Consider the following 112,604-nt stretch of genomic DNA (forward strand, 5'->3'; position numbering starts at 1 on the left):
GCTCGCTGGCCTGCCTGAAGCCTGGCGCCCAACCGGCGATTCCGCTGGCCAAGGATGTCGACCAGGCGTTGCAGGAAACGCGTTGAGATGCTGCGCCCTCAGACGAAACATGCCGTGGCGCCGGCCGGCGACATCTGTCGCCTGTCCGCGGTCGCACTTGCCGACGCGATCCGCCAAAAGAAACTTTCCGTCCGCGAGGTGGTGACGGCATTCCTCGACCGGATCGAGGCGGTCAACCCGCTGGTCAACGCCATCGTCTCCTTGCGTGACCGCGGCGACATCCTGCGTGAGGCCGACGCTGCCGATGCCCGGCCGGCAGATGCCGAAACCGGCTCGTTGTTCGGCCTACCGATCGCCATCAAGGACCTCGCCTCGACCACGGGCCTCAGGACCTCGCTCGGCTCGCCGATCTTCGCCGATTTCGTGCCGCAGGAGGATGATTTCTTCGTCGAGCGTATCCGCAACGCCGGCGCCATCATCATCGGCAAGACCAACGTTCCGGAATTCGGGCTTGGCTCCAACACCTACAACAATGTGTTCGGACCGACGCTTAACGCCTTCGATCCGGCGCTTACCGCCGGCGGCTCGAGTGGTGGCGCGGCGGTGGCGCTGGCACTCGACATGCTGCCTGTCGCCGATGGCAGCGACTTCGGCGGCTCGCTGCGCAACCCGGCGGCCTGGAACAATGTTTTTGGCTTCCGCCCGTCGCAAGGGCTCGTTCCCGGCGGACCCGACGTCGAGGTCTTTCATGCGCAGATGGGTGTCGATGGGCCGATGGGGCGCAACGTCCGCGACATGGCCCTGCTGCTCGACGTGCAGGCGGGCTTTCATCCACACGCGCCATTGTCCTATGAGAAACCTGGCTCGTTCCTCGATGGGCTTGGAACGGTGACGCCTGGCGGCTGCATCGCCTGGTTCGGCGACCTCGGCGGTCATCTGCCGGTCGAAGCCGGGATTCTCGATCTCTGCGAGACCGAGCTCGGCCGGTTGGCGGACGCGTCCTCCTTCCCTTGGCAACCTCTGCAGCCGGATTTCGATTTCGAAGCGCTGTGGCAGGCTTTTGTCACACTGCGGCAGGCCAGCAGCGGCTGTGCGCTCAAAACCCACTACGACGATCCCTCGAAGCGTGGCCTGCTCAAGCAGGAAGCCGTCTGGGAGTTAGAGAACGCGATGCGGCTGACGGCGCCGCAGATCCGCGAGGCCTCGGTCGTCCGCACATCCTGGCATCGCACGCTGCTGTCGATCTTCGACCGCTTTGATCTGATCGCGCTGCCGACCGCGCAGGTCTTCCCCTTCGATGTCGGCACGCCGTGGCCGCGCGAGGTCGCCGGACGGGCGATGGACAGCTACCACCGCTGGATGCAGGTTTCCGCATTCGCCACCCTGGGCGGTTGCCCGGCGGTCAACGTGCCGGTCGGCTTCGACGACAGGGGCCGGCCGATGGGCATGCAGTTGATCGGCCGGCCACGCGGCGATCTTGCCGTGCTCCGAGCGGCAGCCGCCTATGAGGCGACGCTGCCCTGGCAGACCGGCGCCTGAACCGGTGCATGGCGTATCGCGGCGCTTCGCGTACCGGCTTGCACCGGCTGCGCTGCCATGCATTGATTGTCGACAGCCCGCGCCGCCCTGGCGGCATCCCTGAGGAAAAATCATGTCGCTGGAACTCTACGCCGCCTATGTCCTCGCTTGCATCGTCATCATCCTGGTGCCCGGCCCAACGGTCACGCTGATCATCGCCAACAGCATCCGCCATGGCTCCCGCGCCGGGCTCGCCAATGTCGGCGGCACGCAGGCCGGGCTTGCGGTGATGATCGCCATCGTCGGCATCGGCCTCAACACGCTGATCTCGGGCATGGGCCACTGGTTCGAATGGGTGCGGCTGATCGGCGCCGCCTATCTGATCTGGATGGGCGTGCAGATGTTCCGTTCCAAGGGCACGCTGAACGCCGATGGAACGGCGAGGAAACCGCGCGGCGGCTTCTTCCTGCAGGGCCTGCTGGTGGCGCTCAGCAACCCCAAGACGCTGGTGTTCTTCGGCGCCTTCTTTCCGCAATTCATCGCGCCTCAGGGCAATTACTCGCTTCAGATCGTCGTCATGGGCCTCACAGCCATGATCTTCGCCGCCATATCGGATTCGACCTATGCACTGGCCGCCGGCCGTGCCGGGCGCCTGCTGTCGGCCAGCCGCATCAAGCTCATGTCCAGGGTCAGCGGCAGCTTCCTGGTCGGCGGCGGCCTATGGCTGGCGTTTTCACGGTCGAAGTAGGCAACGCCTTCCTTCTCCCTTGTGGGAGAAGGTGGATCGGCGCGCAGCGCCGAGACGGTTGAGGGGTGCTGGAAGAAATGAGACGTTGGTGTTTTCTGGAACACCCGTCATCCGGCCGAGCTTCGCTCGGCCACCTTCTCCCACAAGGGGAGAAGGTGAAAGTCGGCCCTAAAGCCGCCCCAGCCTCTCGACCAGCAGGGCGAAGAAGCCATCATGGTCGATGTCGCGCATCACCATGGCGTTCTTCGGCCGCTTGGTCACCCCCCACCAGTCGATGACGGTCATGCCCATGGTCAGTTCCGAGGCGGTTTCAACGCTGACATTGCAGCTGCGGCCCTTGAACAGCTCCGGCTTCAACAGATAGGCGATGACGCAGGGGTCGTGCAGTGGCCCGCCGTCGGTGCCGTATTTCTCCTCGTCGAAGCGCTCGAAGAATTCCAGCATGTCGGCGGTCGCCGTTCCGACCTTGGTGCCGAGTTCGCGGAAGGCCTGCGTGCGCTTTGCGGTGGTCAGCGCCTTGTGCGTGACGTCGAGCGGCATCATCACGATCGGAATGCCGGATTTGAGCACGACGTCGGCTGCTTGCGGATCGACATAGATGTTGAACTCGGCGGACGGCGTGACATTGCCGCCTTCGAAGAAGCCGCCGCCCATCAGCACGATTTCCTTGATGCGCGGTGCAATGCGCGGTTCGCGGATCAGCGCCAGCGCAATGTTGGTGAGCGGGCCGAGCGCGCAAAGCGTGATGGTGCCGCTCTCTTCCTTCATCAGCGTCTCGACGATGAAATCGACGGCATACTGGTCCTGCAGCTTCATCGTCGGTTCGGCCAATTGCGGCCCGTTGAGACCGGTCTTGCCATGCACTTCCTCGGCGGTGACCAGTTCGCGCATCAACGGCCGGATGGCGCCGGCATAGACCTTGATGTCCGGCCGGCCGGCCAGCTCGCAGATCTTGCGGGCGTTCTTTTCGGTAAGCTTCAGCGGCACGTTGCCGGCAACGGCTGATATGCCAACGATCTCCAACTCGGAGCTGCCGAGCGCCAGCAATATGGCGACGGCGTCATCCTGGCCGGGATCCGTGTCGATGATGATCTTGCGTAATTGAGGCATTTCAATTCCTTGTTTGGCGAAGCCATGGACTTGGGATGAATCCGGGATGACGCCGAAGCGGCTGCGAACTGCCAAGTCGAACCGCTCGACCGGGGAAGACAATCCCGACCTGCGCGCTTCTCCTTGCATCTGCTGGCCGTTTCAAGCGCCATGTCGATCATTCCTGTGAGTCCACGACCTGGTCTTTTTGGGCGGGTCTTTTGATGGCTTGAACTTGGTCGCGGGGCGGACCATATCAAGACCACCGGGAAAAATGCCATCTGGGTTTTTCCACTTTATGTCGCTCTACAGAGGACAGTGTAACATGAGCCGAATGACGCCCTTTTCCAGCCCGCTTCTCCTTGGTTTCGACGCCATGGAAAAGACCCTGGAACGCCTGGCGAAGTCCGGTGACAGCTACCCTCCCTACAACATCGAACGCCTCGGCGGCGCCGACGGCAAGACCGAAAGGTTGCGCATCACATTGGCGGTCGCCGGTTTCGCCGAAAGCGATCTCGATGTCACCACGGAGGAAAACCAGCTGGTCGTGCGCGGCCGTCAGACCGACGACACCGAGCGCGAGTTTCTTCATCGCGGCATCGCCGCGCGCCAGTTCCAGCGCTGTTTCGTGCTGGCCGACGGCATGCGGGTGATCGCGGCGGAACTGAAGAACGGCCTTTTGTCGATCGACCTCGATCGGCCGGAGTCCGAACGGCTGGTACGGAAAATAAATATATCGGTGAAAGACTGATCTTTACCGATGGCTCTCATGCGGGATGGCCTTGAGCGGCGTCCTCGCGCCAAGGAGGCTTTGAAATGACCAGAACTGATGAAAATCTCACCATGACCAGCGGCGAATTCGCCCATCTCGGCGAGGGCTCGGTCGCCTATCTGCGCAAGGTCTCGAGCGACGAGTTGCTCGGCCGTTTCCCGAACCTCGGTGAAATCGCGCCCGGCATGGAACTGTGGGCGCTGTTTGCCGCCAATGGGCAGCCGATTCTGCTTTCGGATGCGCGTGACCGCGCGCTGGCCGGCGCCATGGAAAACGACCTCACCACGGTCGCCATTCACTAAACCCGGCGCGCCGGGCTTAATTGGACAGGGCCGCCGGTGGCGGCCCTTGGCTGGCTGTTCCAATCAGAAAATGTCAGGCCGCGTGCGAGGCCTGGGTATCCGACAAAAGCGCGTGGATTGCCGCGGCGTCACGCGTCCCTCTGATCTTGGCAACCGTGTCGGCGTCGCGCAGCACCCGCGCGATGCGCGACAAGGCCTTGAGATGGTCGGCGCCGGCCCCTTCCGGCGCCAGCAGCAGAAACACCAGATCGACCGGCTGATCGTCCAGCGATTCGAAATCGACCGGCGTCTCCAGCCGTGCGAAAACGCCGGCTATGCGCTTCACACCGGCCAGCTTGCCATGCGGGATGGCGATACCGTTGCCGACGCCCGTCGAGCCCAGCCGTTCGCGCTGCAGGATGGTGTCGAAAACTTCCCGCTCCGGAATGCCGGAAATCGCCGCTGCCCGTTCGGAAAGCAATTGCAACAGCTGCTTTTTTGAGTTCGCCTTCAACGCCGGCAGTATCGCCGGAACGTTGATTAGATCGCTCAGATCCATGCTTGAAAATCCCTTGTTCGCCTGCCGTCACCAGTCCTCACCCCTCGTGCGGCCGGCTCTTATCCTTGTGCGACCTTGGTCGTGGACGGGTCGATCCAGCCGATGTTTCCATCGGGCCGGCGATAGACGATGTTGAGATGGTCGTTTCCGGCGTTGCGGAAGACGAAGACCGGGCTGTCCTTGGTGTCCAGCTCGATGACTGCCGACGCCACCGACATGGTCTTCAGCGTCATGGTTGATTCGGCGACGATGGCCGGTGCGAAATTGTCCGGAATATCCTCGTCGTCATCAGCCAGCGGCGCCATCACCGTGTAGGCGATGTCGGTCGGTTCGCCATTGGCGGCGCCCGAATTGTGCGATTTCAGCCGGCGCTTGTAGCGCCTCAGGCGCGTTTCCAGGCGATCGGCGGCGGCCTCGAAGGCAACCGTCGGATCCTGGGCATCGCCGGTGGCCTGCAGCGAAGCGCCGGAATCCAGCCGGATCATGCAATCCGCCGAATAGCGCGAACCTGATTTGATGACCGTGACGTGTCCGGCAAAGCCGCGATCGAAATATTTGCCGATCGCTTCGCCGACACGATCGTTGATGCGTGTACGAAACGCATCGCCGATATCCATGTGTTTTCCCGATATGCGCAGATTCATCTGAAAACTGACCTTCCTTGCTCAGGCTTCAAACTCGCCCGAGTTTATACTCGTGGTCCGTGCGCACAAGCTTTGCGGCGTCACTCGCGCCGATTTTAAATCCGAACTTTCCGGTTGATCACAAGCCGCCCTTTTGACCGTCCCGAGGCCAACGTCGTGACGGACCATCCGCATGCGGGCATCTAGCCCGTCTCATGCGGGCGGGCTTCTAGCCACTTCGCCGCGGCTTGTCAATGAAGTGCTGGCCTGTGGAAAATCGAACCGTGTCAGCGACCGGCGCTGGCCAGCGCCCGTTTCTCGCGCCGACGCTGCACCGAGGAGGGAATATTCATGCCCTCCCGGTACTTGGCGACAGTGCGCCTGGCGATATCGACGCCACTCTCGCGCAACATGTCGACGATCGCATCGTCGGAAAGCACGTCAACGGGTTTTTCCTCGTCGATCAGCTGCTTGATGCGATCACGCACCGATTCCGAGGAATGCGCATCGCCGCCACCCGACGCGGCGATCGAGGCGGTGAAGAAGTACCGCAGTTCGAACACGCCGCGCGGCGTCAGCATGTATTTGTTCGCGGTGACCCGGCTGACGGTCGATTCGTGCATGCCGATGGCATCGGCCACCGTGCGCAGGTTGAGCGGCTTCAGCTGGCGCACGCCATGGACGAGGAAGGCATCCTGCTGGCGAACGATCTCCGAGGCGACCTTGAGGATGGTCTTCGCCCGCTGGTCGAGACTGCGCGTCAGCCAGTTGGCGTTTTGCAGGCATTCGGCGAGGAAGTCCTTTTCCGCCTGGTTCTTCGCCTGCGGCGAAACCTGGGCGAAATAGATATGGTCGACCAGCACGCGCGGCAGCGTTTCGGCATTGAGCTCGACCGTCCAGCTGCCGTCATTGGCGGCACGCACCTCGACATCCGCGACGATGGCGTCGCTGGCGCCGCCCGAAAACGCCATGCCCGGCCGGGGATCGAGGGCACGGATCTCGGCCAGCATGTCGAGCAGATCCTCCTCGTCGACGCCGCAGATCCGCTTCAGGGCATGGAAATCGCGCCGTGCCAGCAGTTCCAGATTGGCGACCAGCGCCTTCATCGCCGGATCGAGCCGATCCCGCACGGCAAGCTGCAGCGACAGGCATTCGGCAAGGTCGCGGGCAAACAGGCCGGCCGGCTCGAAAGTCTGGCACACCGCCAGCACCTTTCTCACCGCGGCAGCGTCCGTACCGAGACGCGCAGCGATCTCGGCCAGGTCGCCGCGCAGATAGCCGGTCTCGTCGAGGCCATCGGCCAGGTCGGCGGCGATCAGCCGTGCCGCCGGATCGACGAAGGCGAGCGCCACCTGTTCGCCGACATGGTCGCGCAGCGTAATCGCCGCGGCCGCCATGTCGCCGGCATCAATGCCCTCGGATGAGGAATTCGCACCACTGCCGGAAGCCGATTTCCATTGCGCCGTCAGGTCGGGACCGAGCCGCTCGCTCGTCCCCGGATCGTCGGGAAACAGGTTTTCCAGCGACGTGTCGAGCTTGTCCGAGATCGCCTCGGCGCTCCACTGCGTCTCGTTTTCGAACCAGTCGCCGTCGGCGGCGGCGGCTTGCGGCTCCACCTCGATCTTCTGCGACGGGTCGCCGGCGGCATCGTCCTGCGGCTCGGCGCGCTCCAGCAGCGGATTGCGCTCGATTTCGTCGTCGATGAAATGCTCGAGCTCGGTATGGGTGAACTGCAGCAGCCGAATCGACTGCATCAGTTGCGGCGTCATCACCAGCGACTGCGATTGTCGTAGCTGTAGTTTCGCCGCCAACGCCATTGTCTGGTTTCAAACGCCTCGTCTACGCATCCGGGCTTCCGGATAGGAATTTTTGCAGCGGGTCATAGAAACTGGCCCAGCTTTTGCTTGTCAAGGCGATAGCTAGCAAAACTCACTTACCGGAGCGTTATCTGGCGGCAAAATCGGAGAAAAAGCGCGGTGAAGACACCAAAAATCGTGTCAGGAAACAAATTTCACGCTCAGAGCGTAAAGCCCTCGCCGAGATAGAGCCGGCGGACATCCGGGTTTGCCACCACTTCGTCGGCCCGGCCATGGGTCAGCACCTGACCGGCATGGATGATGTAGGCGCGGTCGATCAGGCCGAGCGTTTCGCGCACATTGTGATCGGTGATGAGGACGCCGATGCCGCGCGCCGTCAGGTGACGCACCAGCTGCTGGATATCGGCAACGGCGATCGGATCGATGCCGGCAAAAGGCTCGTCGAGCAGCATGTAGGCCGGGCGCGTTGCCAGCGCACGCGCGATTTCCAGGCGCCGCCGCTCGCCGCCGGAAAGCGACATGGATGGCGCCTTGCGCAGATGGCTGATGTGGAATTCCTCGAGCAGTTCGTCGAGATTGCGTTCGCGCTCCTTGCGGCTCTTTTCGACCACTTCGAGCACGGCACGGATATTCTGCTCGACACTCAGGCCGCGGAAGATCGAGGCCTCCTGCGGCAGATAGCCGATGCCGAGGCGCGCACGACGGTACATCGGCATCGAGGTGACGTCGAAGCCGTCGATCTCGATCGTGCCCTCATCCACCGGTACCAGGCCGGTGACCATGTAGAAGCAGGTCGTCTTGCCGGCGCCGTTGGGGCCGAGCAGTCCGACGGCCTCGCCGGCGCGCACGCCGATGGTGACGCCGCTGACGACCTTGCGGCCCTTGTAGCTCTTGGTCAGACCCTTGGCGATCAGGGTTCCCTTGAACTTTCCCGTATCGACGGTCGCCGTGGGCGGCGCCGAAAGCTTGCCGGCGGCCCGTCCCGGAAGACGCGCCGTCAGCGACGACAGGCTGGCCATCAGGGGTTCGCCGCTCCCGATTTCGGCGGCGGTGTGATCGACATCTGGACGCGTTGCCCAGCGCATGGATCAACCTGGGCCAGCCCGGTTTTCATCTGCACGACGAGCTTGCAGCCAACCAGGACGTTATCGTTTTGCGACAGGACGACCTTTTTGCCCGAAAGCACCAGAACCTGGCTCTTCATGTCGAAGCTGCCTTGATCGCCGGTGGCGATCTGCGCGTCCGACTTGATGTAAACCTTGTCGGCGATCTCCAGGTGATCGATGTTGGCCGAGCCGGTCATCGCCGCGCCCGCGGCTTCCGTGCCCTTGGCCGCGGCATTGGGATCCTTGACGTAGTAGACCGTCATCTTGCCGGCCTTCATTAATGTCGGCCCCTGGACGACGCTGACATTGCCCGTGAAGATGGCGACATTTTCGGCCTGGCGGACTTCCAGCTTGTCGCTTTCGATCTGGATTGGCTTGTCGCCGGACAGTTTGAGACCTGATTGGCTGGTGGACTGCGCCAATGACGGCACCAGCCCGAGCAGCAGCAACGCCGAAGTTGCAGCCGCGAGCCGCGTCGAACTACTGAGCCGCATTGGTTTCTCCGCTGTTTCCCTCTGCCGTCTTCAAGGCGGCGGAATCGATGTTGACGCGCACTTTGTTCTCGAAAACCAGAACCTTGCCATTGTCCTGGACCGACATCGAATCCGCCGTGATCCGTGACCCCTCACGGCTGACATCGACGGGATCTCCCGTCTTCATAGTGCCTTTGCCCATGTCGAGGAAGACCGATTTGAACTTGGCCTGCATGCCGTCGGTTGTGGTGATGTCAACGTCGCTGGTCAGGTTCATCGTATTGCCGTTGCGATCGTAGGTGCCGTGCGAGGCTTTGATCGCCGCGATATTGTCAGGTCCGACCGGGATCTTGGCGTCGATGCCTTCCAGTTCGATGATGCCTTGCGTGCTGACGTCCTGGATGGCGCGCAGCGCCGTCATCGAATAGGGCTGCTTCTGCTTGGTGAAACCGTTGAGCTTGGGATTGGCCATCACCAGCTTGCCGTTGGAAAAAGCAGTGCCTTCCGCCTGGACCGCGACTGAGACCGGTGCGGCAAGATAGGAATAGACCGGGAAAGCGACGGCGATCAGTACCGCGGCCAGCGGCACGGCAAACTTGAGAACGCGCACGCGGCGCGAATGACGCTGGGCGCGGTCGAAAGCATCGCCACGCATCCGGACGTCCGCCGGGGGAGCCAACTCCGTCTCGGCGTTGGTCGATTCAATCGGTCGCGCTAACATTCAACGCTTTCTTCTAACCCCTTGCCCACCCGCGAGCACCGCCTATAGGTGGGACGCCGCCGCCTTCAAGCAAGCACAAGCCCATGAAAACTGCAAAAATGTGACAGCCGCGTTTGTACAGATGAAAATGAGATCCGCACAACTGCCCGTTCTTCATAGCAGAAACAGACACGCGGCGTAAAATTTATCAGCTGCCGATCTTCGCCGCCAGACCTCGCGGCGATTGCACAAATACGTGAAGAGACCTGTGCCTCGAGAGGGGCAGAGCCCGCCCTGACCTGCCCGATGGCGCATCCGGCATGGCCAACTCGACTGTCCGCGCGAATTGTCTTGTTGCGCCGGAAAAGAGAATTGCTTCCAGATGAGAAGATGATGGTCTAAAAGCGTCTCCTCCCGCCGACTGAAAGGCTGACCATGGCACTGAGAGCCGACGACCTGATCGACCGCCGCCGCTTGCGGCGCAAGCTGACATTCTGGCGGGTTGCCGCCATCGGCATCGTAGCACTTGGGGTGATTGCGCTTTCAACCTGGTTCTATGGCGACGATTTCACCGGCTCGGCCGTCGACCATATCGCCAAGGTCAAGATCGAAGGCACCATCACCGAGGACGAGGAGTTGATCAAGCGGCTGGAAACCATCCGCCAGTCGTCGAAGGTGAAAGGCGTTATCCTGTCGATCGATTCGCCTGGCGGCACCACGGTCGGCGGTGAATCGATCTATGAAGAAGTGCGCAAGCTGGCCGGCGACAAGCCGGTGGTCGCGGAAGTCGGCACGCTTGCCGCATCGGCGGGCTACATGATCGCCAGTGCCGCCGATCATATCGTTGCCCGCAAGACCTCGATCGTCGGCTCGATCGGCGTGCTGATCCAGTATCCTGATGTCAGCGGCCTGATGGACAAGCTCGGCGTCAAGCTGGAGGAAGTGAAATCCTCGCCGCTGAAAGCGTCGCCATCTCCCTTCAAGCCGACCAATGACGACGAGCGCGCCATGGTCCGCAAGCTCATCCTCGACAGCTACGACTGGTTCGTCGGCATCGTCGCCGAGCGCCGCAAGATGACCCGCGAGCAAGCACTGGCGCTCGCCGATGGCTCGATCTTCACCGGCCGCCAGGGCGTCGCCAATGGGCTGATCGATGCTGTCGGCGGCGAGACCGAAGCGGTCGACTGGCTGGCGACCAAGGGCGTCGATGCCAAACTGAAGGTCGTCGAGTGGAAGAATACGGAACGGCGCGGCGGCTTCCTGTTCTCGAAAGCGATGGCGCAAACCATCGGCAGCGCGCTCGGTCTGCCCGCCTACAGCGGCGATGTCATTCATGAACTCGGCGCCGACCGCTTGTTTCTTGACGGTCTCGTTTCCGTCTGGCACCCTTGAGCTGCCGTTTGGGGCAAGTGAAAAAGCAAATAAAATCATCCTCATAATTTTGACCGTACTGCTTTCACGGGGACCCGTCTGATGATCAAGTCCGAACTTGTGCAGATTATTGCCACGCGCAATCCGCATCTTTTCCTGCGCGACGTCGAAAACATCGTCGGCGCGATCTTCGATGAGATCACCGACGCTCTTGCCGAAGGCAATCGCGTCGAGCTGCGCGGCTTCGGTGCTTTTTCGGTGAAAAACCGTCCCGCCCGCACCGGCCGCAATCCACGCACCGGCGAATCTGTCGAGGTCGAGGAGAAATGGGTGCCGTTCTTCAAGACCGGCAAGGAGCTGCGTGAAAGGCTGAACGGCGGCAAGTAGGCGCGGCGTCAGCGCCAGCCAGCCTTTCCGACGGAAAACATCATGTTCAATCGCTTCATGCTCATCGTGGTCTTCGTGCCCCTGGCGATCATCCTGATCGCGCTCGCCGTCGCCAATCGCGAAATGGTCGCCTTCACGCTGGACCCGTTCAACCCCGGCAATCCAAAGCTGACGCTGACCTTGCCGCTGTTCATCTTCCTGTTCCTGGCGCTCGCCATCGGCATGATCGTCGGCAGCCTGGCAACCTGGGTCAAGCAGGGCCGCTACCGCAAGCTGGCGCGCCAGCGTGGCGTCGAAGCCGAGAACCTGCGCCAGGCGGTCAGCCGCGCGCCGGCGGCACCACAAGGAACGGCCCAAGGGTCAGCCCAGGCATCGGCCTTGCCGAAGCCAACCACTTGAACCGCCGGTTGGCGGTTTTCTCCCGCGGAGTTTTCCATGCTGACCATTTCGGCCGCCGAGGTCGATCACGCGCTGACCTTTTCCGGACTGGTGGAGACGCTGCGCACGGCCTTTCGCGAGGGTGCCGTACAGCCGGTAAGGCATCACCATACGGTCGAACGGCCCGACGGCGCCGCCTCGACGCTGCTTTTGATGCCGGCCTGGACCGACTTCAACGCCGCAGGCACGTCGGCCGGCGGTCACATCGGCGTCAAGATCGTTACCGTCTCGCCTGACAACAACGCTATCGGCAAGCCCGCGGTGATGGGACTCTATCTCCTGCTCGACGGCGCCACCGGCGAACCGGAAGCCTTGATCGACGGCCAGCGGTTGACACAGTGGCGCACGGCCTGCGCCTCGGCGCTGGCCGCTTCCTACCTCGCTCGCGAGGACACCTCGCGGCTGCTTGTGGTCGGCGCCGGCGCGCTGTCGCCCTTTCTCGCCAAGGCGCATTGCGCCGTGCGGCCGATCAAGACAATCCGCATCTGGAACCGCACTCCGGCCAATGCCGAGAAAGTCGCTGCCGATCTGCGCGCCGAAGGCTTCACGGCCAGCGCGGCAAGCGATCTCGATGCCGAGCTTGGGCAGGCCGACATCGTCTCCTCGGCGACGATCACGACGACGCCGCTGATCAAGGGCGCACTGTTGCAACCGGGAACCCATGTCGACCTTGTCGGCGGCTTTACCCCGACGATGCGCGAAAGCGATGATGACGCGATCGCGACTGCCCGCGTCTATGTCGACACCCGCGCCGGCGCCACCAAGGAGGCCGGCGACATCGTTCAGCCACTCGCCTCCGGCGTGCTTAAGCCGGACGCCATCGTCGCCGATCTGCACGAATTGGCGCGTGGCGAGAAGAAGGGTCGTGAGAGCGCCAGTGAGATCACGCTGTTCAAGTCGGTCGGCGCAGCACTCGAGGACCTTGCCGCCGGCATTGCCGTCTACAAGGCGCTCGTGGCTTAGTTTACCGCCACCGCCGTTTTGGCGCCCATCGCCTCGGCGATCAGCGAAAAATCATGCGCGCTGATTTCGAAAAGGCCGAAGCGCAGCTGATAGCCCCAGTTGGACTTGCCGGCGCTGAAGTCCAGCCTGTCGAGCAACGGCTTGATCGGAGTTTCCTCGGCCGTTGCCCAGGCGACATCGCGGCGGAACGGCGTGAAGCCACCGCCCATATCGCCCTGATAGGGCTCGCCTTCCCGCACCGTGCCAATTGCCGTGAACGCTTGCAGTCCGTCTTTCTTGCCGAGAAATGTGGTTGGCGAATAATAGGCGATACCGTCACCAGGCTTGACGCGGCGCAGGGGTGCTGCCTTGCCGTGATTGACCTGCATGAAGCCGCCCTGGCGCCCGCGCCGGACATGTTCGGCCGACGCCACCGCGATCCAATGCGCACTCATTTCTGTCCCCCATTGGCCTGTTCCCCATCGGACAGCCAGTAGACGCGCAGGCGATGGTTGTCGGGATCGAGCGCGACGAAGGTGCGGCCGAAATCCAAGTCGGTCGGCGTCTGCAGGATCTTCAACCCGCGCCCGGCCCAGTCGGCATGGGCGGCATCGACCGCGTCGGGCGTATCCAGCGCAAAGACGATTTCGGCGCCGCCGCCTGCCGCGGCTGCGGCCGGCTCCACCGTATGGCGCGACCAGAGGCCGAGCTTGAAGCCCGCGTCGAGCACGAACAGCACGAAGGTCGGCGTACTTTCGACCGGCTCGCGACCGAGCAGCGCGCTGTAGAAGGCGCCGCTCTGCTGCGGTTGGTCGACATAGAGGATGATGAAATTCGGCGTTGTCATGTCTGCTCTCCAAGGTTCCAGTGTTTCGACTTGGCGACCATAGAATGTGCTACTGTCAGATTCTGGCAGTATCCGTCACGAACCACGCGGCCACTAACTACGCGGCTTGTCGAGCGTCGCCCGCCATTCCTTGAGCAGTGCCTGCCGACGGCGCGGATAGCGCGTATCGGTGGTGTTGAGGCCGGATATGCGATCGGCGCGAAAATGTCGGAAATCCTGGCGCATCTCGCACCACGCCACCACGACACGCACCTTGTCGAAGAACCCCAGCGCAAACGGCCAGACCACCCGTTCGGAGGCCGCGCCGCCGGCGTCGCGGTACAAAAAGCCGAGCTTGCGCTCGTTGCGGATCGCCTGCCGCACGAGGCCGAGATCAATGCCCTCGATGGCTGCGGCCGGAGGCCCGACCAGCAGCGTACTCGCATCGAGATCCTCGCGCAGATCGTCCGGCAGCACGGCGGCGATCTTGGCCAGCGCGTTGGCGGCAGCGGCCGACAGACGCTGGTCCGGCTGCTTGGCGACCCAGCGCGAGCCGAGGACGATCGCTTCGATCTCCTCATCGCTGAACATCAGCGGCGGCAGCATGAAGCCAGGCTTGAGCACATAGCCCAGTCCTGCCTCACCCTCGATCGGCGCGCCCTGGCCCTGCAGCGTAGCGATGTCGCGGTAGAGCGTGCGGATCGAGATCCCAAGCTCATCGGCTAGCGCTTGTCCGCTCACCGGCCGGCGGTGCCGGCGCAGCGTCTGGATCAGGTCGAGCAGGCGTTCAGAGCGGGACATATCGAAGACTTGCCTGTTTCTTTGACAATGGTCCATCGTCGGCCGACACAAACCGGAGGGGCTTGCGCGGCGGACTTGGTTGCGAAGCAGGTTGGCCTATGCCAAAAGCGGCCACGCCGCTCGGAGTTGCTCCCGCTTGAAGTCTTTCCGCGACAAACGCCGCGACAACCGTCCGCATCAATCCGCGAAGGGTGCGGGGGACCAGTCACGTCCGCCTGCCGGCCGCGCTTCCGCCAGGCCGGAACCGCAGCCGCGCGAGCGGCTTGAGGCGAAGGCCGAAGACCGCTCCGAGCCGAAAACGACGCCGCGCATCCTTGCCCGACGCGATGGCGCCCTGCCAACCGAGCATCTTCCTGTGATCCTCGAAGTGGCGCCGAATGCCGATTATGCGCTGCTGGACAGCGGCGCCGGGCAGAAGCTCGAGCAATACGGCCCCTACCGGATCGTGCGGCCCGAGGGCCAGGCGATCTGGCAAAAGGCCTTGCCGGCAAAGGACTGGGAGCGCGCCGACGCCATTTTCACCGGCGATACCGACGAGGAAGGCATCGGCCGCTGGCGGTTCCCGAAGACGCCGCTCGGCGAGACCTGGCCGATGAAGCATGACGGCATCGACTATCTCGGCCGTTTCACCTCGTTTCGCCATGTCGGTGTCTTTCCGGAACAGGCCTCGCACTGGGACCACATGGCCGGGCTGATCGCGGCGGCCAAGCGACCGGTCAAGGTGCTGAACCTGTTCGGTTATACCGGTCTAGCCTCGCTGGTGGCGGCCCGCGCCGGCGCCGAGGTCACCCATGTCGATGCCTCGAAGAAGGCGATCGGCTGGGCCCGTGAAAACCAGGAAATGGCCGGGCTCGGCAGCAAACCAATTCGTTGGATCGTCGACGACGCCGTGAAATTCGCCGAACGTGAGGAACGCCGTGGCAGCCGCTACGACATCATCCTGTTCGACCCGCCGGCCTATGGCCGCGGCCCCAAGGGTGAGGTCTGGCAATTGTTCGAGGACCTGCCTGATTTGACCGACCTTTGCCGCGCGATCCTGACACCCAAACCACTCGCCGTGGTGCTGACCGCCTATTCGATCCGCGCCTCGTTCTTCGCCATCCATGCCTTGATGCGCGACGCCTTTGCCGGCATGGGTGGTGCGGTCGAATCGGGAGAGCTCATCATCCGTGAAAAGTCCGCCGGCCGGGCGCTTTCGACCTCATTGTTTTCGCGTTGGGTGGCCTGAATGAACGAGCGGCATGCAGGCGCACCCGGGCTGGTGAAGGAAGTCACCAGCCTCGCCAACCCGCTGGTCAAGGACATCAAGGCGCTCGCCCAGAAGAAATTCCGCGACCAGCAGAATGCCTTCATGGCCGAGGGGCTGAAGCTGGTCATCGATGCGCTCGATCTCGGCTGGCAGATCAGGACACTGGTTTTCGCCAAGGCCGGGCGCGGCAACGCCGCGGTGGAGAAGGTCGCTGCTCGTACGGTTGCCGCTGGTGGCACGGTGCTCGAAGTATCTGAAAAGGTGCTCGTCGCCATCACCCGCCGCGACAATCCGCAAATGGTGGTCGGCGTCTTCTCGCAAAAATTCCTGGCCTTGATGGATATCCGCGCCGACAATGGCGATGTCTGGGTGGCGCTCGACCGGGTGCGCGATCCCGGCAATCTCGGCACCGTCATCCGCACCATCGATGCTGTCGGCGCCAAGGGTGTCATCCTGGTCGGCGACACCACCGATCCCTTTTCCGTGGAAACCGTGCGCGCCACCATGGGTTCGATCTTTGCCGTGCCGGTGGCCAAGGCGACGACCGAGGCCTTCCTTGCCTGGCGAGGCGGATTTTCAGGCCTTGTCGCCGGCACGCACCTAAAGGGCGCGGTCGACTACCGCTCGGTCGATTTTTCCCGCGGCCCGGTGTTGCTGATGATGGGCAACGAGCAGCAGGGGCTGCCCGAAAGCCTGGCGGCGAGTTGCGACAGGCTGCTTAGAATTCCGCAGGCGGGCCGCGCCGATTCGCTCAATCTTGCGGTTGCCACCGGCATCATGCTGTTCGAGATACGCCGCGGCGCGCTGAAGCTCGAACCAATCGTGGACCAGCAATGAAGGTTGCCCGCCCGTGAGATCATGGTCTCCCTACGCGCTGCTCGTCGTCGCGGCCATAGCGCTCGACCAGTGGATAAAACATCTGGTCGAGACCGGCCTGCCGTTTCAGGAAAAGCTCGATCTCGTGCCCTTCCTGGCGCTGTTTCGCACCTACAACACCGGCATCGCCTTCTCGATGTTCTCGACCTTCGGCGACACCGGGCTGATTGTCATCTCGCTGGCGGTCGTTGCCTTCGTGCTGTTCCTGGCGACGCGGATCGCGCCGTCCCAGATCCTTGCCCGCACCGGCTTTGCGCTGATCGTCGGCGGCGCCCTCGGCAATCTCATCGACCGCGCCGTCTACGGCCACGTCATCGACTACATCCTGTTCCACACGCCGGTCTGGTCCTTCGCCGTCTTCAACCTGGCCGACGCCTTCATCTCGGTGGGCGCGGCACTGGTCGTCTTCGACGAACTGTTCGGCTGGCGTCGCGAGCCCAGATCATCGAATGCCAAGTCTTCCAAAGATTGACCCCGTGCGGCCGTCGCCGCACAGTCCATGTCGCCAAACAAGACCGCGGAGAAAGAGATGCCCGAAACCTTCAAAGCCATCCTCGTTTCGCGTGACGCCGAGAAAAAGCAGTCGGTAGCGGTGACCGATCTCACCGAGGCCGACCTGATGGATGGCGATGTCACCATAGCGGTCGAGGCGACGACGGTGAACTACAAGGACGGCCTTGCAATCACAGGCAAGGCGCCGGTGATCCGCCGCTGGCCGCTGATCCCCGGCATCGATTTCGCCGGCACCGTCGTCTCGTCTTCCCATCCTGACTGGCGCGCCGGCGACAAGGTCATCCTGAACGGCTGGGGTGTCGGCGAAACCCACTTCGGCGCCTATGCCGGCCGCGCCCGCGTCAAGGGCGACTGGCTGGTTCCGCTGCCGCAAGGGATGAGCCCGCATGACGCGATGGCGGTCGGCACCGCCGGCTATACCGCCATGCTCTGCGTCATGGCGCTGGAACGGCACGGCATCCTGCCTGATCGCGGCCCGGTGGTGGTGACGGGGGCGGCCGGCGGCGTCGGCTCGGTCGCGGTCTCGATCCTGTCCAGCCTCGGCTACCATGTCATTGCTTCCACCGGCCGCAACGCCGAAAGCCCCTATTTGATCAACCTTGGCGCCGCCGAAGTGATATCGCGCGACGAGCTTGCCCAGCCGGCCAAGCCGCTGGCCAAGGAGCGCTGGGCCGGCGGCGTTGACGCGGTCGGCAGCCACACGCTGGCCAACGTGCTGTCGATGACCTCCTACGGCGGCGCGGTCGCAGCCTGCGGCCTGGCCGGAGGCATGGACCTGCCGACGAGCGTCGCCCCCTTCATCCTGCGTGGCGTCTCGCTGCTCGGCATCGATTCGGTGATGGCGCCGAAGGCGGTCCGTCTCGAAGCATGGCGGCGCATCGGCACCGACCTCGATCTGCAGAAGCTCGCCAGCCTGTCGACGACCATCGGTTTCGACGGCATTATCGATGCCGCGCATGACATCGTCGGCGGCAAGATCCGCGGTCGTATCGTCGTGGATATGTGAACCGCTCGACTGCCCTGAGAAGGCGGACGGAATTGCCAACTCGGATGGCAAATCCGCCACCACCGGGGCGAAAAGCACTCATCCGCTAAAATTCGAACGATCCGCCGCAATTTTCCATAATCTCTCTCTGGCAAGGGTTTCGCATGATCGCGGAATCCGGCAGCCAACGGGTGGACACAGGCGAAGACGTCGATGCGGCGCCGACGTCGACGCGGCGCTTTGTCGCCGCGCCGCCGCTGGTGCCCGAGCCGGAACCCGCCAAGCGCGAGGGCCTTGCGTTGCTGGCCTTCGCCGCCATCGTCGTGTTGGCGGGCCTCGCGCATCTGACCGGAGCACCGATCTTTATCAGCGTCGCATTGCTGGCAGTCGGCCTTGCCGGCCTTGCCCTGCATCTTCGCGCTAGGCGGAGCGAACACCGCACCGCGGTCCTGCTCGACGAGACCACCGCCCGCAGCCGCGCCGAGATCGAGACGCTGGCCGACCGCATGTGGGAGATGCAGGAGAGCGAGGAGCGGTTTCGCGGCCTGATAGACGCACTTGGCGACCTCGTCATTCATCGCGACCGCGATGGCTACATCGTCTATGCCAACAAGATCTTCGCCGACCTCGTCGAAAGCGATCAACGCGACCTCGCCGGCAAGACCCTGGCTGAACTCGGCATCGATGTCGGCATCGTGCCCGACGCTGCCTTTTCCGATCATGAATGCCTGAGTTCCACCGATGTCTCCATCCGCACGCCGAGCGGGCCGCGCTGGTTTTCGTGGATCGAACTGTCGGTGCGCGACAAGGACAGTGGCGCCGTTTCGCATCGCGCCATCGCGCGCGACATCACCGCCCGCAAACGCGCCGAATCCTCGCTGATCACCGCTCGCGAGCGGGCCGAATACGCCAGCCAGGCCAAATCGCGCTTCCTCGCCACGGTCAGCCATGAAATTCGCACGCCGATGAACGGCATCATGGGCATGGCCAGGTTGCTGGCCGACACCAGCCTGTCGCCGGAACAGCAGACCTATGTCGGCGCCGTCTCGACGTCGGCCAGCGCATTGCTTGCCCTGATCGAGGATCTGCTCGATTACTCCAAGATCGAGGCGGGGCGCTTCGACCCGGAGCCGCAGCCGATGTCGGTGCGCGAAATCGCCGACAACATCGTCGAATTGCTCGCTGCCCGCGCCTTCACCAAGGATATCGGGCTGGGCTGCCATGTCGAACCCGACGTGCCGCAATTGATTACCGCCGATCCGGGCAAGGTCAGGCAGGTGCTGCTCAACCTCATCGGCAATGCCATCAAGTTCACCGACAGCGGCGGTGTATTGGTGAGCATCGCACGCGCGCGCACCGAAACCACCGACCGCATCTGCTTCACCATCGCCGATACCGGTCCAGGTCTGCATGAAGACGACCTGGAACGCATTTTCGAGGAGTTCGAGCAGGCCGACGGCACCTCGACGCGCACGCATGGCGGGGCCGGCCTCGGCCTTGCCATCTCCAAGCGCCTGGTGGCCGCCATGGGCGGCACGATTTCGGTGTCGAGCCGGCTCGGTCAGGGGTCCGAGTTCGTCTTTGAAATCCCGGCAATATCGGCCACCGAAGCGCCGCAGAGCCGGCAGAACGCGCTCTCGGGGAAGCGCGCGGTGATCCTGTCGAAGAACGCCGTCGAGGCCGATGCCATCGCCCGCACCATCCGCGCCAATGGCGGCGCGGTCGATGTCGCCATCACCGTCGCGCAGGCCGCTCCTTTCTCGAACGGCTGCGATGTGCTCCTGGTCGACGCAGCGATGGAAGAGAGCGACGGAAGGCTGCTCAAGCGCCTGCGCCAGAGCGGTTTCGCCGACTGCGAGGCCATCACGCTGATCGCGCCGACCGACCGCGGCATGCTTGGCGAGTTCCGCGCCAGCGGCTACGCAACCTTCCTTGCCAGGCCGGTGCGTGGCGGAACGCTTCTGCGTGTGCTGTTGAGCAGCAATGCTCCCGCCCTCGCCCAGCCGCAGCCGGAAAACCGTCACGCGCCCGCGCTGCGTTCCGTAGGCAGCCGCCAGCGGGGCCTGTCGGTGCTGATCGCCGAGGACAACGACATCAACGCCATGCTTGCCCGCGCCACGCTGCTGAAGGCCGGGCATCGCGTCAAGGTGGTCGGCAACGGCAAGGCTGCCGTTGAGGCTGTCACCGGCGCCGGGCACAGCCATCGGTTCGACGTGGTTCTGATGGACCTTCACATGCCGGTCATGGACGGGCTGGACGCGATTGCCGCGATCCGCCGCTACGAGGAGGAAACCGCCGTGCCGCCGGTGCCGATCATGGTGCTGTCAGCGGATAGCCAGGAAAAGACCCGCCATGCGGTGCTTGCCCATGGCGCCAGCGGCTTCGTTACCAAGCCACTCGACCCCGACGCGCTGGTCCATGCGGTCGAGGGACAGGTCGCGGCCTAGGGCACGATCGCCAACCGAAGGTCAGGAACTTCGACCGCCCACCCACCCCGCCCGCTCGCGTAACGTAGCCGGTTGACCGTATTCGCCAGCCGACGAAGTATTGCCCACGACGTCGTATCACGGTACTGTCACAATCCTGTTGCACCTACACCGTATCCCCGTGCCAAGAGGGATGGCTCGAAGGAGAATCCTCGTGCATACAGTTATGCCGGAATGTGACACTCGGCCGAACGCCAGCAGCGCCTTGCTTGCCGGACGTAACGTCGATTCCGTCATAAAGGGCGCAGCACTCGGCCGTATCGGTAATCTCGAAGTGCGGCTCGCCCGCAACGAGGCCGAGATCGCGGCCGCGCAGGAAGTCCGCTACCGGGTGTTCTACGATGAACTCGGCGCCAGGAAGGATTTGTTCCAGGCGCCGGATCGCCGTGACGCCGACCGGTTCGATCCGCTCTGCGACCATCTGCTTGTCTTCGATACTTCGCTTTCCGGCCCCGAACATCGGCGTATCGTCGGCACCTATCGCCTGCTGCGGCAAGAAATCGCGGCCGCCGCTGGAGGATTTTATTCCGAAGGTGAATTCGAGCTGACCAAGCTCATCGCCCGTCACCCCGGCCAGCGTTTTCTCGAGCTCGGCCGCTCCTGCGTGTTGCCTGAATATCGGTCGAAGCGCACCATCGAGGCGCTGTGGCAAGGTATCTGGGCTTATATCAACCACTACGAAATCGGTGTGATGACCGGCTGCGCATCCTTCCACGGCACCGTGCCGGCGGCGTATGCCGAGGCGCTCACCTATCTCGCCCATCACTGCCGGACGAATTCGGCCTGGGACGTGCGCGCGGTGTCCGGGCGCTACTGTTCGATGGATCTGATGCCGATCGAGGCGGTCAATGCCAAGGCGGCGATCGCGGCGATGCCGCCGCTGGTCAAGGGCTATCTGCGCGTCGGCGCCCGCATCGGCGATGGCTGCGTCATCGACCGCGAATTCTCGACGGTCGACGTGTTCGTGGTGATGCCGGTCAAGGAAATCGGCGCCCGCTACGTCAACTATTATGGCGGGGAAGCCCAGCGCTTCGCTGCGTGAATAGCGGCAACAACCACTATTCGCTACTCACTTTCTTTCACGGAATATCTTCCGGTCGCCGGCCGGGCCGGCTCTTGTAGGGGGGAAACGCCCAGCCGAAGCGAAGCGCGCCGCCGCGCACGGCGAACGCCGCGGCGAAGCCGGCCAATCCTGAGACAATCTGCGGCAAGCCAACAACATCGCCTGCTGTAAAGATGGCAGCGCCGACGAGCGCGGCCGTGACATAGATTTCGGGCCTCAGCAGCACGGAAGGCTCCCCCGCCAGAAGATCACGCAGGATACCGCCGAATGTCGCGGTCAGCATGCCGGTTATCACCGACACCGCCGGCGAGCCGGTGATGGCAAGTCCCTTGGCAGCGCCCATCACGGAAAACGCAGCAAGGCCGATGGCGTCGAGCCAGAGCAGCAGCTTGTAACGGGATTCGACGCGGTGCGCGGTGAAGAACACCACCACCGCCACCACCGCGCAGATCAGCACATAGTCCCGGTTTCCCACCCAGAACACCGGTACGTTGAGGATCAGGTCGCGAAACGTGCCGCCGCCGATGCCGGTGACGCTGGCCAGGAACAGGAAACCGATAATGTCGAGCTGCTTGCGTGAAGCAGCAAGCGCCCCGGTCGCGGCAAAGACGGCGACGCCGGCATAGTCGAGAAGCGCAATGGGGTTCATGAGTGAGCGAATAGCAAGCAGTGGGTAGCCAATAGGCAATAGCACGAAGCCACTTGGCCGCTATCAACTATTTCCTACTCGCTACTCCCTATTCGCTACTCACTCTCATCAGGCGTCTTTCTCAGCCTGCTCATTGACAGGCCCAGGCTCGACTGCCGCTTCGGCCGCAACCTTCGGGCCGCCCTTGGCGACGCCGACCATGGCCGGGCGCAGCACCCGCTCGCCGATCGAATAGCCCGGCTGCACGACCTGGACCACGGTGTTCGCCGGGACATCCGGATTGGGCACTTCAAACATCGCCTGGTGGAAATTGGGATCGAACTTCTCGCCTTCAGGCGTGAGTTTCTTGACCCCGTGCCGTTCCAGCGCCGACAGCATGGCGCGCTCGGTGAGGTCGACGCCTTCGATCAGCGCCTTGAAGCCGGCGTCCCCGGATGCCTTGGCTTCAGCCGGGATGGCGTCGAGCGCGCGGCGCAGATTGTCCGACACCGACAGCATGTCGCGCGCGAAATTCGCCACCGCGTAGGTGCGCGCGTCGTGCACGTCGCGCGCGGTGCGGCGGCGCAGGTTTTCCATCTCGGCCGCGACGCGCAGCGCGCGGTCCTTCAGGTCCTCATTTTCCTTCAGCAGCCGCACAAGGGCTTCATAGTCACCATCGATGCTGCCTTCCGTGCGCTCGGCATTGGCCTCGGTCGCCTCGACTTCATCGGGCGCGCGTTCGTCTTTTGCCTGGTCGCTCATCGCCGTTTCCCGTCAATCTCGAATGATATGGATTTTGAGCCCGATATCGAGGTTTGGCAGCCAAAAATCAAGGGGTAAGCGACAGTCGAGGCTCACTGCCAGGGCAGGACACAAACGGCAAGGTCCTTCGATTTTAATTCAAACTTTACCTTAACTGACGGCCTTCCTTGCCACGAAGGCGTGATGCGGGAACCATTTCCTTGCTGGAGGAGTTTCGAAGCCGACACAGGATTTTTGAGATGATGACCCGCAACAAAGGCGAAAAGGGAGAACGGCTGGCCACGGAGGTCAGGCGCCAGTTCGGTGCCGAGGCGACGACGCGCTTTCTGCGTACCTTGCCGGCCTTCCGCACCGAGGCCGACATTCCCGACCGCCTCAGGGAGCTGCTCGACCGCCTCGACGGGGCGGAGGACGGCGACGCCGGCTGGCGCCGGCAGTAAACGCAACGACCAACCTGGCAACAACCCTCCATCGGCAATAGCCTGAGAGAGCCGAACCATCTAGTGATGGACGCGTTATGATTCACATGGAGGACGTAGTGCGCAAGGTTTCGATCACCTCATTGCTGTCGGCGCTTGTCGGCCTTGGCGCCGTTGCATTGGTGGCCTTTCCGTCACAGGCAGAGAGTCTGCAGCTGGAATTGGGCAAACATGGCCCGCGGCTGAAGCTCTTGCCAGATTGCGATCCCAACTACGACGATTGCGATTTCCGCCGCGACGACTGGCGTGACCGTCGTCACTCACGAGGCTGCACGGAGGATCGGGCTCTCGATAAGGCGGAACGGATGGGCATCCGCCGGGCAAGGATAGAGTCCATCGGCCGCCGCGAGATCACCGTCCGCGGCAGACAGTATGGCGACCGCGTGCGCGTGACTTTTGGAACCGAGCGCGGCTGCCCCATCCTCGATCGCGAGTAGTGATCGCCCCAAAGCAGAAAAACCCGGCGCTCCAGGGTGAATCGTCGACTGGTCAAATTGGGACTGACCGGGTCGACCGCCGAGCCACGCGACAATTACGCACAGTAATTTTGCGTGATCCCTGTCTTGCGGCGGCGGGATACCCCGCCTATGCTTCCTGATGAACATGATTTCCCCTGAGACGGCCGCCAACAGCAAGCGCGCCTGGCTGAAGATTTTGGCGCGCTACAAGAAGCCTGACAGGCGCCGCAGCGCGCTCGAACTCGCGATCACCCTTATTCCCTTCGTCACGCTGTGGGCGCTCTCTTCGGCCGCCTACTCCTACGGTCATTGGTGGGGTTTGGTCCTCGTTCTTCCGGCGGCCGGGTTTCTGGTGCGCATCTTCATGATCCAGCACGACTGCGGCCATGGTTCCTTCTTCGCCAATCGTTATGCCGACGACTGGATCGGCCGCGCGCTGGGCATCCTGACGCTGACGCCCTACGACTGCTGGCGGCGTGCCCACGCGACCCATCATGCCAGCGCCGGCAATCTTGACGAACGCGGCATGGGCGACATCAGGACGCTGACCGTTGCCGAATACCGGCAATTGTCATGGCGAGGCCGCCTTGCCTATCGCCTCTATCGCCACCCGCTGGTGATGTTCGGGCTGGGGCCGATCTGGCTGTTCATCTTCGAGCAAAGGCTGCCTATCGGCATGATGCGTGGCGGCCTGACCCCTTGGGTGTCGTCAATGACCACCAATCTTGGCATCGCGGTTGCGGCAGCTATCCTCATCTGGTTCGTCGGCCCCGGCGCGTTCCTGGTTGTCCATCTGCCGATCGTCATCCTTGCCGGTTCGGCCGGCATCTGGCTGTTCTACGTCCAGCACCAATTCGAGGAGACGGAATGGGCAAAGGATGCGGACTGGGAATTCCAGCACGCCGCCTTGCACGGATCGTCCTACTACGACCTGCCGCCGGTGCTGAACTGGTTCACCGGCAATATCGGCGTCCACCACGTCCACCACCTTTCCGCCAAGGTGCCGGGCTACCGGTTGCAGGAAGTGCTGCGGGATTATCCGGAACTGCGCGGCATCGGCCGCGTCACGCTGCTCGACAGCCTGCGCTGCGTCAAACTGGCGTTGTGGGACGAAAACCGCCGCAAGCTGGTGTCGTTCCGCGAGGCGCTGGCGGCGGCGTAAAGAAACCGCCGCACCATACGGCGCGGCGACATTCGGCAAATCCTGGATTGTTTTGAAGCAATTCCGAATGGAAAACCGGAATTGCTCGCTTTGTTTGACGCAATTCCGGACGGAAAGCCGTTTGGTGCTTTTCCTGGAATTCCTCGCGATCAGGCCGCCTGGCGCTCTTCGCGCATCAAGATCTCGCCATGGCGGATCTCGGTGCCCAGCACCTTCAGGCATTCGCGGATGAAATTGGACAGGCCCGGCCAGCCCTTGGCTGACACGAGATTGCCGTCGACATGGGCGCCGGTCGGCGCGACGTCGATGTAGATGCCGCCGGCCAGCGTCACCTCCGGCTCGCAATAGTGAAGCGCTGCGACTTCCCGGCCCCGCACCACGCCGTCGACGGCGATCAGGATCTGCACGCCGTGGCAGATGGTGAAGATCGGCTTGCCGGCCTCATGGAAATGCCGCACCAGCGCCTGCACCCGCTTGTCGATGCGGATGTATTCCGGCCCGCGCCCGCCCGCCGCATAGACGGCATCATAATCGTCCGGCTTCACCTCGGCGAAGGTCTTGTTCAGGATGTAGTCGTGGCCGAGCTTTTCCGTGTAGGTCTGGTGGCCTTCAAAGTCGTGCAGCGACGTCTTCAGGATATCGCCGGCCTTCTTGTCGGGGCAGACGACATGCACCGTATGGCCAACGGCATGCATGGCCTGTTCAAAGACGAAAATCTCGTACTCCTCGCTGAACTCGCCAACGAGCATCAATATTTTCTTGCCAGCCATTTGCGGTTCCTCCCTTGGCCATATTTATTTCGGACGGTGAAATAATGGAACTATCCTAAGGGCAGCGCAGCGAAAGGGAAAGCACAAATCCCCCATTGGTAAGACCAGTTCCCGTCGACCGGGACAGGCATCGCTATAGATCGCTTCAAAACAAGCGAAAATAGCACCACTGGTTCGACCAGAACTCCGTCAGGCAACCGCCTTGATCATATCGGCTGCCTTTTCGGCGATCATGATGGTCGGCGCATTGGTGTTGCCGCCGATCAGCGTCGGCATCACCGAGGCGTCGACCACCCGCAAGGCCCGTATGCCGCGCACGCGCAGTTGCGGATCGACCACCGCCATGTCGTCGATGCCCATCTTGCAGGTGCCCGCCGGGTGATAGATCGTATCGGCACGGGCTCGGATATGGGTCATCAGCTCGGCATCGCTCGATACGCCGGCGGTGTAGATTTCCCTGGCGCGGTATTTGGCCAGCGCCGGCGCCTCCAGTATGCCGCGCATCATTCTGACACCTTTGAGCAACAGCTCGGCGTCGCGTTTGTCGGACAGAAAACGCGGATCGATGCGCGGTGGCGCCAGCGGGTCGCGCGCCGACAACCCGACCTCGCCGCGCGAATGCGGCCGCAGCACACAGACGTGGCAGGAGAAACCATAACCCATATGCAGCTTGCGACCATGATCATCGACGATGGCGATGCAGAAATGCAGTTGCAGATCGGGACGATGGATCGCCGGGTCGGATTTGAGGAAGGCGCCGCCCTCCGCGTAGGGCGTGGCGATCATACCGCCGCCATCCCTGCGCCAACGCCGCAGATGCCGCAGCAGGCTAGGCAGACCGCGCAGGCCAATGCCCATCATGTCGGTATTCTTCGATTTCCAGCCCATGATGAAATCAAGATGGTCCTGCAGGTTCTTGCCGACGCCGGGCAGTTCATGGATGATCGGAATTCCGTGCGCTGCAAGCTCGACAGCCGGGCCGATCCCGGACAGCATCAAGAGCTGTGGCGAGCCGAAGGCACCAGCGCAGACGATGACCTCGCGCCTGGCCTTCGCAACGGCTTCATTCTTGCCGGTGCGATAGCGCACGCCGGTAGCCCGCTTGCCTTCAAGGACGATACCCGTGGCTTGCGCTCCGGTGACAACGGTGAGGTTTGGCCGGCTCATCGCCGGGTGTAGATAGGCGGCGGCTGCGGAACAGCGCTCGCCATTGCGGCGTTCGCCCCAGAATTGCGTGACCTGATAAAGTCCGGCCCCTTCCTGTTCGACGCCGTTGAAATCATCGTTGCGCCGGATCTGGTTTTCGCCACAGGCCTCGACAAAGGCCTTGGAGAGCGCACGCGGCTCCTGCTGCTCGGCGACCCGCAATGGTCCCTCGCCACCGTGCAAGGCATCCGCACCACGCTGATTGCCTTCCGCACGCCGGAAATAGGGCAGCACCTCGCCCCATGACCAGCCGTCGCAGCCGAGATCGGCCCATTCGTCATAGTCGCCGCGGTGCCCGCGTGTGTAGAGCATGGCATTGATGGCGCTCGAGCCACCCAGCGCCTTGCCGCGCGGCTGGTACCCCTTGCGGCCGCCAAGCTCTGGCTGCGGCACGGTCTCGAAGGCCCAGTTGTTGATCTTCGGCCGGCCCGGCAACAGCGCGATGACGCCTGCCGGTGCGCGGATGAGCAGATCTCTGCCCTCGCCGCCGGCTTCGATCAGGCAAACCCTTTTCGATGGATCTTCTGAGAGCCGCGCGGCAAGCGTGCAGCCGGCGGACCCGCCACCGGCAATGACGTAGTCGAAATCCATGATCTCCTCCCGGTCGGAGCGCCGCGCGTCCAAAGGACCCGCAAAGGACGCTCCGAGACTCATGCACATCAGGCGGATGTTTCCGTCCGGATGACCAAGAGAAGGCCCGATCACAACCGATGTAAAGACGCGTGGAATTACCGCTGCGTCAGCTGACGCGAACGCGCCGCCAGGAATATTTTGGCCCCTTGGGCTCCTGTACGGCGGTTGGCTGGTAGTAGAGCCCCAGCCCGCCGGTGCGGCCCTCTTCCAGCCGCTTCAACAGCACCGGGTTAGATATCTCGAATTCGTCGAAGCCGAGCCGCAGCATATGCGGCAACTGGTCGACCAGCACTTGGCCGGTGGCGCGCACTGCACCCTCGAAATGATAGCGGCTGCGCAGCAATTCGCCCTTGGAGAAGGACCGGCCGTCGCTGAAGGCCGGGAAGGCCAGTGCCACCAGTGACAGCTGGTCGAGCAGATCGGCGATCTTCTCGAGCTGGTCGCCGGGCTGCAGCGTGACGCCGAGCCGCTCCGTGGCGGACCGGCGCACCTCGGGATCGAGATCGAGAAACGCCTGCAGCGGCAGGATGAAGCGGCCATTGGCGGACAGCGCGTCCGCACTTTCGGCATGAGCCCACTCGTCCTCGCGAAAACCGGTCGGGGTCCAGAGGCGGGTCTCCGGTGTCGTCGGTTCGGTCATCAAAAATTCCTAAGTCCGAAAGAATTCCAGGGTGCGTGAAATTCAGGTGGGTTCCGAGAACCGGAGCGGAGCGTACTTAAGTACGTGAGCACCGGAAACCGCCAGTTGCAGGCCGGCATCACCTGAATACTACATACCCTAGAGCGATGCGTCGGTCAGCGACTTTTCCAGTCCCGACAGGTGAATGCCGCACTCGGTCTTGGCATGACCGGCCCAGCGGCCGCTGCGCGCGTCCTCGCCGGGCTGCACCGGCTGCGTGCACGGGAAGCACCCGATCGACAGATAGCCATAGGCGACCAGCGGATTTTCGCGCAGCGCATGCGCGCGCATGTAATCCGCCTGGTCCGATGTCGTCCAGTGCGCCAGCGGATTGATTCGGATGCGCGGCCCGACCGCCTCGAACACCGGAAGCGCTGCCCGGGTCGAGGCCTGGAAGCGCTTGCGGCCGGTGAACCAGGCGCGGAAAGGTGCAACGCCACGCGCCAGAGGCTCGACCTTGCGCACGTCGCAGCAGGCGTCGGTATTGCTCTGGTGCAGATTGCCCGTCGGGTCGATCCGTTCGAGCGCTGCTTCTTCAGGTTTGATCACCCGGATGTTGGTCAGCCCGAAATCGGCGGCAAGCGCGTCGCGATAGCTGAGCGTCTCCTCGAAATGCTTGCCGGTGTCGAGGAAGATGACCGGCAGCGTCCGGTCGATCGTGGAGATCATGTGCAGCAGCACGGCCGAATCGGCGCCGAATGACGACACCGCGGCGATCTCGTCGTGGAACAGTTCGCGGGCCGAGCGTTCGATGATCTCGAGCGGGGTCAGATGACCATACAGCGCATCGAGCCCCGCTGCTTTCGCGGCGATGCCGTCATCGACGTCGACGATACGGTCAAGCGGCCTTGGCTTCGCCAGCATAGAGCGCCTCCTTGAACGGCGCGGGACCGACTCGGCGGTAGGCGTCGATGAATTTTTCTTGTGGGTTGAGCCGAAGGCCGAGATAGGTCTCGACGATCTGCTCGATGGCGTCGGTGATCTCTTCCGAGCTGAAGCCGCGGCCGATGATCTCGCCGACCGACGTGTTCTCGTCGGCCGAGCCGCCCAGCGTCACCTGATAGAGCTCGGAGCCCTTCTTCTCGACGCCGAGGATGCCGATATGGCCGACATGGTGGTGGCCGCACGCATTGATGCAGCCCGAAATCTTCAGCTTCAGTTCGCCGATCTCGCGCTGCCGCTCCAGCGAGGCGAAGCGGCGCGAGATTTCCTGTGCGATCGGGATCGAGCGCGCCGTCGCCAGCGCGCAATAGTCGAGGCCCGGGCAAGCGATGATGTCCGATATCAGGTTGGAATTGGCCGTCGCCAGCCCGATGTCGACCAGCGCGTCATAGACCGCCTTGAGATCGGCACGCGCCACATGCGGCAGGATCAGGTTCTGCTCATGGCTGACGCGAAGCTCGTCGAAGGCGTATTTCTCGGCGATGTCGGCGACCGCTTCCATCTGGCTGTCGGAGGCATCGCCCGGCACCTCGCCGATGCCCTTCAGCGAAATGGTCACCGCCGCATAGTCGGGATGGCGGTGCGTCACCACGTTCTGGTCGAGCCAATCGGAAAAGCTCTTCGAATCGAGGCGCGCCAGCTTCACCGCTGCGTCGCCGTCCGGCCGGTCGGTGAGCGCCGGAGGCGCGAAATAGGCCTGGATGGCGCGGATATCAGCGTCCGGCAGCTTCAGTTCGGCGTCCTTCAGTTCCTGCCATTCGGCCTCGACCTGGCGGGTGATTTCCTCGACGCCGGTCTCGTGGACGAGGATCTTGATGCGCGCCTTGTACTTGTTGTCGCGGCGCCCATAGAGGTTGTAAACGCGCAGGATCGCCGTGCAGTAGGACAGGAGGTCGACCTCCGGCAGGAAGTCGCGGATCTTCCTGGCCACCATCGGCGTGCGGCCCTGGCCGCCGCCGATATAGACGGCGAAGCCGAGTTCGCCGGCGGCGTTCTTCTTCAGGTGTAGGCCGATGTCGTGGGTCTGGATGGCGGCGCGGTCACGCTCGGCACCTGTTACCGCGATCTTGAACTTGCGCGGCAGGAACGAGAATTCCGGATGCACCGACGACCACTGGCGCAGGATTTCCGCATAGGGGCGCGGATCGGCGACCTCGTCGGCGGCGGCGCCTGCGAAATGATCGGCGGTGACATTGCGGATGCAGTTGCCGCTGGTCTGGATGGCATGCATCTCGACGCTTGCGAGATCCGCCAGGATCGCCGGAATATCCGACAGCGCCGGCCAGTTGAACTGGATGTTCTGGCGCGTGGTGAAATGGCCGTAGCCCTTGTCGTATTTGCGGGCGATGTGGCCGAGCATACGCAACTGCTTGCCGTTCAGCGTGCCATAGGGCACCGCGATGCGCAGCATGTAGGCGTGCAGTTGAAGATAGACGCCGTTCATCAGCCTCAGCGGCCGGAACTGGTCCTCGGTGATTTCGCCGGCAAGGCGGCGCAGGACCTGGTCGCTGAACTCGGCGACGCGGGCCTGGACAAAATCGTGGTCGAACTCATCGTAACGGTACATGCTTCGTCTTTCAGGGCGCGTCCGCCCATGCCTGGTGTCTTGTTAAGCTGCCCGGGCAGCCTGCTTGCCGAGATCGTTGCGGATGGTCGGGCCGGCGGCGCGGATCTTCTCGCGCAACCGCACCGGCTCGACGATGCCGTCGACGACATCGGCGTCGATTAAATTGACGTCGACCACTTCGTTGTCGGCATAGGCCTTGGTGCCGATCGCCTCCAGCCGATCCTCGGCCGCCTTGTCGTGCGCGAGGTCGGCATGGTCTACCGTCTCGGCCCAGCCGCCATCGGCATACCAGACGGCAATGCCGTCACTGAGGCGGTTAGCGGTCAGTATCTTCATTGTTGAACTCCCTCAGTGGCAGCTGCGGACACGCCTGCATGCCTGTGTGCCGCGAGCGGCTCGGACCGTTCAAAGTTGGCGCCGGCAACCGCATCGCCGATGATGGTCATGACCGGGCCGGAAAGATCGGCACGCGCTTCCAGCGACGGCAGGTCGGCAAGCGTGCCGTGGAAGCGGCGGCGATTGGCGAGGCTGGCATTCTCGACCACGGCCACCGCCGTGTCGGGCGACAGGCCGGCCTCGATCAGCCGGCCGGCAACTTCGGCCGCCACCGAGCGGCCCATATAGACGGCGACGGTCGCGCCCGAAATGGCAAGCTTGGCCCAGTCGGGCAGCGAATTGCCCTTGAGGTCGTGGCCGGTCGTGAACACCATCGACGAGGAAACGCCGCGCAAGGTCAGCGGCAATTCGAAATCTGCGGCGGCGGCGAAGGCTGCGGTAACACCCGGAACCACCTCATAGGCAATGCCGGCATCACGCAGTGCTGCCATCTCCTCGCCGGCCCGGCCGAACACCAACGGATCGCCCGACTTCAACCGCACGACACGCTTGCCTTGGCGCCCAAGTTCGACCAGCAGCGCATTGATCTCGGCCTGGCTCTTGGTGTGGCAGCCTTTGCGTTTGCCGACCGGCAGGCGCTCGGCATCGCGGCGCCCCATGGCAACGACCGCTTCCGGCACCAGCGCGTCATGGACGATGACATCGGCCTCCATCAGCAGGCGGTGGGCGCGCAGGGTCAAAAGATCCTCGGCGCCCGGACCGGCACCGACGAGCGCGATATGACCTGAAGCCGGGGAGTTCGAAAGCAGAAGATCGACCGCGGCGTCATGCGCCTGCGACAGCTGGCCGGCGCCCACCGCGTGGGCAGGCGCGCCGCCGAAAAAGTCGCTCCAGAACCGGCGCCGGGCATTGCCTTTCGGCAGCAGCTTCTCGGCAGCACCGCGAAACGACGCGGCAAGCGTTGCCAGCGGCCCAAGCGACGGCGACAGCAGCTGGTCGATGCGGCTGCGCAGCATCTGGGCAAGCACCGGGCCTGCCCCTTCCGTGCCGATGGCGATGGCGATCGGCGCGCGGTTGACCAGCGCCGGGGTGAAGAAATCGCAGAGCTCCGGCCGGTCGACGGCATTGACCGGGATACCCAGCCGGCGCGCGTCCGCGGCCACCCGGCGGTCGAGTTCGTCGTCGCCACTGGCGGCAAATACCATGGCCGCGCCTTCGAGCTGCGACGCGTCGTACGCGGCGACCACATGGCTGGCATCGGACTGGGCGATGAACGCGAGCAGGTCGGGCTCGGCATCTTCAGCGATGATGCGCAGGACCGCGCTCGATTGCCCGATCAGCCGCGCCTTGGCCAGCGCCTCGTCGCCGCCGCCGACGATGGCCACGGTTTGCCCCTCGACCCGCAGGAAGACGGGGAAGGCATTGAGCTTGGGAACAGTGTGCGGCATGGACGCGAGCGGAATCCTGAACGGGCCTGCAGTTCTACGCGCAGGCGCGAAAAACCAGAAGGAACGCACTCGCGCATCGCTTGTCGGGATGCAATCGCTTTTCTGAATGCTCGCTAGCCAAGAGAAAAATATTCCTCGTTGGCACACGGAACGGATTCAAGCTGCTGCCGCAGGCCTTGATTTGCGCCTGTTTTAGCGCCCGACGAAAAATACCGCAAAACAGTTTTTTCTAAATTCTACCAATTTAGTAGATTAAAGCCGCCTGCACCAAAACCCAAGCAAAGTAGCAACATCTCCGCCCTTTTCGATCAGGCGGTGCATGATCTGCGTGAATTCTGACGGCATTCGTTTTCTGCGCCCTCGCCGTCGATTTCGCGCGCTTGCGGGTTGCATCGTCGACACCCCTTCAACCATATTGCAAACAGGCGGCGGCTTCGGGCGGCGCACATCCGACATCTCTGGTTTGAAAGGCGCTCCATAAACAATGCCGCATGACACGCCCCTTATTGCCACCATCGTTGCCGGTCTGGGGCTGGCTTTCGTCTTCGGCGCTCTCGCCAACCGCTTCCGCATTCCGCCGCTGGTCGGCTATCTCGTAGCCGGCGTGCTGGTCGGGCCGAACACGCCCGGCTTCGTCGCCGATGCCGGCCTTGCCAATGAGCTCGCCGAAATCGGCGTCATCCTGCTGATGTTCGGCGTCGGCCTGCACTTCTCGCTGAAGGATTTGCTGTCGGTGCGCGCCATCGCCGTGCCCGGCGCCATCGTCCAGATCGGCTTTGCCACCGCACTCGGCGCCGGGCTGTCCTGGATGCTCGGCTGGTCGATGGGCGCGGGGCTGGTTTTTGGCCTAGCGCTGTCGGTCGCCTCGACCGTGGTGCTGCTCCGCGCCTTGCAGGAGCGGCGGATGATCGAGACCGAGCGCGGCCGCATCGCCGTCGGCTGGCTGATCGTCGAGGACTTGGCCATGGTGCTGGCGTTGGTGCTGCTGCCGGCCCTTGCCGGCGTGCTCGGCGGCCAGGAGCAGGCGGACACCCATGTGAGCGGGATGCTGTCGCTGCCCGCAGGCTATGGCATCTGGGGCGTCGTCGGCATCACGCTGGCCAAGGTAGCCGCCTTCGTCGTCGTCATGCTGGTCGTCGGCCGCCGGGTCATCCCCTGGATCCTCCACTATGTCGCGCACACCGGCTCGCGCGAACTGTTCCGGCTCGCCGTGCTGGCCATTGCGCTTGGCGTCGCCTTCGGCGCGGCCAAGCTGTTCGGGGTTTCGCTGGCGCTGGGCGCCTTCTTTGCCGGCATGATCATGAGCGAGTCCGAGCTCAGCCATCGCGCCGCCGAGGAATCGCTGCCGCTGCGCGATGCCTTTTCCGTGCTGTTCTTCGTCTCGGTCGGCATGCTGTTCGACCCGTTCAGCCTGATCAGCAATGGCTGGCCGATCCTGGCGACGCTCGCCATCATAGTCATCGGCAAATCGCTGGCGGCATTCGTCATCGTCATTGCCTTCGGCTATCCGCTGGCCACGGCGCTGATGATTTCGGCAAGCCTTGCCCAGATCGGCGAATTTTCCTTCATCCTGGCTGAACTCGGTGTCGGGCTGAAACTATTGCCCGAACAGGGCCGCGACCTGATCCTGGCCGGCGCCATCCTGTCGATCGTCCTCAACCCGCTGATGTTCCTCGCCATCGACTGGATGAAACCATGGCTTGAAGCCCGCGCCGCCAAGACGGCGCCATCAGTCGAGGCAAAGCCGCTCGGTCCGGCGACGGAACCCGGCCAGGTGGCCTCGGTTGCGGCGACGACCAACAGGGAAGACGGGCCGCGGCCCAGGACAATTCTCGCCAACCACGCCATCCTGATCGGCTATGGCCGTGTCGGCAGCCTTGTCGGCGCGGCGCTGAAAGAGGCCGCCCTGCCCTTCCTCGTCATCGAGGATGCCGACAAGACACTGGCCAGGCTGAAGGCCGACGGCATCGAGACCGTGTCCGGCAATGCGGCCAATGCCGAAGTGTTCGCCGCCGCCAATCCCGAAGGCGCCAGGCGGCTGATCCTGGCCATCCCCAATGCCTTCGAGGCCGGCCAGATCGTGCTGCGGGCGCGGGCCGCCAACCCTGGCATCAACGTCATCGCCCGCGCCCATTCCGACGCCGAGGTCGAGCATCTCAAGGGGCTCGGCGCAGACACGGTGATCATGGGCGAGCGCGAGATTGCGCGCGGTATCGTCGAAGAGGTGCTTGGGCATAAGCCGCCCGAGGCCTCTGAACCGTCCGCGGCCTGAGCCGATCCACAATGATCACTGTTCGCCTTTGGCCGATGGCCGGCGACAGATTGCACAGCCGATCTCAACCGTCCGCCCTCAATCGAATTGATCAGGCAGCGAATGCCGACCCGCCATTCAGCGCGACGCTGCTGAGATACTGTGCGGGCGGCTTGCCCAGCGCCTTCTTGAACATGGTGATGAAGGCTGTGACGGACTCATAGCCGAGATCTGCCGAAACCTGCTGCACGCTCGCGCCCGAGGCCAGTTCCCGTATCGCGACGATCAAATGCAGTTGCTGACGCCAGCGTCCGAAGCTCAGGCCTGTCTCTCTAACCACCAGGCGTGCCAGGCTGCTTTCGCTGAGAGCGACACGCCGGGCCCATTCTGCCAGATTGCTGCGGTCGGCGGGATTCTCGGCCAAGGCATCGACAATCCGCCTCAAGCGCGGCTCCGACGATATCGGCATATGCAGCTGCTGGACAGGCATGCGCGGCAGCTCGCTGAGCAGAACCGTGGTCAGCACGGCCTTCCGTGAGTCGTCGTCCTGCCCGTGATCGGCCAGTTCGACGATCAGTTCGCGCAGCAGCGGCGAGATCGACAGCGTGCAGCACCGGTCCGGCAGATCGGCGGCTCCCGGCTCGACGTACACGAAGAAAATCCGGGCGTTGGCGGTGGCGATATTGCTGTGCTCCATACTGCCGGGAATCCACACCCCGCAATGCGGCGGCACCATCCACAGGCCGCTGGGGACGCGGCAGGTGACGCCACCACCGAGCGCGAAGACGAGCTGGCCTTTGCGGTGCCAATGCGAGGGGACCTCAGCCCTGGTCTCGGTGACGTCAACGCGCACGGCAATCGCCGGCTCGGAAAGCGCATCGACATCGAAATCGAGCCAGGGGTAGCGGAGGGGTTGTCTCATGGTTGACTGTTTTTAGCGATCAATTGCGTTGATATCAAAATTATTCAAGAAGGAAAGTCGATAGGTTCCGGCTTGTGAATGAGCACGTCTGGGGCGCGGTGCAGGGATAGCAGCCGCCCTAAGGCCATGCGTCCACCATGCAGAAATGAGGTATGAACTATGCTCGCCCTGGTCATTTCTCCCGATAGCGCAACTGGGTTGATGCTCGCGGAGCTCGACGAGCCTCGGCCGGCCTCCAATGAGGCGCTTGTCTCGGTCCACGCAACCTCGTTGAACCGTGGTGAACTGCGCCTGCTCGCCATCCGGTCGAACGGCTGGATACCCGGCCAGGACATCGTCGGGGTTGTCGAGCGGGCAGCAGCCGATGGCTCCGGGCCAGCCGTGGGCGCCCGGGTTGCGGCTTTGGTCGACCAGGCCGGCTGGGCCGAACGTGTCGCCGTTTCAACCAACCGTCTCGCCGTCCTGCCGGATGACGTTAGCTTCGTCTCCGCCGCCACGCTTCCGGTCGCGGGCACGACGGCGCTCAGGACCTTGCGCCATGGCGGTAGCCTGGCCGGCCAGCAGGTCCTGATCACCGGTGGAAGCGGTGCAGTCGGTCGTTTCCAGATCCAGATCGCCCGCGAGCAAGGCGCTTCGGTGACAGCGGTCGCCGCCTCCCGACACCACGAGGATCTCCGCCGCCTGGGAGCCGGACGGGTTGTCGAGTCGATCGAGCTGGCAGAGGGGCCGTTTTCGCTGATCACCGAATCAGTCGGCGGCGAAAGCCTCGCACACGCGATCGAACGCGTCGCACCTGGCGGAACCATCGTCATGTTCGGCTCGAGCAGCGGCGAACTCACGCCCATTGGATTTCGCCAATTCGTTCCGGGTCACGAGGGAGCGAGGCTGCAGACTTTCGCCTACTACGCGTCTGGCTCAGGCATTGGCGCGGATATCGCCTCGCTGCTCGCCATGGTCGCGGCGGGCCGGCTCGAAACACGCGTGGTCTTGACCGTGCCATGGACAGACGTCGCCCAAGCCCTCGACGCACTGCGACAGCGCCGCATCAGCGGCAAGGCTGTTCTCACCATAACCGGATGAGCAGGCCTAGCCTTGAGTCGGCCGCTCACACGTGCTGGCCGCCATTGATGTGGATTTCGGAGCCGGTCACGTAGGACGCCTGCTGCGAGCACAGGAAGAAGATGATGTCGGCGACCTCCGCCGTGGTGCCGAGCCTTCTCAGCGGTATCGTCTCGACGATCTTGTCTGTCCCCGGCGACAGGATCGCGGTGTCGATCTCGCCCGGCGCGATGGCGTTGACGCGAATGCCATACGGGCCGAAATCATGCGCCATCTCGCGCGTGAGCGAGCCGAGAGCCGCCTTCGATGTCGCATAGGCGGTGCCGGCGAACGGATGCACGCGCGTGCCGGCGATCGAAGTGACGTTGACGATCGAGCCCTTGGCCGCCGCCAATTCCTTGAACAGGCCACGCGCCAGCATGATCGGCGCGAAGAAATTGACCTGGAACACGTCGCGCCAGACATGCATCGGCGTGTCGATCGAGTCCATCCGGCTGTTGCCGTCCTTGAGCTTCGGCGAGATGCCGGCATTGTTGACCAGCGCGTGCAACTGGCCGCCATGCGCTTCCAGCCGGTGGCGGATTTCCGAGACGGCGATGCCGACATCTTCCTGGTCGGCGAGATCGACCTTGATGTGGTCTTCAGGGCCGGCCGGCCACGGGCAATCCTCGGCAAAGGCCTGGCGCGAACAGGTGATGACGCGCCAGCCCTCGCGCGAAAAGCGCTTGACCGTGGCGTGGCCGATGCCGCGGCTGGCGCCGGTCAGCACGATGGTTTTTCGGGTGTCGAGTTCAGCCATGTCAGGTCTCCGGACCGGAGATGTAGCCGAACCCTGTCGTGGATGCGAGAGGCGAGTTGCCGCTCAGCCGCCGCCGAGAATGTCGAGGATCGAGGTCTGCTTCTTCTTCAGCGGACCGCCGACATTGCCTGGCGGCACCGGATGCTTGATCGATGCGGTGGCGCCCTCGTCCTCCGGCATGGCAAGGCCATCGGCATCGACGGTCTGGGCAGGACGCGCCGCGCGCACTGGCGCTGGCGGCGGCGCCACCGGCGCAGCAGCCTGCGTGGCCGGCGCCTGCTGGCCAACGGATGCGGGCGGAACCGGCGCCGGCTGGCTGTTGTTTGCCGAAGGTATCTCGTCGGGCACGACGGTGTCGGCGGGGGTCGACTTCCAGGTGCCGGGCAGCGGCCGCACCGGCACGCCCTCATGCGCGGCGACCATGAACTCGTGCCAGGCCTGCGCCGGCAGCGCGCCGCCTGTGACCTTCTTCATCGGGCTGCCGTCGTCATTGCCGAACCAGACGCCGGTGGTGAGATTGGCGGTGTAGCCGACGAACCAGGCGTCGCGCGAATTCTGGCTGGTGCCGGTCTTGCCGGCCGACGGCCAGGCGAAGGCCGCTTTCCTGGCGGTGCCGGTCTCGACCGTGCCTGTCATCATCGAATTCATCATGCCGACGATCTCCGGCTTGACGACGCGCGGCGCGCTGCCGCCGCCGCTGTCGTAAAGCACCTTGCCGTCGGTGGTCGTCACGCGGCGGATGAAATGGATGTCGGGCTTGTAGCCGCCATTGGCGAACGGCACGTAGGCCGATGTCAGTTCCAGCGGCGTCACCTCCGAGGTGCCGAGCGCGATCGAGGTGTTGGACTGCAGCTCGGACTGGATCCCCATGCGGTGTGCCGCCTCGACGACGGCGTTCGGCCCGACCTCCATGGTCAGCTGGGCAGCGACCGAATTCAGAGACTTCGCCAGTGCGGTGGCCAGCGTCACCTTGCCGAAATACTTGCCGCCGTAATTGTCGGGCGTCCAGTTGCCGATCTTGATCGGCGCATCGTTACGCACGCTGTCGGGCGTGCGGCCGGCCTCAAGGGCGGCCATGTAGACAAACGGCTTGAATGCCGAACCCGGCTGGCGGCGTGCTTCCGAGGCGCGATCGAACTGGCTGGTCGAATAATCGTAGCCACCGACCATGGCGCGCACGGCGCCGGAATCGTCGATCGACACCAGGGCGCCCTGGGTGACGTTGAGCTTCTTGCCGCTGTCGTCGATCAGCTTGCGGATCGACTGTTCGGCGAGTTTCTGCAGCGTCAGGTCGACGGTGCTGTCAACGATGATGTCACCGCGCACGTCGCCGATCAGGTCAGGCAGTTCTTCCATGATCGTGTCGGCGACGTAATTCTCCGAGCCGGTCCAGTACGAAGGCGCGCGCGTCGCTGGCGCACTCATCGCGGAAGTCAGCTCCTTGGCGCTGATCTTGCCCTCGTCGCGCATGGCGGCAAGCACGAGTTGCGAGCGCTCCTCGGCGGCCTTCGGATCGCGCGCCGGCGACAGCCGCGACGGCGCCTTCAACAGGCCTGCAAGCAATGCGGCTTCCGACAGGGTGACGTCACGCGCACTCTTGCCGAAATACCGGCGCGAGGCCGCTTCGACACCATAGGCGCCGGAACCGAAATAGACCCGGTTGAGGTACATTTCGAGGATCTGGTCCTTGGTGTGCTTGTGCTCGAGCCACAGCGCCAGCAGCACTTCCTGCACCTTGCGCTCCAGCGTGCGGTCGGGTGTCAGGAACAGGTTCTTGGCCAATTGCTGGGTCAGCGTCGAACCGCCCTGCGAGAAATGCCCGCCAAGCAGATTGGTCACCATCGCGCGCGACAGCCCGATCGGATCAATGCCGAAATGCGAGTAGAAGCGGCGATCCTCGATGGCGATGACGGCCTCGGGGATATAGGGCGACATTTCGTGCAGACCGACGGCCTCGCCGCCACTCATGCCGCGATTGGCCAGCAGTTGGTTGTCGACTGAGACGATCTTGATGTTGGGGGCGCGGTCTGGGATCGACCAGGTTGTGGCCGCCGGCATCTTGGCGCCGTAATAGATGACGATGCCGGCCGCCGCGATGCCGCCCCATATGGCGAGCACGAAGCACCAGTAGAACAGCCGGCCAAGCACGCCGAACAGGCCGCGCCGGCTTCTGCCGCGCCCACCGCGCGACGATTTCCCCTTGGCCGGCTTGCGTTTTGCGGAGGCTTTGCGGTTGCTCGGCACGACGCGATCCTCCTCGTTCACCGAAAGACCCGCCGGGGATCTCGCCTGCGGCGGTCCCTCGAAACTGGGTTCGATGCGACTGTCTCTGCGGTTCGCCATGCGCTGTGCTTGATATCCCCGATGCCTATGGCGTTCGGGTTGAAGAGTAGATGCGGCGATTTAAGGGCGGGTTAAGTCGGGAAAAATCGAAGCAATGTGGATTCAATTGCTTGCTGATCGGTCGGAACGGCATATCGACGCCGCCCGTTTGCGCAACAAGGCGGCGGCGGTCAGCGCCTGTCCGGCGCCGTCAATTCTGCTGGATCGAGATGCCCTTGTCGTCGATCTTGAGCTCGACGCCCTTCGGTTTGGACTGCTCGCGATAGACATAGATGCCGAGTGCGATGACCACCACGACGAGCGCGCCAATGACGAGATAGAGCGTATTCTGTTTCATGGCGCGCTCTTTCGGTTGTCGAGCGTCAAGCTCGTTTCAGGACCTTGACCAGCACCAGCAGAATGATGGCGCCGATCGTGGCATGGATGATGGAGGCGAGAACGCCGCCGCCGATGGAGAAGCCGATCCGCGGGAACAGCCAGCCGGCAATGAACGCGCCGACGATGCCGACGATGATGTTGCCGATCAGGCCGAAGCCGAAGCCGGACACGATGAGGCCGGCAAGCCAGCCGGCGATGGCACCAATGATGATGAAGACGAGCAGGCTTTCGACACCCATGACCATTCCTCCGAGCAAGAGGGCGAGCGCGGAGCGGAAAGCTCCGAATCGGCCTCGATATCAACGACTTCAGGGTATTCGAAAGCAGCCAGCCTCGCCAGCGGCGCGCTCATTGGTCGTCATCATCGCTCGCGGCAGGCCGCCAACTGGTCGGCTCGACCTTCTTTTGCGTATGACTGTCGATGTAGACCCACCAGCCGTCGTCGCGATATTGCGCAATGGATTCGTTGATGACGCCGTCGCTGTCCTTCCAGGTGACGGAGACCTTTGAACCGTCGGTCGGCGCGGTCGCTATCGGCTTTCTATCCGCCATGTCATTGCCCCTTTTGCACCGACCAGACAAGCCGACAGAACGCGGCGGCGTGCATCCGGTTCCAAACAGGTCGCCGGCAGCAGAGTCTCGCCAGGATCATCAGCTATGGGCGAAGATATCCTCTTCGTCCCAGCCCATGAGGTCGAGTTTGGCACGCGTCGGCAGGAAGCGGAAGCAGGCATCGGCCTCCTTGGTCCGCCCGTCTCGCGCCAGCCGCCCGGCCAGGACATCGCGCAAACGGTGCAAGTAGAGCACATCGGAAGCGGCGTATTCGAGCTGTTCGGGCGACAGCGTCTCGGCCGCCCAGTCCGACGATTGCTGCGCCTTGGACAGGCCGACGCCGAGAAGCTCGAAGCAGATGTCCTTCAGCCCGTGCCGGTCGGTGTAGGTGCGGGTCAGTCGAGAGGCGATCTTGGTGCAGAACACCGGCTCGGGCATCACCCCGAACGCATTGTAAAGCACGGCAAGGTCGAAGCGGCCGTAGTGGAACAACTTGGTCACGCCGCGATTTCTCAGCAGGCTGACGAGGTTCGGCGCCTTCTTCTGGCCCGGCGCGATCTGGATCACGTCGGCCGTGCCGTCGCCCGGCGAGATCTGCACCACGCACAGCCGGTCGCGATGCGGGTTGAGCCCCAGCGTCTCGGTGTCGATGGCCACCGCCCCGACATTGTAGTGCGAAAGGTCGGGCAGGTCACTTTTGTGGAAACGGATGTCGGCCATTGTCTTCTCCGGTCGAGCCTGCGGTATCCCTTGAAGCGCAAGGGGTGCCGCAGCGCTTTTATCTCGTGGCCCGTCCTCGCCGCGATCCGCTGAAAAATCAACAGGAAAACTGGGTTTTCGCCGCCTCAGCGCGTCAACGCCTCCAGAATCCGCGCCCACGAGCGCTGACCCTTGTGGAAGGAGTTGAGCTCGTATTTCTCGTTGGGCGAGTGGATGCGGTCGTCGTCGAGGCCGAAGCCGACCAGCAGCGATTCCATGCCGAGATAGGTCTGGAAATCGCCAACGACGGGGATCGAGCCGCCGCCGCCCGTCGTCACCGCCGGCTTCGGCCATTCGTCGGACAGCGCGTTCTTGGCCTTGGCCAGGAACGGCGAGTCGTAGGAAAGCTGGATTGCCGGCGAGCCGCCATGCGGGTGGAAGTCAACCGAACAGTCGGCCGGAATGCGCTCCTTGACGAATTTCTGGAACGCGGCGCGGATCTTGGCCGGGTCTTGCTTGTGGACCAGCCGGAACGAGACCTTTGCCGAGGCTTCCGCCGCGATCACCGTCTTGAAGCCCTTGCCGGTGTAGCCGCCGATGATGCCGTTGAACTCGGCCGTCGGCCGCGCCCAGGTCAATTCCAGCACCGAGCGGCCCTTCTCACCCGACAGGATCGACAGGCCGACCGGCCCGAGGAACGTCTCGGCCGTCTCGCCCAGCGTCTCCCATGATTTCAGGATCTGCGACGGCGTTTCCTCGACGCCGTCATAGAAGCCCGGAATGGTGATGTGGCCGTCCTTGTCATGGATATCGCCCAAAACCTTGGCCAGGATGCGGATCGGGTTGGCGGCGGCGCCGCCATAGAGGCCCGAATGCAGGTCGCGATCGGCGGCCTTCACCGTGATCTCCTCACCGACCATTCCGCGCAGCCCGACGCAGATGGACGGCGTGTCGCGGTCCCACATGCCGGTATCGCAGACCAGCGCGAAATCGGCCTTGAGCTCGTCGGCATTGGCCTCGAGGAACGGTTTCAGCGACGGTGAGCCGGATTCCTCCTCGCCTTCGAACAGGATGGTGACGCGGCACGGCAAATTGCCATGCACCTGCTTCCAGGCGCGGCAAGCCTCGACGAAGGTCATCAGTTGGCCCTTGTCGTCGGCCGAACCACGCCCGGTGATCACCTTGTGGCCGGGCTCGGTTTCCTTGACCGCGGGCGAAAACGGATCGCTGTCCCACAATTCGATCGGATCGACCGGCTGCACATCGTAGTGGCCGTAGAACAGAACGTGCGGCGAACCGGCTGGTCCATCATGATGCGCAACGACCATCGGGTGTCCGGGCGTGTCGCGCACCCTGGCGTCGAAACCGATCAACTTGAGCTCCGCCACCAGCCATTCCGCCGCCTTGCGGCAGTCGGCGGCATGGGCCGGATCGGTGGAGATCGACTTGATCCTGAGCAGGCCGAACAGGCGCTCAAGGCTCTGGTCGAGATTCTTGTCGAGGCGATCGAGAACGGGAGAAACTGCGGACATGTGTAAGCCTTTCGATTCAGTGCCGGGACCGTAAAGGCAGAGCGGACAAACGAAAAGCCCGGGACGATTGGACCAAGGCGCGCAATGCCTCTCGAACGACAAAAAAAGACCGCCGTGGTGGAGGGGGAACCACGGCGGTCTTCTACTCGAAACGATGCGGCAGCCCGGAGAGGGGGGATAGGCTGCCGCAGGTGTCCGGGATAGGCGGGGGACGGGCCTTGCTCCGGACTTCGGCGAAAACTGCCGATGATGTTTATTTGGGTCTTTGATCGTGGCGATTCAAGGGCATGAAAATTACACTTTTGTAACATGGGCGTGAGCAGGCCGGCCCGCGGCCATTCTGTCAGGGTGTTGCCGGAACCGGTGGGTGCCGGTGCCTTTGGCATGGACCGCAGCACCGAGCCGCGCTATCCCTGCCGACATGAAAAAAGGCGATCATCTCTTCCTTATCGACGGCTCCGGCTACATCTTCCGTGCCTATCACGCACTCCCGCCGCTGACCCGCAAATCCGACGGCCTGCCGGTCGGCGCCGTTTCCGGCTTCTGCAACATGCTGTGGAAGCTGATGCTGGATGCCCGCAACACCGATGTAGGCATTGTGCCGACGCATTTCGCCGTTATCTTCGATTATTCCTCGAAAACCTTCCGCAACGATCTCTACCCCGAATACAAGGCCAACCGCTCGGCGCCGCCGGAAGACCTGATCCCGCAATTCGGCCTGATCCGCCAGGCGACCAGGGCGTTCAACCTGCCTTGCATCGAGATCGAAGGCTACGAGGCCGACGACCTGATCGCCACCTATGCCAGGCTGGCCTGCGAAGCGGGCGGCGACACCACCATCATCTCCTCCGACAAGGACCTGATGCAACTGGTCGGCGCCACGGTCGGCATGTACGACCCGATGAAGGACCGCCAGATCGGCATTCCGGAAGTCATCGAGAAATGGGGCGTGCCGCCGGAAAAGATGGTCGACCTGCAGGCGCTGACGGGTGACTCCGTCGACAATGTGCCCGGTGTGCCCGGCATCGGGCCGAAGACGGCGGCACAGTTGCTGGAGCAGTTCGGCGACCTCGACGGGCTGCTAGCCCGCGCCGGCGAGATCAAGCAGGACAAAAGGCGGGAATCGATCATCGCCAACGCCGACAAGGCGCGCATTTCACGCCAGCTGGTGACGCTGAAGAACGACGTTCCGGTGGCAGAGGGGCTGGACGACTTTATCCTGCACGCGCCGGACGGACCGAAGCTGATCGGCTTCCTCAAGACGATGGAATTCACCTCGCTGACCCGCCGCGTGGCGGAGGCGACCGGCACCGAGGCCGGTGACGTCCAGGCCGTCGCGGTGACCGTTGAGCGAGCTGACGCCGCGCATGGCCCCGATGTCGGCGCGGGAGCTTCCAGCGCTGTCCGACCTGCCAGGGCCGGCGAAGAAGGCGCGGCAAACCAGGTGCCGGGCGCCGAGAAACCCATCAGCGGCGACACCCCTTCCCTGCTCGCCGCGCTGCGGTTGGAGAGCGCCGCCACCCGCAAGATCGATACGTCAGCCTATCACTGCATTCGCGATGTCGCGACCTTGAAAGCCTGGGTCGCCGAGGCAACCGAGACCGGCCTTGCCGCTTTCGATGTCCGGGCAACGTCGGCCGATCCGATGCAGGCCGAGTTGATCGGCATGTCCATCGCCACGGCCCCCGGCCGCGCCGCCTACATTCCCTTTGCCCACAGAAGCGGCAACGGTGATCTGCTCGGGGGCGGCGCGGTCGAAAACCAGATCCAGTTTCCCGAGGCGCTGGCCGTGCTGAAACCGCTGCTGGAGGACAGGTCGGTTCTCAAGATCGCGCAGAACCTGAAATACGATCTGGTCATCATGAGCCGCTTCGGCATCGATGTCGCGCCTTTCGACGACACCATGCTGATCTCCTATGTGCTCGATGCCGGCACTCCTCATGGTCACGGCATGGACTCACTTGCCGAGAAATGGCTTGGCCACACCCCTCTCCAGCTAAAGGACGTTACCGGCTCCGGCAAAAGCTCCGTCGGTTTCGATCAGGTCGACATCGACAGAGCGACCGCTCATGCTGCCGAAGACGCCGATGTGACGCTGCGGCTCTGGCTGGTGCTGAAGCCGCGGCTTGCCGCCAAGGGGCTCGTGTCGGTCTATGAGCGGCTGGAGCGGCCGCTGGTGCCGGTGCTGGCGCGCATGGAACAGCGAGGCATCTCGGTCGACCGGCAGATCCTGTCGCGGCTCTCGGGCGAACTGGCGCAGGGCGCCGCCAGGCTCGAAGAGGAAATCTACCAACTCATCGGCGAGCGCATCAACATCGGTTCGCCAAAACAGCTTGGCGACATCTTGTTCGGCCGCATGGGCCTGCCCGGCGGTTCGAAGACCAAGACCGGGCAATGGTCGACCTCGGCGCAGCTTCTCGAAGACCTCGCCGCCGAAGGCCATGAATTGCCGCGCAAGATCGTCGACTGGCGCCAGCTGACCAAGCTGAAATCGACCTACACCGATGCGCTGCCGGGCTTCATCCACCCGGACACCAAGCGCGTCCACACCTCCTACGCACTGGCGGCGACAACGACGGGCCGGCTGTCGTCATCCGATCCGAATCTGCAGAACATCCCGGTGCGCACCGCCGAAGGCCGCAAGATCAGGACCGCCTTCATCGCCGACAGGGGCAACCGGCTGGTCTCGGCCGACTACAGCCAGATCGAGTTGCGGGTGCTCGCCCATGTCGCCGAGATCCCGCAATTGCGACAGGCCTTCGCCGACGGCGCCGACATCCACGCCATCACCGCATCGGAAATGTTCAATGTGCCGGTAGAGGGAATGCCTTCGGAAGTCCGCCGTCGCGCCAAGGCGATCAATTTCGGCATCATCTATGGCATTTCCGCCTTCGGCCTCGCCAATCAGCTGTCGATCCCGCGCGAGGAAGCGAGCAACTACATCAAGAAGTATTTCGAGCGCTTCCCGGGCATCCGCGACTACATCGAGGAAACCAAGGCCTATGCCCGCGAGCACGGCTTCGTCGAAACGATCTTCGGCCGCCGCATCCACTATCCTGATATTCGATCCTCCAATCCTTCGGTCCGCGCGTTCAACGAGCGCGCCTCGATCAATGCGCGCCTGCAAGGCACCGCCGCCGACATCATCCGCCGCGCCATGGTGCGCATGGACGAGGCGCTGGAGAAGGCGAAGCTGTCGGCCCGCATGCTGCTGCAGGTGCATGACGAGCTGATCTTCGAGACGGTCGAGGCGGAAGTCGAGGCAACGATCCCCGTTGTGCGTCACATCATGGAAAGCGCGGCGATGCCGGCGGTGTCGATGTCGGTGCCGCTGCATGTCGACGCCCGTGCCGCCAACAACTGGGACGAGGCCCATTGAAGTGAGCGAAATGCTGCCGTTTTCAACGGCCACATTCCTCTCATTCGTGCTGGCGTCGATGCTGATCGAACTGACGCCGGACCCCAACATGACTTATCTGGCACTGGTTTCGGCGAGCCACGGCCGCAGCGCGGGCTTCGCAACCGTGGCGGGCATCGCGTCGGGTCTGGCGGCCATTGGCGGCATAGCCGCCTTGGGCGTCGCCGAAGTGATTCAGGCGTCGCCCTTGCTCTACGAGGGTCTCCGCTGGGCAGGCATTCTGTTCCTGCTTTATCTTGCTTGGGAGGGTTGGACCGCTGGAACCGATGTGGTTTCGAACAATGGCAATCCGGGTGGGAAGTATTTCTGGCGCGGATTTGTCACCAATCTCCTAAATCCGAAGGCGGCGATCTTCTATGTCGCCGTGCTGCCGACCTTCGTCGAGGACGGACGGCCGATACTTGCGCAGACTCTCCTGCTTATCCTGACCTATGTGGCAATCGCGACAGCCATCCATGGACTGATCGTCGTGTTGGCGGGAGCGCTGCAGCCCTTCCTCAACGATCCACGGCTGGAACGAACCAGCCGGCGGCTGCTTTCGGCCTTGCTGGCGCTCGTTGCGTTCTGGTTTGCGTGGTCGACCGCGCGTTAGGCCGCTTCAGCCAAACATTTCGCACATGTCCCGCGAAATTCGATCACCGCCTTCTTGGCGGCGAAGCCTGTCGAGCGCACCCATTCGTCCAGCCGGTGGTCGACATCGTGATCGGACATTTCGATGACTTGCCCGCAGGTGTCGCAGATGGCGAAGGCGGTCATCGAATGGCTGTGGTCATGCGGCTCGGCGCAAGCGACGAAGGAGTTGATGCTTTCCAGTCGATGCACGAAGCCGGTCTTCACCAGCGTGTCGAGTGCCCGGTAGACCTGCAGCGGCGCGCGAAAACCGCGCTCGCGCAGTTGGTCGAGCAAGGTGTAGGCGCTGAGCGGCCCACTGGCGGCCTCGAGTTTCTCGAGCACGCACAGCTGGTTCTTCGTCAGCACGTCCCTTGCCGCCATGATCCTGTTTCCAACCTGTCTTGCGTCGCTCGCGCATCATTTCCGCGCTCAAACGATCCCAGTCCCATCAGATAGCGACGAACAGGCATTTTTGCTACTGTTTCCAATATCTCTGCGCCGGAAGGCTGTCGAGAACGCCTATCGTCGACCGGAACAGGGTAACAGGCGGGTTGCTCTGCGATGCTACATTCAAAATACTGACAAAATCTTCGGCAAGGATTGCCGCGCTTGGGAAATTCGATCGGGCTTGGGGAAGCAATCATGATCAAATTGACGCGGCGGACGCTGCTGGTCGGCACGTCCGCGCTGACGATGGCTGGCATGGTGTCGTTCAGGACCATCGCAGCATCGCGCACTTACCATGCGCTGCTGGTCGCCTGCACCGAATATCCGAACTTGCCGCAGAGGAACTGGCTGATCGGACCGAAGAACGATGCCGGCCTCGTCCACGAGTACCTGTTGAAGAACGTGCCCGATCCGGTGCGGTTCGCGCCCGAGAATGTCACGCTGCTGGCCAAGGACATCCCGGGCGCCAACGGCTTGCCGACCCATGCCGCGATCAAGGCCGCGCTGGTCGACCTCGCCGCCAAGGTGCAGCGCGACGATTTCGTCTATCTTCACCTGTCCGGCCACGGCGCCCAGCAGCCGGAGAGGGTCAAGGGCGACGAGACCGACGGTCTCGACGAGATTTTCCTGCCCGTCGACATCGACAAATGGATCAACCGTGATGCGGGCGTGCCGAATGCGCTGGTCGACGACGAGATCGGTGCCGCGCTCGACGCCATCCGCAACAAGGGCGCCTTCGTCTGGGTGGTGTTCGACTGCTGCCATTCAGGCACCGCGACCCGCGCAGTCGAGGTCGACGACGAAATGGAGCGCAAGGTCGAGTTCGCCGATTTGGTCGGAGGCAGCGAAGCCGAGCGGGCCGCTGCGATCAAGGCCTATGACGAGGTGACATCCGCCGCCGGCTCGCGCGGCGTCGACGACAACGGCACGCGCAAGCCGGCCTTCAACCTGACCCCAACCGGCGGCGAACCGATCACCAAGGGCAAGCTGGTCGCCTTCTATGCCGCGCAGACGGTGGAGACGACACCGGAGATGCCGCTGCCCAAGGGCACGACGGATGCTCCACGGTTCGGCCTGTTTACCTTCACCATCCTGTCGAAACTGGCCGAGAACCCAAACGTCACCTATCGACAGCTCGGCCAGGCCGTGCTGCAGCAATATGCGGCCGACAGCCGCACCCGCCCGACACCGCTGTTCGAGGGCGAACTCGACGCCCGTGTCTTCGGCACCGACAAGACCGACGCGGTCATGCAATGGCCTGTCGTCATCAAGGACGGCGAAGCGACGATCGGCGCCGGCCTGCTGCATCGCCTCACCCCCGGCAGCAAGCTCGCCATCCTGCCGTCGGCGCTGTCGCCGCTTTCCGACGCGGTCGGCTATCTCGAGGTGCAGTCTGCCAGGAACCTGGAGAGCCGGGTCAAGCCGGTCGAATTCGACAACAAGCCGGCGCTCAAGCTCGCTGACATCCCCGCCAATGCCTATGCGCGGGTGGCCGAGATCGCCGTCGACTACAAGCTCGTCGTGGCGCGGCCGGCGGCGACCAAGGGACTTGAGAAGGAAACCGCTTTGGTCAATTCGGTTCTCGACGAACTTGCCACGGCCAAGGAGACCGGCTTCAACATCGAACTGGTCGACCCCGGCAAGAGCGCCGAGCTTCGCTTTGCGGTGATGCGAGAGAATGCCATTGCCGGCGCTGCCAAGGACGCGACCGACAAGCCGGCGTTGTGGTTCCTGCCGGCCTCGGGCGACGTGACCTTGAAGGACGGCAGCAAGCCGCCGCTGATCATCATCCACATGGATGACGGGAAAAAGCTGGTCGAGGCCACGACCAGAAATCTCCGCACCATCTTCCGTGCGACCGGGCTTTCGCGGCTGGCGGCGGCTTCCGACTACAAGCCGGAGGACGTCGACGTCCAGTTCCAGGTCAAACGCCGTGACAAGGATGGCCTCGAACCGTTGCAGGCTTCGGTGGTGCCTCGCGTCTCACCGGGCGACGAAGTGCATGTGCTGGCAAGGAACGGCTCTGATCTGCTGGTCGACATCAATGTGCTCTATGTTGGCAGCGACTATTCGATCACCCACATCGTCGCCGAGCGCCTGGCGCCGCAAGCCACGCTCGAAGAGGGGCTGCTGGCCTTCACCGACACCAGCTTCGGCATGGAAAGGATGATCGCGGTTTTGACCGAGGCGCCGCCGGAAAGCGAGAAGGAGGATCTGAGCTTCCTGGCGCAGGACGGCGTTGCGTCCATGACACGCGGGCTTGGCCCCGCCAGCTTCTCCGACATGCTGACCGATATCGGCATGGCGCCGGCGACCCGCTCGGTGATGCGGCTTGCCGACAAGAGCGGCCCGAAGGGCGCGGTGATGATCTTCCCGATGGAGACGGTGCCACGCGCCTGACCGAATGCCAACACAAGGGCCGGACCGGCTCTTGCGCGATCGGCGCGATATGAGAACATTCCCGGCCGGCGCAATGGCGCATGACGGCCGGATGAAGCGGATAGGATCGATTGTGAAGAATTCGATGTTTTCCTGGCGTGGAGCGGTGGCCGGCGTTGCCGGCAGCCTGTTGCTGATCGCCAATGCTTCGGCGGACGAGGCCTGCGGCCTCTGTGCCAAGCAGATCGTCACCAATTCGGAACTGGCGACCTGTTTTCTCGATCAGTACGATCAGATCGCCAAAAGCGGCAACGGCGCGGTCGTGGTCGACCTAAGCGGCTGCGCCTCGCGCGGCGTCGTCGAAGCGCTACCGTCACCGAACAAGGGGCCGGCGGAGCCCGATGTGCAGTTCATGATTTCGCGCCTGCAGCTGCAATGCCTGAAAAAGAAGCTGGAGGCACCCGGCATCGTACTGGATCCCTCCGCCGTCATCGAACTGGACAGCTGCCAATGAAAAAACCGGCGGCCAACACCAGGCAAACGGCAGCTGCCGCCGCCCCCACGAAGGCGCCGGCCACGAAGCCGGCTTTGCCGGAAACCACCGAGGGTTTTCCCTGGCCGAGCAGCCACGAGATCAAGAAGGAAGCGAACCCGTTCACCGACCGCGACTGGCGCATGCTGATCTATGCCTGGTCGGGCCTGCTGGTGCGTCTGGCCATCATCTTCACGTTGATGTTCTCGATCTACCAGTTCCTGGCCAACCAGGAGCAGAAGCGCGTCGAGCAGACCATGTCGCTGGTTGAGCTCTGGGAAACCAAGGACTATCAGCAGGCGCAAAGGGCGCTGAAAGATCGTCTTGCGGCCCTCAACGCCAAATATGACAATCTGCTCAGCGCCAACCCCTCGCCAACCGAGGAGCAGGTGTTCCGGCAGCGGATCGGCATCGAGGCGATGACCGCCAGCGGTGGCGACATGCCGCTCGCCGATTTCAGCGAGAATTTCGACCGCATCGTCTATTTCCTCAACCGCCTGTCCTTCTGCATCGACGGCGACCTGTGTTCGCGCAGAGTGACCGACGCTTATTTTCGCGACTATGCCGTTTCGTTCTGGAGTTATTTTGCCGGCTATGTCGACAAGCAGCGCAAGGCGGGTTCACCCACTTTCGCCACGGCGATCGAGGCCTATGTGCGCAATGGGCAACCCGCGGCCGAAGTCAAATAGCGATGGGAGAAGCAGCTCGCCGCCTCATGCGTGCCTGCTGCTGGCTGGCCATGGCCGGTGCGCTTGTTGTCGCATCGGCAGCTCGCGCCGAAGAGGCGGCTGACTTCCACCTCGATCTCGACACCGGCGGTCACAGTGCGCAGATCACCGACCTCGCGTTCACCCCTGACGGCGAGAACATCGTCTCGGCATCGAACGACAAGACCATCCGCATCTGGGACTGGCAGAGCGGGGTGACGCTGCGCACCATTCGCGGCTATCTCGGCAATGGCAGCGACGGCAAGATCTTCGCGGTGGCGGTCTCGCCGGATGGCAAGACGATCGCGGCCGGCGGCTATTTCGGCGCCAGCCTCGGCGACAAGCCGCCCTATGGCGACATCCGGCTGTTCGACTTCGGCACCGGCAAGATGAAGGCGGTGCTCAAGGGCGGCGATTACGCAACCTACGACCTCGCCTTCTCTCCCGACGGCAAAACCCTGGCTGCCGGTGGCGCCGACGGTGTCGTCTATCTCTGGCGGCTGGACGACAGATCCGCGACCGGGTGGACGCTGGACAAGAAGCTCGATGCCGATTCCTGGCACATCGACAAGCTCGCCTTCGCTGCCGCGGGTGCCCGGCTGGCGGCGACCACCACCGACAACGGCATCCGGCTCTGGGACGTCGCGAAGGGCGAGGAGATCACCTTGCCGACCGAAGCCGAGCCGTTGCGGGATATCAGTGTCATGGCGCTGGCCGTGTCGCAGGATGGCAGCCTGTTGGCCACGGGCAACAAGGACGGGCAGGTCCAGCTCTGGCACGCAGCCGACGGCACGCTGCTGGGTGCCATGCCGAAGCAGGATTTCCTCATCGGCTCCCTGACCTTTGCCAAGGGGTCGCGGCTGGTCGCCTCCTGCAGCAATCGCTGCACCGACAAGCACCGCTCCATTGTCTGGAACATCGACACCGGCGAGAAGGTGCTCGACTATACCGGCCATGACGGCACGGTCTATGCCAGCACCGCCAATGCCGATGGTTCGCTGGTGGCGACCGCCGGCGGCACGCGCAACGCCATCCAGGTCTGGGACCCCGCGACCGGCGAGCGCAAGGCTTTGCTGCAGGGAGTGGGTGAGCCGGTGACCGCCGTCGGCATCGACGTGGCGAACGACGTCATCGCCTGGAGCAACACAAACCCCTGCCCGGGGCGCGTGTCCTGTCCAGAAGAACAAGGCGCACTGGACAACAGGCTTGTGCTGCCGACCACCGAGCGTTTCTTCGACGACCCGCAGCCCCTGACAGACCCGGGTTCGTTTGCCCGCGCCGCGTTGACAGACGGCCAGTGGTCGCTACGCGCCAGGGAGGGAGGCAAGGACGCGTTGGAAAACGCGGTGCTGGAGATAGCCAATGGCGGCAATGTGGTGCGCAGCATCGAGAACGATGCCACCAATGGCTTTGTCCATTCGGCCTTCACGCTGATCGACGATGGCCTTGGCCTGATTACCGGCGGCAATGACGGCACGCTGCTCGAATACAGGACCGCGACTGCGAGAGTGTCAGGCGAATTCACCGGCCATACCGGCGAAATCAACGCCATGGTCGCCTCGGAAAAAGCCAACCTGCTGGTCACCGGCAGTGCCGACCAGACGCTCAGGCTGTGGAACCTGAAGACACACGAACTGTTCGTGTCGATGTTCTTTGCCGGCTCGCAATGGATCGCCTGGATGCCGCAGGGCTACTATTATTCCTCCGACGAGGGCGACAAGCTGATCGGCTGGCAGGTCAACCAGGGCCGCGACCATGAAGGCCGCTTCATCCGCGCCGGCCAATTGAAGAAATATCTCTGGAGCCCGGAGATGGTTCGCCGCGCGATCATCCTGCGCAGCGCCAAACAGGCGGTCAAGGAGATGCGGCCAGGCGTCGACAACGAGCTGCAGAAGCTGCTGCAGCGCAAGCCACCGGAATTCGACATCCGCCTCGCCGCCGACCAGAGCAAGGTACGTGACGGTTATGTCGCCGTCGAGATATCAGGCGCCGGGCAAGCCGGGACCGATGTCGCCGACTTCTCGATCCTGTCGAACAGCCGCAATGTCGGCGACGTCACCGCCCGCTCGGTGGACGGCAACAACACCATCGTCGAGGTACCGGTCGAGAATGGCGAAAACACCATCCGCATCACCGGCACCAACGAATTCGGTTATCTGACCGAACGCAGCGTAACGGCGCTGGCAAGAAAGACCGAGAAGGCCGAAGCCAAGGGCAAGCTATATGTGGCGGTCATCGGCGTCGACAAATATCCGTTCCTGACCGATGCCTGTTCGGGCCACGCCTGCGACCTGCGCTACCCCGTCGATGATGCCACCGAATTCCTCAAGGTGATTTCGCAGAAATCGGCGCCGCTGTTCTCATCGATGGAGACGCTGGTTCTGGTCAACCGGGAAGCGCTCGACGAGGCCCCCGACAAGGCCAGGCAGACCTATTCGATCGCCAGCGCCGACGGCATAATGGAGCCCGACTCCGACACGATCGACGACCAGCTCGCCGATTTCCTCGACAGGCCGGGTGAACACGACACCACCATCATCTTCGTTGCCGGCCATGGCATCAACATCGACGAGGACTACTATTTCATCCCGACCGACGGCCGCAAACAGGATGCCGAACGCTGGAGGCGCTCCTCGCTTGTCGACTGGTCGGACATCCAGAAATCGGTCGAGCGGGCCAAGGGGATGCGCTTCATGCTGCTCGACACATGCCATGCCGCCAACGCCTTCAACCCGCGCCTGGAAAAGGACGCGCAGGATGCACGCATCGTCGTGTTTTCGGCCACCGCCGCCAACAACACCGCCGCCGAACTGCCCGAACTCGGCCACGGCGTCTTCACTTATTCGATCCTCGAAGGCCTGCGCGGCAAGGCCAGGACGTCGGACGGCGGCGTTACGCTGTTCGGCCTTGCCGACTACATTTCACGCGAGGTGGTGCGGCTGACATCGTCGAGGCAGAAGCCGTTCTACTATGTCGGCGGCGTGGAGAACATCGTGCTCGCCGAGCCATGAGGGGACCAAGTCTGCGCCAAGACACCCCCCTCTGTCCTGCCGGACATCTCCCCCTCAAGGGGGGAGATCGGCTGTTATCTTCGACTTCGGCAATCGTCGACGTTTCAAACGATGAGCCGGCGACCAAGAGATTAATCTCCCCCCACGAGGGGCAGATGTCCGGCAGGACAGAGGGGGGCCGTCTCGCGCGACTGTTTCCGGCAATCGCAGCAATGCTGTTCTGCCTCTTTACTCCAGCCTTTCACGCCGCCGCCGCGCCCATAATTTGCCCGCCCGGCGCCGAAAACTTCCCGCCCTTCTACGACGACGCCAAAGTGTTCAAAGATGCCATCGCAAAGGTCGCCGATGTCGAGCCATCGAACCAGCGGCTGACCGGCATCACCGTCCCGCATCATCTCCTGGCCGCCGACCTGGTGGCGCTGGGTTTCCGGGCGGCGTCCGGCTTCCGCTACAAGCGCATCGTCATCCTGTCGCCGGACCATTTCCACAAGACGCACAAACTGTACGCCACCACGCTGCGCGGCTTCGATACCGTGCTTGGCCCCGTCGCCGCCGACGTACAAGCGGTGCGCCAGCTCGAAACGCACGGCGACATGGTCGAGGAGTCCTGCCTGTTCGACAAGGAACATGGCGTGCGCGCCATGCTGCCGTTCCTGCACCATTACTTCCCGGAGGCGAAAATCGTGCCGGTGGCGATGTCGGTCAAGGCGCGGCGCGGCGACTGGGACAGGCTGGCCGAGGCTCTGAAGCCGATCGTCGACCAGGACACGCTAGTCGTCGAATCCACCGACTTCTCGCACTATCTGCCGCAGCACGAGGCACGGCGCTTCGACCAGCAGACGCTGAACATGCTGGCCGCCGGGTCGCTCGACGGCATCGCGGCGCTTCGCCAGCCCGATCATGCCGATTCCGTCGGGGCGCTCTACATCCAGACCAGGCTGCAGCGCGAACTGTTCGGCGCCCAGCCGCTGGTCGTCGCCAACGAGAACTCACAGGAACACACGCCGGACTATGTCGAGCGGACCACCAGTTATATCGTGGCCCTGTTCGGCGCCTTCGCCCCCGGCTTCAACAATCCGGCACGGCCGAAGGACAGGATCTACTATCTCGCCGGCGACGTGAATTTCGGCCGCGCCATGAAGAAGATACTGGTCCGCGACGGCGTTGCCGACCGGATCGTTGACAGCGTTTTGGCTCTCACCGGTTCACGGCCGCTGGTCGTCAACCTCGAAGGCGTCATCTTGCCCAACGTGCCGGAAGCGATCGACGACATGACGCTGGCGATGCCGCAAGACCTGGCTATCGACATGCTGAAGCGGCTGCATGTCGCCGGTGTCGGGCTCGCCAACAATCACGCCTATGATCTCGGCCTGTCAGGCTATGCCGAGACGCTGCGCGCGCTGGACGAGGCCGGCATCCCGCATTTCGGCCAGGGTGAAACGCTGGCGCTTGCCGATCTCGACCTTGTCGGCCTGACCGACATCGACACCAACGGCTCGAAGAACACCGATCTGCTGACGCCTGCCCTGCTTGACCGGCTGCTGCACGAAAATGCCGAGCGGCCGGTGGTCGCCTTCGTCCACTGGGGCCGCGAGTACAAGACAGAACCGTCGACGCGCGAGGACATGCTTGCCGACCAGATGCGGCTCCGTGGGATCTCGGCCATCGTCGGCGGCCATCCACATGTGTCGAGCGAGGCGATCGTTCCGCTTGCTGGCGGCGATGTGGCGGAGGTCTATTCGCTCGGCAATTTCCTATTCGACCAGAGCGCCGAGCGGTCGTCCGGATCGATGCTGGAACTGCGCGTCTTCGCCCAGGGTACGATCTTCACGAGGCTTTTGCCGCTGCCCAACTATTTCGAGATGGGCCGCAAATAGGCGCGCCAGGGTGTGTTGAGATTCAGGTCAGGCCGAGCTGGAGTCGAAGACGGGCGCGAAGCGACCAAAACCGTGGGTTCCGAGAACCGGAGTACCTGAGCACCGGAAGCGCAGGAAGCTGCCGTTTGCAGGCCGGCATCACCTGAATATCAATGCACCCTAACCGCAGCCGACCATGTCGCGAGGCAGATAACAGGCCGCCGGCTCGGTCTTGGTCTCGAACAGCGACTGCTTCGGCCGGAAATAAAAGAAGGTCACCGGCTTGCTCACGCGCACGCTGCCATCGGCAAAATGCGCGGCAATGCTGAAGCTGTGGATCGACGACATCGACGACCACATCTTCAACCGCGCCGTGTAGGCGCTGATCTTCTTGTTGCCGCGCACCGGCATGGCGATGGTGTAATCATGCTTGCCGATCGGGAATTCGATGTTCTGGTAGCGCATCGCTTCCGGCGTGCCACCGCCGCCATCGCCACATTCGGCCATCGCTTCCGGGGTCTCGAAAACCGCCATGGTGATAGAGGTGCGGAATGGCTCGCTCTGCTGGTAGACATGACCTTCGTCATCCGACCAGGAATAGTCGAACTTGCCGATCGCATTCAGCGTCATCGCCTGTTGCATGGTGCCAAGATAGTCGGCGACCTGGCCGAACTTGATCTTGTTGGTGAGCTGGCTGCGACAGACATTGAGACTGTCCACAGAAGGACAGGGAAACCGCCCCGTCTCCAGGCTGGCCGTGTCGACGCCAGCCTCAGCGAGCACGCTCTTGATCGACACGTCGACGCCCTCGCCGAAACTGCCGACGTCCTTGCTGAACATGTGGCTGGGATCACCGGTCGGATTGCCTTCATCGTCGACCATGGTGAACTGGATCGACATCTTCATGTCCTTGGGCTCGCCCCAGCCATTGTTGATGATCGAGAAATCCGGGCGGAAGCCGACACAGCCGAAATGCTCCGATATCGAGAGCATCGGCTTGCGATAGGCATCGCTGGCGGCGACCTTCATTTCCAGACTGTCGAGCTTGACCCTGGATTGGTCCGATGTCTTCAGGTCGACCTCGGCAAAGGCCGGCGCGTCCTCCCAGTTCATACCTTCATAGACATTGCTGGTGGTGACCTGGCCGGTGCCGTTCCAGCTGTCATTGTACTGGTCCGACAGCGGATAGATCGCGATATCCTCGTCGCGCACCAGGTGCTGGTACTGCATATCGGACTGCTGGGTCATGCGCTGGTCGACCGTGACGCCGATCTCGACCTTGTCGGCATCGCCGCCGCCGGTCTGCGCCTTGAGCAGCCCGCCGACCCTGGCATCGGCCAGCACGTCGGGGCGCGTTCCGCCGACCTCCTTGCCCATCGCCCATTGCGACTCGTAGATAGTGCCTCCGGCGAGCCGCGTGCGGCCCTTGCCGTTCTTCAATCCATTGACAAATGAGCCGGCAAATATCTCACCGGTCCTCAACAGCAGCCGCCCTTCACCATTCGGGCTGCCGGCGACGAACTGACCCTCATAGCGATTGCCGTCGGCGTCGACGTGAACGCCCTTGCCGTTGAGTTCCCCGGCAAGCCAATGCCCGTCGAAAACCTCGCCCGATCGCAGCTCGAGCCGGCCTTGCCCGTCGGGCCAGCCATTTCGGACATCACCGAAATAGCTGGAATAGATGGTTTTGGGATCATAGCTCGCCGAGCCGCGCACCCGCCACACCAGCCTGCCTTTGCCGTTGATAGTTCCGTCGTCGGCGATCGTCCGGTCGGGCGACTGGCCGGCCGCCGGCTCCCAGACGAAGTCGAGATTTTTCTCCGGATGGAAATCCCAAGCCCGGACCATCCTTCGCAGCACCGAGTGCGTGTCTGCCTGGTAGAGGATCTGCACCCGTTCCGCCCAGGCGCCGCCGGCAGGACCGGTCGCCGGATCGGCGAAGGCCGGCGATAGCATCAGCGCGGCCAGCATCGATGCGCCCGCGATCCCGAACACTGCCCTTGTCCGCGCCATCCCTTGAGCCCTTTTGGATGCCAACCCCTTGGCCCTCTAAGCGTAGTCGGCGAGCCGGCCTCGTGCAAGAGAAGCCGCATAGGAAGCATCGGCATGAAAAAGGGCGGCGGGATTGCCCCGCCGCCCTTTTTCTTCACAGTGATTACGCAGCGATTATTTATACAGGCTGTTGATCCACTGGACGTTGGCGGCGTTCAAGCGCACGGCGGTGTTCGCGTCTGGGCTTTCCGCCACGTTGACACCGGTGATGATGCGCTGCTTGGAGTTGTTGTCATAGGCATAGACCGAGCTGCCGCTCGACCCCGGGAACGTATCGCAGTCATACTGGAAATATTCCGGAGCGATGTTTTCAGCATGCACTTCGCAGTTCGCCTTCCACATCGTGCCCATCGGCTTGTCGCCGGGATAGCCGACGAGGTTGGCGGTGAAGTCGCCGAGATCGTCATAGTTGGCGTAGCCCAGCCAGCCGAGGTTGGTGCCGACATCCTGCTTCAGCGTGATGATGCCGAGATCCCACGGGATGACCGAACCATAATAGCCCTGGTAGTTGTCGATGAAGCCCTGCAGCACGTAGGCGCTCTCATAGGTGAAGGCGCCGAACGGTGCGTCGTCGGCTGTGCTGCCGTTGAGGCCCGGCACGAACAGGTACTCGGAGAGCCAGTCCTTGTCCTCATGGCTGTAGAGGCAGTGCGCCGCGGTAAGCACCGTGCGCGGGCCGATCAGCGTTGCCGAGCAGCTGCCATAGTTGCCCGTCTTTGGCGATTTGGCTTCGAGATAGCCGATTGCCGAGAACGGATAGGTCTTGGTGTGCTTGACCTGCTCACGGTCGTCAGTGCCGAAAACCTGACGGCCGGCTTCGCCTTCGCCAAGATCAGGATCTTCGGTCTTGCGCTTCGCCCCGTCTTTTCCATTGGCCGGCGCATTCAGTTCCTTGATGATAAGATCCCGCAACGCTTCGCTCGGCTCGATCTTGATCTCCTTGCCATCGGCGGAACGTCCGACGATGCCATAGGATTTGACAGCCGTTGCCTCGTCAGCAAGCGGCGCGGCGCGGCTGTCTTCGTCAGTCAGCTTCGGCGATGCGATTGGTTTTGCCCGCCCGGGCTTGTAGTCGCCTGACGTTACGTCCCGCATGCTTTCGCCATTACCGGCACTGGCGGAGCCAGGATCGGCGGCGAAAACCGGGACTGTCCACATTGCAGTGGAAAGCAATGCGGACGCAATGATAGCGTTTGTCAGTTTTGTCATGGTGAGACTCTCCCAAAAGTCAGCAAGGACTTGATCAAAATAGAGAAATATTGTCGAGATCGTGGTGAAGCCGAAAAATGAGTTTGGTTACCGGCACCTGAATCTGATCATCACCCCATGCGGTCTGTCGAAGGCCCCCGCCAAAGACACCCGCGCCGGTATACTGCCCAAATTAATACAACATTGGAATGACAAATCGCTTCCACGTAGCCCGTGGGGGGCTATAGGGTTTTGAACGGGTTCCGCGAGGGAACGCGATCCGCGAAGCGACGCCTGGCTTGCTGGCGACTGCTCGCGGATCATGCGCCGGGGCTGGCTCGTTCGGGAACGTGTCTCAGGAGGATTTCAGGTGCACATCATCCATCGGTTCAGGCCGATCGTCGCCGCGTCGGCGCTCGCCATCGCCTCGGCTCTTGCCAACGTCAGTGCCAGCCAGGCGGATGACACCGCCAGGCCCGAAGCGGCGGTCTCGCCGATGAAACGCGTTGCGGAGGCCAAGGCCAAGGCGGCGGCGGAAAATCCCGACAGCGCCGATCGCGTCTATGGCGGCAACCAGGCCGAAAAAGGCGCCTATCCGTTTCAGGTCGCGCTGCTCACCACCGACAGGCTGGACGAGAACCCGGCCTCACAAGCCAATGCACAATTCTGCGGCGGCAGCCTGATCGCGCCGCAATGGGTTCTGACGGCGGCCCACTGCCTCAACGACAAGGGTCAGCCGATTTCGCCCGACGCCGTTACCGTGCTGACCGGCGCCACCGATCTCAGCGAGGGCAAGCGCCACAAGGTGGTGGAGGTCATCGTCAACGAGGGCTACAGCGAGCAGACGCTCGACAACGACCTCGGCCTGCTGCGGCTCGCAGAGCCGGCCGATGCGCCGACCATCAAGGTCACCCATGAGGCCACACCCGATGCCGGCAAGACCACTGTCACCGGCTGGGGCAAGATGCAGGATGGCACCTTTCCGACCACGCTGATGGTTGCCGACCTCGACCTGCAGCCGAACACCGCCTGCAACAGCGGCATCAAGGCCATCTATGCCCATGATCTGAAGGCCGCACTTGGTGATCTGTCCCACCGTATGCGTTATTCGGAAAGAGGCATCGAAGCAGCCGCCAATGCGATTGCCGCCGACATGACCGACCCGCTGACCGGCAACATGATCTGCGCCGGCACCACCAGCGGCGTGCGCGATGCCTGCAACGGCGACAGCGGCGGTCCGCTGTTCATGACCGGCGCCGACGGCCCGATCCAAGTCGGTGTCGTCAGCTGGGGCGAAGGCCCGGCGGACGGGAGTGCGGCTTGCGGCCACAAGGACGCCTACGGCATTTACACACGGCTGGCCAACTACACCGGCTGGATCGAGACGAAAATGAAAACGCCGGCGCCGGCGCCGGCAAAGCCCAAGGCGGGGCTAGGCACCGCCCAGAAACCGGCCACGCCCTGAAGTGAAGGCAATTCGCTTTACATGAAAAACGGCGGGAAAGGGTCCCGCCGTTTTATTTTGCCGGCTTACCTGGCGGGTCTACTTTCTCGGAGGACCTTTGCGCTCGGCCGAAGCCGCCCACAAATTGATGTCGGACTCGCGCGCATAGCTATCGATCTCGGCGAGTTCGGCATCGCTGAAGTCGAGCACCTTGAGCGCGCCAACGCAGTCCTCGACCTGTTCCGGCCGGCTGGCACCGATCAGCGCCGAGGTCACCTTGCCCTTGCGCAGCACCCAGGCCAGCGCCATCTGCGCCAGTGTCTGGCCACGCTTGCCGGCGATGGCGTCGAGCGCCTTGATGTTCGCGATGGTCCTGTCGTTGATGAAGGCTGTCTTCAGCGACTTGCCCTGGGAGGCGCGGCTGCCTTCGGGAATGCCACCGAGATATTTGTCGGTCAGCATGCCTTGCGCCAGTGGCGAGAACACGATGGAGCCGACGCCTAGCCCTTCGAGCGTATCGAGCAAGCCGTCTTCCTCCACCCAGCGGTTGAGCATCGAATAGCTCGGCTGGTGGATGACGCAAGGCGTGCCAAGCTGCTTCAGTATGTCGGCGGCCTCACGCGTGCGCTGCGAATTGTAGGACGAGATGCCGGCATAGAGCGCCTTGCCCGAGCGCACGGCATGGTCGAGTGCGCCCATCGTTTCTTCCAGCGGCGTGTCGGGATCGAAGCGGTGCGAATAGAAGATGTCGACATAGTCGAGCCCCATCCGCTTCAGGCTCTGGTCGAGGCTGGCCAGCACGTATTTGCGCCCGCCCCATTCGCCGTAGGGACCGGCCCACATCTCGTAGCCGGCCTTAGTCGAAATGATCAGCTCGTCGCGATAACCGGCGAAGTCGGTGCGCAGGATTTCGCCGAAAGCGGTCTCGGCCGAGCCGGGCGGCGGACCGTAATTGTTGGCGAGGTCGAAATGCGTGATGCCAAGGTCGAAAGCCCTGCGCACGATCGCCTGCTTGGTCTTGTGCGGTGTGTCATTGCCGAAATTGTGCCACAGCCCCAGCGAGATCGCCGGCAGCTTCAGGCCGGAGCGACCACAGCGGTTGTAGATCATGTTCTCGTAGCGGTTTTCGGCGGGGATGTAGGGCATGGGAAAATCCTCAAATGGAAGCGAGCCAGTCGGCTGCCATCGCGACAACGCGACGAGTCGGCTCTGCCCCCCACCCTTTACCCTCTCCCTGCCGGAACGGGGAGAGGGTTGGGGTGCCTGGTCTACTTCTTCTTCGCCAACAGCGCCTTGGCTTCCTTGACGCCAAGTGCGGCCGGCCGTTCGCAGCTGGTTTGCATGGCGACGAACTTGCCGGTTTCGCCTGAGCGCAACAGCCCAGTCATCACGTCGACGGCATGCAGCGCCAGTTCCATCGAGCAGCGGTGCGGCCTGCCTTCCGCGATCGCCACCGCCATGTCGGCGAGGCCGGCGGTGCGGTAGTTGGCCATCATGCCTTGCGAATGCATCTCGTTGGGAACGCCGAACGGGTGCTTCCATTTCGGCAGCTTCTTGACCGGCTTGCTGTCTTCGGTGAAGCGCACGTCGCCGCCGAAGAAATTCGGATCCGGCACGAACACCGTGCCCGCCTCGCCATAGAGTTCCATCGGCGCGTGACCATGCGCCCAGACGTCCCAGCTGGTGTTCAGCGTCACCACGGCGCCGTTCTCGAACTCCAGCAGGCCGTGGATGGTCGTCGGCGTGTTGACCGGGATCTTTTCGCCCGCGCGCGGCTTTGAGCTGATGGTGCGTTCCTTGGCTGGCGTCGACGCGAAGGCCGCCACCTGCTTCACCGGTCCAATCAGCTGGATCAGATTGGTGATGTAGTACGGCCCGATATCAAGCACCGGTCCAGCACCCGGCTGGAAGAAGAAGTCCGGATTGGGGTGCCAGTGCTCCATGCCGTGGCCCATGACGTGGCAGGTGCCGCTGGTGATCTTGCCGAGCTTGCCGGTGTCGATCAGGTCGCGGACCAGCTGATGCGCGCCGCCGAGGAACGTGTCGGGCGCCGAACCGATGCGCAGGCCTTTCGCCTCGGCGCGTTTCTTCAGGTCGAGCCCTTCCTTGACTGACAGCACGAAGGGCTTTTCCGAATAGACGTGCTTGCCCGCATCCAGCACCTGCTTCGACACCTCGAAATGTACCGCCGGGATGGTCAGGTTGACGATGATGTCGATGTCGTCCGACTTGAGCAGGTCGTCGACCGTTTCGGCGCGCAGCTTGAACTCCTTTGCCCGCGCCTTCGCCGCTTCCATGTTGATGTCGGCGCAGGCACGCATCTCGATGCCACGAAACAGCGGCGCCAGCGAAAAATACGCCTTCGAAATGTTGCCGCAGCCGATGACGCCGATGCCAAGTTTCTTTGCCATGCTGATTGCTCCTAGTAGGTCTTGACGGCTGCGATCGAGCGGCGGGCGAAGCGCTCGATGTCGTTCGGGTTGTCCTGTTCCATGACGTAATATTGGGCGGCGCTCTTGGCGCGCAGCACCTTGATCAGGCCGGCCCAGTCGATCGTGCCATGGCCGACATCCGACCAGCCATCCTCGTCCAGTCCCTCACCGGGCTTGGCCAAATCCTTGACGTGGACGGCGCTGATGCGCTTGCCGTGCTTCTCGATCCACGCCAGCGGATCGTCGCCGCCGCGCACCACCCAGGCGACATCGATTTCCCAGCCGATGTCTGGCGCTGCCGCGAGGATAAGCTCCTGCGGCACCGAGCCGTCGGCAAGTTTCTTGAACTCGAAATCATGGTTGTGCCAGGCAAAGCCGTAGCCGGCCTTTTTCGCGGCGTCGCCAACCTTGGCCAAACGCTCGCCGAAACCGCGCCAGCCGGCGGCATCGGATGGGCGCTGGTCGGGCATCAGAAAAGGACAGATGAGCAGCGTGATGCCGAGCGCGTCGGCAATCTTGCGCACGCCGTCAAAATCGTTCTCGAGCGCGTCGATCGAGAAATGCCCGGTCGGCATGGCGAGCCCGTTCTTGTCGAGTTCGGCGCGAAAGGCCTTGGGATCATCATAGACGCCACCGAAGCCTTCCACCTGGGTATAGCCGAGCTTGCCGACCGTCGCGAGGACGCCTTCCCAGGGCTGGAAATTACGGGCGCTGTAAAGTTGGAATGACCAGTTCATCGTCTCTGTCCGTTCTGCTTGGAGGGGGTGGGCTTGGGAGCTACATGCGGTTGCCGGATTGGCTGTCGAACAGCGAGGCGCGGGCAGGATCAAAGCCGATCCGGATCGGCTCGCCATTGCGCAGCGTCTTTTCCGCCTCGACGCGGAAGGAAAAATTCTGGCCGCCGAGCTTGGTCCACACCAGCGTGTCGGAGCCCATCGGCTCGACGATCTCGACAGCGGCGTCGATGGCAAAGGGCATGGCATTTGCCGCCTCGCCAAGGGCGACATGCTCGGGTCGGATACCGAACACGCAAGGTCCGCTGCTGTTGCCAGCGGCGTCGAAAGCGTAGCGGTCGAGCGGTATGGATACAGTTCCGGTCTTGAAAGCCGCGGACGCGCCGGTCTCCGCTTGCCCTTCGATGAAGTTCATCGCGGGTGAGCCGAGGAAGCCGGCGACGAAGCGGTTGACCGGGCGGTTGTAGATGGTCTGCGGCGCATCGAGCTGCTGAATGACGCCACCCTTCATCACCGCGATGCGATCGGCCAGCGTCATCGCTTCGATCTGGTCGTGGGTGACATAGATCATGGTGTTCTGCAGCTTGCGATGCAGCAGCTTGATCTCGACGCGCAGTTCGGCACGCAGCTTGGCGTCGAGATTGGACAGCGGCTCGTCGAACAGGAACACGTCGACATCGCGCACCAGCGCCCGTCCGATCGCCACGCGCTGGCGCTGGCCGCCGGAAAGTGCTGCCGGTTTGCGTTGCAGCAGCGGCTCGATCTGCAGGATCTCGGCCGCCCGCGCGATCCGCTTGGCGATCTCGTCCTTCGGCGTGCCGGCGACACGCAACCCGAAGGACAGGTTCTTCTCCACCGTCATTTGCGGGTAGAGCGCATAGGACTGGAACACCATGCCAATGCCGCGGTCCTTGGGCTCTTCCCAGGTGACGTTCTTGCCCTTGATGAAGATGCTGCCTTCGGAGACATCAAGCAGGCCGGCAATGCAGTTGAGCAAGGTCGACTTGCCACAGCCCGAGGGCCCGAGCAGGACGATGAATTCGCCCTCGGCGACATCGAGATTGAGTGTCTGCAGGACGGTCACCACGCCGAAGCTCAGCGACAGGTCCTGGATCGAAACGCTGGTACCGTTCTGCGCCATATCCACTAGCCTTTCACCGCGCCAGCGGCGATGCCGCGCACGAACCATCGTCCGGAGATGAAGTAGATGAGCAGAGGCACCGCAGCCGTCAGAATGGTTGCCGCCATGTTGACATTGTACTCCCTCACGCCGGTGGTGGTGTTGACGATGTTGTTGAGCTGTACCGTCATTGGCCAGTTGGACCGTCCGGCAAACACGATGCCGAACAGGAAGTCGTTCCAGATGCCGGTAACTTGCAGGATGACGGCGACGACGGTGATCGGCACCGACATCGGCAGCATGATATAGAAAAAGATGCGCCAGAAACCCGCACCGTCGACACGCGCTGCCTTGAACAGCTCGACCGGAATTGCCGCGTAGAAATTGCGGAACAGCAGCGTCAGGATCGGCATTCCAAAGATGGTGTGCACGATGATGATGCCGGGGAGCGAGGCAAACAGCCCGACCGAGCTCAGTCCGATGATCAATGGATAGATCACGACCTGGTAGGGCACGAAGGCACCAAACACGAGCAACCCGAAGAGCAGATTGGCGCCCTTGTATGGCCAGAAGGTCAGTGCGTAACCGTTGATCGACGCGCAGATGATCGAGATGATCACGCTCGGCAGGGTGATCTTCACCGAATTGTAAAAGCCCGGGCTGAGGCCGTTGCAATCGCGTCCGGTGCAGGCATGGAGCCAGGCGTCGGCCCAGGGTTGAAAGGTCGGCTCGCCCGGAAGGTTGAAAAGATGTCCCAGCCTGATCTCCGGCATCCCCTTCAATGAGGTGACGATCATGATGTAGACCGGGATGAGGAAGAAGAGGGCCGCAACGACCAGGAAAGCATAGATGCCGATGCGGCCGGCCGATATCCGTCGCGGTTTCGGCCCGAAGGGCGCCACGCCAGCCTGATGCGGCGCTTCCTGGAGCGGTTGAATTGCGGTGATCTGTCCGGCGGTCATACGCCCGCCTCCTGCCGACGAGTTCGCCGCCATAGTAGAATTCCACTGAAAGCCAGCACGATCAGGACCGGCAGCAGCATCATCGTTGCCCCAGCCATGCCTTGGCCGACGTTCTGGCGAACTGTGATGAGCTGGATGACGTAGACTGCCGGCATGGACGTGGCGATGCCAGGCCCACCGCCGGTCATGGCAATGACCAGGTCGTAGACGCGCACCACGCCTACGCATTGCAGAACGAAGGCGGTGGCGAAGGCGCCCTTCATCATCGGCGCCACGATGGAAACGTGCGTGCGCCAGGTTGGGATGCCGTCGACCCTCGCGGCTTTCCAGATATCCTCGTCAATGCCGCGCAGGCCGGCAAGCAGGATCGCCATCGTCACGCCCGAACCCTGCCAGATGCCCGCCACGACCAGCGCGTACAGCGCGGTCTCGGCGCTGACCAGCGGGGCGAAGCTGAAGCTTGACCAGCCCCAGTTGCGGAGCGCCTCCTGCAGGCCGAGGTTGGGGTCGAGCGCCCATTGCCACACGAGTCCGGTGACGATCAGCGACATGGCGAAAGGATACAGGAAGATCGAGCGGAACAGGTCCTCCTGGCGGATGCGCTGGTCCATGAAGACGGCGAGCAGGTATCCGAACACCATGTTGCAGGTGATGGACATCAGGCCGAAGAACCAGATGTTGTTGACCGAGACGAGCCAGCGGTTGTCGGCCCAGAGGCGCCTGTACTGCGCCAGACCAACGAAATCGTAGGTAGGGAAGAGCTTCGAACTGGTGAAGGACCATAGCACCGAGAAGCCGATGCCGATCACGAACACGCCGAGGGCAACAAGAATCATCGGTATCGTCCCGATGACGGCGGGCAGGTGAAATCTGTGCCTCCAGCTCTTCCGCATCGTCCGTCTTTCTCCGCTTTAACCGACGCCTTAAGGGTCGTTTGCCGACGTGAAAGTCAGCATTGTCCGAACCACCGGGCTTCAGACCGCTGCAGCTTCCCGTCCTGCGATTGTCAGCCCGCTGCCGAGAAAAAGGGAGCTTCCTGTCGGGTCGGGACGCGACCGAGGCGCCGCTGTAAGGGCGGCGCCTCGGGGTATTGATCGGTTCCTAATCGGAATTGCCGATGATCGTGGCGAACTTCGCGGTGGCGTCGTCAGCCGTCATGGAGTCGTCCGCGAAGAATTGCGCGACGAGCTCATTGAGCTGCTGATTGGTGTTCTCGGTGATGAACCGGTTCGTCGCAGTGACGATGTTGGCCGGGTCTTCCACCGCCTTCAGCGACTTCTGCATGCACGGATCGGCCGTCGACATGTCGACATCGCCACGCACGGGCATGGAACCCTTGGCGTTGTTGAAGGCGACCTGAACCTCCGGGCTGATGAGCAGCGCCGCAAGACGCTTCTGCGCTGCTTCGACATCCGGATTGTTCTGCTTGAAGAACAGGATGATGTCGCCGTCGGTGCTGACCACCGGCTTGGCCTCGTTCAGGCCGATCATGCAGCCGAAATCCTTGACTCCGGTCATGCCGGCGGCCGCGAACTCGCCGCGCGCCCAGTCGCCCATCACCTGAAGTCCGGCCTTGCCGGTGATCACCAGGTTGGTGGTGTCGTTCCAGTTGCGGTTGGCGTAGCCGTTGTCGGTGAACTGCTTCAGGGCCCTCAATTGCGTGAAGACGCCTTTCATCTCGGGGCCGCCGGCAATTTCGGCGCTCTTAGTGGTATACATCTTGTCGCGCTGGGCGACACCGAGAGCCTCGGTAACCATGTCCTGGAAGAGCAGCTGAATCTGCCAGCCGTTTCCGTCGCCGCCGATGGCGAAGGGGATGAGGCCTGCCTCCTTGATCTTCGGCGCGGCCGCGAGGAAATCGGCCAGGTTCTTCGGCTCAGGCACACCCGCTTTCTCGAACACCGGCTTGGAGTACCAGGCCCAGTAATTCGAATGGATGTTGACCGGAACGCACCACCAATGGCCGTCAACGAGGCAGGCGCTGCCGATCGCCTTCGGGCGAATGACCTCATCCCACTTGCCGGCGGTCGCGACGTCCGTAAGGTCGAGCAGCTTCCCGCCCGAAATCAGTTCTTCGTACTGCCGACCGGGATTGAACTGAGCGGCACCGGGCGGATCGCCGCCGAGCACACGCTGCATGACGGTCGAACGGGCGGTTTCGCCGAGTGCGATGGCGCTGTCCACCCAGCGATCGCCGTGGCCGTCATTGTCAAAGGCTTTTGCGAACTGCGAGACCGCCGCCGACTCGCCTTTCGACGTCCACCAGTGAATCACTTCCAGGTCCGTCGCCGCGGCCGGACCGGCAAATTGCAGAGTAGCCGTCGCTGCCAGCGCAGCGGTCAAAAGTCTGTATCGCATTTCGGTTCCTCCCAGAATCTGAAACGTTACAGATTTTGGATACGGGAATTGCACGGACTGCGCAACCCCATGAACGAACCGAGCAGGACATTTTTTCGAGCCGCGAACAAATTCATATGAGCGATCGCTTTTATATGCGCCGCAACATGGATCGCTGCACCGCAAAACATCAAAATTGGCGCGAAAGTCGGAAAAAGGCGATGGCGAAGGCGATTTCTTCTGCAATCCCAATGGATTTCGCGAAAGAGCGGTCGGCCTCGCCGTTAGCGGCCGGCACCTCGACATTGGCAATCTGTAACGTTTCAGTATATTGACGCTTGCCGGGGCTGGAACGCACACCGTATCGCTATGGCGGCGATTGCCGACCGGGCCAGCGACTGCTATGCGCCTGACGGGCGGGACGAATGGACAGACGGCGTACGGAAAAGAACGCAGAGGCGTTGGCGCAGGGGCGGCCGACGTTGAAGACGCTTGCCTTCATGACCGGGCTTGGCGTCACCACCGTGTCGCGGGCCCTGAAGGACGCCCCGGAAATCGGCGCCGAAACCAGGCGCCGTGTCCAGCTCGTCGCCAAGCAGATCGGCTACCGGCCAAACCGGGCCGGCGTGCGCCTGCGCACCGGCAGGACCAATGTCATCAGCCTCGTGCTCAACACCGAGCGCGAGATCATGAGCTTCGTCTCGGACATTATCTACGGCGTTTCGGAGGTCATTGCCGACACACCCTACCATCTGATCGTCACGCCCTATTCGCGCTCGCAGGATCCGCTCGACCCCATACGCTATCTGGTCGAGACGGGCTCCGCCGACGGCGTCATCATCTCACGCACGCAGCCGAATGATCCACGGGCCCGCTACATGCTGGAGCACGGCATTCCCTTTGCCACGCATGGCCGCACCGATATGGGGCTGGTCCACCCCTATCATGATTTCGACAACTACGCTTTTGCGGTGGAAGCCGTGCGTCGTCTGGCCGGCATCGGCCGCCGCCGGCTCGCTTTGTTGTCGCCGCCCGTCGGGCTGAGCTACCACAGTCACACCGTCAACGGCTTTGCCGATGCGCTGAGCGAGGTTGGCGCCAGCGAAGTCCCCTTCAACACCGTTTCTATCGACCATACGATCGAGCAGATCAGAATGCGCACCGCGCAAGTGATGCGCCGCGAAGACCGGCCGGACGGCTTTGTCAGCAGCGCCGCCGCGGCGACACTGGCCATCGTGGCCGGCATCGAGGATGCCGGCCTCAAGCTTGGTCGTGACGTCGATGTCGTCTCCAAGCAATCGTCGGACCTGCTGCATCTGTTCCGCAGGGAATTGCTGGTCGTCAACGAGAACTTCCGGCTGGCGGGTTCCGAACTTGCCCGCTCCGTGCTCGGCTGGATCGGCGGCGCCGCGCCCGGCACGCTGCAGAGCCTGAGCGTGCCGAGCGAGGTGCTGGCCTATCGGCGTTCGGTGGATTAGCTATCTTCAGCCAGTTGCACCACTGCCCCACGGTCCGTGGAATGCACCCGGTCCGTCTATACGCTCGAAGCCATGCGCGCCAAAGAAGTCGCGCTGCGCCTGGATCAGGTTCGAGGTGCCGCGGCCCTGGCGGTAGCTGTCGAAATAGGCCAGCGCGGAAGACAGCGCCGGCACCGGCGAGCCTGCCTCCGATGCCCTCGCCACGATACGCCGCAGCGACGGATGCGCTTCCTGCATAAGGGCGACAAAGGCCGGGGCCATCAGAAGATTGGTCGATGCGCCGCCGGAACCGAACGCCTCGGCCATGGTGTCGAGCATCTGCGAACGGATGATGCAGCCGGCCCGCCAGATCCTGGCGATGGTCGGCATCGGGAGGTTCCAGTCGAATTCCTTGGAGGCTCCGCTCATCACCGCAAAGCCTTGCGCGTAGGCGGCGATCTTGCCGGCAAACAGCGCCAGTTCGAGATCTCCAAGCAATGCGTCCCTGTCACCGGAAATCTTCGTCACCCCGATATTGCCATAGGCTTTTTCCGCCGCCAGCCGCTCGTCCTTGATCGACGACAGCACGCGCGCCGCCACGGCCGCTTCGATCGCGGTCGCCGGAATGCCGAGCTGCTGCGCCTCGATGACAGACCATTTGCCGGTCCCCTTCTGGCCGGCGCGGTCGAGGATGATGTCGACCACCGGCTTGCCGGTCTTCGGGTCATCTGATGCCAGCACCTTGGCGGTGATCTCGATCAGGTAGGAATTGAGCCTGCCCTTGTTCCAGTTGGAAAACACCGTGCCGATATCCTTCGGCCCCATGCCGAGGCCATCGCGCAGGATGCCGTAGATTTCAGCGATCATCTGCATGTCGGCATATTCGATGCCGTTGTGGATGGTCTTGACGAAATGGCCGGCGCCGTCGGTGCCTAGCCACGCCGCGCAGGGCTCGTCGTTGAATTTGGCGGAGATCGCGGTCAGCACGTTCTCGACGCGTTTCCAGGAATCCTCGGTGCCGCCGACCATGATCGACGGCCCGTGGCGCGCGCCCTCCTCGCCGCCGGACACGCCCATGCCGATGAAAGTCAGCCCCGAGCCCGAAAGCTCGGAGAAGCGCCGCATCGTGTCGCGGAAATTGGCGTTGCCTGCATCGATGACGATGTCGTTGGCCGACAGGACGCGACGCAAGGCTTCGATCTGTTCGTCGACCGGCTTGCCGGCCAGCACCATGATGATGATCGGGCGTGGCGGCCGGATCGCGGCGGCAAGTTCCTCCAGGCTGTAGCAAGGCACCACCATGTCCTTCAGCGCACCGGCATTCTCGACGAAAGCGTCGGTGCGTGCCCTAGTGCGGTTGAAGACCGCGATGCGGTGCCCATGCTCGGCGATGTTGAGCGCCAGGTTGGAGCCCATCGTGCCAAGGCCGATCAGGCCGATTTCGGCTTTTTCCATCGTTTCTTCCCTGGTTTCGGATCTTGTTGGTTCGAGCTCGCGGTTTGCCGGGATGCCCATTCTTCGGCGAGATGATTGACGGGCCTTTCGGGCCGCGTCAACCGCCTCGCCGAATTGTGTTGCATCGATCATCGGCCGAGCTGGCAAGAGGACTTGCCGATCCGGCTTTACGGCCTGATGTCTACGGGCGCTTCGATCTTCACCATCTCGAAGTCCGAGACCAGAATGTCGATGCGCACCGTCCAGCGGCCGGGAACCGGGATCACGAGATTGTCGACACGCCAGCTGCCATCGCCGGGCTTGGTCGCGATACGTTTGAGCGGCTCGATGCCTGAATCGGGCTTCGACAACACCAGCGTCACCTCCTTGGCGTCGAGCGGTCCGAAATCGCCGGTCATGACGATCATCGAGGCGACGACCGGTCCGGCATGGCCGGGCGTGATGCTGAGATCGGCCATCGCTTGCAGCGTATGGATATGGACCGAGACCGGTTGCGCAGCGGCGATCGCCAGCGCCCGTGGCGGCGGCGTGAAGCGCCAGCCAGCGGTAACACCGAAGATCGCCAGCACGATCAGCATTTCGGCGCCGATCGAGCGGGCGAGCCTGTGCTGAACTTCCGTCGCTCCGGCCTCGGCCGATGCAGTGAGTTTCCAGCGGTTGACGGCTGCGAGCGTGAACAGGAAGACCAGCAGCCCGAGCTTGATCAGCAGCAGCTTGCCATAGGTGGTGTTGACCAGCGCTGCCAGCGTCTGCACCTGGATGACGGCAAGCACGATGCCGGCAGCGACAAGCACGGCCACCACCGGCACGATCATGCGTGAGAACCGCCGCAGGAATGGCGCGACCTCCGACGACTGACCTTTCAGCGCCAGACCGAGCGGCACCAATGCGCCGGCCCAGAAAGCGATGCCGACGCCGTGCAGGAACACCATCGGTCGCGTCAGCCATTGCGGTTCGGCGCCGCTGGCATGGCCGCTGGCGGCCAGCGCAATACCCACCCCGGCAAGTCCGGCCAGCGCGACCGGCTTGGCGGCCACGCGCGGCCCGGCCAGCGACAGCAAGCCAAGCCCCAGCGCGATCACGGCGGCCAGCACCGTCCAGCCGAAGCTGGTATCGAGCCCGGTCCGCCAGATGACCGGCTGCGCCAGATGGGAGAGCGGCGTCCCGAGGGCATCAAGCCCCTGTAAGCCGAGCGACGCCGGGGCCGCGACCAGCCCGCACAGGATTGCCCCGACAACGAAACGCCGGCCGGACGGCCCGCCCTGAGCCAGCCAGGCAAGGGCGAAAGCACCGCCGACGCCAAGGAAAAGGCCGATGTAGAGCAGAACCTTGCCGAACCAGATTGCCGACCGCTGCGGCCAGTCGACCGCCTCGGACACGACCGGCGGCTCTGTTGGCGCGCCGATGGAAAACAACAACGAACCACCGACCGGATGACCATCTGAGGAGATGACGCGCCAACTCAGCACATGTGTGCCGGATTTGAGGTCCTGCGGATTGTCGATTTCGACCGTCTGGTCGCTGAGCCGGAAGGCGGTCAGCGGAACCGGCGTGCCGTCGGGCTTCACCAGAGTCAGCACCAGCGGCGAGACCGGCTCGCTGAAGGTCAGCGAGAACTGTGCCGGCGCCTGTGCCAGCACCGCGCCGTCGGCCGGGTCGGTCTTGATCAGCGCGGCATGGGCACAGGCCGGACTTGCAGAGGCCATGACGATGAGCAGCATCACCACGGCCAGCAACCCGCCGGCAACACGGCTGAAGGGATTGCTGACCATGTGAATCATCCGCAGTGAGGATATCGCGATCATGCCATTGCCATGAAATGGCGGCGCATTCCGCGAACGGTAAGCGCCGCCGAAAGACATCATTTCTTCGGCAACAGCTCGATGCCGGGCGCCGGATTTTCCAGGGCGTCTTCATCCTGCCCTGCTGCCGGGATCTCGATCCAGCGATCAGCGGCGCCGTCGCATTCCTGCACCACCGGGAAGTAGAGCTTCTGGGCCACGGGGAGATCGGCCGTCAGCGTCGCGCGGAAAACGAACTCGTCATAGAATTCATCCGGCAGGCTGCCGCCGCTCCAGTCCACTTCCTTGACCCCATCGGTCACCGCCTGACCGTAGAGCTGGTAGGATTTGTCGTACTTGCCCTTCTTGACCTGCAGCGTCCAGCCCGGCTTCGGCATCGGCTTCACCGCGATCACCCCTTCCGGGATTTGCACGCGAAGGGCGATCGTCGCCTTGCCGTCGCAACCATGCGGCACGCGCAAGACAGCCTTGTAGGTCGAGCCGACAGCAGCCTCCTGGGTTTCGAGCGTGATGTGCGCGAAGGCGGCACTTGTTCCGAGCAGAAAAAGCGCACCGGCCGACAAAAGGTACTTGTTCATGATGGTCCCTCTAGAATCTTGATCGATACGATGGCCGGTTCAATCGTTGTCTTCTTGAGGCGCAGGGCTGCCCATGGCTTGCACTGCGAATTCGACCGTCACCGTCCCGGCCTTTTCGAAGGTCAGGGTGGCGGCGAACATCTCGCCTTGCTTGGGTGGCTGCTTCAAATCCATGAACATCACATGATAGCTGCCGGGACCCAAGACCACCTTGCCGCCGGCCGGAATCTCCAGGCCGCCGGTAACCGGCCGCATGGTCATGACGCCGTCCTTGACGCCCATCTCATGCAGCTCGGCCTTGTCCGAGATGTCGGTGGAAATCGACAGCAGCCGGTCCGGCGTGCTGCCTTTGTTGGTGATGGTGAAGTAGCCGCCGGCCACCTTGGCACCGGCCGGCGTAGCACGTGACCAGGGGTGCCCGATCTCGAGATCGCCGATCTTGAACCCATGTGCGAAGACGGTCTGGGCGCCGGCGAACAACAGCGCAAGAGCCAGTACGGCGATGCCGAGACCCGACTCGAAGCTGCGTCGAATGCCGCCGAGTGTGGGACGCGCGGCGGTGCGAAAAAATTGGAACATGGTTGCTCCATGAAGTGATGGACGCGCCGTTGCCGGCCGCGGACAGTTTGATGTTTGGATGGATACGCCCGCGAAAGGTTCCGCCGGGCAGACAGACTCAGGCCGTCCGCGGCGGCGCGCGCGGGTTCGACGGCGAACGCTCACGGGCGAAGTCGAGATGAATGGCCGCCGGAAATACGAAGGCGACGGCCTCAAAGGAACGCGCGCCCAGGGCAAGCCCCGCAACGGGCGGCGGTGCAAAGGCCGGCGAAAACATGCTGCAGCCAAGCACGCAACATGCCGGCAGATGCGACGGCGGCGGGTTGCCGCCGGGAAGCTGGGTCGCACCCTCACGGGTGCAAATGACGTTGCCGAAGGCATCGAGTTGTGACGCTTTCGGCGCGGTGCCGAAAGCGAACGCACCGAGCGTCGACTGGAGCAGCAGCAGATAGGCCGCGACAAGCGCGACCAGAATGCTCCATCGTTTCTCCCGGCTGTTCAAACGATCTCCCTCATCGAGCAATCACCGGAGGGATACCTATCACGGCGGGGGCAGGTCGAAAATCGGCAAATCGATGCTGCGGCAACGCGGCATATCAGGGTTTCAGTGGCGGCCGGCTCTCCGGGATAGAAGTCAGCAATGTCTGGCGCGCCGACTTCAGGTGCTTGCGGCAGGCGGCGTCGACCTTGCCGAGGTCGCGCGATTTGAGCGCCGAGATATAGGCGAGATGCTCACCGATCGCGACCTCGTTGCGCTCGCGCTCCTGCGCCTTGTTCCACTGGTAGTGATAGTGGAAGATCATGGCGATGACGTCGTAGAAATCGACGATGAAGCGGTTGTGCGACGCCCGGTGGATGAGGCGATGGAGGCGCTCGTCCAGCTCCGAGAATTCGTTGAAGCGGGTGGCGATTTCGCTTGCCAGCAAGCGATGCTCGTCCTCGAGGCGGTCGAGATCGGTCCAGACCGCGCTGTCCTGCGGCAGAGCGGCGAAGGCCGCCGCCGAGCGCAGTTCGAACATTTCGCGGATTTCGGTCAGTTCCAGTGCGAAGGCACGGGTGAAGCCCTTCAGCACCCAATGGCTGTTGCGGCGCTTCTCGATCAGGCCGAAGCGGGAGAAGCGGATCAGGAACTCGCGCACGCTGGTGGTGCCGACGCCGATCTCGCGCGCCAGTTCTAGCTCGTTGATCTGCATGCCGGCCTCGGCGCCGCCGGCGAGCAGCCGTCGCATGAACGACCGCTCGATGATTTCGGCCAGCGTATCGGTCTCTTCCTCGGGGAAGAAATCATCGGGACGCGGTTCGCGCAGCACCGTCTTGGCGCGCTTGTTCCAGGCGATCAGCCCCGTCTCTTCCATGCGCGCCAGGATGGTGCGGACGGTCGTCCGGCTGACACCAAGCAAGGTACCCAGTTCCGGCTCCGAAGGCAGGCTGCGTGTTTCATCGAGCAGCCTGAGGCACCTGTTGTAGGCATCCTTGTAGACGTTGTTGCTCTTCGACATCCCTGACCCGTTGCACGCCGTCGCTTGCGGCTGCTGGCTTGAAGCGCAATATGACGTTCCCATGACCCCTGAAAAGCGAAATCGCTTTCGGAACACCCAAGGACATGCGGAACTCCCCAGCGAAAAAACAATTGACGCAAAACTGTTTTTTCACGATAAAAGACATTATCTTTTAACAGGCGCGTGTCAATCCGCCCGCGCATCCCAGGATCACCCAGGAAACCGCCCGTGAACGCCTCCAACAGCATTCTTCTGTCCCCGGCCGACAATGTCGCCGTCGCCAACGGCCGCATCGAGATCGGCACCACGCTGCCGGGCGGTGCCGTCGCCGCTGCGCTGATCGAGCCCGGCCACAAGGTGGCGATCAAGCCGATCGCCGCCGGCGAGGCCGTGGTGAAATACGCCCAGGCAATCGGCCGCGCGACACAGGACATCGCGCCGGGCGAGCACGTTCATTCGCACAATCTGGTTTTCGAATCCGGCCGCTTGCCGGTGGTGCCGCCGAGCGAGGCCGAGCACGCGACGGAGGCTGACCGCACCCGGACCTTCATGGGCTATCGCCGCGCCGATGGTCGTGCGGGTACGCGCAACTTCATCGGCATCATCGCCAGCGTCAATTGCTCGGCTACTGTTTGCCATGCCATCGCCGACCAAGCCAACCGAACCCTGCTGCCGAAATATCCCGGCATCGACGGCTTCGTCCCGATCGTCCACGGCCAGGGCTGCGGCATGAGCGGCACCGGCGACGGCATGATGGTGCTGCATCGCACCCTCGCCGGCTATGCCCGTCACCCCAATTTCGGCGGCGTGCTGATGGTGGGGCTTGGCTGCGAGGTCAATCAGCTCACCCTCTATGGCCAGAAGGGAGCTGCCGCCGGCAAACGCCACTTCAACATCCAGGACGCCGGTGGCTCGCGCAAATCGGTCGAAAAGGCGATGCTGGTGCTGGCCGAGATCGCAGAGGAAGTCGGCCAGCTGAAGCGTGAGCCGATCCCGGTCAGTGAGATCGTCGTCGGCCTGCAATGCGGCGGCTCCGACGGCATGTCGGGCATTACGGCCAATCCGGCGCTGGGCGCCGCCGTCGACATCCTGGCCGGCGTCGGCGGCATCGGCATTCTTTCCGAGACAACCGAGATCTATGGTGCCGAGCACCTGCTCGCCTATCGCGCGGCTACACCGGAGATCGCGCAGAAGCTCGACGGTTTCGTCAAGTGGTGGGAGGATCACGTCGCCAAGCATGGCGCCTCGATCGACAACAACCCCTCGCCCGGCAACAAGCGCGGCGGCCTCACCACCATTCTGGAGAAGTCGCTGGGCGCGGTCGCCAAGGGCGGCCAGACGCCGCTCAACGGCGTCTTCGGCTATGCCGAAAAGGTCACCGGCAACGGACTGGTGTTCATGGACACGCCCGGCTACGACCCGGTCTCGGCCACCGGACAGGTGGCGGGCGGCGCCAATGTCATCGTCTTCACCACCGGCCGCGGCTCGTGCTTCGGCTGCCGGCCGACGCCGTCGATCAAGGTCGCCAGCAACTCGACTATGTATCACACCATGGAAGAGGATATGGACGTCAACTGCGGCGTCATCGCCTCGGGCGAGAAAACCATCGCCGGCATGGGCCGCGAGATCTTCGAACTGATCGTCGAGACGGCTTCCGGCCGCAAGACCAAGAGCGAAGATTTCGGCTATGGCGACAACGAGTTCGTGCCCTGGCATCTTGGTGCAACGCTCTAACCCGTTGTTTTTGCGTAATTCCGGACGGAAAACCGTTACACATTTTTCCTGGAATTGCTCTGGATTGAACTGATATCTGAAGGCTGCCAACCGGACACGGTCGGCAACAGGGAGGTTTTCGCATGAACAAGCGCCGCATCGGTCGGACTGCGCTCGAGGTCACCGAGATCAGCTTTGGCGGCGCCGCGATCGGCGGCCTCTACCGAGCCTGTTCGCGCGAGTCGGCGATGGAGACGCTGCAAGGCGCCTGGGAGGCCGGCCTGCGCTATTTCGACACCGCACCCTTCTACGGTTTCGGCCTGTCGGAACGCCGCTTCGGCGACTTCCTGCGCTACAAGCCGCGCGATTCCTATGTGCTGTCGACTAAGGTCGGCCGCCTGTTCCGCCCGGTGCCGGACGACCGTGTTCCCGATCACTCCTATGTCGATCCGCTGCCGTTCGCGCTGGACTACGACTATTCCTATGACGGCATCATGCGTTCGGTCGATTTCAGCTATGCGCGGCTTGGCCTCAACAAGATCGACATCCTGTTCGTCCACGACATCGGCGCCTATACGCATGGCGTCGAGAAGACCAAACTGCATTTTCGTGAGTTCATGGATGGCGGCCTCAAGGCACTCGAAGAGCTGAAGCGATCCGGCGTCATTTCAGCCTATGGGCTTGGCGTCAACGAGGTCCAGATCTGCCTCGATGTGATGCGTCGGGCGCCACTTGATTGCATCCTGCTCGCCAGCCGCTATTCCTTGCTCGACCGCAGCGCCGAAGCGGAACTGCTGCCATTGTGCAGGGCACAACAGACGTCACTGGTCATCGGCGGTGTGTTCAACTCCGGCATCCTGGCGACCGGGCCCGTGCAAGGCGCGCATTTCGACTACCTGCCCGCCAACCATGATGTGCTGGACCGCGTCGGTGCGATGGAAAGGATCGCCACCGAGGGTGGCTATCCCCTGGCCGCTGCCGCATTCCAGTTCCCCTTGCGTGAACCCGCGGTCGCCACGGTGCTGACCGGCACCGCCAAGCCGGCAAACCTGACCCGCAACCTCGAATTGCTCGACATCGACGTGCCCGAGACGGAATACGCCAGATACCGGCCCTACACTCTGGTGCAGGAGCTGGCGTGAAGCTCTCATCCACACGCCTTTGAAAGGTGACCTGGGCTTCACATTCTCGCGATCCAATGAAAGAATGAACATTCCATATTGACTAACGAATGGAATTAATATTCCATGACTTCACGGAACGGAACGGGAGCGTTTGACGGCGACAAGGGAGGAGTGGCGCGGTTATTTGCCCCTGCCAGACCTCGGCAGGGTTGACGCGAAACACCACTTGCATCGGCTGGGCCGATGCACTATCAAAACACTGTAAATGTTTTTTATTGATAAAGTTCTGTTTGGGCCACGCCTATCCGGACGGAGCTTCCGTAACGTTCACCAGGCGACTTAGGGAGGATTCCTAATGAAATTCGTAACCAGCATTCTCAACCGCCGCGCCGTGATGACGCTGGCGGCAGCCTCGATGCTCGCCGGCGTCATGCATTCGGCGCCGGCTTCGGCGGCGGACGTGACCATTCCGATCATCGTCAAGGACACCACGTCGTTCTACTGGCAGATCGTTCTGGCCGGCGCCCGCAAGGCCGGCAAGGACCTCGGTGTCAACGTACCGGAACTCGGCGCCCAGGCTGAAACCGATGTCAACGGCCAGATCTCGATCCTCGAGAATGCCGTCGCCGGCAACCCGGCCGCCGTCGTCATCGCGCCGACCGAAGCCAAGGCGCTTGGCAAGCCGATCGACGAAGCCGCTGCCAAGGTCAAGGTTATCGGCATCGACTCCGGCGCCGACTCCAAGGCCTTCACCTCGTTCTTGACCACCGACAACGTGCAGGGCGGCCGCGTCGCCGCGGACGGTCTTGCAGCAGCCATCGGCGCGGCCAATGGTGGTAAGGTCGAGGGCAAGGTCGCCTTGATCACGGCACTTCCCGGCGCCGGCTCGCTGGAGCAGCGCGCCCAGGGCTTCAAGGAACAGCTCAAGGCAAAATATCCGGGCCTCGAGCTCGTCGCCGACAAATATGCCGACGGCCAGGCCACCACCGGCCTCAACATCGCCACCGACCTGATCACCGCCAATCCGGACCTGAAGGGCATCTTCGCTTCCAACCTGATCATGGCGCAGGGCGTTGGCCAGGCGATCGCAGAGAACAACCTTGCCGGCAAGGTCGGGCTGATCGGCTTCGACAGCGACGAGAAGCTGATCAAGTTCCTCAATGACGGCGTCATTTCCGGCCTCGTTGTCCAGGACCCCTACCGGATGGGCTATGACGGCATCAAGACGGCGCTCGCCGCCTCGAAGGGCGAGAAGGTCGAGGCCAATGTCGACACAGGCGCCAACCTCGTCACCAAGGCCAACATGAAAGAGCCAAAGATCGACGCGCTGCTCAACCCGAAGCTCTGAACCGCCGCATCCAAATCGTTTCCGGGGCCTCGCGCCCCGGAAACATCCACTGCCGGCACAAACGGCTTGGCAATCCACTAGGTTGAGCTAGGCTGCCTTTCGAGGCGTATCCTTGCCTTGCAGCGTGCCAATCGTGAGGCCAATCTGGGAGGATTGTCATGACGTCGACGGCGCAGGAACTGCATCCGGCACCCGTGCTGGAACCGGGGCGGACCATCCTCGAATTGCGCGGGTTGGAGAAGCGCTATCCCGGCACCCACGCGCTGAAGCCGGTCAACCTCGCTTTCAAGTCCGGCGAGATCCACGCCATCGTCGGCGAGAACGGCGCCGGCAAATCGACGCTCATCAAGCTGCTCACCGGCGTCATGCCGCGCACCTCCGGAGAGGTGATCTGGGAGGGCCAGCCGGCAGCCTTGGCGACACCGCATGAGGCGATGGCACTCGGCATCAATGCCGTGCATCAGGAGGTCGTGCTCTGCCGTCACCTGACCGTGGCAGCCAACATGTTCCTCGGCGAGGAGAATTCGCGCTTCGGCATCCTGCAGCAACGCGCCATGGTCAAGGAAGCACAGAAGATCATCGACGATCTCGGCTTCGATCTGCCGGCGCATGTCACGCTCGGCGACCTCACCATCGGCCAGCAGCAGCTGATCGCCGCCGCTCGCGCCACCGTGCGCGGCACCAAATTCCTGATCTTCGATGAGCCGACCGCCTACCTGACCCGCAAGGAGGCCGACCAGCTTTTCACCCTGATCCGCCGGCTGAAGACCGAAGGCGTGACGATCATCTACATCAGCCACCGCATGGAGGAAGTGTTCGAGCTTGCCGACCGCGTTTCCGTGCTGCGCGACGGCACGCTGGTTGGCACCCGCAACATCGCCGAGACCAACGACGCGGAGCTGGTCAAGATGATGATCAACCGCTCGATCGAACAGATCTACCACAAGGAACATTTCACACCGGGCGCGGCGATCCTCGAATCCAGGAACCTTTCCGGCAAAGGCTTCGAGAATGTATCTATGACGGTCCGAGCCGGCGAAATCGTCGGGCTCTACGGTCTGATCGGAGCCGGGCGCAGCGAGTTCGTCACCACGCTCTACGGCCGCCACCGCAAATCGGCCGGCCAGATCCTGTGGGAAGGCAAGCCGGTCCAGATCAATTCCGAGCATGACGCGATCAAGCTTGGCATGGCGCTGGCGCCGGAAAGCCGTCGCGATCAGGGTCTCTGCCTCAACCTTTCGGTCGGCCTCAATCTCAACCTGCCGATCTACAAGCGCATCTCGAACAATCTGCTGATCTCCAATGCGCAGGAAAGGACCCAGGCCGACCGCCAGATCGCCGATCTCAGGATCAAGACGCCGACGCGCAGTGCACTGGCGTCCAGCCTGTCCGGTGGCAATCAGCAGAAGATCGTCATCGGCAAATGGCTGGCCCACGGCGCCAGGCTGTTCATCTTCGACGAGCCGACGGTCGGCGTCGACGTCGGCACCAAGGCCGAGATCTACCGCCTGTTCAGCGTATTGTTGTCGAAGGGAGCCGGCATCATCCTGATCTCGTCCTACCTGCCCGAGGTCTACGAACTGGCCGACACGCTGCACGTATTCCGCCGCGGCAAACTGGTGGCCACGCACGGGTTCCGGACCGCCGATCACGAGGAAATTCTCACACAGGCGCTCGCCGAGAAACAAGAAAAGCTGGGAGGACAGACATGAGCACCGAGGCGATTGCTGCCGAAAAACCGAAGCGCAACTACAATGCCCTGTTCGGGCTGACGCTGCTGGCGCTGCTGGTGCTGCTGTGGGTCATCCTGTCACTGTCGACATCAAGCTTTGCTTCGGCCAACAACATCTCGAACCTGCTGCGCCAGGGCTCGATGATCGCCATCCTGGCCGTCGGCCAGACCTTCGTCATCATCACCGGCGGCATCGATCTTTCGGTCGGCGCCGTGGTTGGCTTCGCCACCGTCATAGCCGCGATGCTGATCAATGCCGGCGTCCCGGTCTTCCTCGCCATCCTCATCACCTTGCTGGTCGGCGTCGCCATCGGCCTGTTCCATGGCTTCGGCATCGTCAAGATGGGGCTGCCACCCTTCATCATCACGCTGGCGACGCTGACGTCGTTGCGCGGCATCGGTCTTTTGATGACCAACGGCAATTCGATCTCGATCAACAACGATGCCTTTCAGGAGTTCTCACGCAACTCCTTCCTCGGCGTCCCCAACCTGTTCTGGATGGTGATCCTGGTCGGTATTCCGGCCTACATCTTCCTCCATCACAGCCGTTGGGGACGGTATTTGTTCTCGGTCGGCTCCAATGCCGAGGCGTCGCGCCTGTCCGGCGTCAATGTCCAGCGAACCATCTACATGGCGTACACGCTGTCGGGCCTCTGCGCGGCGTTCGTCGGCGTGTTGCTGGCCTCACGCATCGGCATCGGCAACCCGACCCAGGCCGAGGGTTGGGAGTTGCAGGCGATCGCATCGTCGGTGATCGGCGGCACCTCGCTGTTCGGCGCGGTCGGCTCGGTGCACGGGCCGCTGCTCGGCGCCTTCATTCTGGCCACCATCAACAACGGCGCCAATCTCTTGAACGTCAACGCCTTCTGGCAGCGCATCATCACCGGCGCGCTGATCATCATTATCGTCTATTTCGACGGTCTGCGTCGCCGCGGTGGCAAGTGACAACAATTTGAGATCGATCGCCGGTCCTGTCATGCAAATGGGCCGGCGATTTTCATGACAAACTGGATTGAAGCATGAAAGCCGTTATCTGCCGCTCGCCTGGCGAGCTCGTCCTGGAAGACCGCCCGGCACCGAGCGCGCCACCTCCCGGCTGGGCGCTGGTGGCTGTCAGCCATGTCGGCATCTGCGGCACCGACTATCATATCTTCGAAGGCAAGCACCCATTCCTCGCCTATCCCCGCATCATGGGCCATGAAGTGTCGGGAACGATCGTCGAGACCGGCGAAGGCGTCGAACTTTCCGCTGGCGAGCCGGTGGTCATCAATCCCTATCTTTCCTGCGGCAAGTGCATCGCCTGCCGGCACGGCAAGCCGAATTGCTGCGTCAGGATCGAGGTGCTCGGCGTCCATCGCGACGGCGCCATGTGCGAACGGATTCTGGTGCCGGCACAAAATCTCTATCCGGCAAATGGCCTGTCGCTGGCCGACGCCGCAGCTGTCGAGTTCCTGGCCATCGGCGCGCATGCAGTGCGGCGCGCAAGCGCCGATCCCGGCGCCCGCACGCTGGTCATCGGCGCCGGTCCGATCGGGCTCGGCACCGCCATCTTCGCCGGCATCGCCGGGCTTGACGTGACGCTGCTCGACATGAGCAGCGAACGGCTTGCCTTTGCCGCGAACGAGCTCGGTTTCCAGACCCTCGACGGCTCTAGCGGCGCGGTGCCCGATCTGGTCGGGCAGGCGACCGGTGGCGAGGGCTTCGACGTGGTCTTCGACGCCACCGGCAACACCCGGTCGGTGCAGTCGGCTTTCGCCCATGTCGCGCATGGCGGAACACTGGTGCTGGTCAGCGTCGTCAAGGACGACATCAGCTTTTCCGATCCGGAATTCCACAAGCGCGAGATGACCCTGATCGGCAGCCGCAATGCGTTGCGCGCCGACTTCGACCACGTCACCGCCTCGATCCGCAACGGCGCCGTGCCGTTGGCCAAGCTCGTCACCCACCGCACCACGCTGGCCGGCACGCCTCGCGATCTCGCGCGCTGGGCACATGAGAAATCCGGTCTGATCAAGGCTGTGATTGAGGTCGGATAGGAGCAATCCCAGGAAAAGTGTGAAGCGGTTTTCTGGGGAAAAGCGCTTGGCGCGTTCCCTGAGGGAATTGCATCAGACAATCGAGACAACCGGCGGTGTCGGATCACAACGCTGACAATTTGAGTTCGACCCGCTCGGCCGGGAAACGTGACTCGGAAAACTGGATCGGTTGGCCGTCGGGTGTGACGTTGACGGCGACCGTGACCAGCACGATGGCGCCGGGCTGCAGGTCGAGGTCGGCGAGGTCGGCGGCATCGGCATGGCGCGCTGACAGCATGGTCGATTGCCTGAGATAATCGTCTATGCCGAAACGTGCCAGCGATGCGGTGATCGAGCCGGTTTGCGCCATGGCGGCGTCGATGCCGGCAAAGCGCCTGGCCTCAAACCAGCCGGCAGCACGCGACACCGGGCGACCATCGGCTTCGCCGCGCGTTTCCAGCCGGATCACGTCATTCCCCCTGGCGAGGCCAAGCCCCTCGGCGACGCGCTGGCTGGCCGGCTCCACCGACGAGGCAAGCAGGACTATATGCCGTTCCGACGCCTGCCCTTGCAGGCCTGCTGAAAACCGTGTGCGCGCGCCGATCGGATAGGACAGCCGCTTGCGCGACAGCACGAAGGTGCCGCGTCCCTGTTCGGCCCGCAGCACCCCTTCCTGTACAAGGGCTGCTATGGCACTGCGCACCGTGTGACGGTTGACGCCATAGCGCTCGGCCAGCGCAACCTCCGGCGGCAGCGCTGCATTCTCGGCGAAATCGCCGATGGCGATCGCATGCAGGATCTTGTCGGCGATCTGCCGCCACAGCGAGACACCACTCCGCCGCTCGATGCCGTCCGCTTCCACTTCCAGCTGCCCGACCATTAATTGCCCCAGCCTTCCATTGCTTGTCATCCACCCGTCATGGACTCGCGATAGATAATAGGTATAATTTGTATAGTTGTCTATATCAATAGACAAATTTAGCCAAGAGGAATGTTGCTCATGCGAGGACAGGAAGCCCGCGATCGGGCCGAGCGCAAGGCCGCCATGGCAACACTGGCGCAATCCAGCGGCGATGACGTCGTCCGGCTCTGGAACGCTACCGGGCTGCCCTCGGAAGCTGAGCTGCTGCGCGGCCCGGAGACCGGCTTGGTCACCGTGCGCGGCCGCATCGGCGGTGGCGGCTCCCCCTTCAATGTCGGTGAGACGACGGTTACCCGCGCCACTGTCCGGTTGCCGTCCGGACAGGTCGGCCACTGCTATGCGCTTGGCCGCGACAAGCAGAAGGCAAGGCTGGCGGCGATCGCCGACGCGTTGTGGCAGGACCCGGCGCGTCGCGCCGAGGTCGAGACCGGGCTCATAGCGCCTCTGCGGTCGGCTCTGGCCACGGCGCATGAACGGCGCCGCGCCGAGACGGCGGCAACGAAGGTGGATTTCTTCACCATGGTTCGCGGAGAAGACTGATGGACATCGCAGCGCAATCGATCGAGGGCGGTTTCGCCGATCCGGTCTTCGACGCCCAGACCGTGTTTCGCGCCGTCATGGACGCGATGGCGCGGCCGGGCAGCCTGCAATCCCTGCCCGCCTTCGCCCGCCCGCCGGTGCCGTTTTCAGCGACCGCCGGCGCCGTAGCGCTGGCGCTTTGCGACAACGACACCCCGCTCTGGCTCGATCCCGCTTTGCAGGCCTCCGCCGCGATCAAATCCTGGCTTGGTTTCCACACCGGTGCGCCCCTGGCCAACACACCGGCCGATGCACATTTCGCCCTCATTGCCGCGCCAGCAGAGATGATGGCGCTCGATGGTTTTTCGCAAGGTACCCAGGACTATCCCGACCGCTCCACCACGCTGATCCTGCAAGTCAGCGACATCGCCTCGGGTGCCCCGCTGCTGCTCGAAGGCCCCGGCATCGAGACCAGTGCGACGATCGCGCCGGCGCAGATGCCGCGTCATTTCGTCGAACAGTGGAAGCAGAACATCAAGCGCTTTCCGCGCGGCGTCGATATCATCCTCGCCACATCGGACGGCGTCGCCTGCCTGCCGCGCACAACGCGCATCAAGACGATGGGGGCCTGAGATGTACGTCGCGGTAAAAGGTGGCGAGGCGGCCATTGCCAACGCGCACAGCCTGCTCGCCGACCGGCGGCGCGGCGACCGTTCGGTGCCCGCCCTTCGGCTCGACCAGATCGTCGAACAGTTGGCGCTTGGCGTCGACCGGGTGATGAGCGAAGGCTCGCTCTACGACCGCGAGTTGGCGGCGCTTGCCATCGTCCAGGCGCGCGGCGACCTGATCGAGGCGATCTTCCTGGTGCGCGCCTACCGCACCACGTTGCCGCGCTTCGGCTATTCCAAGGCGATCGACACCGCCACCATGCTGGTCGAGCGGCGCGTTTCGGCGACCTACAAGGACCTGCCCGGCGGCCAGCTGCTCGGCCCGACCTTCGACTACACGCACCGGCTGCTCGACCCCGAGCTTGCCGCCGGCGGCGATGTCGCGGAGCCGCTGCAGCGCGAGACCGAAACGCAGGCCATGCCCCGCGTCTCGGCGATCCTGGCCCGAGAGGGGCTGATCGAACCGGATGGGGAGATGCCGCAGGACCATGTCCCCGGCGACATCACCCGCGAGCCGCTGGAATTCCCGATGGCGCGCGATATCCGCCTGCAGGCGCTGTCACGCGGCGATGAGGGCTTCTTGCTGGCGCTCGGCTATTCCACGCAGCGCGGCTATGCCCGCAACCATCCCTTCGTCGGCGAGATCCGCATCGGCGAGGTCGAGCTGGAACTGGATGTCCCCGAACTCCCGTTCGCCGTGCCACTCGGCACCGTGCGGGTCACCGAATGCCAGATGGTCAACCAGTTCAAGGGCTCGGCCAAGGCGCCGCCGCAATTCACCCGCGGCTACGGCCTGGTGTTCGGCCAGAGCGAGCGCAAGGCGATGGCCATGGCGCTCTGCGACCGGGCACTGCGCGCGTCTGAACTCGGCGAAGATGTCGTCGCCGCCGCGCAGGACGAGGAGTTCGTCATCTCGCATTCCGACAATGTCCAGGCGACCGGCTTCGTCGAACACCTGAAGCTGCCGCACTACGTCGACTTCCAGGCCGAACTCGATCTCGTGCGCCGCATGCACGCCGAATACGACGCCCGCGAAAACCCGGTGAAGGCGGACGACAAGAGGGAGGCCGCGGAATGACCGCTCAACCGACAGACATCGCCACCTACAACTTCGCCTATCTCGATGAACAGACCAAGCGGATGATCCGCCGCGCGATCCTCAAGGGCATCGCCATCCCTGGCTATCAGGTGCCATTCGCCTCGCGCGAGATGCCGATGCCCTATGGCTGGGGCACCGGCGGCGTCCAGGTCACCGCCTCGATCATCGGTCCCGATGATGTGCTGAAGGTCATCGACCAGGGTGCCGATGACACCACCAATGCCGTTTCGATCCGTGCCTTCTTCAAGAAGGTCGCCAATGTCGCGGTGACGACCTATACCGCGAGCGCCACCATCATCCAGACCCGCCACCGCATCCCCGAGCATCCTCTGACGGCAGGCCAGGTGCTGGTCTACCAGGTGCCGATCCCCGAACCCTTGCGATTCCTCGAGCCGCGCGAGACCGAAACGCGCAAGATGCATGCGCTGGAGGAATACGGTCTGATGCATGTCAAGCTCTACGAGGACATCGCCAGGCACGGCCGCATCGCCACCACCTATGCCTATCCGGTCAAGGTCGAGGGTCGCTACGTGATGGACCCGTCGCCGACGCCGAAATTCGACAATCCCAAGATGCACCGCTCGCCGGCCTTGCAGCTGTTTGGCGCCGGCCGCGAAAAGCGCATCTATGCCGTGCCGCCCTTCACCGAAGTGGTCAGCCTCGACTTCGAGGACCATCCGTTCGAGGTGCAGACCTTCGACCAGCCCTGCGCGCTGTGCGCGGCCGAGAATGTCTATCTCGACGAGGTCATCCTCGACGACCATGGCGGCCACATGTTCGTCTGCTCCGACACCGATCACTGCGAGAAGCGGCGTGAAGAGGGCCATCGCGGCCATCTTGCCCCTGAGATGATGGAGCCGGCGCGATGACCGACGAACCGCTGCTGCGCGTCTCGGCGCTCTCCAAATTCTACGGCTCGCGCGTCGGCTGCGACAACGTCTCCTTCGACCTGTGGCCAGGCGAAGTTCTGGCGGTCGTCGGCGAGTCCGGCTCCGGCAAGACGACATTGCTCAACTGCCTGTCGACCCGGCTCTTGCCGAGTTCCGGCACCGCCAGCTACCGCATGCGCGACGGCCAGTTCCGTGAACTCTACCGGATGAGCGAGGCCGAACGCCGCTTCCTGATGCGCACCGACTGGGGTTTTGTCCACCAGAACCCGGCCGACGGCCTGCGCATGACCGTGTCGGCCGGCGCCAATGTCGGCGAGCGGCTGATGGCGGTCGGCGACCGCCACTATGGCAAGATCCGCGCCACCGCCGTCGACTGGCTGTCGCGCGTCGAGATCGACGAGGACCGCATCGACGACGAGCCGCGCGCCTTTTCCGGCGGTATGCGCCAGCGCCTGCAGATCGCCCGCAACCTCGTCACCGGGCCGCGGCTGGTGTTCATGGATGAGCCGACGGGCGGCCTCGACGTCTCGGTGCAGGCACGCCTGCTCGACCTGCTGCGCGGCCTGGTCACCGACCTTGGTCTCGCCGCCATCGTCGTCACCCACGACCTTGCCGTGGCGCGTCTTCTGTCGCAGCGCATGATGGTGATGAAGGATGGCCGCGTCGTCGAAAGCGGTCTCACCGACGGCGTGCTCGACGACCCGCGCGCACCCTACACCCAGCTTCTCGTTTCCTCGATACTTCAGGTGTAATCCATGCCGACGCCCCTCGTTGTCTCCGACGTCGCCAAGAGCTTCACCATGCATCTGCGTGACGGCATCAAACTGCCTGTCGTCGCCGGTGTCTCGTTCTCGATCAGGGCTGGTGAATGCACCGTGCTCGGCGGCCCGTCCGGTGCCGGCAAGAGCTCGATCCTGAAGATGCTCTACGGCAACTACGCAGTCGACGAGGGCCAGATCATCGTCAAGCACGATGACGGGCTGATCGATCTCGCCACCGCCAGCCCGCGCACCGTGCTTGCCATACGCCGGCAAACGATCGGCTATGTCAGCCAGTTCTTGCGCACCGTGCCGCGCGTCTCGGCGCTGGATGTCGTTGCCGAACCGCTGGTCGAGCGTGGCGAAGACCGCGAGAGCGCGCGTGGCAAGGCACGCGCCTTGCTGGCGCAGCTCAACCTGCCGGAAAAACTCTGGGCCTTGCCGCCGGCAACTTTCTCCGGCGGCGAACAACAGCGCGTCAACATCGCGCGTGGCTTCATCACCGAGCACCCGATCCTGCTGCTCGACGAACCGACCGCCTCGCTCGATGCCAGGAACCGCGACGTGGTGATCGAACTCATCGCCGCCAAGAAGGCGACGGGCGTCGCTCTGCTCGGCATCTTCCACGACCACGACGTACGCGAGGCGGTTGCCGACCGCATCATCGACGTCACCGCTTTCGCGCCCGGAAAAATCGCAGCATGACGAAAAAACTATCGGAGACGCCGCTGATTCACCCGACGGCGGACGTGCAGAACTCGACGCTTGGCCGCTGGACCGAGATCGCCGACCGCAGCCGGGTTTCCGAGAGCATCCTCGGCGACTATTCCTACATGATGCAGGACTGCACCGTCTGGTGCGCGACGATCGGCAAGTTTTCCAACATTGCAGCCAGCGTGCGCATCAACGCCACCAACCACCCGACATGGCGGCCGACGCTGCACCATTTCACCTATCGCGCTTCCGACTATTGGGACGACGCAGAACACGAGAGTGAATTCTTCGCCCAGCGCCGCGCCAAGCGGGTCACCATCGGCCACGACACCTGGCTCGGCCACGGCTCGACCATCCTGCCCGGCGTCACCGTCGGCGATGGTGCCGCGGTCGGCGCCGGTGCGGTCGTGTCGAAGAATGTCGCGCCCTACACCATCGTCGGCGGCGTGCCGGCCAGGCCGATCCGCGGGCGTTTCGACCGCCGCACCGCCGAACGCTACCAGGCGCTCGCCTGGTGGGACTGGGATCATGCCAAGCTGCGGACAGCACTAGATGATTTCCGGGAACTGTCGGCCGAAGCGTTTCTGGAGAAGCACGGCGGGTAACAGCAAATGCTGACCGGAAAGCTGGGCGCAATCTGCTCGGGGCTACGCGCGTCCAGGTATCCAAGCAGATGTGCGCATGCTAAATTACGCAATGCTCGAGGGTTTCATGCAGCCCTTGCGAAAGGATGCCCCGACTCCGCCGGATCGATTTCCGGCGACGAAGTCGGTTGTGACCTTTATTTTCCTGATTGTTTTGGCAATTCTTATAGTCACAAACTGGTCCTAGTCGCATTCCGTTTCCAACAAGAGAACCCGATCGTGCCGACCGTTCGTCCCGCTACCTCGGCCGACGCAGATGCAATCTGGTCCATTCTCGAACCTGTTTTGCACGCCGGCGAAACCTATGCTCTGCCCCGCGACTGGAGCCGAAGGCAGGCGCTCGATTACTGGTTTTCCGACGGTCATGAGGTGTTCGTCGCCGAGGATAGCGGCGACGTGATTGGCTGCTACTACCTGCATGCGAACCAGCGCGGCGGCGGCGCACATGTCGCCAACTGCGGCTACGTGACTTCTGCCGTCGCCAGCGGCCGCGGTGTCGCCACGGTGATGTGTGAGCATTCCCTGCAGCATGCCAAGGATCGAGGTTTTCTGGCCATGCAGTTCAACTTCGTTGTCAGCACCAACGAGCGCGCCGTAAAGCTGTGGCGCCGGCTCGGCTTCGACATTGTCGGAACAATCCCAAAAGCGTTTGAACATCCTCGACTGGGCTTCGTCGACGCTCTTGTCATGCATCGCAGGCTGTAGGCATGCACAAGCTTCGCATCGCCGCCCCAGCGATCACTACCGTGTGAGATTGTCGCCATCGGCCCTGCCTGTTCATACCCCTGACACAGGACTCGGACAGGACGCGGTCTTTCCTAGGAGATCGCAATGCTTCAATCTATGAGACCACCGCTCGCCGGATTCTTTGCCGGCTCCAACCCAACCCCTCCGATTCATCTCGGCACGCGCTACGACACGTCGGGCAATTTCCTGCTCGAGCCCGGCAACACGGTCGTCAGCCATCTCGTCAGCGGTTCGCCCTCCGAGGCCGTGGTGCTTGCTGTGCGAGACCAAATGCTGGCGATGCCCGATGCCGACCGGCTGGCCTTCACCCCCGTCTCCAGCCTGCACATGACACTGTTCCAGGGCATCATCGAATATCGCCGCCGCCTGCCCTACTGGCCGCATGACGTGCCGCTCGACACCAGCATCGACGCGATGACCCGCCTCTATCTGGAGCGGCTGAAGGGTTTCAAGGGCTTCGGCCCGTTCAACATCAAGGTGGTCGAAATCGTACCGACCGGTCTCACCGTTGCCGGTGCGACCGACGAGGACGTGCGCATCATGGCCGCCTGGCGCGATGCGTTGGCGGTGCCGTTCGGCTACAGGCATCCGGATCATGACAGCTACGTCTTCCACATCACCTTCGCCTATCAGGTCCAGCGTCTTGCGGATGACAGGGCGGCCGCATGGCAGCAACTGTTCGATGACTCGCTCGCGCTTTTCGCGCGGCAGGCCCCGGTGATCGAGATCAAGGCGCCGGCCTTCTGCAGCTTCAGGGACATGGAGCATTTCGAGGAGTTGCAGGTGCTCGGCTGATCGACACCTGCAGGCGCCCGACGCCGCGCCTGTGGGCAGTAACAAAACTGACATCAATCCGACACCGCAGGTTCATGGCGCTGCGCTAGCGAAGTCCTTAACAGACCTTCAACGCGACTGGACTGGAAACGACCATGTCAGCCACGCTCGAAATCCGCGGCGTCACCCGACGATTTGGCAAGAACACCGCCGTCAGCGATATCAACATCTCGATCCCGCAGGGTCAGATGGTTGGCATTATCGGCCGTTCGGGTGCTGGCAAATCAACCCTTCTTCGCATGGTCAACCGTCTCATCGATCCCAGCCAGGGATCAATTTTTTTTGACGGCGCCGAGGTCTCCCAGTTGCGCGGTTCGCCACTCCGGCGCTGGCAGCGCGACTGCGCCATGATCTTCCAGCAGTTCAACCTGGTGCCGCGCCTCGACGTGCTGACCAATGTGCTGCTCGGCAAGCTGAACCACCGTTCGACCATATCGAACCTGCTCGGCATGTTTTCTCGCGCCGAGTGCGCCGAGGCGGTCGCCGCACTTGAGCGGCTCGACATCGCCCGCACCGCAATGCAGCCTGCCGGCACGTTGTCGGGCGGCCAGCAGCAGCGCGTAGCCATTGCCCGCGCCATGATGCAGCAACCCAAGGTGATCCTCGCCGACGAGCCGATCGCTTCGCTCGACCCGCTCAACGCCAAGGTGGTGATGGATTCGCTGCAGGACATCAATCTGCGCGAAGGCATAACCGTCGTCACCAATCTGCACACGCTGGACACTGCCCGCGCCTATTGCAACCGCATCATCGGCATGGCAGCCGGCAAGGTCGTCTTCGACGGTCCGCCGGAAGAGCTCAACCGCGAGGCCGTCCGTCTCGTTTATGGCGCCGACAGCAATGGCGGCGAAATCTCCGAGGCCATCACCTCGACCAGCATCGCCTACAAGCAAAAGATCACCGCATCCGCCGGACCGCTCGAGCCCGCATTCCCGGGGTATTGAGAGCGACCTGGATCGCCAGCCCGCGTCAAGGGCACCTGTCAGAATAACCAACGCTACCGGCGCGGGGCCGGAACCCACAGGAGAGATATCCAATGTTCAGGAAGATGGTATTCAGCGCCGTTTCGGTGCTCGCCATGGCGACCAGCATGGCCCACGCCGCCGATATGAAGGAATTCCGCGTCGGCATCCTTGGCGGCGAGAACGAAACCGACCGGCTGCGCAACTACCAGTGCCTGGCCGACCATCTGAAGGCCGAATTCGGCTTCGAGAAGGTCTCGCTGTTCCCCGCCGCCGACTATGACGGCGTCATCCAGGGCCTGCTCGGCGGCACCCTCGACTTCGCCGAACTCGGCGCTTCCGGCTATGCCAGCGTCGCTCTCAAGGACCCGAAGGCGGTCACCCCGATCCTCACCACCCAGCAGACCGACGGTGCCACCGGCTATTATTCGATCGGCCTGGCGCTGAAGTCTTCCGGCATCACCGACATCAAGTCGGCCAAGGGCAAGAAGCTCGGCTACGCCGACCCGGATTCGACCTCCGGCTATCTCATCCCGCTGACCCAGATTCCGAAGGACACCGGTGCTTCGAACGAGACCTTCTTCGCTTCGACTCAGTTCAATGGCGGCCACGAGAACAACGTCCTGGCCGTGCGTGACGGCAAGGTCGACGTCGCGGTGGACGATTCCTCGGGCATCGGCGATTTCAAGAACGGCTACACCTCCGGCACCTTCCACAAGGAAGTCGCCAAGGGCGCCGTCGACCCCAACGACTTCGTCGAAGTCTGGCGCTCGGGCCTTATCCCGAACGGCCCGCTGGTCGTGCGCACCGCGCTCGGCGACGACATGACCGCCAAGCTGACCGCGTTCTTCACAGCCCTGCCGGCCAAGGACAAGGCTTGCTTCGAGGGCGTCGAAGGCGGCGATTTCACCGGCTACGTTCCGGTTAAGGCGGACTTCTACAAGGTCATCGTCGAAGCCCGTAAGGCAGCCATCGGCGGCTAACGGCGAAATCAGAAGGGCGGTGTTCAAAGCACCGCCCTTTCTGTTTGTCCGATCATGACCCTTTCCGTGACAGCTCCTTCCCGCGCCACCCATCAGATGGCCGATGCCTGGCGACGCCAGATATCGCTGCGCCGGCTCTATACGGTGCTCGGCGTCGGTTTGCTGCTTGCCGCGATGTTTGCGAGCATGTGGTTCGCCGACGAAGCCAATGCAGGGCACTTCTTCGACCGGCTGCCGCACATTCTGGATTTCCTGAGCTGGCTGATCCCCAAGGATTGGAACGACGTCTGGCGGGCGCTGTTCGACATTGCCTCGCCGCATGACACCGGCACCCAGGAATTCAACTTTCCGCTCGGCCGCGTCTATGTCTGGGGCGGTTTTTATATCCCTGAATATTTCGAGCTCATGCTGACCACTGTGAACGTGGCCCTGGTCTCGACCTTTATCGGCTTCATCTTCGCCGTGCCGTTTTCCTTCATCGCCGCGCGCAACCTGACGCCGCATCCGGTGCTGAGGCTCGTCGTCAAACGCTTCATGGAGCTGCTACGCGCCTTTCCGGAGATCGTCATTGCGGGCCTCTTCGCGGCCATTGTCTCGACCGGTCCGATCGCAGCCATCATCGCCATCGGCCTGCATTCGATCGGCGCGCTCGGCAAGCTGTTCTATGAGATCAACGAGAACATCGACATGCGCGCCGAGGAAGGTCTGAGGGCGGTCGGCGCCAACTGGTTCGAGCGGGTGCGCTTTGCCGACCTGCCGCAGGTGTTGCCCAACTTCATGTCCTACACGCTGCTCCGCGTCGAGATCAATGTGCGCGCCTCGACCATCATCGGCGCCGTCGGCGGCGGCGGCATCGGCGAGGAATTGAAACTCTCGATTTCACGCGGCTTCGGCGCCAAGACACTGGCGCTGGTGCTGCTGTTGTTTACGACCATCTTCATCATCGACCAGTTCTCGGCCTGGCTGCGCCGCAAGCTCGTCGGCGAACAAGCCTTCCTGATGGGTGCTTAGCCATGATCCCGAAAAGTCGAATCCGGTTTTCGGAAGAGATTGTGGCAAGACCAAGCGCCCCATCCCGGTTCTATCGGGATGGATCAGGCTCTTGATCATGGCGACGATGACCGCCGGCGAAATCCGGTCGATCGAGGAGCGCTACCCGCAAGTGTTCCGGCGGCCGCTGTACAAGCGCTTCGCCCCGCTGTTCCTGTTCGTCGGCATCCTGCTCTACCTCGTCTATGCCTTGTGGTTCTTCAGCCTGCCGCAAGTGCTGCGGGAATCGCACTGGGAACGCCTGCCGCTCTTCCTGATGCAGTGGGTCAGCTACGACCTGCAGCCCGAATTCCGCCTCGACCAGCCGGAGATCACGCCGAAATACCCGCGCTTTTCCGCGCTTGGCGAGAACCCGAATCCAGACTGGGTCATCAAGAACGCGGACGGCACCTTTAGCGTCCTGATCGACGGCCCCGGCAAGTCCGTCACCTTCGACAAGAGCAAGGCGACGATCGTGGCCAATGGCGAGACGGTGCCGGTGTTGCTGACCGGCGGCAAGCCGGTGATCTCGGGCCCGGTGCCGGACTGGATCACCGCGCATGACGACGAGGTGGTGGCCAAGATGGGCTTCGCCGGCGAAGTGCGTGTCACCGTCGACCGCGTCAAGGTCCGCAAGCGCTTCCTCGGCTGGGCGAATTTCGTCTTCGACACGCGCTCGCCCTTCTTCGGCAGGTCGGCCAGTGAAGTGGTCTCGCTCATCGTTTCCGGCCCCGAACTCAAGCCGGGCACCTCGAACCTCGCGCTGGCGGGAGACAACATATGGAACAACGCCCAGTGGCAGCACGGCGACGTCTGGACGAAGTTGTTGCAGACCATCGTCATGGCCTTTCTCGGCACGCTGCTCGGTGGCATCGTCGCCTTCCCGCTTGCTTTCTTCGCCGCCCGCAACATCACGCCGAACGGACTTCTCAGCCAGGTTCTGAAGCGGTTCTTCGACTTCATGCGTTCGGTCGACATGCTGATCTGGGCGTTGTTCTTCACCCGCGCCTTCGGCCCCGGCCCGCTGGCCGGCAGTGCCGCCATCTTCTTCACCGAGATCGGCACGCTGGGCAAAACCTATTCTGAAAGTCTCGAGAACATCGACGACAAGCCGCGCGAGGGCATCAAGTCGACAGGCGCCAACGGCTTGCTGGTGCAGCGCTATGGCGTCATGCCTGAAGTAATTCCGGTGTTCATCAGCCAGACTCTCTACCAGTGGGAATCCAACACCCGCGGCGCCACCATCATCGGCGCCGTCGGCGCCGGCGGCATTGGCCTGAAATTGTGGGAAGCGATGCGCACCAACTCAAACTGGGCCAACGTCTTCTACATGGTGCTGCTGACGCTGGCCGTCGTGTTCATCTTCGACAACATATCCAACTTCCTGCGCCGCCGGCTGAGCCGGACCATCCACGACTACAACAGGATCCAGGCCGAGCAGGGTTAGCGATCTCGGCGCTTCAGGGCGCCCTACACCGCCCTAAGCAGCTTTCTTCCACCCGTTCCTGATATGCTTGTAGCCGTCGCGATAGACGGCTTCCGGGCTCTCGGAAAAATCGCGCCACACCTTGGTCGCAGCCGCAAGGTCCTTCAGCGAACGGCCGAACGCCTCGATCGTCAGCCAGTCGTCATAGCCACTCTTGCGGATGGCGGAGAACGTTTCCTTCCACGGGATGTTGCCGCGCCCCGGCACGCCGCGGTCGTTCTCCGAAATATGGATATGGACGACATTCCTGCGGTGTTTTGTATAGGCGCCGATCGGGTCGGCTTCCTCGATATTGGCATGGAAAGTGTCGTACATCGCCTTAATGTGCGGCCGGTCGATGGCATCGACATGCTCGGACAGATCCGCCATCGTGTTGAGAAGATAGCATTCGAAGCGGTTCAGCGCCTCGAGCCCGATGGTGACGTTTCTCTTGCCGGCATGGTCGCCGATGGCGCGTTGCGAAGCGACCGAGCGCTTCTTCTCGGCGGCTGTCGGCCCCGAGCCGGAGAAGGCACCGAGCGTCGAATGCAGCGGGCCGCTCAGCGTCCTGGCGCCGAGCGCATCGGCGCAGTCGATAGCCCATTTCATATAGTCAATGCCGGCCTTGCGGGTCGCCGCGTCGGCCGCGATCAGGTTCATCGCCGGATCGCCCATGGCTGACACGGCTGTACGCTCCAGCCCGATACTGTCGAGCAGATCAGCCAATTTCTTGTAGTCGTCAGGGGTGCCGGCAAAGATCGGTATCTCGACGCCATCGAAGCCGGTTGCCTTGATGTCGCGCAGCAACGGCTCATGCTTCTTCGACGCCGCCGTCGTCCATAAGAACATGCACATGCCGATTTTCATCGACGCCCCTCCCCAAAAATTCCTTGTCAGCGCAAGAGGCGTCGAGATTCAGGTCAGGCCGGCGTCACCTGATATCATCGCCCCTTGAACTATAGCTTGGTCCAGGCCCCATTCTTCTTCGACGACTTCACGCAGGCCTCGATGAAGGCCATGCCCTCGACGCCGTCCTGGATGGTCGGAAAGACGACGTCCTTTGCCGGCTTGCCGCCCTTCTTGCGCGCCGCGCGGATGGCGCGCGCGGCCTCCTGGTAGATGTTGGCGAAACCTTCGAGGTAACCCTCGGGATGGCCCGACGGAACCCGGCTGACACGCCCCGCCACCGGCAGTGCACCGGCGCCGTTGCGGGTGATCAGTTGCTTCGGCTGGCCGAACGGCGTGTACCAGAGATAGTTCGGGTCGGCCTGCACCCATTCCAGCCCGCCCTTGGAGCCATAGATGCGCAGCTTCAGCCCGTTCTCATGGCCCGGTGCCACCTGGCTTGCCCAGATCATGCCCTTGGCCGCATGCGTCTTGCCGTCGGGCTTGAAGCGCAGCATGACGTTGACATTGTCGTCGAGCAGCCTCCCCGACACGAAGGCGTCGAGATCGGCAGAAAGGGAATCGAGCTCCAGCCCCGAAACGAAGCGCGCCAGATTGTAGGCGTGGGTGCCGATGTCGCCGAGCGCGCCGCCTGCGCCTGCCTGCTTGGGATCGCCACGCCACGACGCCTGCTTCTGGCCGGTGGCGGCGAGGTCCTCGGTCAGCCAGTCCTGTGGATATTCGGATTGCACGATGCGGATGTCGCCGAGCACGCCCTTGGCCACCATCTCGCGCGCCTGCCGCACCATCGGATAGGCGGTGTAGTTGTGGGTGAGCACGAACACCTTGCCGGTCTTCTCGACCACGGCGGCCAGCTTCTTGGCCTCTGCGAGCGTCGTCGCCAGCGGCTTGTCGCAGATGACGTGGATGCCGGCTTCGAGGAAGGCCTTGGCCGCCGGCACGTGCACATTGTTGGGGGTGACGATGGCCACCGCCTCGATGCCGTCAGGCCGCTTGGCCTCGGCCTTGGCCATCTCGGCATAGGAGCCGTAGCTGCGATCCGGATCGAGCCCGAGTTCGGCGGCCGAGGCCTTGGCGCGCGCCGGATCGGAGGACAGCGCGCCGGCGACCAGCACGAAATCATTGTCTATGCGCGCAGCGATGCGGTGCACCGCGCCGATGAAGGCGCCTTGCCCGCCGCCGACCATGCCATAGCGGATCGGACCGCCTCCCGTTTCCGACTTCGATGCGCCGACCATGTTTTTTCTCCTCGTGTCTGAAATATCCCTGCCCCTTGACGGGAGGGTGCCCGGAAGGGGGCGGAGGAGTCGGTTCATGCCGAGCTCTACGCCCGAGACCGCACCCCGATCCGCTGCGCAGCTCTCCCTCCCTCAAGGGAAGAGGGAGAGCCGTGCTAGATTCCCATCATGCCACGCAGCACTTTCTTGTCGGTGGTGCCGCCGGCAAAGTCGTCGAATGCCTTTTCCGTCACCCGGATGATGTGGTGCTGGATAAATGGCGCGCCCTCTGCCGCGCCGTCCTCCGGGTGCTTCAGGCAGCATTCCCATTCCAGCACCGCCCAGGAATCGTAGTTGTACTGCGTCAGCTTGGAAAAGATGCCGCCAAAATCCACCTGCCCGTCACCAAGCGAGCGGAAGCGGCCGGCGCGGTTGGTCCAGCTCTGATAGCCGGAATAGACGCCTTGCCTTCCGGTCGGGTTGAACTCGGCGTCCTTGACGTGGAACGCCTTGATGCGCTCGTGATAGATGTCGATGAATTCGAGATAGTCGAGTTGCTGCAGCAGGAAGTGCGACGGATCGTAATTGATGTTGCAGCGCTTGTGGCCGCCGACCGCCTCGAGAAACATCTCGAAGGTGGCGCCGTCGAACACGTCCTCGCCGGGATGGATTTCGTAGCCGACATCGACGCCATTGTCCTCATAGACGTCTAGGATCGGCTTCCAGCGCTTGCCGAGCTCCGAAAAAGCCTCCTCGATCAGGCCGGCCGGCCGCTGTGGCCACGGATAGAGGTAAGGGAAAGCCAGTGCTCCGGAGAAACTCACGGAAGCGTTCAGCCCGAGATTGCGCGAGGCCTTGGCGCCGAACTTCATCTGTTCGACCGCCCATTTCTGACGCGCCTTGGGATTGTTGTGCACCGAAGCTGGCGCAAAGCCATCGAACTGCGCATCATAGGCCGGATGCACCGCCACCAATTGCCCCTGCAGATGCGTCGACAGTTCGGTGATCTCGACGCCGGCGTCGGCGCAGATGCCTTTCACCTCGTCGCAATAGGCCTTGGAAGATGCCGCCTTCTTGAGATCGAACAAGCGCGCATCCCAGGTCGGGATCTGCACGCCCTTGTAACCAAGACCAGCCGCCCATTTGGTGATCGAAGCCAGTGAATTGAACGGCGCGGCGTCACCTGCAAACTGCGCCAGAAACAGTCCAGGGCCCTTCATTGTCGTCGGCATCGGCATCCTCCCTCGTTTTCCTCGCGACCGAGCATAGCGCCGATTGGAAGCAGGGCCAGCCACTTTGGTCTTTTCACACCGGCCGCTTGTGCGCGCCGCTATTCTGGTATTACCAAATACGAGAATTTGGTCAAGTCTTGTAGTGCATCGCCGGAACGCTTGGGCTAGGCAAAAAAGAGATACATATCTCAATATAATCAATGAAATAATTCAGAATGAGCGCAGCAGTCCACCGCTTCTTGCCGTCCATGGGAAATTGCTGTAGACCTCGCTTCAGGCCCAATTGGTCGAACCAGTTTGCGAAAAAAGGCTGGGGATGCCTTGGGGAGGAACCCTTGCGTCGCCTTTCAGCGATGCATGTGCAGGCGAACCACAAAGACGAATTTGGGAAGGACAAACCATGCACCTTTCGACGCACAACTGGATGCGCGCGGAACCGCTGGAGACGACGCTCAAGCGCATCAAGAAATTCGGCTATGAGTCGATCGAGATTTCCGGCGAGCCCGAGCAGTACAAGACCAAGGAGACGCGGGCGCTGCTGAAGGAACATGGTATCCGCTGCTGGGGCGCGGTGACCTTGATGCTGGGCGAGCGCAATCTTGCCGCCAAGGACCAGGGCCAGCGCGAGCGTTCCGTGCAGTATGTCAAGGACGTGCTGACGATGATCAGCGAACTCGATGGCGAGATCATCACGCTGGTTCCGGCGACGGTCGGCAAGGTGGTGCCGGACGGCACCGAGGAAGAGGAATGGAAATGGGTTGTCGACGCCACCCGTGAATGCTTCACCCACGCCAAGAAGGTCGGCGTCAAGATCGCCGTCGAACCGCTCAATCGCTTCGAAACCTATCTGTTCAATCGCGGCGCCCAGGCCCTGGCGCTGGCCGACGCGGTCAGCCCCGAATGCGGCGTCTGCCTCGACGCCTACCATATCCACATGGAGGAATTTAACGTCTATGACGCGATCCGGCAGGTCGGCAAGCGTCTGTTCGACTTTCATGTCGCCGACAACAACCGCTTTGCCGCCGGCCTCGGCCAGATCGACTGGCCGAAGATCGTCGCCACGCTGAAGGAGGTCGGCTACGACGGCGCGCTGACCAACGAGTTCGTCGCCCCGGTCGACCGCACGCCGGCCGCACCCTATCCCGACATGGTCGAGCGCCATCCGGTCGACATCTCGCCCGAACAGCTGAAGTTCATCCAGGATCACGGCTCCAGCGTGCTGACCGAGAAATTCTACACCGACCAGATGCGCATCACCGCCGAGACGTTGCTGCCGCTGATCAAGTAGTCGACTGCCCGTTGGGAAATTGCCCTTTCGCCCCGACCGGCGGCAGGGCTGGGGAAGACCATGCGCATCAAGACCGTCCAAGCCTGGTGGATCCGCATCCCGATCGAAGCCGCTCGGCAACACCGCAGCGACTTCGGTCAGGTAACGACCTTTGACGCTGCTATCCTGCGCATCGAGACGGATGACGGCCTGGTCGGCTGGGGCGAGGGCAAAAACGCCGCCGGAAGTGCCGGCAGCTACGGGGCGCTTGTCCACATGCTGAATCATGAGGTCGGGCCGCAATTGATCGGCCGCGATCCGGCCGACATCGGCGTCATCTGGGAGATGCTCTACAACGGCGTTCGCCACGACAGCGCCGCCCGCGCCGGCCACGCCATGCCGCAACTGGCGCGGCGCGGCATGAGCATAGCGGCCATCAGCGCCGTCGATATCGCGCTCTGGGATATCCTGGGCAAATCGCTTGGCGTTCCGGTCTGGCGGCTCCTTGGCGGCCGCAAGCTCGACCGCATGCCGGCCTATGCATCCGGCGGCTGGGCGTCCGCCGACGCCATCGGCGAGCAATTGAAATCGTATATCGCCAAAGGCGGCTTCAAGGCGCTGAAGATGCGGATCGGCGCCATGGACGGTGCCGCGCATATCTCCGCCGCCCGCGTCCGTGCCGCACGGCAGGCGCTCGGCCCCGATGTCGAACTGATGGTCGACGCCCACGGCACCTACACGGTGGCCGAAGCCAAGCGCTTCATCCACCTCGTCGACGATCTGGACCTCGCCTGGTTCGAGGAGCCGATCATCGCCGACGACAAGCCAGGCATGGCCGAAGTGCGGGCAAGCGGTGCCGTTCCGATCGCCACCGGCGAAAGTGAGGCCACGCGCTACGCCTTCCGCGACCTTGCCGTGCTGAAAGCCGCCGACATCTTTCAGCCCGATCCGGCCTTCTGCGGCGGCATCAGCGAAGCGATGAAGATCGGCACCATCGCCAGCGCCTTCAACCTGCGCTTTGCGCCGCATCTGTGGGCCGGCGCACCGTGCTTCTTCGCCGGACTGCATATCTGTGCTGCTTCGCCGGCTAGTTTCACCGTCGAATATTCGCTCGGCGCCAACCCGATGATCCATGATCTGATCGAAGAGACTGTCGAAGCCAAGGACGGTATGATAGCGATCCCCGAAAAGCCGGGTCTGGGATTCACCATTTCGGAGCGGTTCCTGGAGGCGCACGCGCAACGCGATTGACAATGAAAGAAAAGAACCTTCTCGCGGAACTCGCTGCCTACCTGTTCTCCCATTCGGACAACGAGACCGGCCGAACGCCGTCGGAGCGTGAACTTGCGGAGCATTTCGGCGTCAGCCGCGGCCAGATCCGTGAGGCGCTCGCCATTCTCGAAGCCATGCGCATCGTCGAGCGCAGGGCCAAGTCCGGCATGTACATTGACACCAAGCAGGCCAGCGTCGAGGCGATGGCGCTGTTCGCGCGCGCCGGCCTGCCGCTCGATCCGATCCAGATCTACGAGACGGTCGAATTGCGCAAGATCCACGAGATCAAGGCGGCCGAGCTCGCCTGTTCGCGCGCCACCGAGGAGAATTTCGAGCGGCTGCGCGAAATCCTGAAGGCTTCGGAAGAGCGCATCGCCGCAGGCGAAGGCCTGGCCAAGGAAGATCGCGAATTCCACCTTGAGATCGTCCGCGCGACCAAGAACAGCGTCTTCCACAATGTCTGCAGCGTCTACTACATGATGGGCGAGCAGCGCCTGCCGATCTACTTCAACGATCCCGAGCGCAGCGTTCGCTCGCATGCCGAGCACATCCAGATCTACGAGGCGCTGCTGCGCCGCGACGGCAACCTCGCCCAGGCGCTGATGAGCGCTCATCTGCAGGGCGCCGAGAGCTACTGGAAGGGCCTGATCGAGGGCCACGGCGAGGAACCTCAAAGCCCGACGCTCGAAAGAGCCTGACATGGCCCGCATCCTCACCACACACCCCCTGCATCCGCGCGCCTCGGCCATGCTGGCCGGCGCCAGCGAGCTTGTCGTCGCTTCTGCTCTCGACCCAGCCACGCTGGCTGCCGAGGCGAAAAACGCTGACATCGTCATCGTGCGCGCGCCTCTGCCATCACAGCTTTTCGAGGGCGCCACGAAGCTGAGGGCGGCAATCCGCCATGGCGCCGGGCTCGATATGATCCCGATGGAAGCAGCATTCGCGGCCGGCGTGCTGGTGGCCAATGTGCCGGCGGTCAATGCCCGCTCGGTTGCCGAACACGTCATGTTCGCGGCACTTGCCCTGCTTCGCCGCTTCCGCGTCGTCGACCGCGACTTGCGGGCGAAAGGCTGGCTCGCCGGCCGCGAGCACGCCAATTCCAACAGAGAACTTGCCGGCAAGACGATCGGCATCGTCGGCCTTGGCGCCGTTGGCCAAGCTGTCGGCCATATAGCGGCGCATGGTTTCGACCTGAAGGTGGTGGCAACGACGCGCAGCATGCAGCCGGCGCCGGAGAAAGTCGGCTTCCTGTCGATCGACGCCCTGGTCGAGCAGAGCGACATCATCGTGCTGTGCTGTCCGTTGACGCCGGAGACGCGAGGCCTGATCAACCGCGAGCGGATCGCCCGCATGAAGCCCGATGCGCTGCTGGTCAACGTATCGCGCGGACCGGTCGTCGATGACGACGCCCTGATAGACGCCTTGCAGAAGCGCCGCATCGGCGGTGCCGCACTCGATGTGTTTTCGACGCAGCCGCTGCCGCCAGATCATCCCTATTTTGGCTTCGACAATGTCATCATCACCCCGCACATGGCCGGCATCACCGAGGAATCGATGATGCGCATGGGCCTCGGCGCGGCCGGTGAAGCCTTGCTGGTGCTGGCCAACAAACTGCCGGTCAATTTGCGCAACCCCGAAGTGGTCGATCACTACCGGCGGCGGTTTCCGGCGAGCCTGTAACGCATCGCCGTTTCGCCGCATTTTCTGGCGAGGCTCGCTCCCATGTCCTGTCATCCCTTCGCGCTATTGTTGCTTGCCGCCGTTTCCACGGGCGTCGCGCCGTCGTTTGCCGCGGCCGAGAGCAGCTATGTCTATTGCGACAACGGGCTGCGCTGCTTCAAGGCACCCTGCCCATCGAACAGCGCGCTCGACCTTGCCACCGGCACGATCATCAAGGGCGTGTCGATCGACAGCAGCGGATTGCCGCAGGCCGACAAGGCGATAACGGATCTTTCAGACGCGCTTTACGCCGGAAAGCTCGTTGTCAGGGGATCGATCGAGCATCGCACGCAGACCATAGCCGGCAAGGAGTACAGCCTGCCCTGGCTGGTCGCGACCGGCATCGTACGCACCGCCAAAGACAGCGAACGCAAGCACTATTCGTCGCACTGATCCTCAGTTCAGCCCTGCTCAAGACCCAAGCAGCGACTCTATTCCAGCAGCGATGCGCAGCAGACGCCGGTCATGGCCATTGCGTGCCACCAGCATCAAGCCTGCCGGTCGCACCATGCCCGGCATCGGCAGCGAGATCGCACAAAGGTCGAACTGGTTGGCGACCTGCGTGTTGCGCAGCAGCAGGCCTTCGGTGCGGCCGCGCAGCTCGGCATCGGCCATCGAAACGATGGTCGGCGCCGTCACCGGTGTGGTCGGCAGGGCCAGAACATCGACCGATGCCAGCCGCTCGTCCATGGCGATGGCGAGCGCCGCGCGACGGCGCATTGTCCTGATGTAGACCGGGGTCGGCAGCATTGCTGCCCGAGACAACGGCCCGCTGACATGTGGGTCGACCGGCACCGATGCCCCTGTCGCCAACCAGTCGGCATGGATCTCCGCTCCTTCCATGGCAGCGATCGAACCGCGCTTGGTCGCCGCGCGCATCGATCCAAGCAGATCGTCTATCAACAGGTCCGCCACCCCTGCACCCGCCAACTCGACCTTGCGAAGGCATCGATCGAAGGCGGTCTCCACCTCGCCTTGCGTCTCTTCGAAAAGGACGCCGCGTGGGATGCCGATGCGAAGCCCCGCAAGGGAAATCGACGTCAGCGCGGTTGCTTCGTCGCCGGCCATCACGGCGTCGGCGGCGGCGCACCGGGCGACGGTTCGGGCAAGCGGCCCGATCGAGTCCAATGTGCCGGACAACGGAAAAGCGCCGGTAAGCGGCACGCGCCGCGCTGTCGGCTTGAAGCCGACGACACCGTTGAGCGATGCCGGAATGCGTATCGAACCGCCGGTGTCGGAACCGATCGATATTTCGCTCGTCCCCTCGCCGACCGAAACGCCGGCACCCGAGGATGAACCACCGGGAATACGGCCGGGATCGGCGGCATTGCCGGGAGTGCCGTAATGCTGGTTGTCACCGATCGCGGTGAAGGCGAATTCGGTCATGTTGGTCTTGCCGACGATCACCGCGCCGGCCTGCCGCAGCCGGCCAACGATGGCCGCGTCGCGCAGCGCAGGTGCAGCCGTCCTGAGCATCAGCGAGCCGGCCGTGGTTGGTTCGCCGGCGACATCGAACAGATCCTTGATCGAGACAATGCTGCCATCGAGCGGCCCGAGCGTCACGCCTGCCCGCTTGCGCGCATCGCTGGCGTCGGCCGCGGCGCGCGCGGCTTCGGCATAAAGCTTCGTGAACACGTGTTCTTCGCCGGCACGGGCGGCGAGGCGCGCGAGGATGGTTTCGAGATGGTCACGGGCTGATTGCATTTTCGGTGTCGGACTCCGGACGCCTTGAACGTCTTAAGGGGTAGCGGCCAGCACTTGGCCTGCCGAGACTTAACCCGGCGCAGGCGGTTTTGCACCCTGTCGAATACGAGGAAATCCGATGCTCTACCAAGGCAGCTGTCACTGCGGCAAGGTCGCCTTCGAGTTCGAAGCCGAGCTGACCGGCATCGTGCGGTGCAACTGCTCGATCTGCTCGCGCAAGGGTGCCCTGTTGTGCGCTATCCCGCAGGAGACCTTGCAGGTTCTGGCCTGGGGCGATGACCTCGGCACCTACACATTCGGCAACCACGCCATCGCGCATCGGTTCTGCCGGGCTTGCGGAATCCATCCTTTCGCGGAAGATGTCGGCGAAGGCGGTGAACGCAGCGCTTACGTCAACATGCATTGCGTCGCCGATCTGGACCTCTCCACCTTGCCGGTCTTCGACTTCGATGGCCGCTCGGTCTGAACCCTATCTCCCGTCGCATCGGCAAGGTTTGTCGCTCGCCACAGAACGACATCGGCCCGAGAATCGTGATGGTTCGCGGGCCGATGCTTGGCGTCGGGAAGTTATCGCCAAATGGTGAGTCCGACGGTTAGTCGACCGGCTTCGGACCGCGCAGGAACACCACGATAGCCGCCAGCAATGTCGCCGTGCCGCAATAGGCGAAAGCGCTGGCCACGCCGGCATGGTCGACCAGCAGGCCGCCGAAGACAGCGCCGAGCGCAATCGCCACCTGGAATGTCGCCACCATCAGCCCGCCTGCGCTTTCGGCCTGATCCGGTGCTGCCCGCACCAGCCAGCTCTGCAGCCCGACCGGCACCGCGCCGAAGGCAAAGCCCCAGGCCGCAACCGCGACGGCAGCGACCGTGGGCGAGGCACCGAAAACCAGCATCGAGGCAGCCGCAGCGGCAATCAGCAAGGGCGCCAGTGCAACAGCGGCCTTGAGGTTGCGTTCGGCCAGGATGCCGCCGGCGACATTGCCGAAGAAGCCGCCAACACCATAGGCCAGAAGCACCAGCGAGATCGTCTCGATGTCGAGTACGGGGACCTTCTCGAGGAAGGGGCGCACGTAGGTGAAGCCAGCAAAGTGTCCCGAGGCAACGAGCAGCACGACCAGCAATGCCACCCTGATGGACGGACGCTCGAGCACATCGAGCAAGGTGCGGAAGCTTGCCACGCCCGCCGGTGGCAGCTTCGGAATGGTGGCCACCTGCACCAGCAGCGCCAGGGCGCCGACGACAGTGGCGATCATGAACGCGGTCCGCCAGCCCCAGATGTCACCGACATAGGCGCCGACCGGTGCAGCGCAGACCGTCGCCAGCGAAACGCCGGTCAGGATGATCGACATGGCGCGCGGCATCAGCCGCATCGGCACCAGCCGCAGCGCCATCGCCGCAGACATCGCCCAGAAGCCGCCGAGTGCCACGCCGAGCACGACGCGGGCGAGCAGAAGCACGGTAAGCGACGAGGCAAAGGTGGCCAGAAGATTCGACAGGATCAGGAACGCCGTCAGCATCCACATCACCAGCCTGCGGTCCATGCGTCTGGTGATGATGGCCATGGTCGGCGCGGCAATGGCGCCGACGATCGCGGTCGCCGTCACCGCTTGTCCGGCCACGCCTTCGGTGACACCGAGGTCGCGCGCCATTGGCGTCAGCAGGCTGGCGGGCAGGAACTCGGCGGTGACGAGGCCGAAAACACCAAGCGCCAGCGAGACCACGGCGCCCCATGCCGGCTCGGTTCGTTCATCAGAGTCTGCGGGATTCAGAAGTGTGGCGTCGATGACGCCTGTCGCGGGTTCGGCCATGGTCAGTCTCCGATCTGTTTGCAGCGCCACATAGGGAACGACCGACCGGGGCTCGACCCGTACATGCCTTGCCATCGCGGCTTGGCTACGTGGCCGGTTTCCGATCTTCGTTTGCAGCGCAGCATTTGGCTGCAACGCAACATAGGGAGTGACCGCCTGGAGTTTCCATGCTAGAAACCCCATTATGTTTGACCATTCGTCCAAAATCCCGATCACGGGCGATCCGCTCACCGACATCTTGCGTGGCCTGCGTCTCGATGGCGTCGAATATGGCCGCTGCGAAATGAAAGAGCCCTGGGGCATCCAGTTCCCGGCTCAACCCGGGGCGCGGTTTCATTTCATCGGCCGCAGAGGCTGCTGGCTGAAGCAGCCGTCGGGCGAATGGGTGGAACTGAATGCCGGCGATGCGGTGCTGCTGCCGCGCGGTGCGGCGCATGTGCTGGCCAGCGAACCCGGCGCCCAGGCCTGGCCGATCCACGGTTACGAACTCGAGGAGGTCTGCAAGGACGTCTACTGCACATCGAACGCAGAGATGTGCGGCAAGGACTGCCAACCGGGAACGCTGCTGTTCTGCGCCAGCATGTATTTCAACCTCGACGGCCTGCATCCCTTGCTCGGTATGATGCCGGACGTGATGCGCACGCATGAACTGGAAGCCTACGAGCCGGGGATTCCGCATTTGCTGGACTCGATGGCACGCGAAGTGACGATGGAGCGCGTCGGCTCCGGCGGTATCATGGCGCGACTGGCTGACGTGCTTGCCGCCACCGTCATCCGCTCATGGGTCGAACGCGGCTGCGGCGACTCGTCCGGCTGGATCGCGGCGGTCAGAGACCGCGAGATCGGGCGCGTGCTGGCCGCCATCCATCTCGAACCGAACCACAACTGGACGGTCGAGTCGCTGGCCAGGATGATGGGCGCCTCGCGATCAGGATTTGCCGAGCGGTTCGCCACCATCGTTGGAGAAACGCCGGCAAAATATGTCACCCAGGTCAGAATGCACCAGGCACGGCAGTGGCTGGTCCGCGACCGGATGAAGATCTCGGTCGTTGCCGCGCGTCTCGGCTATGAATCGGATGCCGCCTTCAGCCGTGCCTTCAAGCGCGTCATCGGCTCCGCGCCCAGCCATCTTCGCGCCGAAGAGCAGACCGATATCCTCCAGGCCGGCTAGTGTAGGTGGGCCCGTATGTTGGCCGTGACTGGCTGATTATTCCAGGCTAGGAAATCCGCATGGATTTCAGCTCATCCAGGAACATCTTGCCGGCCTCGGGCGGTCCGCTGACCGACATGCTGCGCGGATTGCGGCTGGACGGCGTCGACTATGGCCGCTGCGAACTTGGCGAGCCGTGGGGCGTGTTGTTTCCAGCCCAGAAGGCGGCGCGATTTCACTTCATCGGCCGCCGAGGATGCTGGCTGTTTTCGCCATCCGGGGAATGGTTGAACCTGAACGCCGGCGATGCATTGCTTTTGCCGCGCGGTGCCGAGCATGTCCTTGCCAGCGCGCCAGGTGTCCATGCCGTGCCGATCGAGAGTTACAGTATCGAGCCTTTGCAGGACAACGTCTTCAATGTCTCGAATGGAGGCAGCGGCCCGAAGACGTTGCTGTTTTGCGGCAGCATGCACTTCAATCTGGGCGGATCGCACCCTTTGCTGGGCATGATGCCGGATATGATGCGCGCCCACGAACTGATGGCGGGTGAGCCAGGCATTCCACATCTGCTGGAAGTCATGGCAACCGAGGTCACTCTGAACCGACCCGGCTCTGGCGGCATGCTGGCGCGGCTCGCCGACGTGTTGGCCGCTTCCATCATCCGTTCATGGGTAGAGAACAGTGGCGGCGACACCACCGGCTGGATCGCGGCGATCAGGGATCGTGACATTGGCCGCGTGCTGGTCGCCATTCATCTGCAGCCCGACAGGAACTGGACAGTAGAGGCCCTCGCGAGAGAGATGGGCGCCTCACGTTCGGCCTTCGCCGAACGCTTCACCACCATCGTTGGCGAGACACCGGCAAGATATGTTGCCCGGGTGCGCATGCATCAGGCACGGCAATGGCTGACGGACGACCGGATGCGAGTATCGGTGGTCGCCGCCCGACTGGGTTATGATTCCGAAGCGTCGTTCAGCCGGGCGTTCAAGCGGATCGTCGGCATCGCGCCAAGCCATCTGCGCACCAACGGCACCTCTGAAAAGGGTTGAGGCTGCCGAAGCAATTCCAGGAAAAGTGTGAAGCGGTTTTCCGTCCGGAATTGCGTCAAAGCAAACAAACCCTGGCTAGCCGGATTGGATGAATTGCCAAGCCTTCCGGACGCAATGTCATTGCCGGGCTGACTGCATGCAATAGCTTGCCATTGCACCGCAATGAGAGGCCGGCGGCAAGTCGGCCCAGGAGGAGAGCCGATGTCAAATCATCTGAAGGTCCTGGCGCTGGCCGCCATGCTCGTGGTCTCCGGCCGCGCCTTTGCCCTTGAAGACAGCTACCTGCCGACCGACAAGATTCCCTATGTCGCCGAGGCCCCGGACCAGCCGCAGCGCCTCGGTCCGCTTTGGGGCGACCGCGCCAAAGGCCCGGCGGGAACTTTGCTGAAAGTCCCGGGCAACTGGCGCGCTCCTGTTCACGCGCACACCGCCGACTATCGAGCGGTGGTGATCCAGGGGCTGTGGGCGCATTGGCAGATGGATGGTGGCGAAGCGACCAAGGTCGAGCTGCCTCCCGGGTCCTACTGGACCCAGAAGGCCGATGAGATGCATGACGATGCCTGCCTGTCGGACACAGAGTGCATGATCCTGCTGATCAACGATACGCCCTACGAGACCTACCTGCCGAAATAAGCCGGGGTTGCGGCCTATGATGCGTGGCGCAAATTGACGCCGCTGCCCTTGTCGAACAGCACCACCTTGTCCGGGTTCCAGGCAAAGCGCACCGGCTGCTCGATGGCGACATCGGTCCTCGCCGGCACCGTGGCGCGTAGCATTGCATCGCCGACGCGCAGCGTCGGGATCTTCTCGACACCATGGTTCTCGACATCGTGGACACGCGCCTCGACCGGCGCGCCACTCTCAAGATAGACATCCTCGGGACGAATGCCGAAGACGAGCGGGCGACCATCAGCCGCCGCGCCCTCCTTGGCTCCCCCTGAAAAACGCAGTTCGAAGTTCAGCGGCACCATCACCGCGCGGCCGTTGACGAGCTTGCCGTCGATCAGGTTCATCGGCGGCGAACCGACGAAGCTCGCGACATAGGTGTCGCGCGGATTGTTGTAGATCTCGTGCGGCGTGCCGGTCTGGACGATGCGGCCATGGTTGAGCACGCCGACCTTGTCGCCCATCGACATCGCCTCGATCTGGTCGTGGGTAACGAACAGGAAGGTGGCGCCAAGCTGCATCTGCAGGTTCTTGAGTTCAGTGCGCAGCGCCTCGCGCAGTTTGGCATCGAGCGCCGACAGCGGTTCGTCCATCAGGAACACGCGCGGCTTGCGCACGATCGCGCGGCCGATGGAGACGCGCTGCATCTCGGCCGCCCGAAAGCCGGTCGGTCTTGCGGTCGAGCAAATGTTCGATCCGCAGCGTCCTGGCGGCGCGGTCGACGCGGTCCTTAATCTCGGCATCGGGTCCTCCGGTCAAGCCGGAGGATGACGGCGTGAGAGTTGAGAGGGCGACGCACACCGACCGTCGCGGACCGGCGCGAGCGCGACCTGCCGGATAGCGTCAGCTGCTGATTATCGCGCTGTCTTGTTGAGAGCGGTGACGACCAGCGCGAGAATCACCGCCGCGGCGGCGATTTCCCACACGAAAGCCTGCTTGTAGAAAGGCGGCGTGGCGAGCTGCGCCTTGCCGGCGAGAGTGTTGGGGTCCGGTGGATTGAGGAAGAAGACGCCGTAGAGATGCGCCGCCGTGATCGAAACCAGCAGCGCAATGCAGAAGACCAGCGCCACGACCAGCGCTACGGTCACCACACTGCGCACCTTGACGCCCGGCTGGGCCAACGGCAGCAGGTTGTTGATGAGTCCGGCAAGCACCACGAGACCGCTGCCGACCGCGTACAGGCCGATGGAAAAGGGTTGGAAGATCAGCACCAGCGCCATGACGCCGAGGCCAATGATGAAGACCTCGAGGCAGTACGCGCCGGCCCGGCTCATGCCGGAAGAACTGTCGCTCATGACCGCACCGCCTTTCCGGCGCCATCGAAGACATGGGTTTGCCTGGGATCGGGGCGTAGATTCAGCGCCTCGCCGACCTTGACCCGCTGGCTTCTCGTCACCACGACACGGATGTCGGCGCCTGCCGCCGTGCGGGCATGAATAAGGGTTTCGGCGCCCATGGGCTCGATGAGCTCGGCCCGGGCGGAGATGGTGCCACGGTCCCCCGTATCGGTCGCGGTGAAGGCGCGGGGGCGGACACCGATCGTCACCTTGCCGGGCTGCAGGCGCGCGACCGCCGCGTCCGTGCGGATCGCCAGATTAATGCCGGCCACGGCCATCTCCGCCGTGCCATCGGCGAAGGTCTTGAGGTCGGCCTCGAGAAGATTCATCTGCGGCGTGCCGATGAAGCTCGCCACGAAAGCATTGGCGGGCTTGGCAAAAACCTCGTGCGGTGAGCCGACTTGCTCGATCAGGCCGTCCTTCATGATGGCGATGCGGTCGGCCATGGTGAGCGCTTCGAGCTGGTCATGGGTCACGATCACGGTCGCTTTGGAGAGGCCCTGCAGCACTTCCTTGATCTGGCCACGCATGCTCTGGCGCAGTTCGACATCGAGACGCGACAAGGGCTCGTCGAAGAGGAAGCAATTGGGGTCGCGGACGATGGCGCGGGCCATGGCGGCGCGCTGCTTTTCGCCCTCGGATATCTGGTTCGGCAGCCGGTCGAGAACGTGCTCCAAGTGGAGGATCGCGGCGACGCGGTTGACGCGGGCAGTCCGCTCAGCCCTGGAAATGCCGTCATGATAGAGCGGGAAGGCGATGTTCTCGCCGATCGATGCCGACGGGTAGAGCGCGTAGAACTGGAACACCATGGCGATGTCGCGCTTTTCGGGCGGCAGGTTGTTCATCACCTTGCCGGCGATGACGACCTCGCCGTCAGTGACGCTTTCCAGCCCGGCGATGACGCGCAGGGTCGTCGTCTTGCCACAGCCGGACGGGCCGAGAAGGCAGACGACCTCACCAGCGGCCACCGACAGGTCAACGTCCTTGACCGCGGTGAAGGAGCCGAAACGCTTGGTGACTTTGCGGAGTTCGATGGTTGACATCTCAGCGCTTCACGGTGCCGAAGGTAACGCCGCGCAACAGATGGTTTTGCAAGAAGAAGGTGACCAGAAAGACTGGGACGAGGAACAGGGTTTCGATGGCGGCAAGCAAAGTCCAGTCGGTGCCGCGTCCACCCGACGACACGGCCTGGTTCATGGCGACCGGGACCGTTCTCGTGTCGGGCCCCGAGAGCAACAGGGCGAAGAGGAACTCGTTCCAGGTGAGGATCAGGCCGAACACGAACGTGGCGGCGAGCCCGGCA

The 112,604-nt window shown here is 63.3% G+C and carries 110 protein-coding genes and 1 pseudogene (2 of these 111 running past the window's edge); 57 read left to right on the forward strand and 54 right to left on the reverse strand.

The window, feature by feature from the left end; genetic code table 11:
- The 3 genes from HNQ71_RS29010 to HNQ71_RS29020 form a co-directional block, all read left to right on the forward strand.
- Positions 1-86: the end of a ribokinase gene (locus HNQ71_RS29010; RefSeq protein ID WP_184876891.1), read on the forward strand. Its footprint begins 820 nt before the window's first position; the window shows 86 of its 906 coding nt (coding positions 821-906); the start codon falls outside the window, past its left edge; its stop codon occupies positions 84-86.
- 1 nt (position 87) lies between these two features.
- Entirely contained in the window at positions 88-1,539 is a 1,452-nt protein-coding gene (locus HNQ71_RS29015; protein WP_184876893.1) for an amidase, read from the forward strand.
- A 112-nt stretch (positions 1,540-1,651) separates the two neighbouring features.
- The gene (locus HNQ71_RS29020; RefSeq protein WP_184876896.1) at positions 1,652-2,266 is read left to right on the forward strand and encodes a LysE family translocator; all 615 of its coding nucleotides are present in this window, start codon (positions 1,652-1,654) and stop codon (positions 2,264-2,266) included.
- 168 nt (positions 2,267-2,434) lie between these two features.
- On the opposite strand, the gene HNQ71_RS29025 is transcribed toward HNQ71_RS29020, so the two are convergent.
- On the reverse strand, positions 2,435-3,376 hold the full coding sequence (locus HNQ71_RS29025; RefSeq protein ID WP_184876898.1) for a nucleoside hydrolase: 942 nt from the start codon (positions 3,374-3,376) through the stop codon (positions 2,435-2,437).
- Positions 3,377-3,680: 304 nt separating this feature from the next.
- On the opposite strand from HNQ71_RS29025, the gene HNQ71_RS29030 reads away from it, so the two are divergent.
- Both HNQ71_RS29030 and HNQ71_RS29035 read left to right on the forward strand, forming a co-directional pair.
- Positions 3,681-4,106: an Hsp20 family protein gene (locus tag HNQ71_RS29030; protein WP_184876900.1), complete on the forward strand. Its 426-nt coding sequence runs from the start codon at positions 3,681-3,683 to the stop codon at positions 4,104-4,106.
- Positions 4,107-4,171: 65 nt separating this feature from the next.
- Complete coding sequence (locus tag HNQ71_RS29035; RefSeq protein WP_095084707.1) at positions 4,172-4,429, forward strand: BQ00720 family protein; 258 nt, start codon at positions 4,172-4,174, stop codon at positions 4,427-4,429.
- Positions 4,430-4,502: 73 nt separating this feature from the next.
- Here HNQ71_RS29035 and ptsN read toward each other — a convergent pair whose 3' ends face one another.
- From ptsN to lptC, 6 genes are all read right to left on the reverse strand, one after another.
- A complete protein-coding gene (gene ptsN / locus HNQ71_RS29040; protein WP_013529589.1) occupies positions 4,503-4,967 on the reverse strand; it encodes a PTS IIA-like nitrogen regulatory protein PtsN in 465 nt (154 codons plus the stop codon).
- Between the two features lie 59 nt (positions 4,968-5,026).
- Entirely contained in the window at positions 5,027-5,611 is a 585-nt protein-coding gene (gene hpf, locus HNQ71_RS29045; RefSeq protein WP_184876902.1) for a ribosome hibernation-promoting factor, HPF/YfiA family, read from the reverse strand.
- A 266-nt stretch (positions 5,612-5,877) separates the two neighbouring features.
- The gene (rpoN, locus tag HNQ71_RS29050) at positions 5,878-7,407 is read right to left on the reverse strand and encodes an RNA polymerase factor sigma-54 (protein ID WP_184876904.1); all 1,530 of its coding nucleotides are present in this window, start codon (positions 7,405-7,407) and stop codon (positions 5,878-5,880) included.
- A gap of 200 nt (positions 7,408-7,607) precedes the next feature.
- A complete protein-coding gene (gene lptB, locus HNQ71_RS29055) occupies positions 7,608-8,426 on the reverse strand; it encodes an LPS export ABC transporter ATP-binding protein (protein WP_184876906.1) in 819 nt (272 codons plus the stop codon).
- Positions 8,426-9,007 carry an LptA/OstA family protein gene (locus HNQ71_RS29060; RefSeq protein ID WP_184876908.1) on the reverse strand — a complete coding sequence of 194 codons (582 nt, stop codon included), beginning with the start codon at positions 9,005-9,007 and terminating at the stop codon, positions 8,426-8,428. The genes lptB and HNQ71_RS29060 overlap by 1 nt, the downstream gene beginning before the upstream one ends.
- Positions 8,994-9,707, reverse strand: coding sequence for an LPS export ABC transporter periplasmic protein LptC (gene lptC / locus HNQ71_RS29065; protein WP_184876910.1), 714 nt, complete (start codon positions 9,705-9,707; stop codon positions 8,994-8,996). The genes HNQ71_RS29060 and lptC overlap by 14 nt, the downstream gene beginning before the upstream one ends.
- 414 nt (positions 9,708-10,121) lie before the next feature.
- Between lptC and sppA the strand changes: the two genes are divergently transcribed.
- The 4 genes from sppA to lhpI all read left to right on the forward strand — a co-directional run bounded on the left by sppA (position 10,122) and on the right by lhpI (position 12,845).
- Positions 10,122-11,078: a signal peptide peptidase SppA gene (sppA, locus tag HNQ71_RS29070; protein ID WP_184876912.1), complete on the forward strand. Its 957-nt coding sequence runs from the start codon at positions 10,122-10,124 to the stop codon at positions 11,076-11,078.
- An 81-nt stretch (positions 11,079-11,159) separates the two neighbouring features.
- On the forward strand, positions 11,160-11,444 hold the full coding sequence (locus HNQ71_RS29075; RefSeq protein ID WP_006200394.1) for an integration host factor subunit beta: 285 nt from the start codon (positions 11,160-11,162) through the stop codon (positions 11,442-11,444).
- Between the two features lie 42 nt (positions 11,445-11,486).
- A complete protein-coding gene (locus HNQ71_RS29080; RefSeq protein WP_184876914.1) occupies positions 11,487-11,843 on the forward strand; it encodes a DUF1049 domain-containing protein in 357 nt (118 codons plus the stop codon).
- Between the two features lie 36 nt (positions 11,844-11,879).
- Positions 11,880-12,845, forward strand: coding sequence for a bifunctional Delta(1)-pyrroline-2-carboxylate/Delta(1)-piperideine-2-carboxylate reductase (gene lhpI, locus HNQ71_RS29085; protein WP_184876916.1), 966 nt, complete (start codon positions 11,880-11,882; stop codon positions 12,843-12,845).
- Here the strand turns inward: lhpI and HNQ71_RS29090 are convergent.
- From HNQ71_RS29090 to HNQ71_RS29100, 3 genes are all read right to left on the reverse strand, one after another.
- Complete coding sequence (locus HNQ71_RS29090) at positions 12,842-13,279, reverse strand: EVE domain-containing protein (protein ID WP_184876919.1); 438 nt, start codon at positions 13,277-13,279, stop codon at positions 12,842-12,844. The two genes, lhpI and HNQ71_RS29090, sit on opposite strands and share 4 nt — an antisense overlap.
- Complete coding sequence (locus tag HNQ71_RS29095) at positions 13,276-13,671, reverse strand: VOC family protein (protein ID WP_184876921.1); 396 nt, start codon at positions 13,669-13,671, stop codon at positions 13,276-13,278. Before HNQ71_RS29095 ends, HNQ71_RS29090 begins: the two co-directional genes overlap by 4 nt.
- A 93-nt stretch (positions 13,672-13,764) precedes the next feature.
- A complete protein-coding gene (locus HNQ71_RS29100) occupies positions 13,765-14,451 on the reverse strand; it encodes a helix-turn-helix transcriptional regulator (RefSeq protein WP_184876924.1) in 687 nt (228 codons plus the stop codon).
- Positions 14,452-14,587: 136 nt separating this feature from the next.
- Here HNQ71_RS29100 and HNQ71_RS29105 point away from each other — a divergent pair, with 136 nt between their 5' ends.
- From HNQ71_RS29105 to olsB, 6 genes are all read left to right on the forward strand, one after another.
- Positions 14,588-15,679, forward strand: a complete 1,092-nt coding sequence (locus HNQ71_RS29105) for an RsmD family RNA methyltransferase (RefSeq protein WP_184876926.1) — start codon at positions 14,588-14,590, stop codon at positions 15,677-15,679.
- A complete protein-coding gene (locus HNQ71_RS29110; RefSeq protein WP_184876928.1) occupies positions 15,680-16,537 on the forward strand; it encodes a TrmH family RNA methyltransferase in 858 nt (285 codons plus the stop codon).
- A 13-nt stretch (positions 16,538-16,550) separates the two neighbouring features.
- The gene (lspA, locus tag HNQ71_RS29115; protein WP_184876930.1) at positions 16,551-17,048 is read left to right on the forward strand and encodes a signal peptidase II; all 498 of its coding nucleotides are present in this window, start codon (positions 16,551-16,553) and stop codon (positions 17,046-17,048) included.
- 57 nt (positions 17,049-17,105) lie between these two features.
- Positions 17,106-18,095 (forward strand): acrylyl-CoA reductase (NADPH), encoded by a 990-nt coding sequence (acuI, locus tag HNQ71_RS29120; protein WP_184876932.1) that lies wholly within the window; start codon positions 17,106-17,108, stop codon positions 18,093-18,095.
- A gap of 143 nt (positions 18,096-18,238) precedes the next feature.
- Positions 18,239-20,521 carry a PAS domain-containing hybrid sensor histidine kinase/response regulator gene (locus HNQ71_RS29125; RefSeq protein WP_184876934.1) on the forward strand — a complete coding sequence of 761 codons (2,283 nt, stop codon included), beginning with the start codon at positions 18,239-18,241 and terminating at the stop codon, positions 20,519-20,521.
- Between the two features lie 205 nt (positions 20,522-20,726).
- Positions 20,727-21,602, forward strand: a complete 876-nt coding sequence (gene olsB / locus HNQ71_RS29130; RefSeq protein WP_210334096.1) for a l-ornithine N(alpha)-acyltransferase — start codon at positions 20,727-20,729, stop codon at positions 21,600-21,602.
- 37 nt (positions 21,603-21,639) lie between these two features.
- On the opposite strand, the gene HNQ71_RS29135 is transcribed toward olsB, so the two are convergent.
- Positions 21,640-22,272 (reverse strand): trimeric intracellular cation channel family protein, encoded by a 633-nt coding sequence (locus HNQ71_RS29135; RefSeq protein ID WP_184876938.1) that lies wholly within the window; start codon positions 22,270-22,272, stop codon positions 21,640-21,642.
- A 108-nt stretch (positions 22,273-22,380) separates the two neighbouring features.
- Positions 22,381-23,013: a nucleotide exchange factor GrpE gene (gene grpE / locus HNQ71_RS29140; protein ID WP_184876939.1), complete on the reverse strand. Its 633-nt coding sequence runs from the start codon at positions 23,011-23,013 to the stop codon at positions 22,381-22,383.
- 239 nt (positions 23,014-23,252) lie between these two features.
- Here grpE and HNQ71_RS29145 point away from each other — a divergent pair, with 239 nt between their 5' ends.
- From HNQ71_RS29145 to HNQ71_RS29155, 3 genes are all read left to right on the forward strand, one after another.
- Entirely contained in the window at positions 23,253-23,453 is a 201-nt protein-coding gene (locus HNQ71_RS29145) for a hypothetical protein (RefSeq protein ID WP_184876941.1), read from the forward strand.
- 98 nt (positions 23,454-23,551) lie between these two features.
- Positions 23,552-23,929 (forward strand): hypothetical protein, encoded by a 378-nt coding sequence (locus HNQ71_RS29150; RefSeq protein ID WP_343068270.1) that lies wholly within the window; start codon positions 23,552-23,554, stop codon positions 23,927-23,929.
- Between the two features lie 160 nt (positions 23,930-24,089).
- The gene (locus HNQ71_RS29155) at positions 24,090-25,112 is read left to right on the forward strand and encodes a fatty acid desaturase (protein ID WP_184876945.1); all 1,023 of its coding nucleotides are present in this window, start codon (positions 24,090-24,092) and stop codon (positions 25,110-25,112) included.
- A gap of 149 nt (positions 25,113-25,261) precedes the next feature.
- On the opposite strand, the gene HNQ71_RS29160 is transcribed toward HNQ71_RS29155, so the two are convergent.
- From HNQ71_RS29160 to cysG, 7 genes are all read right to left on the reverse strand, one after another.
- Entirely contained in the window at positions 25,262-25,882 is a 621-nt protein-coding gene (locus tag HNQ71_RS29160) for a DJ-1/PfpI family protein (RefSeq protein WP_184876947.1), read from the reverse strand.
- A gap of 189 nt (positions 25,883-26,071) precedes the next feature.
- A complete protein-coding gene (locus HNQ71_RS29165; protein WP_184876949.1) occupies positions 26,072-27,679 on the reverse strand; it encodes a GMC family oxidoreductase in 1,608 nt (535 codons plus the stop codon).
- Positions 27,680-27,827: 148 nt separating this feature from the next.
- The gene (locus HNQ71_RS29170; RefSeq protein ID WP_184876952.1) at positions 27,828-28,361 is read right to left on the reverse strand and encodes a DUF934 domain-containing protein; all 534 of its coding nucleotides are present in this window, start codon (positions 28,359-28,361) and stop codon (positions 27,828-27,830) included.
- Between the two features lie 138 nt (positions 28,362-28,499).
- The gene (locus HNQ71_RS29175) at positions 28,500-29,264 is read right to left on the reverse strand and encodes a phosphoadenylyl-sulfate reductase (protein ID WP_184876954.1); all 765 of its coding nucleotides are present in this window, start codon (positions 29,262-29,264) and stop codon (positions 28,500-28,502) included.
- Complete coding sequence (locus HNQ71_RS29180; protein WP_184876956.1) at positions 29,239-30,909, reverse strand: nitrite/sulfite reductase; 1,671 nt, start codon at positions 30,907-30,909, stop codon at positions 29,239-29,241. The genes HNQ71_RS29175 and HNQ71_RS29180 overlap by 26 nt, the downstream gene beginning before the upstream one ends.
- A gap of 42 nt (positions 30,910-30,951) precedes the next feature.
- Entirely contained in the window at positions 30,952-31,245 is a 294-nt protein-coding gene (locus tag HNQ71_RS29185) for a DUF2849 domain-containing protein (protein WP_184876958.1), read from the reverse strand.
- Positions 31,242-32,693, reverse strand: coding sequence for a siroheme synthase CysG (cysG, locus tag HNQ71_RS29190; RefSeq protein WP_184876960.1), 1,452 nt, complete (start codon positions 32,691-32,693; stop codon positions 31,242-31,244). Before cysG ends, HNQ71_RS29185 begins: the two co-directional genes overlap by 4 nt.
- Positions 32,694-33,177: 484 nt before the next feature.
- Between cysG and ybaL the strand changes: the two genes are divergently transcribed.
- Positions 33,178-34,965, forward strand: a complete 1,788-nt coding sequence (gene ybaL, locus HNQ71_RS29195; protein ID WP_184876962.1) for a YbaL family putative K(+) efflux transporter — start codon at positions 33,178-33,180, stop codon at positions 34,963-34,965.
- 91 nt (positions 34,966-35,056) lie between these two features.
- Here the strand turns inward: ybaL and HNQ71_RS29200 are convergent, their stop codons facing one another.
- On the reverse strand, positions 35,057-35,866 hold the full coding sequence (locus tag HNQ71_RS29200; RefSeq protein ID WP_184876964.1) for an AraC family transcriptional regulator: 810 nt from the start codon (positions 35,864-35,866) through the stop codon (positions 35,057-35,059).
- Between the two features lie 159 nt (positions 35,867-36,025).
- On the opposite strand from HNQ71_RS29200, the gene HNQ71_RS29205 reads away from it, so the two are divergent.
- Entirely contained in the window at positions 36,026-36,946 is a 921-nt protein-coding gene (locus HNQ71_RS29205; RefSeq protein WP_184876966.1) for a zinc-binding dehydrogenase, read from the forward strand.
- Between the two features lie 25 nt (positions 36,947-36,971).
- On the opposite strand, the gene HNQ71_RS29210 is transcribed toward HNQ71_RS29205, so the two are convergent.
- From HNQ71_RS29210 to HNQ71_RS29240, 7 genes are all read right to left on the reverse strand, one after another.
- Positions 36,972-37,724: an SDR family NAD(P)-dependent oxidoreductase gene (locus tag HNQ71_RS29210; RefSeq protein ID WP_184876968.1), complete on the reverse strand. Its 753-nt coding sequence runs from the start codon at positions 37,722-37,724 to the stop codon at positions 36,972-36,974.
- A 63-nt stretch (positions 37,725-37,787) separates the two neighbouring features.
- Positions 37,788-40,067 (reverse strand): transglycosylase domain-containing protein, encoded by a 2,280-nt coding sequence (locus HNQ71_RS29215; RefSeq protein WP_184876970.1) that lies wholly within the window; start codon positions 40,065-40,067, stop codon positions 37,788-37,790.
- Positions 40,068-40,257: 190 nt separating this feature from the next.
- Positions 40,258-40,404, reverse strand: coding sequence for a hypothetical protein (locus HNQ71_RS29220; RefSeq protein WP_184876972.1), 147 nt, complete (start codon positions 40,402-40,404; stop codon positions 40,258-40,260).
- 25 nt (positions 40,405-40,429) lie between these two features.
- Positions 40,430-40,684 carry a GlsB/YeaQ/YmgE family stress response membrane protein gene (locus HNQ71_RS29225; RefSeq protein WP_184876974.1) on the reverse strand — a complete coding sequence of 85 codons (255 nt, stop codon included), beginning with the start codon at positions 40,682-40,684 and terminating at the stop codon, positions 40,430-40,432.
- Between the two features lie 109 nt (positions 40,685-40,793).
- On the reverse strand, positions 40,794-40,997 hold the full coding sequence (locus tag HNQ71_RS29230; protein ID WP_013529550.1) for a hypothetical protein: 204 nt from the start codon (positions 40,995-40,997) through the stop codon (positions 40,794-40,796).
- Between the two features lie 99 nt (positions 40,998-41,096).
- Positions 41,097-41,717: a ribonuclease D gene (locus HNQ71_RS29235; protein ID WP_184876976.1), complete on the reverse strand. Its 621-nt coding sequence runs from the start codon at positions 41,715-41,717 to the stop codon at positions 41,097-41,099.
- A gap of 125 nt (positions 41,718-41,842) precedes the next feature.
- On the reverse strand, positions 41,843-43,228 hold the full coding sequence (locus HNQ71_RS29240; protein WP_184876978.1) for a dipeptidase: 1,386 nt from the start codon (positions 43,226-43,228) through the stop codon (positions 41,843-41,845).
- A 421-nt stretch (positions 43,229-43,649) separates the two neighbouring features.
- Between HNQ71_RS29240 and polA the strand changes: the two genes are divergently transcribed.
- Both polA and HNQ71_RS29250 read left to right on the forward strand, forming a co-directional pair.
- On the forward strand, positions 43,650-46,607 hold the full coding sequence (polA, locus tag HNQ71_RS29245) for a DNA polymerase I (RefSeq protein WP_184877138.1): 2,958 nt from the start codon (positions 43,650-43,652) through the stop codon (positions 46,605-46,607).
- A 10-nt stretch (positions 46,608-46,617) separates the two neighbouring features.
- Positions 46,618-47,238 (forward strand): LysE family translocator, encoded by a 621-nt coding sequence (locus tag HNQ71_RS29250; RefSeq protein WP_184877140.1) that lies wholly within the window; start codon positions 46,618-46,620, stop codon positions 47,236-47,238.
- Here HNQ71_RS29250 and HNQ71_RS29255 read toward each other — a convergent pair.
- Positions 47,235-47,639, reverse strand: a complete 405-nt coding sequence (locus HNQ71_RS29255; RefSeq protein WP_184876980.1) for a Fur family transcriptional regulator — start codon at positions 47,637-47,639, stop codon at positions 47,235-47,237. The genes HNQ71_RS29250 and HNQ71_RS29255 overlap by 4 nt on opposite strands.
- Before the next feature lie 261 nt (positions 47,640-47,900).
- Between HNQ71_RS29255 and HNQ71_RS29260 the strand changes: the two genes are divergently transcribed.
- The 5 genes from HNQ71_RS29260 (at position 47,901) to amrB (ending at position 56,211) form a co-directional block, all read left to right on the forward strand.
- Positions 47,901-50,105 carry a caspase family protein gene (locus HNQ71_RS29260; protein ID WP_184876982.1) on the forward strand — a complete coding sequence of 735 codons (2,205 nt, stop codon included), beginning with the start codon at positions 47,901-47,903 and terminating at the stop codon, positions 50,103-50,105.
- Between the two features lie 49 nt (positions 50,106-50,154).
- Entirely contained in the window at positions 50,155-50,598 is a 444-nt protein-coding gene (locus HNQ71_RS29265; RefSeq protein WP_246462188.1) for a hypothetical protein, read from the forward strand.
- A complete protein-coding gene (locus HNQ71_RS29270; RefSeq protein ID WP_184876984.1) occupies positions 50,595-51,305 on the forward strand; it encodes a DUF4760 domain-containing protein in 711 nt (236 codons plus the stop codon). Before HNQ71_RS29265 ends, HNQ71_RS29270 begins: the two co-directional genes overlap by 4 nt.
- Positions 51,306-51,307: 2 nt before the next feature.
- Positions 51,308-54,334, forward strand: a complete 3,027-nt coding sequence (locus HNQ71_RS29275) for a caspase family protein (protein WP_246462189.1) — start codon at positions 51,308-51,310, stop codon at positions 54,332-54,334.
- Positions 54,335-54,489: 155 nt separating this feature from the next.
- Entirely contained in the window at positions 54,490-56,211 is a 1,722-nt protein-coding gene (gene amrB, locus HNQ71_RS29280) for an AmmeMemoRadiSam system protein B (RefSeq protein ID WP_246462190.1), read from the forward strand.
- 159 nt (positions 56,212-56,370) lie between these two features.
- On the opposite strand, the gene HNQ71_RS29285 is transcribed toward amrB, so the two are convergent.
- Both HNQ71_RS29285 and HNQ71_RS29290 read right to left on the reverse strand, forming a co-directional pair.
- Complete coding sequence (locus tag HNQ71_RS29285; protein WP_343068272.1) at positions 56,371-58,185, reverse strand: MORN repeat-containing protein; 1,815 nt, start codon at positions 58,183-58,185, stop codon at positions 56,371-56,373.
- A gap of 171 nt (positions 58,186-58,356) precedes the next feature.
- Positions 58,357-59,451: a trypsin-like serine peptidase gene (locus HNQ71_RS29290; RefSeq protein ID WP_184876988.1), complete on the reverse strand. Its 1,095-nt coding sequence runs from the start codon at positions 59,449-59,451 to the stop codon at positions 58,357-58,359.
- A 349-nt stretch (positions 59,452-59,800) separates the two neighbouring features.
- Here HNQ71_RS29290 and HNQ71_RS29295 point away from each other — a divergent pair, with 349 nt between their 5' ends.
- Positions 59,801-60,895, forward strand: coding sequence for a trypsin-like serine protease (locus HNQ71_RS29295; RefSeq protein ID WP_184876990.1), 1,095 nt, complete (start codon positions 59,801-59,803; stop codon positions 60,893-60,895).
- A gap of 78 nt (positions 60,896-60,973) precedes the next feature.
- Here HNQ71_RS29295 and mgrA read toward each other — a convergent pair whose 3' ends face one another.
- The 8 genes from mgrA to HNQ71_RS29335 form a co-directional block, all read right to left on the reverse strand.
- The gene (mgrA, locus tag HNQ71_RS29300) at positions 60,974-62,020 is read right to left on the reverse strand and encodes an L-glyceraldehyde 3-phosphate reductase (RefSeq protein WP_184876992.1); all 1,047 of its coding nucleotides are present in this window, start codon (positions 62,018-62,020) and stop codon (positions 60,974-60,976) included.
- Between the two features lie 122 nt (positions 62,021-62,142).
- Positions 62,143-63,285: a Gfo/Idh/MocA family protein gene (locus tag HNQ71_RS29305; RefSeq protein WP_184876994.1), complete on the reverse strand. Its 1,143-nt coding sequence runs from the start codon at positions 63,283-63,285 to the stop codon at positions 62,143-62,145.
- A gap of 11 nt (positions 63,286-63,296) precedes the next feature.
- Entirely contained in the window at positions 63,297-64,043 is a 747-nt protein-coding gene (locus HNQ71_RS29310) for a sugar phosphate isomerase/epimerase family protein (RefSeq protein WP_184876996.1), read from the reverse strand.
- Positions 64,044-64,083: 40 nt separating this feature from the next.
- Entirely contained in the window at positions 64,084-65,181 is a 1,098-nt protein-coding gene (locus HNQ71_RS29315) for an ABC transporter ATP-binding protein (protein ID WP_184876998.1), read from the reverse strand.
- A gap of 5 nt (positions 65,182-65,186) precedes the next feature.
- The gene (locus HNQ71_RS29320) at positions 65,187-66,122 is read right to left on the reverse strand and encodes a carbohydrate ABC transporter permease (RefSeq protein ID WP_210334079.1); all 936 of its coding nucleotides are present in this window, start codon (positions 66,120-66,122) and stop codon (positions 65,187-65,189) included.
- On the reverse strand, positions 66,119-67,015 hold the full coding sequence (locus HNQ71_RS29325; RefSeq protein WP_184877000.1) for a carbohydrate ABC transporter permease: 897 nt from the start codon (positions 67,013-67,015) through the stop codon (positions 66,119-66,121). The genes HNQ71_RS29320 and HNQ71_RS29325 overlap by 4 nt, the downstream gene beginning before the upstream one ends.
- A 208-nt stretch (positions 67,016-67,223) precedes the next feature.
- Positions 67,224-68,480: an ABC transporter substrate-binding protein gene (locus HNQ71_RS29330; protein WP_184877002.1), complete on the reverse strand. Its 1,257-nt coding sequence runs from the start codon at positions 68,478-68,480 to the stop codon at positions 67,224-67,226.
- 169 nt (positions 68,481-68,649) lie between these two features.
- Positions 68,650-68,817: a hypothetical protein gene (locus HNQ71_RS29335; protein ID WP_184877004.1), complete on the reverse strand. Its 168-nt coding sequence runs from the start codon at positions 68,815-68,817 to the stop codon at positions 68,650-68,652.
- A gap of 67 nt (positions 68,818-68,884) precedes the next feature.
- On the opposite strand from HNQ71_RS29335, the gene HNQ71_RS29340 reads away from it, so the two are divergent.
- The gene (locus tag HNQ71_RS29340) at positions 68,885-69,937 is read left to right on the forward strand and encodes a LacI family transcriptional regulator (RefSeq protein ID WP_184877006.1); all 1,053 of its coding nucleotides are present in this window, start codon (positions 68,885-68,887) and stop codon (positions 69,935-69,937) included.
- 6 nt (positions 69,938-69,943) lie between these two features.
- On the opposite strand, the gene gndA is transcribed toward HNQ71_RS29340, so the two are convergent.
- The 6 genes from gndA to HNQ71_RS29370 form a co-directional block, all read right to left on the reverse strand.
- Positions 69,944-71,371 carry an NADP-dependent phosphogluconate dehydrogenase gene (gene gndA, locus HNQ71_RS29345; protein ID WP_184877008.1) on the reverse strand — a complete coding sequence of 476 codons (1,428 nt, stop codon included), beginning with the start codon at positions 71,369-71,371 and terminating at the stop codon, positions 69,944-69,946.
- Positions 71,372-71,538: 167 nt separating this feature from the next.
- Entirely contained in the window at positions 71,539-73,143 is a 1,605-nt protein-coding gene (locus HNQ71_RS29350) for a copper resistance CopC/CopD family protein (RefSeq protein ID WP_246462191.1), read from the reverse strand.
- Positions 73,144-73,232: 89 nt separating this feature from the next.
- Positions 73,233-73,751, reverse strand: a complete 519-nt coding sequence (locus HNQ71_RS29355; protein ID WP_184877010.1) for a YcnI family copper-binding membrane protein — start codon at positions 73,749-73,751, stop codon at positions 73,233-73,235.
- Positions 73,752-73,790: 39 nt separating this feature from the next.
- Entirely contained in the window at positions 73,791-74,330 is a 540-nt protein-coding gene (locus tag HNQ71_RS29360; RefSeq protein WP_184877012.1) for a copper chaperone PCu(A)C, read from the reverse strand.
- Between the two features lie 97 nt (positions 74,331-74,427).
- Complete coding sequence (locus HNQ71_RS29365; protein WP_184877153.1) at positions 74,428-74,784, reverse strand: DUF2946 family protein; 357 nt, start codon at positions 74,782-74,784, stop codon at positions 74,428-74,430.
- Positions 74,785-74,905: 121 nt separating this feature from the next.
- Entirely contained in the window at positions 74,906-75,808 is a 903-nt protein-coding gene (locus tag HNQ71_RS29370) for a GntR family transcriptional regulator (protein WP_184877014.1), read from the reverse strand.
- 228 nt (positions 75,809-76,036) lie between these two features.
- Here HNQ71_RS29370 and HNQ71_RS29375 point away from each other — a divergent pair, with 228 nt between their 5' ends.
- From HNQ71_RS29375 to HNQ71_RS29400, 6 genes are all read left to right on the forward strand, one after another.
- Positions 76,037-77,542: a UxaA family hydrolase gene (locus HNQ71_RS29375; RefSeq protein WP_184877016.1), complete on the forward strand. Its 1,506-nt coding sequence runs from the start codon at positions 76,037-76,039 to the stop codon at positions 77,540-77,542.
- A gap of 122 nt (positions 77,543-77,664) precedes the next feature.
- Positions 77,665-78,663, forward strand: coding sequence for an aldo/keto reductase (locus HNQ71_RS29380; protein WP_184877018.1), 999 nt, complete (start codon positions 77,665-77,667; stop codon positions 78,661-78,663).
- Positions 78,664-79,000: 337 nt separating this feature from the next.
- Complete coding sequence (locus HNQ71_RS29385) at positions 79,001-79,993, forward strand: ABC transporter substrate-binding protein (protein WP_184877020.1); 993 nt, start codon at positions 79,001-79,003, stop codon at positions 79,991-79,993.
- Positions 79,994-80,151: 158 nt separating this feature from the next.
- Positions 80,152-81,705 (forward strand): sugar ABC transporter ATP-binding protein, encoded by a 1,554-nt coding sequence (locus HNQ71_RS29390; protein ID WP_184877022.1) that lies wholly within the window; start codon positions 80,152-80,154, stop codon positions 81,703-81,705.
- The gene (locus HNQ71_RS29395; protein WP_184877024.1) at positions 81,702-82,670 is read left to right on the forward strand and encodes an ABC transporter permease; all 969 of its coding nucleotides are present in this window, start codon (positions 81,702-81,704) and stop codon (positions 82,668-82,670) included. Before HNQ71_RS29390 ends, HNQ71_RS29395 begins: the two co-directional genes overlap by 4 nt.
- A 74-nt stretch (positions 82,671-82,744) precedes the next feature.
- Positions 82,745-83,761: a zinc-binding alcohol dehydrogenase family protein gene (locus tag HNQ71_RS29400; RefSeq protein ID WP_184877026.1), complete on the forward strand. Its 1,017-nt coding sequence runs from the start codon at positions 82,745-82,747 to the stop codon at positions 83,759-83,761.
- Positions 83,762-83,864: 103 nt separating this feature from the next.
- Here the strand turns inward: HNQ71_RS29400 and phnF are convergent, their stop codons facing one another.
- Positions 83,865-84,620 carry a phosphonate metabolism transcriptional regulator PhnF gene (gene phnF / locus HNQ71_RS29405; protein WP_184877028.1) on the reverse strand — a complete coding sequence of 252 codons (756 nt, stop codon included), beginning with the start codon at positions 84,618-84,620 and terminating at the stop codon, positions 83,865-83,867.
- 120 nt (positions 84,621-84,740) lie between these two features.
- Between phnF and phnG the strand changes: the two genes are divergently transcribed.
- The 13 genes from phnG (at position 84,741) to phnE (HNQ71_RS29470) (ending at position 95,956) form a co-directional block, all read left to right on the forward strand.
- Positions 84,741-85,202, forward strand: coding sequence for a phosphonate C-P lyase system protein PhnG (gene phnG / locus HNQ71_RS29410; protein ID WP_184877030.1), 462 nt, complete (start codon positions 84,741-84,743; stop codon positions 85,200-85,202).
- The gene (gene phnH, locus HNQ71_RS29415) at positions 85,202-85,813 is read left to right on the forward strand and encodes a phosphonate C-P lyase system protein PhnH (RefSeq protein ID WP_184877032.1); all 612 of its coding nucleotides are present in this window, start codon (positions 85,202-85,204) and stop codon (positions 85,811-85,813) included. Before phnG ends, phnH begins: the two co-directional genes overlap by 1 nt.
- A 1-nt stretch (position 85,814) precedes the next feature.
- Entirely contained in the window at positions 85,815-86,927 is a 1,113-nt protein-coding gene (locus HNQ71_RS29420) for a carbon-phosphorus lyase complex subunit (protein ID WP_184877034.1), read from the forward strand.
- Positions 86,924-87,817, forward strand: a complete 894-nt coding sequence (locus HNQ71_RS29425) for an alpha-D-ribose 1-methylphosphonate 5-phosphate C-P-lyase PhnJ (RefSeq protein WP_184877036.1) — start codon at positions 86,924-86,926, stop codon at positions 87,815-87,817. The genes HNQ71_RS29420 and HNQ71_RS29425 overlap by 4 nt, the downstream gene beginning before the upstream one ends.
- Positions 87,814-88,590 carry a phosphonate C-P lyase system protein PhnK gene (gene phnK, locus HNQ71_RS29430; protein WP_184877039.1) on the forward strand — a complete coding sequence of 259 codons (777 nt, stop codon included), beginning with the start codon at positions 87,814-87,816 and terminating at the stop codon, positions 88,588-88,590. The genes HNQ71_RS29425 and phnK overlap by 4 nt, the downstream gene beginning before the upstream one ends.
- A gap of 3 nt (positions 88,591-88,593) precedes the next feature.
- The gene (phnL, locus tag HNQ71_RS29435; RefSeq protein WP_184877041.1) at positions 88,594-89,301 is read left to right on the forward strand and encodes a phosphonate C-P lyase system protein PhnL; all 708 of its coding nucleotides are present in this window, start codon (positions 88,594-88,596) and stop codon (positions 89,299-89,301) included.
- Positions 89,298-89,915 carry a DapH/DapD/GlmU-related protein gene (locus tag HNQ71_RS29440; RefSeq protein WP_184877043.1) on the forward strand — a complete coding sequence of 206 codons (618 nt, stop codon included), beginning with the start codon at positions 89,298-89,300 and terminating at the stop codon, positions 89,913-89,915. The genes phnL and HNQ71_RS29440 overlap by 4 nt, the downstream gene beginning before the upstream one ends.
- Positions 89,916-90,170: 255 nt before the next feature.
- The gene (locus HNQ71_RS29445) at positions 90,171-90,659 is read left to right on the forward strand and encodes a GNAT family N-acetyltransferase (RefSeq protein ID WP_343068275.1); all 489 of its coding nucleotides are present in this window, start codon (positions 90,171-90,173) and stop codon (positions 90,657-90,659) included.
- A 126-nt stretch (positions 90,660-90,785) separates the two neighbouring features.
- Positions 90,786-91,496: a DUF1868 domain-containing protein gene (locus HNQ71_RS29450; protein WP_184877047.1), complete on the forward strand. Its 711-nt coding sequence runs from the start codon at positions 90,786-90,788 to the stop codon at positions 91,494-91,496.
- Between the two features lie 134 nt (positions 91,497-91,630).
- On the forward strand, positions 91,631-92,479 hold the full coding sequence (gene phnC, locus HNQ71_RS29455; RefSeq protein WP_184877049.1) for a phosphonate ABC transporter ATP-binding protein: 849 nt from the start codon (positions 91,631-91,633) through the stop codon (positions 92,477-92,479).
- A gap of 92 nt (positions 92,480-92,571) precedes the next feature.
- Positions 92,572-93,480: a phosphonate ABC transporter substrate-binding protein gene (phnD, locus tag HNQ71_RS29460; protein WP_184877050.1), complete on the forward strand. Its 909-nt coding sequence runs from the start codon at positions 92,572-92,574 to the stop codon at positions 93,478-93,480.
- 54 nt (positions 93,481-93,534) lie between these two features.
- Complete coding sequence (gene phnE, locus HNQ71_RS29465; RefSeq protein ID WP_184877052.1) at positions 93,535-94,491, forward strand: phosphonate ABC transporter, permease protein PhnE; 957 nt, start codon at positions 93,535-93,537, stop codon at positions 94,489-94,491.
- A 97-nt stretch (positions 94,492-94,588) separates the two neighbouring features.
- On the forward strand, positions 94,589-95,956 hold the full coding sequence (gene phnE, locus HNQ71_RS29470) for a phosphonate ABC transporter, permease protein PhnE (protein ID WP_184877054.1): 1,368 nt from the start codon (positions 94,589-94,591) through the stop codon (positions 95,954-95,956).
- Positions 95,957-95,989: 33 nt separating this feature from the next.
- Here the strand turns inward: phnE (HNQ71_RS29470) and HNQ71_RS29475 are convergent, their stop codons facing one another.
- From HNQ71_RS29475 to HNQ71_RS29485, 3 genes are all read right to left on the reverse strand, one after another.
- The gene (locus HNQ71_RS29475) at positions 95,990-96,841 is read right to left on the reverse strand and encodes a sugar phosphate isomerase/epimerase family protein (protein ID WP_184877056.1); all 852 of its coding nucleotides are present in this window, start codon (positions 96,839-96,841) and stop codon (positions 95,990-95,992) included.
- 89 nt (positions 96,842-96,930) lie between these two features.
- Positions 96,931-98,118, reverse strand: coding sequence for a Gfo/Idh/MocA family protein (locus tag HNQ71_RS29480; RefSeq protein WP_184877058.1), 1,188 nt, complete (start codon positions 98,116-98,118; stop codon positions 96,931-96,933).
- 155 nt (positions 98,119-98,273) lie between these two features.
- Positions 98,274-99,329, reverse strand: coding sequence for a sugar phosphate isomerase/epimerase family protein (locus HNQ71_RS29485; protein WP_184877060.1), 1,056 nt, complete (start codon positions 99,327-99,329; stop codon positions 98,274-98,276).
- A 400-nt stretch (positions 99,330-99,729) separates the two neighbouring features.
- Between HNQ71_RS29485 and HNQ71_RS29490 the strand changes: the two genes are divergently transcribed.
- The 5 genes from HNQ71_RS29490 to HNQ71_RS29510 are packed head-to-tail and all read left to right on the forward strand — an operon-like array spanning position 99,730 to position 103,980.
- Positions 99,730-100,617 carry a sugar phosphate isomerase/epimerase family protein gene (locus HNQ71_RS29490; RefSeq protein WP_184877062.1) on the forward strand — a complete coding sequence of 296 codons (888 nt, stop codon included), beginning with the start codon at positions 99,730-99,732 and terminating at the stop codon, positions 100,615-100,617.
- A gap of 60 nt (positions 100,618-100,677) precedes the next feature.
- Positions 100,678-101,847: a mandelate racemase/muconate lactonizing enzyme family protein gene (locus HNQ71_RS29495; RefSeq protein WP_184877064.1), complete on the forward strand. Its 1,170-nt coding sequence runs from the start codon at positions 100,678-100,680 to the stop codon at positions 101,845-101,847.
- 2 nt (positions 101,848-101,849) lie between these two features.
- A complete protein-coding gene (locus tag HNQ71_RS29500; RefSeq protein ID WP_184877066.1) occupies positions 101,850-102,566 on the forward strand; it encodes a FadR/GntR family transcriptional regulator in 717 nt (238 codons plus the stop codon).
- Between the two features lies 1 nt (position 102,567).
- Positions 102,568-103,548: a hydroxyacid dehydrogenase gene (locus HNQ71_RS29505; protein ID WP_184877068.1), complete on the forward strand. Its 981-nt coding sequence runs from the start codon at positions 102,568-102,570 to the stop codon at positions 103,546-103,548.
- A gap of 42 nt (positions 103,549-103,590) precedes the next feature.
- On the forward strand, positions 103,591-103,980 hold the full coding sequence (locus tag HNQ71_RS29510; protein WP_184877070.1) for a hypothetical protein: 390 nt from the start codon (positions 103,591-103,593) through the stop codon (positions 103,978-103,980).
- A gap of 18 nt (positions 103,981-103,998) precedes the next feature.
- On the opposite strand, the gene HNQ71_RS29515 is transcribed toward HNQ71_RS29510, so the two are convergent.
- Entirely contained in the window at positions 103,999-105,291 is a 1,293-nt protein-coding gene (locus tag HNQ71_RS29515; RefSeq protein WP_184877072.1) for an amidase, read from the reverse strand.
- A gap of 118 nt (positions 105,292-105,409) precedes the next feature.
- Here HNQ71_RS29515 and HNQ71_RS29520 point away from each other — a divergent pair, with 118 nt between their 5' ends.
- Positions 105,410-105,757, forward strand: a complete 348-nt coding sequence (locus HNQ71_RS29520; RefSeq protein WP_184877074.1) for a GFA family protein — start codon at positions 105,410-105,412, stop codon at positions 105,755-105,757.
- Positions 105,758-105,884: 127 nt separating this feature from the next.
- On the opposite strand, the gene HNQ71_RS29525 is transcribed toward HNQ71_RS29520, so the two are convergent.
- Positions 105,885-107,099 (reverse strand): MFS transporter, encoded by a 1,215-nt coding sequence (locus tag HNQ71_RS29525; RefSeq protein ID WP_184877075.1) that lies wholly within the window; start codon positions 107,097-107,099, stop codon positions 105,885-105,887.
- A 184-nt stretch (positions 107,100-107,283) separates the two neighbouring features.
- Between HNQ71_RS29525 and HNQ71_RS29530 the strand changes: the two genes are divergently transcribed.
- The 3 genes from HNQ71_RS29530 (at position 107,284) to HNQ71_RS29540 (ending at position 109,931) form a co-directional block, all read left to right on the forward strand.
- On the forward strand, positions 107,284-108,270 hold the full coding sequence (locus HNQ71_RS29530; protein ID WP_184877077.1) for an AraC family transcriptional regulator: 987 nt from the start codon (positions 107,284-107,286) through the stop codon (positions 108,268-108,270).
- Positions 108,271-108,329: 59 nt separating this feature from the next.
- Positions 108,330-109,298 (forward strand): AraC family transcriptional regulator, encoded by a 969-nt coding sequence (locus HNQ71_RS29535; protein ID WP_184877079.1) that lies wholly within the window; start codon positions 108,330-108,332, stop codon positions 109,296-109,298.
- 201 nt (positions 109,299-109,499) lie between these two features.
- Positions 109,500-109,931 carry a DUF4437 domain-containing protein gene (locus HNQ71_RS29540; RefSeq protein ID WP_184877081.1) on the forward strand — a complete coding sequence of 144 codons (432 nt, stop codon included), beginning with the start codon at positions 109,500-109,502 and terminating at the stop codon, positions 109,929-109,931.
- A gap of 14 nt (positions 109,932-109,945) precedes the next feature.
- Here the strand turns inward: HNQ71_RS29540 and HNQ71_RS29545 are convergent.
- The 4 genes and pseudogenes from HNQ71_RS29545 to HNQ71_RS29560 form a co-directional block, all read right to left on the reverse strand.
- Positions 109,946-110,705, reverse strand: a pseudogene (locus HNQ71_RS29545) (ABC transporter ATP-binding protein); the annotation flags it as partial.
- 113 nt (positions 110,706-110,818) lie between these two features.
- Positions 110,819-111,259 (reverse strand): hypothetical protein, encoded by a 441-nt coding sequence (locus HNQ71_RS29550; RefSeq protein WP_095772406.1) that lies wholly within the window; start codon positions 111,257-111,259, stop codon positions 110,819-110,821.
- Positions 111,256-112,344 (reverse strand): ABC transporter ATP-binding protein, encoded by a 1,089-nt coding sequence (locus HNQ71_RS29555; protein WP_184877083.1) that lies wholly within the window; start codon positions 112,342-112,344, stop codon positions 111,256-111,258. The genes HNQ71_RS29550 and HNQ71_RS29555 overlap by 4 nt, the downstream gene beginning before the upstream one ends.
- A gap of 1 nt (position 112,345) precedes the next feature.
- On the reverse strand, positions 112,346-112,604 hold the 3' end of the coding sequence (locus HNQ71_RS29560) for an ABC transporter permease subunit (RefSeq protein WP_184877086.1). Its footprint extends 680 nt past the window's final position; 259 of the gene's 939 nt are visible here — the last part of the coding sequence; the start codon falls outside the window, past its right edge; the stop codon is at positions 112,346-112,348.

Source organism: Mesorhizobium sangaii (genome assembly GCF_014207355.1).
In the GTDB taxonomy this organism is placed as follows: Bacteria; Pseudomonadota; Alphaproteobacteria; order Rhizobiales; family Rhizobiaceae; genus Mesorhizobium; species Mesorhizobium sangaii.

Coding starts and splice junctions, on each gene's coding strand:
- HNQ71_RS29015 (WP_184876893.1), top strand. CDS start 88: ATGCTGCGCCCTCAGACGAAACATGCCGTGGCGCCGGCCGGCGACATC.
- HNQ71_RS29020 (WP_184876896.1), top strand. CDS start 1,652: ATGTCGCTGGAACTCTACGCCGCCTATGTCCTCGCTTGCATCGTCATC.
- HNQ71_RS29025 (WP_184876898.1), bottom strand. CDS start 3,376: ATGCCTCAATTACGCAAGATCATCATCGACACGGATCCCGGCCAGGAT.
- HNQ71_RS29030 (WP_184876900.1), top strand. CDS start 3,681: ATGAGCCGAATGACGCCCTTTTCCAGCCCGCTTCTCCTTGGTTTCGAC.
- HNQ71_RS29035 (WP_095084707.1), top strand. CDS start 4,172: ATGACCAGAACTGATGAAAATCTCACCATGACCAGCGGCGAATTCGCC.
- ptsN (WP_013529589.1), bottom strand. CDS start 4,967: ATGGATCTGAGCGATCTAATCAACGTTCCGGCGATACTGCCGGCGTTG.
- hpf (WP_184876902.1), bottom strand. CDS start 5,611: ATGAATCTGCGCATATCGGGAAAACACATGGATATCGGCGATGCGTTT.
- rpoN (WP_184876904.1), bottom strand. CDS start 7,407: ATGGCGTTGGCGGCGAAACTACAGCTACGACAATCGCAGTCGCTGGTG.
- lptB (WP_184876906.1), bottom strand. CDS start 8,426: ATGGCCAGCCTGTCGTCGCTGACGGCGCGTCTTCCGGGACGGGCCGCC.
- HNQ71_RS29060 (WP_184876908.1), bottom strand. CDS start 9,007: ATGCGGCTCAGTAGTTCGACGCGGCTCGCGGCTGCAACTTCGGCGTTG.
- lptC (WP_184876910.1), bottom strand. CDS start 9,707: ATGTTAGCGCGACCGATTGAATCGACCAACGCCGAGACGGAGTTGGCT.
- sppA (WP_184876912.1), top strand. CDS start 10,122: ATGGCACTGAGAGCCGACGACCTGATCGACCGCCGCCGCTTGCGGCGC.
- HNQ71_RS29075 (WP_006200394.1), top strand. CDS start 11,160: ATGATCAAGTCCGAACTTGTGCAGATTATTGCCACGCGCAATCCGCAT.
- HNQ71_RS29080 (WP_184876914.1), top strand. CDS start 11,487: ATGTTCAATCGCTTCATGCTCATCGTGGTCTTCGTGCCCCTGGCGATC.
- lhpI (WP_184876916.1), top strand. CDS start 11,880: ATGCTGACCATTTCGGCCGCCGAGGTCGATCACGCGCTGACCTTTTCC.
- HNQ71_RS29090 (WP_184876919.1), bottom strand. CDS start 13,279: ATGAGTGCGCATTGGATCGCGGTGGCGTCGGCCGAACATGTCCGGCGC.
- HNQ71_RS29095 (WP_184876921.1), bottom strand. CDS start 13,671: ATGACAACGCCGAATTTCATCATCCTCTATGTCGACCAACCGCAGCAG.
- HNQ71_RS29100 (WP_184876924.1), bottom strand. CDS start 14,451: ATGTCCCGCTCTGAACGCCTGCTCGACCTGATCCAGACGCTGCGCCGG.
- HNQ71_RS29110 (WP_184876928.1), top strand. CDS start 15,680: ATGAACGAGCGGCATGCAGGCGCACCCGGGCTGGTGAAGGAAGTCACC.
- acuI (WP_184876932.1), top strand. CDS start 17,106: ATGCCCGAAACCTTCAAAGCCATCCTCGTTTCGCGTGACGCCGAGAAA.
- HNQ71_RS29125 (WP_184876934.1), top strand. CDS start 18,239: ATGATCGCGGAATCCGGCAGCCAACGGGTGGACACAGGCGAAGACGTC.
- olsB (WP_210334096.1), top strand. CDS start 20,727: ATGCCGGAATGTGACACTCGGCCGAACGCCAGCAGCGCCTTGCTTGCC.
- HNQ71_RS29135 (WP_184876938.1), bottom strand. CDS start 22,272: ATGAACCCCATTGCGCTTCTCGACTATGCCGGCGTCGCCGTCTTTGCC.
- grpE (WP_184876939.1), bottom strand. CDS start 23,013: ATGAGCGACCAGGCAAAAGACGAACGCGCGCCCGATGAAGTCGAGGCG.
- HNQ71_RS29145 (WP_184876941.1), top strand. CDS start 23,253: ATGATGACCCGCAACAAAGGCGAAAAGGGAGAACGGCTGGCCACGGAG.
- HNQ71_RS29155 (WP_184876945.1), top strand. CDS start 24,090: ATGAACATGATTTCCCCTGAGACGGCCGCCAACAGCAAGCGCGCCTGG.
- HNQ71_RS29160 (WP_184876947.1), bottom strand. CDS start 25,882: ATGGCTGGCAAGAAAATATTGATGCTCGTTGGCGAGTTCAGCGAGGAG.
- HNQ71_RS29165 (WP_184876949.1), bottom strand. CDS start 27,679: ATGGATTTCGACTACGTCATTGCCGGTGGCGGGTCCGCCGGCTGCACG.
- HNQ71_RS29170 (WP_184876952.1), bottom strand. CDS start 28,361: ATGACCGAACCGACGACACCGGAGACCCGCCTCTGGACCCCGACCGGT.
- HNQ71_RS29175 (WP_184876954.1), bottom strand. CDS start 29,264: ATGCTGGCGAAGCCAAGGCCGCTTGACCGTATCGTCGACGTCGATGAC.
- HNQ71_RS29180 (WP_184876956.1), bottom strand. CDS start 30,909: ATGTACCGTTACGATGAGTTCGACCACGATTTTGTCCAGGCCCGCGTC.
- HNQ71_RS29185 (WP_184876958.1), bottom strand. CDS start 31,245: ATGAAGATACTGACCGCTAACCGCCTCAGTGACGGCATTGCCGTCTGG.
- cysG (WP_184876960.1), bottom strand. CDS start 32,693: ATGCCGCACACTGTTCCCAAGCTCAATGCCTTCCCCGTCTTCCTGCGG.
- ybaL (WP_184876962.1), top strand. CDS start 33,178: ATGCCGCATGACACGCCCCTTATTGCCACCATCGTTGCCGGTCTGGGG.
- HNQ71_RS29200 (WP_184876964.1), bottom strand. CDS start 35,866: ATGAGACAACCCCTCCGCTACCCCTGGCTCGATTTCGATGTCGATGCG.
- HNQ71_RS29205 (WP_184876966.1), top strand. CDS start 36,026: ATGCTCGCCCTGGTCATTTCTCCCGATAGCGCAACTGGGTTGATGCTC.
- HNQ71_RS29210 (WP_184876968.1), bottom strand. CDS start 37,724: ATGGCTGAACTCGACACCCGAAAAACCATCGTGCTGACCGGCGCCAGC.
- HNQ71_RS29215 (WP_184876970.1), bottom strand. CDS start 40,067: ATGGCGAACCGCAGAGACAGTCGCATCGAACCCAGTTTCGAGGGACCG.
- HNQ71_RS29220 (WP_184876972.1), bottom strand. CDS start 40,404: ATGAAACAGAATACGCTCTATCTCGTCATTGGCGCGCTCGTCGTGGTG.
- HNQ71_RS29225 (WP_184876974.1), bottom strand. CDS start 40,684: ATGGGTGTCGAAAGCCTGCTCGTCTTCATCATCATTGGTGCCATCGCC.
- HNQ71_RS29230 (WP_013529550.1), bottom strand. CDS start 40,997: ATGGCGGATAGAAAGCCGATAGCGACCGCGCCGACCGACGGTTCAAAG.
- HNQ71_RS29235 (WP_184876976.1), bottom strand. CDS start 41,717: ATGGCCGACATCCGTTTCCACAAAAGTGACCTGCCCGACCTTTCGCAC.
- HNQ71_RS29240 (WP_184876978.1), bottom strand. CDS start 43,228: ATGTCCGCAGTTTCTCCCGTTCTCGATCGCCTCGACAAGAATCTCGAC.
- polA (WP_184877138.1), top strand. CDS start 43,650: ATGAAAAAAGGCGATCATCTCTTCCTTATCGACGGCTCCGGCTACATC.
- HNQ71_RS29250 (WP_184877140.1), top strand. CDS start 46,618: ATGCTGCCGTTTTCAACGGCCACATTCCTCTCATTCGTGCTGGCGTCG.
- HNQ71_RS29255 (WP_184876980.1), bottom strand. CDS start 47,639: ATGGCGGCAAGGGACGTGCTGACGAAGAACCAGCTGTGCGTGCTCGAG.
- HNQ71_RS29260 (WP_184876982.1), top strand. CDS start 47,901: ATGATCAAATTGACGCGGCGGACGCTGCTGGTCGGCACGTCCGCGCTG.
- HNQ71_RS29265 (WP_246462188.1), top strand. CDS start 50,155: ATGAGAACATTCCCGGCCGGCGCAATGGCGCATGACGGCCGGATGAAG.
- HNQ71_RS29270 (WP_184876984.1), top strand. CDS start 50,595: ATGAAAAAACCGGCGGCCAACACCAGGCAAACGGCAGCTGCCGCCGCC.
- HNQ71_RS29275 (WP_246462189.1), top strand. CDS start 51,308: ATGGGAGAAGCAGCTCGCCGCCTCATGCGTGCCTGCTGCTGGCTGGCC.
- amrB (WP_246462190.1), top strand. CDS start 54,490: ATGTCCGGCAGGACAGAGGGGGGCCGTCTCGCGCGACTGTTTCCGGCA.
- HNQ71_RS29290 (WP_184876988.1), bottom strand. CDS start 59,451: ATGACAAAACTGACAAACGCTATCATTGCGTCCGCATTGCTTTCCACT.
- mgrA (WP_184876992.1), bottom strand. CDS start 62,020: ATGCCCTACATCCCCGCCGAAAACCGCTACGAGAACATGATCTACAAC.
- HNQ71_RS29305 (WP_184876994.1), bottom strand. CDS start 63,285: ATGGCAAAGAAACTTGGCATCGGCGTCATCGGCTGCGGCAACATTTCG.
- HNQ71_RS29310 (WP_184876996.1), bottom strand. CDS start 64,043: ATGAACTGGTCATTCCAACTTTACAGCGCCCGTAATTTCCAGCCCTGG.
- HNQ71_RS29315 (WP_184876998.1), bottom strand. CDS start 65,181: ATGGCGCAGAACGGTACCAGCGTTTCGATCCAGGACCTGTCGCTGAGC.
- HNQ71_RS29320 (WP_210334079.1), bottom strand. CDS start 66,122: ATGACCGCCGGACAGATCACCGCAATTCAACCGCTCCAGGAAGCGCCG.
- HNQ71_RS29325 (WP_184877000.1), bottom strand. CDS start 67,015: ATGCGGAAGAGCTGGAGGCACAGATTTCACCTGCCCGCCGTCATCGGG.
- HNQ71_RS29330 (WP_184877002.1), bottom strand. CDS start 68,480: ATGCGATACAGACTTTTGACCGCTGCGCTGGCAGCGACGGCTACTCTG.
- HNQ71_RS29340 (WP_184877006.1), top strand. CDS start 68,885: ATGGACAGACGGCGTACGGAAAAGAACGCAGAGGCGTTGGCGCAGGGG.
- gndA (WP_184877008.1), bottom strand. CDS start 71,371: ATGGAAAAAGCCGAAATCGGCCTGATCGGCCTTGGCACGATGGGCTCC.
- HNQ71_RS29350 (WP_246462191.1), bottom strand. CDS start 73,143: ATGGTCAGCAATCCCTTCAGCCGTGTTGCCGGCGGGTTGCTGGCCGTG.
- HNQ71_RS29355 (WP_184877010.1), bottom strand. CDS start 73,751: ATGAACAAGTACCTTTTGTCGGCCGGTGCGCTTTTTCTGCTCGGAACA.
- HNQ71_RS29360 (WP_184877012.1), bottom strand. CDS start 74,330: ATGTTCCAATTTTTTCGCACCGCCGCGCGTCCCACACTCGGCGGCATT.
- HNQ71_RS29370 (WP_184877014.1), bottom strand. CDS start 75,808: ATGTCGAAGAGCAACAACGTCTACAAGGATGCCTACAACAGGTGCCTC.
- HNQ71_RS29380 (WP_184877018.1), top strand. CDS start 77,665: ATGAACAAGCGCCGCATCGGTCGGACTGCGCTCGAGGTCACCGAGATC.
- HNQ71_RS29385 (WP_184877020.1), top strand. CDS start 79,001: ATGAAATTCGTAACCAGCATTCTCAACCGCCGCGCCGTGATGACGCTG.
- HNQ71_RS29390 (WP_184877022.1), top strand. CDS start 80,152: ATGACGTCGACGGCGCAGGAACTGCATCCGGCACCCGTGCTGGAACCG.
- HNQ71_RS29395 (WP_184877024.1), top strand. CDS start 81,702: ATGAGCACCGAGGCGATTGCTGCCGAAAAACCGAAGCGCAACTACAAT.
- HNQ71_RS29400 (WP_184877026.1), top strand. CDS start 82,745: ATGAAAGCCGTTATCTGCCGCTCGCCTGGCGAGCTCGTCCTGGAAGAC.
- phnF (WP_184877028.1), bottom strand. CDS start 84,620: ATGGTCGGGCAGCTGGAAGTGGAAGCGGACGGCATCGAGCGGCGGAGT.
- phnG (WP_184877030.1), top strand. CDS start 84,741: ATGCGAGGACAGGAAGCCCGCGATCGGGCCGAGCGCAAGGCCGCCATG.
- phnH (WP_184877032.1), top strand. CDS start 85,202: ATGGACATCGCAGCGCAATCGATCGAGGGCGGTTTCGCCGATCCGGTC.
- HNQ71_RS29420 (WP_184877034.1), top strand. CDS start 85,815: ATGTACGTCGCGGTAAAAGGTGGCGAGGCGGCCATTGCCAACGCGCAC.
- HNQ71_RS29425 (WP_184877036.1), top strand. CDS start 86,924: ATGACCGCTCAACCGACAGACATCGCCACCTACAACTTCGCCTATCTC.
- phnK (WP_184877039.1), top strand. CDS start 87,814: ATGACCGACGAACCGCTGCTGCGCGTCTCGGCGCTCTCCAAATTCTAC.
- phnL (WP_184877041.1), top strand. CDS start 88,594: ATGCCGACGCCCCTCGTTGTCTCCGACGTCGCCAAGAGCTTCACCATG.
- HNQ71_RS29440 (WP_184877043.1), top strand. CDS start 89,298: ATGACGAAAAAACTATCGGAGACGCCGCTGATTCACCCGACGGCGGAC.
- HNQ71_RS29450 (WP_184877047.1), top strand. CDS start 90,786: ATGCTTCAATCTATGAGACCACCGCTCGCCGGATTCTTTGCCGGCTCC.
- phnC (WP_184877049.1), top strand. CDS start 91,631: ATGTCAGCCACGCTCGAAATCCGCGGCGTCACCCGACGATTTGGCAAG.
- phnD (WP_184877050.1), top strand. CDS start 92,572: ATGTTCAGGAAGATGGTATTCAGCGCCGTTTCGGTGCTCGCCATGGCG.
- phnE (WP_184877052.1), top strand. CDS start 93,535: ATGACCCTTTCCGTGACAGCTCCTTCCCGCGCCACCCATCAGATGGCC.
- phnE (WP_184877054.1), top strand. CDS start 94,589: ATGGCGACGATGACCGCCGGCGAAATCCGGTCGATCGAGGAGCGCTAC.
- HNQ71_RS29475 (WP_184877056.1), bottom strand. CDS start 96,841: ATGAAAATCGGCATGTGCATGTTCTTATGGACGACGGCGGCGTCGAAG.
- HNQ71_RS29480 (WP_184877058.1), bottom strand. CDS start 98,118: ATGGTCGGCGCATCGAAGTCGGAAACGGGAGGCGGTCCGATCCGCTAT.
- HNQ71_RS29485 (WP_184877060.1), bottom strand. CDS start 99,329: ATGCCGACGACAATGAAGGGCCCTGGACTGTTTCTGGCGCAGTTTGCA.
- HNQ71_RS29490 (WP_184877062.1), top strand. CDS start 99,730: ATGCACCTTTCGACGCACAACTGGATGCGCGCGGAACCGCTGGAGACG.
- HNQ71_RS29495 (WP_184877064.1), top strand. CDS start 100,678: ATGCGCATCAAGACCGTCCAAGCCTGGTGGATCCGCATCCCGATCGAA.
- HNQ71_RS29500 (WP_184877066.1), top strand. CDS start 101,850: ATGAAAGAAAAGAACCTTCTCGCGGAACTCGCTGCCTACCTGTTCTCC.
- HNQ71_RS29505 (WP_184877068.1), top strand. CDS start 102,568: ATGGCCCGCATCCTCACCACACACCCCCTGCATCCGCGCGCCTCGGCC.
- HNQ71_RS29510 (WP_184877070.1), top strand. CDS start 103,591: ATGTCCTGTCATCCCTTCGCGCTATTGTTGCTTGCCGCCGTTTCCACG.
- HNQ71_RS29515 (WP_184877072.1), bottom strand. CDS start 105,291: ATGCAATCAGCCCGTGACCATCTCGAAACCATCCTCGCGCGCCTCGCC.
- HNQ71_RS29520 (WP_184877074.1), top strand. CDS start 105,410: ATGCTCTACCAAGGCAGCTGTCACTGCGGCAAGGTCGCCTTCGAGTTC.
- HNQ71_RS29525 (WP_184877075.1), bottom strand. CDS start 107,099: ATGGCCGAACCCGCGACAGGCGTCATCGACGCCACACTTCTGAATCCC.
- HNQ71_RS29530 (WP_184877077.1), top strand. CDS start 107,284: ATGTTTGACCATTCGTCCAAAATCCCGATCACGGGCGATCCGCTCACC.
- HNQ71_RS29535 (WP_184877079.1), top strand. CDS start 108,330: ATGGATTTCAGCTCATCCAGGAACATCTTGCCGGCCTCGGGCGGTCCG.
- HNQ71_RS29540 (WP_184877081.1), top strand. CDS start 109,500: ATGTCAAATCATCTGAAGGTCCTGGCGCTGGCCGCCATGCTCGTGGTC.
- HNQ71_RS29550 (WP_095772406.1), bottom strand. CDS start 111,259: ATGAGCGACAGTTCTTCCGGCATGAGCCGGGCCGGCGCGTACTGCCTC.
- HNQ71_RS29555 (WP_184877083.1), bottom strand. CDS start 112,344: ATGTCAACCATCGAACTCCGCAAAGTCACCAAGCGTTTCGGCTCCTTC.